At 66.7% G+C, this 112423-nt stretch carries 109 protein-coding genes (1 of these 109 cut by a window edge); 50 read left to right on the top strand and 59 right to left on the bottom strand.

Annotation, left to right across the window (positions count from 1 at the left end; genetic code table 11):
* From AC1DNF_RS12350 to AC1DNF_RS12365, 4 genes are all read left to right on the top strand, one after another.
* Positions 1–177 (top strand): NAD(P)(+) transhydrogenase (Re/Si-specific) subunit beta (locus tag AC1DNF_RS12350; RefSeq protein ID WP_478149011.1); only part of this gene is annotated, 177 nt, incomplete at its 5' end.
* Between the two features lie 21 nt (positions 178–198).
* Positions 199–915 (top strand): hypothetical protein, encoded by a 717-nt coding sequence (locus AC1DNF_RS12355; RefSeq protein ID WP_478148887.1) that lies wholly within the window; start codon positions 199–201, stop codon positions 913–915.
* A 447-nt stretch (positions 916–1362) separates the two neighbouring features.
* Complete coding sequence (locus AC1DNF_RS12360) at positions 1363–2736, top strand: FAD-containing oxidoreductase (protein WP_478148888.1); 1374 nt, start codon at positions 1363–1365, stop codon at positions 2734–2736.
* Between the two features lie 108 nt (positions 2737–2844).
* On the top strand, positions 2845–3489 hold the full coding sequence (locus AC1DNF_RS12365) for a hemerythrin domain-containing protein (RefSeq protein ID WP_478148889.1): 645 nt from the start codon (positions 2845–2847) through the stop codon (positions 3487–3489).
* Here the strand turns inward: AC1DNF_RS12365 and AC1DNF_RS12370 are convergent, their stop codons facing one another.
* The 11 genes from AC1DNF_RS12370 to AC1DNF_RS12420 all read right to left on the bottom strand — a co-directional run bounded on the left by AC1DNF_RS12370 (position 3490) and on the right by AC1DNF_RS12420 (position 17813).
* A complete protein-coding gene (locus tag AC1DNF_RS12370; protein ID WP_478148890.1) occupies positions 3490–3894 on the bottom strand; it encodes a ribonucleotide reductase subunit alpha in 405 nt (134 codons plus the stop codon).
* Positions 3895–3912: 18 nt separating this feature from the next.
* Positions 3913–4719 carry a peptidylprolyl isomerase gene (locus AC1DNF_RS12375; protein WP_478148891.1) on the bottom strand — a complete coding sequence of 269 codons (807 nt, stop codon included), beginning with the start codon at positions 4717–4719 and terminating at the stop codon, positions 3913–3915.
* Positions 4720–4730: 11 nt separating this feature from the next.
* Entirely contained in the window at positions 4731–5465 is a 735-nt protein-coding gene (narI, locus tag AC1DNF_RS12380) for a respiratory nitrate reductase subunit gamma (protein ID WP_478148892.1), read from the bottom strand.
* Positions 5462–6157 carry a nitrate reductase molybdenum cofactor assembly chaperone gene (gene narJ / locus AC1DNF_RS12385; protein ID WP_478148893.1) on the bottom strand — a complete coding sequence of 232 codons (696 nt, stop codon included), beginning with the start codon at positions 6155–6157 and terminating at the stop codon, positions 5462–5464. Before narJ ends, narI begins: the two co-directional genes overlap by 4 nt.
* Positions 6158–6160: 3 nt before the next feature.
* On the bottom strand, positions 6161–7684 hold the full coding sequence (gene narH / locus AC1DNF_RS12390) for a nitrate reductase subunit beta (RefSeq protein ID WP_478148894.1): 1524 nt from the start codon (positions 7682–7684) through the stop codon (positions 6161–6163).
* A complete protein-coding gene (locus tag AC1DNF_RS12395; protein WP_478148895.1) occupies positions 7681–11499 on the bottom strand; it encodes a nitrate reductase subunit alpha in 3819 nt (1272 codons plus the stop codon). Before AC1DNF_RS12395 ends, narH begins: the two co-directional genes overlap by 4 nt.
* Before the next feature lie 28 nt (positions 11500–11527).
* On the bottom strand, positions 11528–13180 hold the full coding sequence (locus tag AC1DNF_RS12400; RefSeq protein WP_478148896.1) for an MFS transporter: 1653 nt from the start codon (positions 13178–13180) through the stop codon (positions 11528–11530).
* Between the two features lie 28 nt (positions 13181–13208).
* Complete coding sequence (locus AC1DNF_RS12405; RefSeq protein WP_478148897.1) at positions 13209–14465, bottom strand: MFS transporter; 1257 nt, start codon at positions 14463–14465, stop codon at positions 13209–13211.
* A 164-nt stretch (positions 14466–14629) separates the two neighbouring features.
* Entirely contained in the window at positions 14630–15313 is a 684-nt protein-coding gene (locus AC1DNF_RS12410; protein ID WP_478148898.1) for a response regulator, read from the bottom strand.
* A gap of 6 nt (positions 15314–15319) precedes the next feature.
* Positions 15320–17203: a type IV pili methyl-accepting chemotaxis transducer N-terminal domain-containing protein gene (locus tag AC1DNF_RS12415; RefSeq protein WP_478148899.1), complete on the bottom strand. Its 1884-nt coding sequence runs from the start codon at positions 17201–17203 to the stop codon at positions 15320–15322.
* A 52-nt stretch (positions 17204–17255) separates the two neighbouring features.
* Positions 17256–17813, bottom strand: coding sequence for a nitroreductase (locus AC1DNF_RS12420; RefSeq protein WP_478148900.1), 558 nt, complete (start codon positions 17811–17813; stop codon positions 17256–17258).
* 163 nt (positions 17814–17976) lie between these two features.
* On the opposite strand from AC1DNF_RS12420, the gene AC1DNF_RS12425 reads away from it, so the two are divergent.
* Both AC1DNF_RS12425 and AC1DNF_RS12430 read left to right on the top strand, forming a co-directional pair.
* A complete protein-coding gene (locus AC1DNF_RS12425) occupies positions 17977–19371 on the top strand; it encodes an alginate export family protein (protein WP_478148901.1) in 1395 nt (464 codons plus the stop codon).
* Positions 19372–19586: 215 nt separating this feature from the next.
* Complete coding sequence (locus tag AC1DNF_RS12430; protein ID WP_478148902.1) at positions 19587–20273, top strand: hydrolase; 687 nt, start codon at positions 19587–19589, stop codon at positions 20271–20273.
* Positions 20274–20321: 48 nt separating this feature from the next.
* Here the strand turns inward: AC1DNF_RS12430 and AC1DNF_RS12435 are convergent, their stop codons facing one another.
* A complete protein-coding gene (locus tag AC1DNF_RS12435) occupies positions 20322–20594 on the bottom strand; it encodes a hypothetical protein (protein WP_478148903.1) in 273 nt (90 codons plus the stop codon).
* An 85-nt stretch (positions 20595–20679) separates the two neighbouring features.
* Entirely contained in the window at positions 20680–21630 is a 951-nt protein-coding gene (locus AC1DNF_RS12440; RefSeq protein WP_478148904.1) for an MBL fold metallo-hydrolase, read from the bottom strand.
* Positions 21631–21880: 250 nt separating this feature from the next.
* Between AC1DNF_RS12440 and AC1DNF_RS12445 the strand changes: the two genes are divergently transcribed.
* From AC1DNF_RS12445 to AC1DNF_RS12455, 3 genes are all read left to right on the top strand, one after another.
* Positions 21881–22426, top strand: a complete 546-nt coding sequence (locus tag AC1DNF_RS12445; RefSeq protein WP_478148905.1) for an AraC family ligand binding domain-containing protein — start codon at positions 21881–21883, stop codon at positions 22424–22426.
* Positions 22427–22726 carry a helix-turn-helix domain-containing protein gene (locus AC1DNF_RS12450; RefSeq protein WP_478149012.1) on the top strand — a complete coding sequence of 100 codons (300 nt, stop codon included), beginning with the start codon at positions 22427–22429 and terminating at the stop codon, positions 22724–22726. It abuts the gene before it with no gap.
* A 108-nt stretch (positions 22727–22834) separates the two neighbouring features.
* Positions 22835–23899, top strand: coding sequence for a Glu/Leu/Phe/Val dehydrogenase dimerization domain-containing protein (locus tag AC1DNF_RS12455; RefSeq protein ID WP_478148906.1), 1065 nt, complete (start codon positions 22835–22837; stop codon positions 23897–23899).
* A gap of 312 nt (positions 23900–24211) precedes the next feature.
* On the opposite strand, the gene nthB (AC1DNF_RS12460) is transcribed toward AC1DNF_RS12455, so the two are convergent.
* Positions 24212–24901 (bottom strand): nitrile hydratase subunit beta, encoded by a 690-nt coding sequence (gene nthB, locus AC1DNF_RS12460; RefSeq protein ID WP_478148907.1) that lies wholly within the window; start codon positions 24899–24901, stop codon positions 24212–24214.
* A gap of 38 nt (positions 24902–24939) precedes the next feature.
* Positions 24940–26214 carry an acetamidase/formamidase family protein gene (locus AC1DNF_RS12465; RefSeq protein WP_478148908.1) on the bottom strand — a complete coding sequence of 425 codons (1275 nt, stop codon included), beginning with the start codon at positions 26212–26214 and terminating at the stop codon, positions 24940–24942.
* A 193-nt stretch (positions 26215–26407) separates the two neighbouring features.
* On the opposite strand from AC1DNF_RS12465, the gene AC1DNF_RS12470 reads away from it, so the two are divergent.
* The 4 genes from AC1DNF_RS12470 (at position 26408) to AC1DNF_RS12485 (ending at position 27948) form a co-directional block, all read left to right on the top strand.
* Entirely contained in the window at positions 26408–26809 is a 402-nt protein-coding gene (locus AC1DNF_RS12470) for a DUF302 domain-containing protein (RefSeq protein ID WP_478148909.1), read from the top strand.
* Positions 26810–26903: 94 nt separating this feature from the next.
* Positions 26904–27512 carry an NAD(P)H:quinone oxidoreductase gene (gene wrbA / locus AC1DNF_RS12475; protein WP_478148910.1) on the top strand — a complete coding sequence of 203 codons (609 nt, stop codon included), beginning with the start codon at positions 26904–26906 and terminating at the stop codon, positions 27510–27512.
* A 17-nt stretch (positions 27513–27529) separates the two neighbouring features.
* The gene (locus tag AC1DNF_RS12480) at positions 27530–27697 is read left to right on the top strand and encodes a DUF1427 family protein (RefSeq protein ID WP_478149013.1); all 168 of its coding nucleotides are present in this window, start codon (positions 27530–27532) and stop codon (positions 27695–27697) included.
* On the top strand, positions 27694–27948 hold the full coding sequence (locus AC1DNF_RS12485) for a DUF1427 family protein (RefSeq protein WP_478148911.1): 255 nt from the start codon (positions 27694–27696) through the stop codon (positions 27946–27948). Before AC1DNF_RS12480 ends, AC1DNF_RS12485 begins: the two co-directional genes overlap by 4 nt.
* Here the strand turns inward: AC1DNF_RS12485 and AC1DNF_RS12490 are convergent.
* Positions 27945–28130, bottom strand: a complete 186-nt coding sequence (locus tag AC1DNF_RS12490; protein WP_478148912.1) for a hypothetical protein — start codon at positions 28128–28130, stop codon at positions 27945–27947. The two genes, AC1DNF_RS12485 and AC1DNF_RS12490, sit on opposite strands and share 4 nt — an antisense overlap.
* Before the next feature lie 363 nt (positions 28131–28493).
* On the opposite strand from AC1DNF_RS12490, the gene AC1DNF_RS12495 reads away from it, so the two are divergent.
* From AC1DNF_RS12495 to AC1DNF_RS12505, 3 genes are all read left to right on the top strand, one after another.
* Positions 28494–29339: an alpha/beta fold hydrolase gene (locus tag AC1DNF_RS12495; protein WP_478148913.1), complete on the top strand. Its 846-nt coding sequence runs from the start codon at positions 28494–28496 to the stop codon at positions 29337–29339.
* Positions 29340–29551: 212 nt separating this feature from the next.
* The gene (locus AC1DNF_RS12500; protein WP_478148914.1) at positions 29552–30373 is read left to right on the top strand and encodes an alpha/beta fold hydrolase; all 822 of its coding nucleotides are present in this window, start codon (positions 29552–29554) and stop codon (positions 30371–30373) included.
* Positions 30374–30387: 14 nt separating this feature from the next.
* Positions 30388–31143: an SDR family oxidoreductase gene (locus tag AC1DNF_RS12505; RefSeq protein ID WP_478148915.1), complete on the top strand. Its 756-nt coding sequence runs from the start codon at positions 30388–30390 to the stop codon at positions 31141–31143.
* Positions 31144–31191: 48 nt separating this feature from the next.
* Here the strand turns inward: AC1DNF_RS12505 and AC1DNF_RS12510 are convergent, their stop codons facing one another.
* From AC1DNF_RS12510 to AC1DNF_RS12545, 8 genes are all read right to left on the bottom strand, one after another.
* Positions 31192–31764, bottom strand: a complete 573-nt coding sequence (locus AC1DNF_RS12510) for a pyridoxamine 5'-phosphate oxidase family protein (RefSeq protein ID WP_478148916.1) — start codon at positions 31762–31764, stop codon at positions 31192–31194.
* A 40-nt stretch (positions 31765–31804) separates the two neighbouring features.
* Positions 31805–32797: an oxidoreductase gene (locus AC1DNF_RS12515; protein ID WP_478148917.1), complete on the bottom strand. Its 993-nt coding sequence runs from the start codon at positions 32795–32797 to the stop codon at positions 31805–31807.
* A 10-nt stretch (positions 32798–32807) separates the two neighbouring features.
* Positions 32808–33275, bottom strand: a complete 468-nt coding sequence (locus AC1DNF_RS12520; RefSeq protein WP_478148918.1) for a nuclear transport factor 2 family protein — start codon at positions 33273–33275, stop codon at positions 32808–32810.
* A gap of 171 nt (positions 33276–33446) precedes the next feature.
* Positions 33447–35918, bottom strand: coding sequence for an acetamidase/formamidase family protein (locus tag AC1DNF_RS12525; RefSeq protein WP_478148919.1), 2472 nt, complete (start codon positions 35916–35918; stop codon positions 33447–33449).
* Between the two features lie 61 nt (positions 35919–35979).
* The gene (locus AC1DNF_RS12530) at positions 35980–36339 is read right to left on the bottom strand and encodes a nitrile hydratase accessory protein (protein WP_478148920.1); all 360 of its coding nucleotides are present in this window, start codon (positions 36337–36339) and stop codon (positions 35980–35982) included.
* Positions 36340–36344: 5 nt separating this feature from the next.
* On the bottom strand, positions 36345–36977 hold the full coding sequence (nthA, locus tag AC1DNF_RS12535; protein ID WP_478148921.1) for a nitrile hydratase subunit alpha: 633 nt from the start codon (positions 36975–36977) through the stop codon (positions 36345–36347).
* Between the two features lie 201 nt (positions 36978–37178).
* Positions 37179–38420 carry an acetamidase/formamidase family protein gene (locus AC1DNF_RS12540; RefSeq protein ID WP_478148922.1) on the bottom strand — a complete coding sequence of 414 codons (1242 nt, stop codon included), beginning with the start codon at positions 38418–38420 and terminating at the stop codon, positions 37179–37181.
* 160 nt (positions 38421–38580) lie between these two features.
* Positions 38581–39336 (bottom strand): LuxR C-terminal-related transcriptional regulator, encoded by a 756-nt coding sequence (locus tag AC1DNF_RS12545; protein WP_478148923.1) that lies wholly within the window; start codon positions 39334–39336, stop codon positions 38581–38583.
* Positions 39337–39466: 130 nt separating this feature from the next.
* Here AC1DNF_RS12545 and AC1DNF_RS12550 point away from each other — a divergent pair, with 130 nt between their 5' ends.
* A complete protein-coding gene (locus tag AC1DNF_RS12550; RefSeq protein ID WP_478148924.1) occupies positions 39467–45085 on the top strand; it encodes a trifunctional serine/threonine-protein kinase/ATP-binding protein/sensor histidine kinase in 5619 nt (1872 codons plus the stop codon).
* Here AC1DNF_RS12550 and AC1DNF_RS12555 read toward each other — a convergent pair.
* Positions 45082–45723, bottom strand: coding sequence for a response regulator (locus tag AC1DNF_RS12555; RefSeq protein WP_478148925.1), 642 nt, complete (start codon positions 45721–45723; stop codon positions 45082–45084). The two genes, AC1DNF_RS12550 and AC1DNF_RS12555, sit on opposite strands and share 4 nt — an antisense overlap.
* Positions 45720–46502, bottom strand: coding sequence for a sensor histidine kinase (locus AC1DNF_RS12560; RefSeq protein WP_478148926.1), 783 nt, complete (start codon positions 46500–46502; stop codon positions 45720–45722). The genes AC1DNF_RS12555 and AC1DNF_RS12560 overlap by 4 nt, the downstream gene beginning before the upstream one ends.
* A gap of 232 nt (positions 46503–46734) precedes the next feature.
* On the opposite strand from AC1DNF_RS12560, the gene AC1DNF_RS12565 reads away from it, so the two are divergent.
* Both AC1DNF_RS12565 and AC1DNF_RS12570 read left to right on the top strand, forming a co-directional pair.
* Positions 46735–47346, top strand: a complete 612-nt coding sequence (locus tag AC1DNF_RS12565) for a response regulator transcription factor (RefSeq protein WP_478149014.1) — start codon at positions 46735–46737, stop codon at positions 47344–47346.
* A gap of 215 nt (positions 47347–47561) precedes the next feature.
* Entirely contained in the window at positions 47562–48458 is an 897-nt protein-coding gene (locus AC1DNF_RS12570; RefSeq protein ID WP_478148927.1) for an alpha/beta fold hydrolase, read from the top strand.
* Between the two features lie 83 nt (positions 48459–48541).
* Here the strand turns inward: AC1DNF_RS12570 and AC1DNF_RS12575 are convergent, their stop codons facing one another.
* On the bottom strand, positions 48542–48916 hold the full coding sequence (locus tag AC1DNF_RS12575; RefSeq protein ID WP_478148928.1) for a response regulator transcription factor: 375 nt from the start codon (positions 48914–48916) through the stop codon (positions 48542–48544).
* 471 nt (positions 48917–49387) lie between these two features.
* Here AC1DNF_RS12575 and AC1DNF_RS12580 point away from each other — a divergent pair, with 471 nt between their 5' ends.
* From AC1DNF_RS12580 to AC1DNF_RS12590, 3 genes are all read left to right on the top strand, one after another.
* Positions 49388–49834: a DUF305 domain-containing protein gene (locus tag AC1DNF_RS12580; RefSeq protein WP_478148929.1), complete on the top strand. Its 447-nt coding sequence runs from the start codon at positions 49388–49390 to the stop codon at positions 49832–49834.
* Positions 49835–49841: 7 nt separating this feature from the next.
* Positions 49842–51311 carry a YncE family protein gene (locus tag AC1DNF_RS12585; protein WP_478148930.1) on the top strand — a complete coding sequence of 490 codons (1470 nt, stop codon included), beginning with the start codon at positions 49842–49844 and terminating at the stop codon, positions 51309–51311.
* 93 nt (positions 51312–51404) lie between these two features.
* A complete protein-coding gene (locus AC1DNF_RS12590) occupies positions 51405–51914 on the top strand; it encodes a cytochrome P460 family protein (protein ID WP_478149015.1) in 510 nt (169 codons plus the stop codon).
* Between the two features lie 16 nt (positions 51915–51930).
* On the opposite strand, the gene AC1DNF_RS12595 is transcribed toward AC1DNF_RS12590, so the two are convergent.
* Entirely contained in the window at positions 51931–52404 is a 474-nt protein-coding gene (locus AC1DNF_RS12595; protein WP_478148931.1) for a MarR family winged helix-turn-helix transcriptional regulator, read from the bottom strand.
* 107 nt (positions 52405–52511) lie between these two features.
* Here AC1DNF_RS12595 and AC1DNF_RS12600 point away from each other — a divergent pair, with 107 nt between their 5' ends.
* From AC1DNF_RS12600 to AC1DNF_RS12620, 5 genes are read left to right on the top strand one after another with little or no spacing between them, the layout of a single operon-like run.
* Positions 52512–53711 (top strand): 3-hydroxybenzoate 6-monooxygenase, encoded by a 1200-nt coding sequence (locus AC1DNF_RS12600; RefSeq protein ID WP_478148932.1) that lies wholly within the window; start codon positions 52512–52514, stop codon positions 53709–53711.
* Between the two features lie 40 nt (positions 53712–53751).
* The gene (locus AC1DNF_RS12605; protein ID WP_478148933.1) at positions 53752–54789 is read left to right on the top strand and encodes a cupin domain-containing protein; all 1038 of its coding nucleotides are present in this window, start codon (positions 53752–53754) and stop codon (positions 54787–54789) included.
* Between the two features lie 24 nt (positions 54790–54813).
* Positions 54814–55521: a fumarylacetoacetate hydrolase family protein gene (locus tag AC1DNF_RS12610; protein ID WP_478148934.1), complete on the top strand. Its 708-nt coding sequence runs from the start codon at positions 54814–54816 to the stop codon at positions 55519–55521.
* 4 nt (positions 55522–55525) lie between these two features.
* The gene (gene maiA, locus AC1DNF_RS12615) at positions 55526–56164 is read left to right on the top strand and encodes a maleylacetoacetate isomerase (protein WP_478148935.1); all 639 of its coding nucleotides are present in this window, start codon (positions 55526–55528) and stop codon (positions 56162–56164) included.
* A gap of 39 nt (positions 56165–56203) precedes the next feature.
* A complete protein-coding gene (locus AC1DNF_RS12620; RefSeq protein ID WP_478148936.1) occupies positions 56204–57541 on the top strand; it encodes an MFS transporter in 1338 nt (445 codons plus the stop codon).
* Positions 57542–57562: 21 nt separating this feature from the next.
* Here the strand turns inward: AC1DNF_RS12620 and AC1DNF_RS12625 are convergent, their stop codons facing one another.
* Positions 57563–57751, bottom strand: a complete 189-nt coding sequence (locus tag AC1DNF_RS12625; protein ID WP_478148937.1) for a hypothetical protein — start codon at positions 57749–57751, stop codon at positions 57563–57565.
* 434 nt (positions 57752–58185) lie between these two features.
* Between AC1DNF_RS12625 and AC1DNF_RS12630 the strand changes: the two genes are divergently transcribed.
* The 3 genes from AC1DNF_RS12630 to AC1DNF_RS12640 all read left to right on the top strand — a co-directional run bounded on the left by AC1DNF_RS12630 (position 58186) and on the right by AC1DNF_RS12640 (position 60961).
* A complete protein-coding gene (locus AC1DNF_RS12630) occupies positions 58186–59409 on the top strand; it encodes a DUF4382 domain-containing protein (protein ID WP_478148938.1) in 1224 nt (407 codons plus the stop codon).
* A 39-nt stretch (positions 59410–59448) separates the two neighbouring features.
* A complete protein-coding gene (locus AC1DNF_RS12635; RefSeq protein ID WP_478148939.1) occupies positions 59449–59679 on the top strand; it encodes a hypothetical protein in 231 nt (76 codons plus the stop codon).
* A 157-nt stretch (positions 59680–59836) separates the two neighbouring features.
* A complete protein-coding gene (locus tag AC1DNF_RS12640) occupies positions 59837–60961 on the top strand; it encodes a 3-deoxy-7-phosphoheptulonate synthase (protein ID WP_478148940.1) in 1125 nt (374 codons plus the stop codon).
* Between the two features lie 28 nt (positions 60962–60989).
* On the opposite strand, the gene AC1DNF_RS12645 is transcribed toward AC1DNF_RS12640, so the two are convergent.
* The 3 genes from AC1DNF_RS12645 to AC1DNF_RS12655 are packed head-to-tail and all read right to left on the bottom strand — an operon-like array spanning position 60990 to position 64508.
* A complete protein-coding gene (locus tag AC1DNF_RS12645) occupies positions 60990–62252 on the bottom strand; it encodes a dihydrolipoamide acetyltransferase family protein (protein WP_478148941.1) in 1263 nt (420 codons plus the stop codon).
* 1 nt (position 62253) lies between these two features.
* Positions 62254–63258, bottom strand: a complete 1005-nt coding sequence (locus tag AC1DNF_RS12650; RefSeq protein ID WP_478149016.1) for an alpha-ketoacid dehydrogenase subunit beta — start codon at positions 63256–63258, stop codon at positions 62254–62256.
* 11 nt (positions 63259–63269) lie between these two features.
* Positions 63270–64508: a thiamine pyrophosphate-dependent enzyme gene (locus tag AC1DNF_RS12655; protein WP_478148942.1), complete on the bottom strand. Its 1239-nt coding sequence runs from the start codon at positions 64506–64508 to the stop codon at positions 63270–63272.
* A 273-nt stretch (positions 64509–64781) separates the two neighbouring features.
* On the opposite strand from AC1DNF_RS12655, the gene AC1DNF_RS12660 reads away from it, so the two are divergent.
* From AC1DNF_RS12660 to dmpG, 9 genes are all read left to right on the top strand, one after another.
* Positions 64782–65225 (top strand): PPC domain-containing DNA-binding protein, encoded by a 444-nt coding sequence (locus tag AC1DNF_RS12660; protein WP_478148943.1) that lies wholly within the window; start codon positions 64782–64784, stop codon positions 65223–65225.
* Positions 65226–65442: 217 nt separating this feature from the next.
* On the top strand, positions 65443–65724 hold the full coding sequence (locus AC1DNF_RS12665; protein ID WP_478148944.1) for a hypothetical protein: 282 nt from the start codon (positions 65443–65445) through the stop codon (positions 65722–65724).
* Positions 65725–65788: 64 nt separating this feature from the next.
* Positions 65789–66109: a hypothetical protein gene (locus AC1DNF_RS12670; protein WP_478148945.1), complete on the top strand. Its 321-nt coding sequence runs from the start codon at positions 65789–65791 to the stop codon at positions 66107–66109.
* Positions 66110–66137: 28 nt separating this feature from the next.
* The gene (locus AC1DNF_RS12675; RefSeq protein ID WP_478148946.1) at positions 66138–67193 is read left to right on the top strand and encodes a TRAP transporter substrate-binding protein; all 1056 of its coding nucleotides are present in this window, start codon (positions 66138–66140) and stop codon (positions 67191–67193) included.
* A 105-nt stretch (positions 67194–67298) separates the two neighbouring features.
* Positions 67299–67826: a PPC domain-containing DNA-binding protein gene (locus AC1DNF_RS12680; protein WP_478148947.1), complete on the top strand. Its 528-nt coding sequence runs from the start codon at positions 67299–67301 to the stop codon at positions 67824–67826.
* Positions 67827–67918: 92 nt separating this feature from the next.
* Positions 67919–69802: a TRAP transporter large permease gene (locus AC1DNF_RS12685; protein ID WP_478148948.1), complete on the top strand. Its 1884-nt coding sequence runs from the start codon at positions 67919–67921 to the stop codon at positions 69800–69802.
* A gap of 51 nt (positions 69803–69853) precedes the next feature.
* The gene (mhpD, locus tag AC1DNF_RS12690; RefSeq protein WP_478148949.1) at positions 69854–70669 is read left to right on the top strand and encodes a 2-keto-4-pentenoate hydratase; all 816 of its coding nucleotides are present in this window, start codon (positions 69854–69856) and stop codon (positions 70667–70669) included.
* Between the two features lie 38 nt (positions 70670–70707).
* Positions 70708–71664: an acetaldehyde dehydrogenase (acetylating) gene (locus AC1DNF_RS12695; RefSeq protein ID WP_478148950.1), complete on the top strand. Its 957-nt coding sequence runs from the start codon at positions 70708–70710 to the stop codon at positions 71662–71664.
* 16 nt (positions 71665–71680) lie between these two features.
* Positions 71681–72736: a 4-hydroxy-2-oxovalerate aldolase gene (dmpG, locus tag AC1DNF_RS12700; RefSeq protein WP_478148951.1), complete on the top strand. Its 1056-nt coding sequence runs from the start codon at positions 71681–71683 to the stop codon at positions 72734–72736.
* On the opposite strand, the gene AC1DNF_RS12705 is transcribed toward dmpG, so the two are convergent.
* The 7 genes from AC1DNF_RS12705 to mltG all read right to left on the bottom strand — a co-directional run bounded on the left by AC1DNF_RS12705 (position 72733) and on the right by mltG (position 78566).
* On the bottom strand, positions 72733–73704 hold the full coding sequence (locus AC1DNF_RS12705) for a LysR substrate-binding domain-containing protein (RefSeq protein ID WP_478148952.1): 972 nt from the start codon (positions 73702–73704) through the stop codon (positions 72733–72735). The genes dmpG and AC1DNF_RS12705 overlap by 4 nt on opposite strands.
* A gap of 245 nt (positions 73705–73949) precedes the next feature.
* On the bottom strand, positions 73950–74612 hold the full coding sequence (locus tag AC1DNF_RS12710) for an ankyrin repeat domain-containing protein (RefSeq protein WP_478148953.1): 663 nt from the start codon (positions 74610–74612) through the stop codon (positions 73950–73952).
* The gene (locus AC1DNF_RS12715) at positions 74606–75415 is read right to left on the bottom strand and encodes a TatD family hydrolase (RefSeq protein ID WP_478148954.1); all 810 of its coding nucleotides are present in this window, start codon (positions 75413–75415) and stop codon (positions 74606–74608) included. Before AC1DNF_RS12715 ends, AC1DNF_RS12710 begins: the two co-directional genes overlap by 7 nt.
* 85 nt (positions 75416–75500) lie before the next feature.
* A complete protein-coding gene (locus AC1DNF_RS12720) occupies positions 75501–75875 on the bottom strand; it encodes a PilZ domain-containing protein (RefSeq protein WP_478148955.1) in 375 nt (124 codons plus the stop codon).
* Complete coding sequence (locus tag AC1DNF_RS12725) at positions 75872–76894, bottom strand: DNA polymerase III subunit delta' (RefSeq protein ID WP_478148956.1); 1023 nt, start codon at positions 76892–76894, stop codon at positions 75872–75874. Before AC1DNF_RS12725 ends, AC1DNF_RS12720 begins: the two co-directional genes overlap by 4 nt.
* Positions 76891–77550, bottom strand: a complete 660-nt coding sequence (tmk, locus tag AC1DNF_RS12730) for a dTMP kinase (protein ID WP_478148957.1) — start codon at positions 77548–77550, stop codon at positions 76891–76893. Before tmk ends, AC1DNF_RS12725 begins: the two co-directional genes overlap by 4 nt.
* A complete protein-coding gene (gene mltG / locus AC1DNF_RS12735; protein ID WP_478148958.1) occupies positions 77547–78566 on the bottom strand; it encodes an endolytic transglycosylase MltG in 1020 nt (339 codons plus the stop codon). The genes tmk and mltG overlap by 4 nt, the downstream gene beginning before the upstream one ends.
* A gap of 93 nt (positions 78567–78659) precedes the next feature.
* On the opposite strand from mltG, the gene ygfZ reads away from it, so the two are divergent.
* A complete protein-coding gene (gene ygfZ, locus AC1DNF_RS12740) occupies positions 78660–79583 on the top strand; it encodes a CAF17-like 4Fe-4S cluster assembly/insertion protein YgfZ (protein WP_478148959.1) in 924 nt (307 codons plus the stop codon).
* Between the two features lie 15 nt (positions 79584–79598).
* Here the strand turns inward: ygfZ and AC1DNF_RS12745 are convergent, their stop codons facing one another.
* The 3 genes from AC1DNF_RS12745 to AC1DNF_RS12755 form a co-directional block, all read right to left on the bottom strand.
* The gene (locus AC1DNF_RS12745; protein ID WP_478148960.1) at positions 79599–80327 is read right to left on the bottom strand and encodes an alpha/beta fold hydrolase; all 729 of its coding nucleotides are present in this window, start codon (positions 80325–80327) and stop codon (positions 79599–79601) included.
* A 111-nt stretch (positions 80328–80438) separates the two neighbouring features.
* A complete protein-coding gene (locus AC1DNF_RS12750; RefSeq protein ID WP_478148961.1) occupies positions 80439–81308 on the bottom strand; it encodes a YbgC/FadM family acyl-CoA thioesterase in 870 nt (289 codons plus the stop codon).
* On the bottom strand, positions 81305–82240 hold the full coding sequence (locus AC1DNF_RS12755; protein WP_478148962.1) for an alpha/beta hydrolase: 936 nt from the start codon (positions 82238–82240) through the stop codon (positions 81305–81307). Before AC1DNF_RS12755 ends, AC1DNF_RS12750 begins: the two co-directional genes overlap by 4 nt.
* A 110-nt stretch (positions 82241–82350) precedes the next feature.
* Between AC1DNF_RS12755 and AC1DNF_RS12760 the strand changes: the two genes are divergently transcribed.
* The 4 genes from AC1DNF_RS12760 to AC1DNF_RS12775 are packed head-to-tail and all read left to right on the top strand — an operon-like array spanning position 82351 to position 85173.
* Complete coding sequence (locus tag AC1DNF_RS12760) at positions 82351–83487, top strand: iron-containing alcohol dehydrogenase (protein WP_478148963.1); 1137 nt, start codon at positions 82351–82353, stop codon at positions 83485–83487.
* A gap of 41 nt (positions 83488–83528) precedes the next feature.
* Complete coding sequence (nthA, locus tag AC1DNF_RS12765; protein WP_478148964.1) at positions 83529–84155, top strand: nitrile hydratase subunit alpha; 627 nt, start codon at positions 83529–83531, stop codon at positions 84153–84155.
* The gene (gene nthB / locus AC1DNF_RS12770) at positions 84152–84814 is read left to right on the top strand and encodes a nitrile hydratase subunit beta (RefSeq protein ID WP_478148965.1); all 663 of its coding nucleotides are present in this window, start codon (positions 84152–84154) and stop codon (positions 84812–84814) included. The genes nthA (AC1DNF_RS12765) and nthB (AC1DNF_RS12770) overlap by 4 nt, the downstream gene beginning before the upstream one ends.
* Positions 84811–85173 (top strand): nitrile hydratase accessory protein, encoded by a 363-nt coding sequence (locus AC1DNF_RS12775; RefSeq protein WP_478148966.1) that lies wholly within the window; start codon positions 84811–84813, stop codon positions 85171–85173. The genes nthB (AC1DNF_RS12770) and AC1DNF_RS12775 overlap by 4 nt, the downstream gene beginning before the upstream one ends.
* 22 nt (positions 85174–85195) lie before the next feature.
* On the opposite strand, the gene AC1DNF_RS12780 is transcribed toward AC1DNF_RS12775, so the two are convergent.
* The 3 genes from AC1DNF_RS12780 to AC1DNF_RS12790 form a co-directional block, all read right to left on the bottom strand.
* Positions 85196–85417 (bottom strand): hypothetical protein, encoded by a 222-nt coding sequence (locus AC1DNF_RS12780; protein WP_478148967.1) that lies wholly within the window; start codon positions 85415–85417, stop codon positions 85196–85198.
* A gap of 62 nt (positions 85418–85479) precedes the next feature.
* Positions 85480–86550 (bottom strand): patatin-like phospholipase domain-containing protein, encoded by a 1071-nt coding sequence (locus AC1DNF_RS12785; protein WP_478148968.1) that lies wholly within the window; start codon positions 86548–86550, stop codon positions 85480–85482.
* 23 nt (positions 86551–86573) lie between these two features.
* Positions 86574–88928, bottom strand: a complete 2355-nt coding sequence (locus AC1DNF_RS12790; protein ID WP_478148969.1) for a Tex family protein — start codon at positions 88926–88928, stop codon at positions 86574–86576.
* Between the two features lie 106 nt (positions 88929–89034).
* Between AC1DNF_RS12790 and AC1DNF_RS12795 the strand changes: the two genes are divergently transcribed.
* The 4 genes from AC1DNF_RS12795 (at position 89035) to AC1DNF_RS12810 (ending at position 92261) form a co-directional block, all read left to right on the top strand.
* A complete protein-coding gene (locus AC1DNF_RS12795) occupies positions 89035–89532 on the top strand; it encodes a hypothetical protein (RefSeq protein ID WP_478148970.1) in 498 nt (165 codons plus the stop codon).
* A gap of 61 nt (positions 89533–89593) precedes the next feature.
* Positions 89594–90175 (top strand): DUF2239 family protein, encoded by a 582-nt coding sequence (locus tag AC1DNF_RS12800; RefSeq protein WP_478148971.1) that lies wholly within the window; start codon positions 89594–89596, stop codon positions 90173–90175.
* A gap of 83 nt (positions 90176–90258) precedes the next feature.
* Positions 90259–91605: an MATE family efflux transporter gene (locus AC1DNF_RS12805; protein ID WP_478149017.1), complete on the top strand. Its 1347-nt coding sequence runs from the start codon at positions 90259–90261 to the stop codon at positions 91603–91605.
* Positions 91572–92261 (top strand): glutathione S-transferase, encoded by a 690-nt coding sequence (locus tag AC1DNF_RS12810; protein ID WP_478148972.1) that lies wholly within the window; start codon positions 91572–91574, stop codon positions 92259–92261. Before AC1DNF_RS12805 ends, AC1DNF_RS12810 begins: the two co-directional genes overlap by 34 nt.
* Here AC1DNF_RS12810 and AC1DNF_RS12815 read toward each other — a convergent pair.
* The 10 genes from AC1DNF_RS12815 to AC1DNF_RS12860 form a co-directional block, all read right to left on the bottom strand.
* Positions 92258–92632, bottom strand: a complete 375-nt coding sequence (locus AC1DNF_RS12815) for a winged helix-turn-helix transcriptional regulator (RefSeq protein WP_478148973.1) — start codon at positions 92630–92632, stop codon at positions 92258–92260. The two genes, AC1DNF_RS12810 and AC1DNF_RS12815, sit on opposite strands and share 4 nt — an antisense overlap.
* A complete protein-coding gene (locus AC1DNF_RS12820; RefSeq protein WP_478148974.1) occupies positions 92629–92931 on the bottom strand; it encodes an antibiotic biosynthesis monooxygenase family protein in 303 nt (100 codons plus the stop codon). The genes AC1DNF_RS12815 and AC1DNF_RS12820 overlap by 4 nt, the downstream gene beginning before the upstream one ends.
* 14 nt (positions 92932–92945) lie before the next feature.
* Entirely contained in the window at positions 92946–93827 is an 882-nt protein-coding gene (locus AC1DNF_RS12825; RefSeq protein ID WP_478148975.1) for an SDR family oxidoreductase, read from the bottom strand.
* Positions 93828–93946: 119 nt separating this feature from the next.
* Positions 93947–95173 carry a catalase family protein gene (locus AC1DNF_RS12830; protein WP_478148976.1) on the bottom strand — a complete coding sequence of 409 codons (1227 nt, stop codon included), beginning with the start codon at positions 95171–95173 and terminating at the stop codon, positions 93947–93949.
* A complete protein-coding gene (locus tag AC1DNF_RS12835) occupies positions 95173–96645 on the bottom strand; it encodes a Dyp-type peroxidase (RefSeq protein ID WP_478148977.1) in 1473 nt (490 codons plus the stop codon). Before AC1DNF_RS12835 ends, AC1DNF_RS12830 begins: the two co-directional genes overlap by 1 nt.
* A complete protein-coding gene (locus AC1DNF_RS12840) occupies positions 96642–97919 on the bottom strand; it encodes a hypothetical protein (protein WP_478148978.1) in 1278 nt (425 codons plus the stop codon). The genes AC1DNF_RS12835 and AC1DNF_RS12840 overlap by 4 nt, the downstream gene beginning before the upstream one ends.
* Positions 97920–97944: 25 nt before the next feature.
* On the bottom strand, positions 97945–98376 hold the full coding sequence (locus AC1DNF_RS12845) for a hypothetical protein (RefSeq protein ID WP_478148979.1): 432 nt from the start codon (positions 98374–98376) through the stop codon (positions 97945–97947).
* Positions 98377–98445: 69 nt separating this feature from the next.
* Positions 98446–100317, bottom strand: coding sequence for a GMC family oxidoreductase (locus tag AC1DNF_RS12850; protein ID WP_478148980.1), 1872 nt, complete (start codon positions 100315–100317; stop codon positions 98446–98448).
* Positions 100318–100337: 20 nt separating this feature from the next.
* Complete coding sequence (locus AC1DNF_RS12855; RefSeq protein ID WP_478148981.1) at positions 100338–102875, bottom strand: hypothetical protein; 2538 nt, start codon at positions 102873–102875, stop codon at positions 100338–100340.
* Between the two features lie 133 nt (positions 102876–103008).
* Positions 103009–104616, bottom strand: a complete 1608-nt coding sequence (locus AC1DNF_RS12860) for an MFS transporter (protein WP_478148982.1) — start codon at positions 104614–104616, stop codon at positions 103009–103011.
* A 177-nt stretch (positions 104617–104793) separates the two neighbouring features.
* Here AC1DNF_RS12860 and AC1DNF_RS12865 point away from each other — a divergent pair, with 177 nt between their 5' ends.
* On the top strand, positions 104794–106236 hold the full coding sequence (locus AC1DNF_RS12865; protein WP_478148983.1) for an ATP-grasp domain-containing protein: 1443 nt from the start codon (positions 104794–104796) through the stop codon (positions 106234–106236).
* A 311-nt stretch (positions 106237–106547) separates the two neighbouring features.
* Here the strand turns inward: AC1DNF_RS12865 and AC1DNF_RS12870 are convergent, their stop codons facing one another.
* Together AC1DNF_RS12870 and AC1DNF_RS12875 are read right to left on the bottom strand one after the other, a co-directional pair.
* Positions 106548–107975 (bottom strand): MFS transporter, encoded by a 1428-nt coding sequence (locus AC1DNF_RS12870; RefSeq protein WP_478148984.1) that lies wholly within the window; start codon positions 107973–107975, stop codon positions 106548–106550.
* A 4-nt stretch (positions 107976–107979) separates the two neighbouring features.
* Positions 107980–109185 carry a multidrug effflux MFS transporter gene (locus tag AC1DNF_RS12875; RefSeq protein WP_478148985.1) on the bottom strand — a complete coding sequence of 402 codons (1206 nt, stop codon included), beginning with the start codon at positions 109183–109185 and terminating at the stop codon, positions 107980–107982.
* A 168-nt stretch (positions 109186–109353) separates the two neighbouring features.
* On the opposite strand from AC1DNF_RS12875, the gene AC1DNF_RS12880 reads away from it, so the two are divergent.
* The gene (locus AC1DNF_RS12880) at positions 109354–111147 is read left to right on the top strand and encodes an NEL-type E3 ubiquitin ligase domain-containing protein (RefSeq protein ID WP_478148986.1); all 1794 of its coding nucleotides are present in this window, start codon (positions 109354–109356) and stop codon (positions 111145–111147) included.
* Here the strand turns inward: AC1DNF_RS12880 and AC1DNF_RS12885 are convergent.
* Both AC1DNF_RS12885 and AC1DNF_RS12890 read right to left on the bottom strand, forming a co-directional pair.
* The gene (locus tag AC1DNF_RS12885) at positions 111096–111866 is read right to left on the bottom strand and encodes a class I SAM-dependent methyltransferase (protein WP_478148987.1); all 771 of its coding nucleotides are present in this window, start codon (positions 111864–111866) and stop codon (positions 111096–111098) included. The genes AC1DNF_RS12880 and AC1DNF_RS12885 overlap by 52 nt on opposite strands.
* Before the next feature lie 36 nt (positions 111867–111902).
* Positions 111903–112423, bottom strand: partial view of a methylated-DNA--[protein]-cysteine S-methyltransferase gene (locus AC1DNF_RS12890; protein WP_478148988.1) — the 3' portion only. 22 nt of this gene lie beyond the right edge of the window; 521 of the gene's 543 nt are visible here — the last part of the coding sequence; the start codon falls outside the window, past its right edge; its stop codon occupies positions 111903–111905.

A 112423-nucleotide genomic window follows, 5' to 3' on the forward strand; every position in this document is an offset into this window, starting at 1 on the left:
ATCTACGGCATGCCGATCCTGGAGGCCTACAAGGCCAAGACGGTGATCGTGAACAAGCGCTCGATGGCCGCGGGCTACGCGGGGCTGGACAACGAGCTGTTCTACATGGACAAGACCATGATGGTCTTCGGCGATGCCAAGAAGGTGGTCGAGGACATGGCCAAGGCGATCGAGTAAGCAAAAGACAGGAGAAATGCAATGAACGAATTGTTGGCAAGGGTCTTGGATGCCCACGGCGGCCTCGACCGCTGGAACCGCTACAGCAAGGCCGAGGCGACGATCGTCACCGACGGCGCGCTGTGGGGCATGAAGGGCCTGAAGCAGGACCAGGATCCGCGCCTGATGACCGTTTCGCTGCACGAGGAGCGTGCCTCGGTCGCGCCTTTCGGCAACCCCGACTGGCACACCGAATTCACGCCCGGCCGCATCGCGATCCTGAAGAGCGACGGCACCCTCGTGTCCGAGCGCCTGGAGCCCCGCGCATCCTTCGCCGGCCACGAGAAGCTGACGCCCTGGGACCCGCTGCACCGGGCCTATTTCAACGGCTACGCGATGTGGACCTACCTGTGCACGCCTTTTCTGCTCGCGATGCAGGGCGTGGACGTGCAGGAGATCGAGCCCTGGATGGAAGGGGGCGAGACCTGGCGAGTGCTACGCGCCCGCTTCCCGGATGCGATCGCCACCCACAGCCCGGTCCAGGATTTCTTCTTCGGCGCCGACCTGCTCCTGCGGCGCCATGACTACAAGGTCGACGTGGCGGGCGGCTTCGACGCGGCGCAACTGATGCACGACTACATCGAGGCCGACGGCATTCGCCTGCCGGGCAAGCGCCGCGCCTATATGAGGGGGCCGGACCGTCGGCCCCAGGATCCGCTGATGGTTTCCATCGACATCGGCAACGCCCGGTTCTCCTGACGCGCGACGGGGAAGCGCGCGGGCCATTCTTGCGTGGCCTACCTCTTTTGGAGGAGATCGAGGGGCTAGTAACCATGTGTTTCGGTAGGCACAATGTATTACATGAAAAGCCTCACTCGAACCACTCTTCCGAGATCCGTCACCGGCCTGCTCGGCCTTGTGCGAGCTGGCTTGGCGGCCGCTGAAAAGTCGCCGACCCGCGTTCTGGCAGTCTCCTGGCCTCCGCCACCCGCGCCCTTGAATGCCACCCAGCTCCTGGAAGTGGCGCGGCAGTGGCGCGCGAGGGCCGGAGAGGGCGACCCAGGCGCCGACTCGGTCGCCCAGGCGCTGGAAACGGTGGCCAGCGCGCGCCGCGCCCGGTGAGGTCATGCGCTCGCCCGTTGGCGGGGTGCCCGCCTGCGGCCTGATGTCGTTGCTTTGCGCGGCGGCTTCCCTAATCATGGGAGCATGAACCTCTCCTTCGACGCCATCATCATCGGTGCCGGCCAGGCCGGCCCCTCCCTCGCAGGGCGACTCACCACGGCCGGCATGAAAGTGGCCATGGTCGAGCGCAAGCTCTTCGGCGGCACCTGCGTGAACACCGGCTGCATCCCGACCAAGGCCCTGGTGGCCAGCGCGCATGCGGCCCACCTCGCGCGCCGCGCCAGCGACTTCGGCGTGACCATCGGCGGCCCCGTGGGCGTCGATATGCCCGCCGTCAAGGCCCGCAAGGACAAGGTGTCGGGCGACTCGCGCCGAAGCGTCGAATCCTGGCTCCGGCGGATGCAGGGCTGCACCGTGTTCGAGGGCCATGCGCGCTTCGTCTCGGCGACCGAGGTGAGCGTGGGCGACGACCTCCTCCAGGCGCCGCGCATCTTCATCAACGTCGGCGGGCGCGCTCTCGTGCCGCCGCTCCCGGGCGTGGACGAGGTGCCGTGCCTGACCAACACCTCCATCCTGGAACTGGACCAGGTGCCGCGCCACCTCGCGGTGATCGGCGGCAGCTATATCGGCCTGGAGTTCGCCCAGATGTACCGCCGCTTCGGCGCGGAAGTGACGGTCATCGAGAAAGGGCCGCGCCTGGTCGCGCGCGAGGACGAGGAGGTCTCGGGCGCCATCCGGGACATTTTCGAGGGCGAAGGCGTCGTGGTGCGCCTGGATGCCGAGTGCATCCGCTTCCAGCCCGCCGCCGACGGTATCCAGGTCGGCGTGGACTGCCTGGCCGGGGCGCCCGAGGTGATGGCGTCCCACGTGCTGCTTGCCGTCGGCCGCCGGCCCAACACCGACGACCTCGGTCTGGACCAGGCGGGCATCGAGCTGGACCCGCACGGCTACATTCCAGTCGACGAGCAGCTCCAGACCCGCACGCCCGGCATCTGGGCGCTGGGCGATTGCAACGGGCGCGGCGCCTTCACGCACACGGCCTACAACGACTTCGAGATCGTCGCGGCCAACCTGCTGGACAACGACAAGCGCCGCGTGAGCGACCGGATCCCGGTCTACGCCTTGTTCATCGATCCGCCGCTCGGCCGGGTCGGGTTGACGGAGGCGCAGGCGCGCGCGACGGGCAAGGCGGTGCGAGTCGGCCAGCGGCCCATGACACGGGTCGGGCGGGCGGTCGAGAAGGGCGAGACCGCGGGCTTCATGAAGGTGGTGGTCGACGCCGAGAGCGAAGCCATCCTCGGCGCCGCGATCCTGGGCGTCGGCGGCGACGAAGCCGTCCACTGCCTCATCGACACCATGTCCTGCGGCGGGACCGGCGACGCGCTGCGGCGAACCATGCACATCCACCCGACGGTCTCGGAACTGATCCCGACCATCCTGGGCGAACTCAAGCCCTGAAGGCACGCGGCCGCGCCGCCGCGCGCCTTGCGTTGATCTGCCTCAAGACGAGGCGAAAGAAAAAAGAGGACGCTGCGTACTTGGACTTGAACTTGGACGAGACGCAAGATGACACCCGCGAGCCTGAAGATCATCCGCCATGAACATCGGGCGCTATCGGCGATGCTGCGCGCCATCATCCTGCTGCTCGACAAGCAGCAGCGGCGCGGCATGCTGCCCGACTTTCATGCGCTCCAGGCCATGCTGTTCTACGTCGACGAGTTTCCCGAAAAGCTCCACCATCCCAAGGAAAGCGGCTTGCTGTTCCCGAAACTTCGAGGGCGCGACGCCCATATCGATGCCGTGCTCGACCGGCTCGATCTGGAACACGCGCTCGGCGAGCAGTCGATTCGCGATGTGCAGCACGCGCTCCTCGGCTTCCAGGTGATGAGCGGCTCCAGCCAGCAGGAGGCGCGGCGGGACACCTTCACCCGGGCGATGACCCACTATGTCAGCTCCTACATCGAGCACATGATGCTGGAGGAAACCGAGGTGCTGCCGTTCGCCCAGGCCGTGCTGCACCCCGAAGACTGGGCTGAGCTCGATGCCGCATTCCTGATGAACCGCGATCCGCTCGCGGGCTATGAAGCGGACGAGATCTACCTGCCGCTGTTCACCCGGATCCTCGGCACCCTGGAGACATCCGGTGGAATCGACTCCGCGCTCGAGGCGTTGGCCGGCGCCACGCGTCCGAAGTTCGCGCCGCATCGCTGATCACGAAAAGGCCAGAGGCTCCCCGTTCAGGTCATAGGCCGCATAGCGGCCGATGCTGCCCTGGCGCACGGCCTCGACCATGACATTCATGGCCTGCTCGGTCTCCGATTCGGTGGGCGCCGTCTGGCCGCGGCCGGACAGGCCGACAACGAAGACCACATGCCATGCCGAGCCGTTCTCCCGGGATTCGGCCACCAGCGCCGCGAAATCCTTGAGTGCGTGCGGTTCCTTGTCCACGCACATGATGGGCTCGAGTTCGCCGCCTTCGCCCGCATCGAAGCGCGCCTGCTGTTCCGGGCTCGCATCGGCCGGCAGCGTGGCCGCCGCGAAGACGAAGAGAAGGCGCTGGGGCTCCGGCTGCGACCTCGCGGCCTGGAGCAGGAGCTGGAAGTGGGATTCGTTCATGGGAGTTTCCATCGGCGGCTACTGGACCAGCGGGGTTTCGGCCGCTTCGAGGTCCACGCCTTCGAGCTCGGCGGCGCCCGCGAGCAGTTGCAGGTACTGCCGCATCGCGGCGACGAAGGCCTGCTGGCGCAGGGCCAGTCCGACCGCCCCGCGCACCGCCTCGAAGGGCTGCTGCACGCCGGCCTCACGCTCCATGACCTCGACCACGTGCAGGCCGAAGCGGCTGTGCACGAGTCGCGGCAGCACGCCGACTTCGGCGCGGCCGAACAGTTCGCGCGCGAATTCCGGCGCGCAATCGGCGCTTTGCAGCCAGCCGAGCTCGCCGCCGGCGGCGCCGCTCGGGCAGTTCGAGAGGGCGGCGGCCTGCGCCGCGAAGGTCGGCGACGCGCTGCCGTCGAAGCATCGCACCTCCAGCATCGCCATCTCGACGCGCTTGCGCAGTGCCACCACGTCCACGCCGGGCGTCACCGCGAACAGGATGTGCCTCACGCGCACCCGCTCGCCGCTGCGATAGGCCGCTTCGTGCGCGGCGTAGTAGCGCCGGCACGCCTCTTCGGACGGATCGGGCAGCGGAAGCGAGCGCTCGAGCAGTGCCTCGATGGCGGCGGTGGCGGCTTCGCTGGTCGCGCTGTCGCCCAATGCCACGTCGGCCGCGTCGAGCAGGCCGGCGGCCTGCGCCGCCTGGCGCAGCAGCTCGGTGCAGGCGCGCTGGCGCAGTTCCTCCGGTGCCAGGGTCTCCAGAGGCGTGTGCAGCGCCACGCCGTTGATGCGCGCGACGGGCGGTAGCTGCGCGGCAGTGCCGGGATCGATGTTTTCGACATGCATGTTCATGCTCCTCAATCGGCGGTGCCGCGCCGGCGGGGTTGGTTCTGCCCGACCGGCACATTCAGGCGCCGGCCGCGCACGATCTGGTGGGGACGAAAGAGAAAGCCGATCGTTCCGAACCCGCTCCACACATGAACCAGCCGGCTGAAGGGAAACAGAAGGAAGATCGTCATGCCCAGCACGAGATGGAAGCGGTACGGCAAGGGCAACCCGGCCAGCACCTCGGCATCGACCGAGCGCAATGTCAGGATGCGCTGCGCCCAGTCCGCGAGGACCAGCATGACGCTGCCGTCCGAATGCGCCCACGAGAACGGCAGGGTGATCAGCCCCACCACCAGCTGCACCCACAGGATCGCGAGGATGGCGAGGTCGGTGCGATGACTGGTGTAGCGGATCCTCGGATCGAAGACACGCCGATAGATCAGCATCGTCAGGCCGATGAAGCACAGCACGCCGAAGATGCCGCCCGACCAGATGGCGATCATCTGCTTGACCGGCGCCTCCAGGAAGTGGCTGTAGAAGGCGTGCGGCGTCAGCAGTCCCAGGAGGTGCCCGAAGAAGAGAAACAGGACGCCGATGTGGAACAGGTTGCTGCCCCAGCGCAGCAGGCCGCTGCGAAGCAGTTGCGAGGAATCGCTCTTCCACGTGTACTGGTCGCGGTCGAAGCGGATCAGGCTGCCCAGCAGGAAGACCGTGAGGCAGATGTACGGATAGACACCGAAGAGAAAACCGTGCAGCGTGCTCATGGCCGTGCTCCTTCGACAGGGCGGTCCTTGCGGACGATGTGGATCGGTTGCGGCTGGTCGGGTCGGGCCTGGCCCTTCACCGAGCAGCCGTCGAAGACGACCGGCTCTTCCCAGACGGCGTCGATGGGCTCTTCGGCCGCGATCGTCACCGCCTGCGCCTTCTCGCCGGCCAGCTCCAGCAGCGCGCCGAGCACGCTGGCGTAGGCGCTGTGGCGCTGCTGCAGCGCGGCGAAGATGGCGTTGAAGATATGCGCGATCTCGGCGAGGAACTCGCGCGCCTCGCGCGGCGGTTGCGTGGAGGCGAACTCGAGCACGACCGGCAGGAAGTCCGGCAGATCGTCCTCGCCCACGAAGAGGCCCGCCTTCTCGTAGGTCTGCGCCAGGTCGATCATCGCCGGCCCGCGGTCGCGCGAATCACCATGCACATGCTCGAACAGGTGCAAGGATGTGGCGCGGCCGCGGTCGAAGATCTCGACATAGTCGGCCTCGCTGTCGAGCGGCGCCGCATGCGCGAGCGCATCGAGCAAGGCGTCGAGTTCGAGCAGCCTGGACGGCGACAACGCACGCTCGGCGTGCAACGCTTCACGCAGCGCCGCGAGGTTCAGGCGCAGTTCGGCATCGGGATAGCCGAGCAGCCGCGCCAGGGCGCGCAGGCTTCTCGATGCCATGGGAGGGTTGTTGAAGAATGCCATGGCTCAGACCTCCGCCTTGATGGGAATCGTGCGCTTGCGGTTGCCGCCGAACAGGCTGACATCGCTCGATCCGTCCGAGCAGCCGTTGCCGAAGCTGAAGCCGCAGCCGCCGCGCATGTCGAAGGTGTTCTCCGCGTACTCGCGGTGGCTGCTCGGAATCACGAAGCGGTCTTCGTAGTTCGCGATYGCCATCACGTGGTACATGTCCTCGACCTCGGCCTGAGTGATGCCGACCTGCTCCAGCGCGCCGACGTTGATGCGCCCGTCGACATGCTTTTCGCGCTGGTAGGCGCGCATCGCCAGCATGCGTTCGAGCGCGCGCACCACGGGCACCGTGTCGCCGGCGGTCAGCAGGTTGGCCAGGTACTTGACCGGGATGCGCAGCTGGTTGACGTCCGGGATCTGGCCGTTGGTACCCACATGCCCGGCGTTCGCCGCGGCGGTGATGGGCGACAGCGGCGGCACATACCAGACCATCGGCAGGGTGCGGTATTCCGGGTGCAACGGAAGCGCGACCTTCCACTCGACCGCCATCTTGTAGACCGGGCTCTTGCGCGCGGCCTCCATCCACGCATCCGGGATGTTGTCGATGCGCGCCTGCGCGATGACCGCCGGGTCGTTGGGGTCGAGGAAGATGTCCAGCTGCGCCTGGTACAGGTCGCGGTCGTGCTCGACGCTCGCCGCCTCCTGGATCCGGTCGGCGTCATACAGCAGCACGCCCAGGTAGCGGATGCGCCCGACACAGGTCTCGCTGCACACGGTAGGCTGGCCGGCCTCGATGCGCGGGTAGCAGAAGGTGCACTTCTCGGCCTTGCCGCTCTTCCAGTTGTAGTAGATCTTCTTGTAGGGGCAGCCGGAGACGCACATCCGCCAGCCGCGGCACTTGTCCTGGTCGATCAGGACGATGCCGTCTTCCTCGCGCTTGTAGATGGAGCCCGACGGGCAGCTCGCCACGCATGCCGGGTTCAGGCAGTGCTCGCACAGGCGCGGCAGGTACATCATGAAGGTGTTCTCGAACTCGCCGTAGATATCCTTCTGGATGTCGTCGAAGTTCTTGTCCTTGCTGCGCTTGCTGAACTCTCCGCCGAGGATCTCCTCCCAGTTCGGGCCCCATTCGATCTTCTCCATGCGCTGGCCCGTGATCAGGCTGCGCGGCCGCGCGGTCGGCGTCGCCTTCATCTCGGGTGCCGACTGCAGATGGTCGTAGTCGAAGGTGAAGGGCTCGTAGTAGTCGTCGATCTGCGGCATGTTCGGGTTCGCGAAGATGCGCATCAGCAGCCTCCACTTCGCGCCCTGGCGCGGCTCGATCCTGCCGCTGGCCTTGCGCACCCAGCCGCCGTTCCACTTGTCCTGGTTCTCCCACTCCTTCGGGTAGCCGATGCCCGGTTTGGTCTCCACGTTGTTGAACCAGGCGTACTCCGTGCCCGGGCGGCTGGTCCAGACGTTCTTGCAGGTGACCGAGCAGGTGTGGCAGCCGATGCACTTGTCGAGGTTGAGCACCATGCCGATTTGCGCGCGTATCTTCATGCAGCTTCTCCCAGTTGTTGCACCGCCTCGGCCCGCTCGTCGCCGCGCGGCGTATCGAGCCAGTCGACCTTGTCCATCTTGCGAACGACGACGAACTCGTCGCGATTGGTGCCGATCGTTCCGTAATAGTTGAAGCCGTAGGACAGCTGCGCGTAGCCGCCGATCATGTGCGTGGGCTTGAGCACGATGCGGGTGACCGAGTTGTGGATACCGCCGCGCTGGCCCGTGATTTCCGAGCCGGGCGTGTTCACGATCTTTTCCTGCGCGTGATACATCATCACCATGCCCGGCTTGACCCGCTGGCTGACGACCGCCCGCGCCGCGATCGCGCCGTTGACGTTGTAGAGCTCGATCCAGTCGTTGTCCTCGACGCCGATCAGTTTGGCGTCGTCCTCGCTGAGCCAGACGATCGGGCCGCCGCGGCTCAGGGTGAGCATCAGCAGGTTGTCGGTGTAGGTCGAGTGGATGCCCCACTTCTGGTGCGGCGTGATGAAGTTGAGAAGGATCTCCGCGTTGCCGTTGGTGCGAATGCCGTGCACGCCGGCCGTGGCCTTCAGGTTCACCGGCGGGCGGTAGCTCGCCAGCCCTTCGCCGAAGGCCAGCATCCACGGGTGATCCTGGTAGAACTGCTGGCGCCCGGTCAGGGTGCGCCATGGAATCAGCTCGTGGACGTTGGTGTAGCCGGCGTTGTACGAGACCGTCTCCGATTCGATGCCGCTCCAGGTCGGCGAGCTGATGATCTTCCTCGGCTGCGCCTGGATATCGCGAAAGCGGATCTTCTCGTCTTCGCGGTGCATGGCCAGGTGCGTATGCTCGCGCCCGGTCTGCTTCGACAACGCGGCCCAGGCCTTGACCGCGACATGGCCGTTGGTCTCCGGCGCGAGCTGCAGCACCATCTCGCAGGCATCGATGTCGCTGTCGATCCTGGGCATGCCGCAGGTCACGCCTTCTTCCTTCACCAGGCCGTTCAATTCCCCGAGCTGGCGCACTTCCGTCTGGGTGTTCCAGGCGATGCCCTTGCCGCCATTGCCGATCTTGTTCAGCAGCGGCCCCACGGCCGTGAAGCGCTTGTAGACATTCGGATAATCGCGCTCGACGACCACCAGGTTCGGTGCCGTCTTGCCGGGTACCAGCTCGCACTCGCCGCGCTTCCAGTCCTTCACCTCGAAGGGCTGAGCCAGCTCGCCGGGCGAGTCGTGCATCAGGGGCGTGAGCACCATCTCGCTTTCGACGCCGAGATGACCCACGCAGATCTCGCTGAACTTCCGGGCGAAGCCCTTGTAGATCTCCCAGTCGCTCTTCGATTGCCACACCGGGTCCACCGCGGTCGACAGCGGATGGATGAACGGGTGCATGTCGCTGGTGTTCAGGTCGTTCTTCTCGTACCAGGTCGCCGTCGGGAGAACGATGTCCGAGTAGAGGCAGGTCGTGCTCATGCGGAAGTCGAGCGTGACCAGCAGGTCGAGCTTGCCTTCGGGCGCCGTGTCGTGCCAGACGACCTCGGTGGGCTTGGCCTCTTCGCGGCCGAGATCCTTGCCTTGCACTCCGTTGCTCGTCCCCAGCAGGTGCTTGAGGAAGTACTCGTGGCCCTTGCCCGAGGAACCGATGATGTTGGAGCGCCAGACGAACATGTTGCGCGGCCAGTTGTCCGGATGATCGGGGTCTTCGCAGCTCAGGCGCAGCGAGCCTTCGCGCAGCGACTTGACGACGTAGTCCTTCGCGTCCATCCCGGCCGCCTGGGCGTCGCGCACCACCTGCATCGGATTCGTCTGCAGTTGCGGCGCCGAGGGCAACCAGCCCATGCGCTCGGCGCGTACGTTGTAGTCGATCATGCTGCCGCCGTAGAGCGACTTGTCCGCCAGCGGCGACAGCACCTCGTCGACGCCGAGCTTCTCGTAGCGCCACTGGTCCGTGTGGGCATAGAAGAAGCTGGTCGAGTTCATCTGCCTGGGCGGGCGAATCCAGTCGAGCGCGAAGGCGAGGGGGGTCCAGCCCGTCTGCGGACGCAGCTTCTCCTGGCCGACGTAGTGGGCCCAGCCGCCGCCGCTCTTGCCGATGCAGCCGCACATCATCAGCATGTTGATGACGCCGCGGTAGTTCATGTCGCTGTGGTACCAGTGGTTCATGCCGGCGCCGATGATCACCATCGAGCGGCCCTGCGTCTTTTCCGCGTTCTCGGCGAACTGGCGCGCGACGCTGATCACCTGCTCGCGCGGCACCCCCGTGATCTGCTCCTGCCAGGCGGGCGTGTAGGGCGTGTTGTCGTCGAAATCGGCGGCGGCGAATTCGCCGGGCAGGCCGCGCGGAATGCCGTACTGGGCCGCCTGCAGATCGAACACCGTCGCCACCAGCGCCGTGCGCTCTTCGCCGGCCTTGCCGAGGGAAATGCGTTGCACGGGCACCGTGCGCACCAGCACGTCGTCCTGCGGGTTGTTGGCGAAGTGTTCATGGTGGACGCCGCCGAAGTAGGGGAAGCCGACCTTCGCGCTCTCTTCGCCGGGTTGCTCGCCTTCGAGCACGGACAGCTTGAGCGTGACCTCGTTGCCGTTGCGCGCCTCGCGGGACTCGAGGTTCCACTGCCCGGCGTCGGCGCGGCCGTCCGGGCCCCAGCGAAAGCCGATCGCCCCGTGCGGCAGCACGACCTTGCCCTGCGCATCGAATGCGACCGTCTTCCACTCCGGGTTGTTGGCCTGGCCAAGCTTGCCGTTGAAGTCGGAGGCGCGCACGTAGCGGTCGGGCACCATCACGGTCTCGCCGTTGGCCAGCTGGTGCTCCTTCAGCATCACCAGCATCGGCAGGTCGGTGTAGCGGCGCGCATAGTCGTCGAAGTAGGCGCAGCGCGGCTGGCCATTGCCGCCGAAGTAGAAGTCCTTCAGGATCACATGGCCCATCGCCATCGCCACCGCGGCGTCCGTGCCTTGCTTCGGGTGCAGCCACAGGTCGGAGAGCTTCGCGACCTCGGAATAGTCCGGCGTGATGGCCACCGTCTTGGTGCCCTTGTAGCGGACTTCGGTGAAGAAGTGCGCGTCCGGCGTGCGCGTCTGCGGCACGTTGGAACCCCAGGCGATGATGAAGCTCGAGTTGTACCAGTCGGCGGACTCGGGCACGTCCGTCTGCTCGCCCCAGACCTGCGGGCTGGCCGGCGGCAGGTCGCAGTACCAGTCGTAGAAGCTCATGCACACGCCGCCGATGAGGCTCAGGTAGCGGCTGCCGGCCGCATAGCTGACCATCGACATGGCCGGGATCGGCGAGAAGCCGATGATGCGGTCCGCGCCGTGCTTCTTGATGGTGTGGACATTGGCCGCCGCGATGATCTCGTTGACCTCCTCCCAGGTCGAGCGCACGAAGCCGCCGAGGCCGCGCACGCCCTGGTAGTCGCGCCGCGTGGCGTCGTCCTGGACGATGGCGGCCCAGGCCTCGACCGGGTCATGCGTGATGCGCGCGGCGCGCCAGTGCTTGAGCAGCCGCCCGCGCACCATGGGGTACTTGACGCGGTTGGCGCTGTAGAGATACCAGCTGTAGCTCGCGCCGCGCGAGCAGCCGCGCGGCTCGTGGTTGGGCATGTCCCAGCGCGTGCGCGGATAGTCGGTCTGCTGGGTTTCCCAGGTGACGATGCCGCCCTTGACGTAGATCTTCCAGGAGCATGACCCGGTGCAGTTCACGCCATGGGTCGAGCGGACGATCTTGTCATGCGCCCAGCGGTTGCGGTAGGCGTCTTCCCAGGTGCGGTCTTCGCCCGTGGTGACGCCGTGGTCTCCAGAGAAGCCTTCGCGGGGGTTCGAGAAGTGCTTGAGGCGGTCGAGGAAATGGCTCATTGGATGGGTCTCCGGAAAATAGAGGCGCTCAGGGGTTCTTCACGTAGGCGTTCGGGCGCAGGTAGAACCACCAGTTGAGAACGAGGCACAGGGCGTAGAACACCGCGAAGCCGTACATGGCGATCTCGGGCGAGCCGGCCTTGATCTGCGCGCCGATCACCACCGGCGCGATGAAGGCGCCGTAGGCGGCCACGGCCGAAGTCCAGCCGAGGACGGGGCCGGCCTGCTGGCGGTCGAAGATCACCCCGATGGTGCGGAAGGTCGAGCCGTTGCCGATGCCGCTGGCGGTGAACAGCACCACGAACAGCGCCATGAACAACAGGAAGTACTGCTCCGGCGCGGGCGACCCGTAGGCCAGCAGCATCACGTAGCCGACGGCGGCGGACGCCAGCACCATGATGGCCGAGATGATCTGCGTGACGATCGAGCCGCCGACGCGGTCGGAGATCCAGCCGCCGAGCGGGCGCACGAGAGCGCCGACGAAGGGCCCGATCCATGCGTAGGTCAGCGCGGAGGGCGCATTGGGGTTCTTCAATGTGTGCTGCATCACGCCCGCCGCATCGGGCACGTGGCTGATGCCGAAGATCACCGTGATCGCCAGCGGCAGGGCCATCGAGAAGCCGATGAAGGAGCCGAAGGTCACGATGTAGAGCAGCGTCAGGGCCCAGGTGTGCCGGTTGCGGAAGATCGCGAACTGGGCGGCGATGTTGTCGGCCATCGTTCCGAAGGCGGTGACTTTCATCATCAGCAGCGTGCCGGCGATGATCAGCGGCATCGCGATCCACATGTTCAGCACGCCGAGGCCGCTGGGCGCGGGCAGGTACAGGTACAGGCCGAAGCCCGCCGGCACGAAGGACAGCGTGTAGAGCCAGATGATCTTGAGGAAGGCGACGATCGCGCCGCCGGTATTGGGCGACACGGTCTTCAGGTTGTTCATGCCGAACCAGCACAGGGCCGACAGCGGCACCAGCGACAGCAGCCAGGCGAAGCCGGCGTTCTGGATCCAGGTCGGCGTGCCGGCCGGGATCTTTCCGAAGATCCAGCCGCTGTCCTTGACGAGCGTCATGGGCTCGCCGCCGAAGGCGCCGAACAGCCCGACCGTCATCACCAGCGGGATCACGATCTGCATGCTGGTCACGCCGAAGTTGCCGAGGCCCGCGTTGAGGCCGAGCGCGGTGCCCTGCAGCCGCTTCGGGAAGAAGCTGCTGATGTTCGACATCGAGCTGGCGAAGTTGCCGCCGCCGACGCCGGACCACAGCGCCATCAGCTGGAAGGCCCACAGCGGCCAGTCCTTGTGCTGCAGCACGATGCCCGTGCCGATGGCCGGGGCGAGCAGCATCGCGGTCGTCAGGAAGATCGTGTTGCGCCCGCCCGCGAGGCGGATCAGGAACGCGGCCGGGATGCGCATCGTGGCGCCGGCCAGGCCGGAGATCGCGGTGAGCGAGAACAGGTCGGCCTGGCTGAACGGGAAACCCAGGTTCAGCATCTGCACCGTGATGATTCCCCACATGCCCCAGACCGCGAAGCCGCACAGCAGGCAGGGCACCGAGATCCAGAGGTTGCGGTAGGCGATGCGCTTGCCGGTGGATTCCCAGAAGGCATCGTCTTCGGGGCGCCAGTCCTGGATGTCGGCGCCGCCCGGGCGGCGCGTGCCGGCGGCGGTGGGGAGGGTCGTGTTCATTGCGATTCCTGCGGGGAGAGAAAGGGGCTCAGCCCTTGAGGCTGAAGGGCTGGGCATGCTGGCCCATGACTTCGGTGCGTCGCACCTCGGTCCAGTACATCCAGATCAGGGAGACCCAGACCACGCCGTACATCAGCATGAAGGCGCTGGAGCGGATGCCGGTGAAGTCCATCAGGGCCCCGAACATGATGGGCAGCACGAAGCCGCCCAGCCCGCCGGCGAGCCCGACGATGCCGCTGACAGTGCCGATGTTCGAGGGGTAGTCGTCGGCGATGTACTTGAACACCGACGCCTTGCCGAATGCGAAGGCGATGCCGAGCAGGAACATCAGTCCGGTGAAGGCGTAGACGTTCAGTCCGAGATGGAAGCTCCGGGGGCCGCCCACCGTGGTCACCGTGAAGTCGGTCTGCGGGTAGCTCAGCAGGAACAGGCAGATCCAGCTCACCCACATGACCCACCACGTGACCGAGTGCGCGCCGTAGCGGTCGCTGAGCCATCCGCCGACCGCGCGCAGGACCCCGCCCGGCAACGAGAAGCACGCCGCCAGCAGCGCCGCGGTCCGGATGTCGAGGCCGAATTCGCCGATGTAGTACTGCACCATCCACAGGCTCAGCGCCACATAGCCGCCGAAAACGATGCTGTAGTACTGGCAGTACTTGATGACCTTCGGGTCCTTCAGGGCCCGCAGCTGGTCCGAGAAGCGGACATTGCTCGGCACCCGATGCGCCGGATCACTGGCGCTGAAGGCCCAGAAGAGCACCACCGCGCCCAACATGACGGCGGCGTACACCTGCGGCACCATGGTCCAGCCGAAGGCCACCACAAGCGCCGGGGCGATGAACTTGTTGACGGCGGCGCCCGAGTTCCCGGCGCCGTAGACTCCCATCGCGAAGCCTTGCCGGTTCCGGGGGAACCAGCGCGCCACGTAGGGCGTGCCGACCGAGAACGAGCCGCCCGCGAGTCCTACGAACAGGCCGATGAGCAGGAAGTGCCAGTACGCCGTGGCATAGCTCATCAGCCAGATGGCCGGCACGGTGCAGGCCATCAGCAAGGTCATCACGACGCGGCCGCCGTACTTGTCGGTCCAGATGCCCAGGGGCACGCGTACCAGCGAACCGGTCAGGATCGGCATGGCGGTCAGCAGGCCGAACTCGGTGGCGCTCAGGCCCAGCGTCTTGCGGATCGGAATGCCGATCACGCCGAACATCATCCACACCATGAAGCACACGGTGAAGGCCAGCGTGCTGACCATCAGCACCGCCAGGGCCTGGCTGTTCCTGCTCATCGCGAAATCCGGTCGTTGCACATGGACCGACTTTAGGAAACGCGGGCGCGCCGCAACATCCTCCAGTGTGAGAGCGGCAAGGCGGCACAGGAACGATGCGGCCGCCGGCCGGCATCGTCATGACGAACTAGGGGAGGGGGAAAGTGCCGCGCATTTGCGCTGGATCAACCCAGGCAATGCTCGACCGCGATAACGGCGGCATGCACGCGCGAACTCACGTCGAGCTTGCGCAGGATGTGCTGCACATGGATCTTCACGGTGGTTTCGGCGATGCCCAGGCAGCGCGCGATTTCCTTGTTGCCCTGGCCGCGGGCGATGCCGCGCAGGATTTCCTGCTCGCGCGGCGACAGCAAATGTACGGCATGAGGCGCCGAAGCCGGCTCCGCGGCTGCGGCGGCCGGCGGCGCGGCCGCGTGCCGGTAGGCGGCGACCAGCTTGCCCGTCATTTCCTCGGCCACCACGCTCTCGCCGCGCATCGCGCGACGGATCGCCGCGGAAAGGGCGTCGCCCTCGATGGTCTTGAGCAGGTAGCCGCAGGCGCCGCCGCGCAGCGCGCCGGCGAGGTCGTCGGTGTCTTCGCTAACCGTCAGCATCAGCACGCGCGCCTGGGGGGCGGCCTCGCGCAGGGCAGGCAGCGCATCGACGCCGCTGACGCCCGGCAGGTTGTTGTCGAGCAGGATCACGTCGGGCTGCAGCTCGCGGGCCCGGCGCTGGGCCTCGCCGGCGTCGCCCGCATCCCCGACGACCTCGAACTGGGCGTCGCGCTGCAGCAGCGCTGTGAGGCCGCGCCGGAACAGCGTGTGGTCATCGACGACCAGGATGCGGATCTTGGAGTCAGGCAGGATCATGGCAACTCAGGCCGCCATGGCGCGCAAGGGCGGCAAGGTCAATACCACGGAGGTGCCGTGGCCCAGCCTGGACATCACGTCCAGCTTCGCTCCCAATCGTTCCGCGCGCTCGGTCATGATGCGCACGCCGACGTGCGTCTCGTCCGGCGCTCCTTGCCCGCTCGGAAAGCCGAGGCCGTCGTCGCGGACCTCCAGCCGCCACTGAGGCTGCTGCTGGACGTCCAGCCACACCTCGCTGGCCCGCGCATGCTTGCGGACATTCGACAAGGCCTCCTGGACGATATGCAGCACCTGGATCTGCATGTCCGGGGCGAGGGGCATGCCCTGGCCCAGCATCTGCAGATTGACCTTCAGGCCGGTCTGGTGCTCGAACTTGCGCAGCGTGGTCAAGAGCGCCGGCTCGATGTCTTCCGCATTGGCGCGGGTGCGGAAGTGAATCAGCAGCTCCCGCACGTCGCCATAGCATTCGCGCACGCCGACGTCGATCTCGCCGAGCACGTGGCGGACCTGGCGCTCGTCGCCGCCCGTCATCGCGTCCCGCATCAACTGGACCTGGATCTTCAGGAAGGCGAGCGACTGGGCGATGGAGTCGTGCAGCTCGCGCGCGATGAAGCCGCGTTCCTGCGAGATCGCGGCCTCCAGACCCAGTGCGTTCAGCCTGAGATTCTCCATGGCACCCGCGAGATGCACTGTCAGGGAATCGAAGAGGGAACGCTCGGCCTCGGAAATGGCGATCTGGGCGTGAAAGAACAGGTCGACCTCACCCATCAGCCGGTCGTGCAGGCGAATCGGCACCGACACTACGGTCTCGAAGCCGGCTTGCGCGCAATGGCGCTGCCGCGCGGGCAGCATGCCGCGGATCGGAATCACGCGGGCGCCCGGCGCCGCCGTGGGCGCGCCGCAATGACAGTCGCCCGCCACGAGGCAGTGCTCGGCCTCGGTCATCGCTTGCGGCAGGCCGTGCGAGGCAAGCATGAGGTAGCGGCGGTTGGTCTCGTCCGACCAGCGCAGCGCCACGCCGTCGGCGCGGGCGATGCGCGCGATGCTCTTCGTGAAGCCCTGCGCCACTTCGTCGAGCGTCGTGGCCTTGGAGACGAGCATCGCGACTTCGTTGAGGCTTTCGAGGCGGGCGCGCTCTTCCTCCAGCTGCGCCGTCTTCTCCTGCACGCGGCTTTCGAGGTTGCGGTACATCGACTGCAACTGTCCCGCCATGCTGTTGAAGCCGTTGGCCAAGGTGCCGAATTCGTCCGTCGTGGTGCATTCCACCCGCGCGCCGAGATCGCCGGCCTGGATGCGATCGATCGCCTGCTTGAGCAGCCGCACCGGCTCGAGCACGAACCGGTATCCGGTATGGACCAGCAAGGCCGCGCCGACGACGGCCATCCCCATCATGACCATCTGCAGCAGATGCATGATCGCCGTCCATTGCGCAAGATGGGCCTCGATCGCCGCGACGAGGGCGTCGATGCGGGAGGCGAAAGCCGCGACGTCGGCCGCAAGACCGGTGGTGGAGCCGGGCGCCGATGGCTCCGCCAGATGGACGCGGAAACCCGCCCAGTGTTGCTCGACCTCGGCGAAGCGCTGGCGGACCTTGTCGTCCCACGGCACGAACAAGGGGCGCTCGGCGTCACCCGAACGCAGCAGCTGGAGACTGCGCTCGAAGTCCGCCAGCTGCTGCGGCAGGGCCTGCGTCTCGCCACTGCCCACCGAAAGGACCATGCGATACGCCTGCATCCGCATGCGACCCGCCTCGTTGATGGCCGCGGCGCCGCCTTCGAGCTGCAATGACATCCAGACCAGGGCGCCGATGGAACACATCGCCACGAAGAGGAAGGGCGCGGCCACCAAGCCCAGCTTGGCTCCGAGTGTCCAATGCCGCGTTGTGTTCATGCGGCGAATGTACTGTGAAGCACGCCAGCCCGGACCGCGAATGCGTCGGGCATCAATCGATCCACTGGATACGCGGCGAATGGCGCGGCACGGCGGGCATGGCGCGGGAGGGATGCCCCACGATGATCGGCGCGACAGGCTCCAGGCCATCCGGGAGCTGAATGGCATGCCTGCCTTCGTCCGTCCCGAGCCAGCGTTGCGCGAAGCCGATCCAGCAGGATCCCAGGCCCTGGGCATGTGCTGCGAGCATGAGGTTTTCAGCCGCCAGGGAGGCATTCTCGACGGCCCAGTTACCGGCTTTGGCAGAAATCACGATCAGCGCCGGCGCATGGTAGAAGACGTGAAAGTCGGGGTCCTCCAGATTCTCCTGAAGACGCCTCGGAATCGATCCGCTCTCCATGAGCTTCAACATGTTGACCTTGGACGCCGCCGAAATCCGGTCGAGCAGGGGGGCGTTCTGAATGACAGAGAAGACCCATGACTGTTCATTCACGGCGCTCGGCGCCTGGATCGCGGCGTCGATCAGCCCTTCCAGGACCGGCCTGGCCAACGGCTCCCGCGTGAACGCGCGCGTGGCGCGGCGCCCGCGAATGGCCTCCATCAGTTCCATGGTGTTGCTCCTTGCAATGCGGTCGAAATTAGCATGCGCCCCGGCCTTCGCCTTGATCTGGCGCAAGCCAATCCCGGATCCCTCGCGGCATTCCCAATGACGCATCGCCGCATCGGTCCTCTGGGCGTTTGCGGACGGGCGGCGGCCGTCTACGCTCTTCGACGTGATCCAGCGCGCCGTCCTCGCCCTGATTGCCGCCGGCGCGTTCGGCGGGGCCGCGTCGGCGCAGGAGCCGCCGCCACGCAGCGCGGCGCCGGTGATCCGCCAGAGTCGCTTCGACGAAGACTGGCGGGCGATGTGCAACCCCTCGATGCGCGTCGACCCCCTGGACTCCGCCAAGTGCATCCAGCTCGGCGATGGAGGTCCGATGCTGAGCTTCGGGGGCGAACTGCGCGAACGCTTCGAATGGGTTCGAAACCCTGCCTTCGGTTTCGGCGGCGTGGGTGAGGACAGTGTGTCGCTGCACAGGTTGCTGCTCCACGTCGACATCCGATGGGATCAGGCCCGTGTCTTCGTGCAGGTCGGCAACCACCTCGCGACCCGGCGCGATTTCGGCCGCCAGCAGACGGATGTGGACAGGATGGATCTGCAGCAAGGCTTTCTCGACCTTTCGGCGGATCTCGGCGTGCATGAGCGTGGCACGCTTCGCCTGGGCCGGCAGGAGATCAGTTTCGGGTCCGGGAGACTGGTGTCCGCGCGCGAGGGGCCGAATGTCCGCCGCAGTTTCGACGGCGCACGCGGATTCATCGTGGCCGACGACTATCGTGTCGACGCCTTCGCCGTGCGGCCTGTGCGCCTGGAGACCGGCAACTTCGACGATTCGAGCGATCGCAGCACCGCATTCTGGGGCGTCTACGCATCGGGGCTGAAGGTGGCGGGTCCGGATCGGCGGCTCGACCTCTACTACCTCGGCTATCGCCGCGACAAGGGCGCCTTCGCGCAAGGCGTCGCCACCGAGCTTCGCCACTCGCTCGGCGCGCGGCTGTTCGGAAAGAAGTCCGGCTTCGACTGGGATCTCGAGGCGGTCTATCAGTTCGGCAAGTTCGGCGATGCGGACATTCGCGCATGGACGATCGCCACCGACACCGGATACGCGATCGAGCGCGCGGCATGGCGGCCGAGAATCGGCCTCAAGGCCGATGTTGCCAGCGGAGACCGGAACCCGAAGGATGGAAGGCTCAACACCTTCAATGCGCTGTTCCCCAGGCTGCCGTACTTCACCGAGGCCGACCTGGTGGCACCGGCCAACATCATCGACCTGCAGCCGAATGTCAGCTTCCGGCCGCACCCGGCGGTCGAAGTCGACGTGGGCTGGGACGTGCTGTGGCGGCAGAGCAGGGCGGATGCCTTCTACGCCGCTCCCATGACCCCGATGGCCGGCACGGCGGGAGGCGGCCGCTTCCTGGGTCACCAGGCGAGCTTCGGCGTCACCTGGCAGGCCACGCCGAGACTGAGCTTCAACACGACCTTCGTGCGCTTCCGGGCCAGTGACAGCCTGGCCCGGGCCGGCGGCCGCGACGGCGACTTCCTGATGGTCTCCGGCGCGTACAAGTTCTAGTCGCCGGCGGGGCCGGGTGCGCCTTCGGTGCGAGCCTGTTTCCTGCCATTCGCGGGATGTGACGACACCCGTCGGCGCCTAAGCTCGAAGAGCGAAAGCCGTGGGCGAAGAAGACTGCCCGATCTTGCGGGACCGCCTCTCGCATCGCGCGCGGCACGCCCCTCTCGCGGCTTGTCCGCCAGCCGCATCCGCAACACATGTGCAAGGAGAATCTCATGGCTCAAGTACCCGCTCGTTCGAAGCGCAGCGAAAAGGGATTGCTGACCCCGGACAACTGCGTCGTCACGCTGATCGACCTGCAGCCCCAGATGCTGTTCGGTGTCGGCAATTTCGATCGCCAGTCGGTCATCAGCAACAACGTGCTGCTCGCCAAGGCGGCGAAAGTGTTCGAGGTTCCGGTGATTCTCACGACCGTGGAGACGAAGACCTTCAGCGGCTTGATGTGGCCGCAAGTCCAGGCCGTCTACCCCGAGCAGAAGACGATCGAGCGCACGACGATGAACTCGTGGGATGACACGAACTTCGTCGCGGCTGTCGAGAAAGCCGGCCGCAGGAAGATCGTCCTGGCCGGCCTGTGGACCGAGACCTGCGTGGCGCTGGCCTCCGTGCAGGCCATGCATGACGGCTACGAGGTCTTCGTGGTCGAGGATTGCTGCGGCGACGTCAGCCAGTTGGCGCACGAGAACGCGATGCAGCGTGTCATCCAGGCCGGGGCGAAGCCGGTGACCGCGCTTTCCGTGATGCTCGAATGGCAGCGCGACTGGGCCCAGAAGGACACCTACGACGCGGTGATGGACATCGTGAAGACCCATTGCGGCGCGTACGGCATGGGCGTCGAGTACGCCTACACCATGGTCCACGGCGCCGCCCAGACCCGCTGGCCCGCCTACGTCATTCCATAGTCCGGCCGGCGCGCGGCACGCCCGGGCCGCGCATTCGTCCGGCCGCTGTCAGTGGTTCGCGCCGTAGTCGATGGGGAACCAGGCATAGCCGGCGCGCTCGGCGCGGATGTGCCCGATACCGGGGAAGGGCAGATGGGCGCCCGCCACCAGGTAGTGGCCCTGGGCGGCGTTGGCGTATTCCTTCGCGCGCTCGCGGATGGCCTCGGCTTCGTCGGCGTCGAACGCGATGGTCACCGCGGGCTCGGCGAACTGGACGGAGGCGATCTCCATGAGGTCCCCCCAGAGCATCAGCTTCTGGCCCCTCGACTCGATCGCATACATCGTGTGCCCCGGCGTGTGTCCCGGAGCCGGCACCGCCCGGATGCCGGGCCTCCATTCGCATATGCCGATCCGCCGGACGCCGGGATCAGACGTCCATGTAGACGAGCTGGATGAAGAAGGCGGGGCTGATCAGGAAGTCTCCGTACTTGGCATCGAAGGCGGCGGTCGGCTTGGCCGCCACCGTCTCGGCCAGTGTCTTGCCTTGCTTCTTCAGGCGAGCGACGTTGCCGCGCACGGCGACCAGCATGTCGCGGAACTCCATCAATCCCGCCCGGTCGCTCACCTCGCCATGGCCGGGGATGATGATCGTGCGCGGCGTCGCCACCTTGATGCATTCATTGACCCAGTGGATGACGCCGTCGATGCTGCCGCCCGCGCCATTGTCGAGGAACGGATAGTGACCGTTCCACCAGAGATCGCCCACATGCAGGATGTCGGCCTTCTTGAAGTACACCGAAAGATCCGTGTCCGTGTGCCCGTTGCCGTAGTTCTTCATGACGACCGTCTCGCCTTCGAACTCCATGGTCTTGTCGGTCTTGACGGTGACGGTCGGCAGGCCGGCGGGCGGCGTCGGCGGGAAGTAGAAGCCCCATTCGATAACGCGTGTTCCGCTGGTCAGGCGCTTGAGCGTGTTCTCCTGGGCGATGATCGTCGCTCCCTTCTCATGCAGCCAGACGTTGCCATCGGTGTGATCCCAGTGGTAGTGGGTGTTGATGAGGTATTTCAGCGGGGCGGGGCCCGTGCCGTCGAGCGCGGCCTCCACCTTCGGCCTCGACACCGCGATGCCCGCATCCACCATGAGCTTGCCGTTGGGGCCGGTGAGCACGGCGATGTTGCCGCCCGACCCCATCAGCACGCTCACATTGCCTCGCAGCTTCTGCACCTTGACGTCGGCGGTGGCGGCGTCATCGTTGATCAGGAGCACTGGCGACACGACTTCCGCGACGGCCCACGGGGGCGTTGCTGCCGCCATGACGAGCACGGCGGATGCGAGCGCGGTCCGGATGAGCGAGGCAGGTGCAGGTTTGAAAGTCATGAGAGTCCTCTCGATTCAGGGGTTGGGGGTGGGGGCAGGCCGCTGCATCCATGCATGGACGACGACCTTCGCCCGCGCGCTTCCAGTATTGAGTGCGCGCATTTGCGGCACATCTGCCTTAGGTCGGGCCTCGGCTTGAGTTCTTTGCGAGTGAGGAAGGCAATTCCTCGATGCCGCATTCGATTCTTTCGAATCGGTGCGCTGTCGATAATGGGCAGCTCCGACCTCCTCGATTCGCCGCAACCTCCCCATGAAAGCCCCTCACTCGGCGGATCGCGCCAACTACGCCATCGTGGCCGCCTTGCCCGGCGTGGAAGTGTTGAGCGCGCGATTCGCGTCGCACCGCTTCGGCCCGCACGCCCACGACACCTGGGCCATCGGCGCCGTCGTGCGGGGGGCGCAGGACAACAGCGCGCGCCAGGGCGTGCGCCGCATCGTCGGCGCGGGCGAACTCACCGCCATCGCGCCGGGCGAGGCGCATGCGGGGCGCGCCGCGGGCGATGCGGCATGCGAGTACGTCATGGCCTATGTGCCGGATGAGGAACTCCGGCGGCACGCCATGCACGTCGGCGTGAAGCTTCTCGCCCCCGGCATGGCGCCCCTGGCCGACGCGCGCCTGGCGGAGCGGCTCGCGGCCTTCGTGAGGCTCGCGTCGCAGGCCGATGCGCCGTCGCTGCGCGTGCAGGGCGAGTGGTGCCTGCTGATGGAGCACATCCTGCTGCGCTATGCGAATGTCCCGCCGCGCGAGACGCCGGCGGCGCCCGGCAGCGGGCCGATGCGAAGAGCACGCGCGTAGCTGCACGCGCACTGGAACGACGCCGTCTCGCTCGACCAACTGGCCCGCGAGGCGGACATGTCCCCGAGCCACTTCTGCCGCCAGTTCGCGCGCTCCTTCGGACTGGCGCCGCATCGCTACCAGGTGGTGCTGCGGGTGGCTCGCGCCAAGTCGATGCTGGCCGCCGGCGGCGCCATCGCGGACGTGGCGGCGGCCACCGGCTTCGCCGACCAGAGCCATCTCGGGCGCCACTGGAAGAGCTGCCTGGGCTTCACGCCGGGCGAATGGAGCCGGCAGGCTCACGGCGCAAGAACGTTCTAGCGGGCAGGCCGCGGAACATCGAGACTCGTGCCAGCGACCCCTGCGTGGGCGCATGGCGCCGATGGCCCGCAATGCCATCGGCGACTCACACATCCTGCACGCGAGATCATGAGCGAACTCTTCATTCCGACGGACCACGAACACTTCCAGATCCAGGCGGGGCGGCGATCCGGCCTGCCGGTGATGATCGCCGTCCATTCCACCTTGCTCGGCCCCGCGATCGGCGGCCTGCGAATCAAGCCCTACGAGCGGGCTTCCGACGGCATCGCCGACTGCCTGCGACTCTCCGAGGCGATGACCATGAAGGCCGCCGCGATCGACAACGGAAGCGGCGGCGGCAAGGCGGTCGTGCCGCTGCCCCTCGACCTGAAGATGACGAGCGCATTGAAGGATTCGATCCTGCTCGACGTGGCCGATCAGGTGCACGCGCTCGAGGGCGCATACCATGTGGCGCCGGACGTCGGCACCGGAGCCGACGACATCGATGTCATCCTTCGCAGGACGCCCTACGTCGGCGGCCGCTCCAAGGCCGCGGGCGGGGCCGGCGGAACGACCCACGGCACCTTCATCGGGGTCGAGAGCGCGATACGGGCCGCCGTGCGCCACACGTTCGGCGTCGACGCCTTGCGCGGGCTGACGGTGAACATCATCGGGCTCGGCGGCATCGGCACGCTGCTGGCAAGAAGCTTCGCGAGCGAGGGTGCCCGGCTGATCGTCTCGGACATCGACGAGCACCGCAGGGCGCTGGCCCGCGAACTCGGCGCGACCTGGCTGAGCGCCGACGAGGCGCTTCGCGCGGAATGCGACATCCTGGCGCCTTGCGCGCTCGGCGGACTGCTGACACACGACAGCGCCGAGGCGCTCGCCTGCAAGATCGTCTGCGGCGCGGCCAACAACCAGCTCGCGGCCGGCGAGGTCGCGTCGGCGCTGGCGGCGCGCGGCGTGACCTATGTGCCGGATTTCATCGCGAATGCCGGTGGCCTGATGTATGCGGCCGGCATCGAACTCCATCACCGGACCGAGGCGGCCGCCGCGGCCCACGTGCGCGACGGGATCGCTCGCAACGTCGGGCTGGTCCTCGAGCAGGCGGCGCGCACGCTCGCGAGCACCCAGGATGCGGCGTTGGGCATCGCGCGCGCAAGACTGTCGGCGGCCGGGCGCGCGGCGGCATGATCCCTCCAAGGGTTGAGTTCCAGCCGGCCCACCGGGTGTGGCGGGCATGAGGGCGCGCTCCTATGCTGGGGCTTCGGTCTTCGCCATCTGCGCGGACCGAACCGGGACTTCCGGCGGCCACGCGGCGGACGCCGGGAGTTGCATCCCGCTCGACAGTGCGCCGCGGCCTTTCAGGAGACCGTGATGCTGATCATGATCGATTCCGTCCCTCGCGTGCAGGATCGGCGCGTCGCCATCGCATGCATCAGGGCGTGTGTCTGGGCGGCCATCGAGGGCTGGCCCTTCTGCGTTCTGCATTGAGGCCGACGGTGCTCAGGCACGGGCGCTGAGGTAGCTCTCGAAGAGATCGACGAACACCACCGAGGCGCCGGCCTCGGCATCCGGGCCCCAGAGCGTTTCGGCCTCGAACCGGACCGCGTACAGGTGTTCCGGCACGTCGCCGCGTCCATCGACATGCGCCTCGGGATGACAGTGCGCGCCGTGGTAGAGCGCGATGACGCCATCCTTGTCGCGCACGAAGGCGGGAAGCCGGATGTGCGCTCGCGGATTCCGGTTGATGGTGTGCACCCTGTCGCCCGGCTTGAATCCGGGCGCGCGATCGATGGGCCGATCGTGCGGCGTGCCACCGTAGAGGACCTTCTTCATCGTCATGGCGTATTCGCTCGGCGCCGCGGGCTCGGCGGGATGAGCGGCCATCGCCTCGGACAACTGCTGCGCGACACGTTGGGCGATTTCAGCGGGGCTCACGATGCCCTTGCGATGCAGGATCGTCTCGTACGCATAGAGCCACTTCTCGTAATAGCTCGTGCCCAGGTAGAGACTATGCCCCATGTTCTCGATGGCCGAGCGCTGTTCGGCGGTGAAGTTGACTCCGGAGATCTGGCAGCTCACCGCGATGCCGTGCATCCGTCCTTCCCAGGGTGCATGGAAGGGCGGCTCGTCGGCCCCGGGGACGACGGGACCCCAGCCATGCCGTCCACCGAGGTCGTGGGGTCCGTTCATGATGAGCACCTCCTGGTTCGCAAGACCGCCTGGACGAATCAACCGGCCACGGGCATGGCCGGCTGGTGGCGTCGGCTGAACAAGGCCTTCTTCAAGGTGGCGTGGACGCCCCAGTTGCCGTCGACGACCTGCGTGATTCCGAAGTCCACCGCCACCGACAACAGGGAAATCGCCTCGTCTTCCGTCAACAGGCGTGTCTTCATCAGGAAGCGGCGCATCTTTCGGAATGCATCGCGCATCGCCCTGTCGATGGTGGCCATTTCAGCCAGCTTCTCGGCCGGATTCTCACCCAATTCGGCCAGGTAGTTGGGAAAGCTGAAGCCATGCACCACCCACTCGTCGTCCGTCTCCAGCAAGGGATAGTCCAGGCCTTCGAGCGGGGTGCCGGGCAGGCTGGCCGCCTTGTGGAGGATGAACTGGAAGACGCCGGTGAGCGAGGCTTCGATCGCCGTCCCGCACAGTTCCGAATCCCCCTGCGCCGCATGGGGGTCGCCGACCGAGAACATGGCGCCTTCGACGGCCACCGGGTAGTACATGCGGGCGCCCTTGCCGATGCGCCAGTCGTCGACGTTGCCGCCCGTATAGCTCGGCGGGATCGAACTGGCGAAGTCGACCTCCTTCGGCGCCACGCCCATCGTGCCGAAATGCAGGCGGGCCGGCACGCGCACGTCCCGCAGGATGCCGAAGTTCTTGTGCACGGAGGCATGGTCGACGACCACGCCGGGATAGTTGTAGGTTGCGTGATAGACGCCGCTCGGGTCGGTCTGCGGCGTCCAGACGTAGCTGTAGACGGCGGTCGCCCAGTTCTCGGCGCCGGCCGCGCCGAACTCGTAGACCGTGACCACCTCGCGCGGCTTCGGCTCCTCGATCAGGTCGTGGTAGTGGAAGCCCCAGCTGGCGGCAACGTTCACGCCGAAGGACTGGCCGGCATAGGCGGGATTGAGGCTGCAGCGGGGATAGACGTCCAGGATGCGGACTTCCAGGACGTCTCCCGGGGCGGCGCCCTCGATCAGGACGGGTCCGGTCAGGAGATGGACACCGTAGCCCTCGCCGATGCCGTTGACGAGCGCGCCTTCCACGGGGCCCGCGCCGCGACGGGGCATGCGCTTGCCGTGGATGTCCCAGTGGTAGATGCTCTCGGCTGCGGGATCGCCCTTGATCATGCGGTCGAAGTCGTCGCCCGCATGATGGGTGAAGGTTTCGATGGTGACGATGTCGCCCGATTTCACGCGGGTCACCGGCGGCACGGCCTTGCTGAAGTAGCCCCAGTGCACCGTCGAGTCCAGGGCTGGAATGTGGAGGTCGTTGGCCAAGAGGTCTCCCGTCCTGCCCGCGGTTCTCGCAAGGGGCGAGGTGCGGACATGTCGTCCCAGTATTGGCGGGGCGGGCATGATCCGCCTTGTTGTGCGACGAACAAATCCTTGTCGCGCGGGACGATGCCGCTCCGGATGCCGGGGAAAGCGGCAACGCACCCGATGGTTTGAACCTGTGCGGAGGTATCTGGCAATGACGAACAACCAGCAGGAAGACGCCCTGGTCGAACAGCCGAGCGCGTTCGCGTTCGGGCCCACGCTCGATCGCCTGGCCCATGCGATCGAAGCGGCGGGCATGAGGATATTCGGCCGCATCGACCATGCGGCGGGCGCCGCGGAGGTCGGGCTCAGCATGCCACCCACGGTCGTGCTGATCTATGGCCATCCCAAGGGGGGAACGCCGATGATGCTCGCCGCGCCGTCGGCGGCGCTGGACCTTCCCTTGCGTGTGCTGGTGCGTGAAGACGGCGACGGCCGCACCCTGGTGTCTCTCCACCCCGTCGCGGCGCAGCTCGCGAAGGCGGGCGTGCCCGAGGCGCTCGCAAGGCAGTTGGAACCCGCCCAGGCACTGGCGCTGAAAGCCATCCAGCCGTGAAGATGCCGCAGCGGTGATGCTTAAGGAGGATGTGCCGGGGTAGGGATGCTCACATGCTGTGGGTCTCACCCGACACCCCCGACGGAGGCATCCCATGGCGAAGATTCTGGTTCTCTATCACAGCATTCACGGTCACATCGAACGCATGGCCTACGCCGAGGCGGAAGGGGCGCGAGAGGTGGCGAACGCCGAGGTCCAGATCAGGCGGGTGCCCGAGTCGATGTCGGCCGAGGCGATCCGCGAGATCGGCGGCAAGCCGGACCAGGCGGCGCCCGTTGCCGCGCCGGGCGACCTGGCTCAGTACGACGCCATCATCTTCGGGACGCCTACCCGTTTCGGCAACATGACGGGACAGATGCGCAACTTCCTCGACCAGACAGGCGCGCTCTGGATGAGCGGCGCGCTCATCGGCAAGATCGGCAGCGTGTTCACCTCCAGCGCCACGCAGCACGGTGGCCAGGAGAGCACGATCCTGACCTTCCACCCGACCCTGCTGCACCTCGGCATGGTGGTCGTCGGGATGCCGTACAGCGAGCAAAGACAGATGGGGCTGGACGAGATCAAGGGGGGCAGCCCCTACGGAGCATCCACGATCGCGGGAGCGCAGGGCGAGCGGCAGCCGAGCGAGCAGGAGCTGGGAATGGCGCGCTCGCAAGGCCGGCACGTGGCGACGCTGGCCACCCGGCTGGCCGCCGGTGGCTGAAGCCGCCGGTGACAGCGATGCTGGACGCCTTGATCGCGCTGGTCCTGGGCCTGGGCATCGGCGTCGGTTGCCGATGGTTCGACCTGCCTCTGCCCGCGCCACCCAAGCTGGTCGGCGCGTTGCTGGTCGTCTCGATGACCTTGGGCTTCGTCCTTGCCGCGTATGTCGCCGGGAGGGCGGCATGAGTCCGGCCTCCATGCGGCGCCTCAAGGTCGCCATCGGGCTTCTTCTGGGCCTTGCCATAGGCGCGGGCTGCCGGCTGCTCGGCATTCCTTCGCCCGCACCCTCGGTGATGACAGGCGCTCTGCTGGTGGTCGCGATGACCTCGGGCTACGTCCTGGCCGACAGATGGCTCTGCCCGGCCGGCGCGGAACATGAAGACCTTTGCGGCGGCCCCGATGGATCCCTCGAGGGTGATCGACAGGGCGACCGCTAGTCACGCGCGACGAAGCGGTCGGCCCACGCGGCCTGATAGACCGATGAGGGATCGAGGGTGATCAGGTCCACCGGCGCGCATCCTTGAAGCCACGAATTGGGCTGCGCAAACCACAGCGCCGCATCCCAGTCGTCGAAGGCATCCGACAACTCCGCCAGCACGGCGGCCGCTTCCGCCCGCAAGGACATGTCCTTCTTCGGCCATCGCCAGGCCACCGGTTCCGCGATAGGCGCTGTCCATGTCGAGAAACCGGCGATAGCGCAAGGCGTCGACCACCGTCAGCCGCGGCGGGATACCGGGTCTCTTCGTCCTGGCGTGGCGTCGCGCATGCTGAACTCCTGGGTCAATGGCCCGATCCGTCGAGAGCCTGAATTTCGCGCATCCGCTCCAACCGCGCACCCCGCGGAGGCGGCACCGGCTGCGCGACCGGAAGGCGGATGGCGCGGCCCGACCTCTGGGCGTGGCGAACGCGCAGGCGCGTTCCTAAGCTCTGGCTGTCGCCGTGTGGCGCGCCGAATCCGGATCATTCCGACAGAAGGACTGCAATGAACACCACGAATCGATTCCCTCGCGTTCCCACGCTCGCCTGTGTGATGTCCGTCGCGGCGGCCGCCGCCATTTCCATCGCGGCGGCCACCGCTCCTCGCTTTGCGGCAGCGCGGGAAGCGCCGGCCGACAAGCCGACCGTCGTCCTCGTCCACGGCGCATTCGCCGAGTCGTCGAGCTGGAACGCCGTGACCGGCAAGCTGCTGGCCAAGGGCTATCGCGTCGTGGCGGTCGCGAATCCGTTGCGCGGGCTGAAGTTCGACGCCAACTACACGGCCGGTGTCATCGATTCGGTGCGGGGCGGCGTGATCCTGGTCGGCCACTCCTACGGCGGCAGCGTGATCACCAATGCGGCGACGGGAAAGGCCAATGTCAAGGCGCTGGTCTTCGTCTCCGGCCTGGCGCCCGACGCCGGCGAGAGCGCAGCCAGCATTTCGGACAAGTTCCCGGGCAGCACGCTCGGGCCGACGCTGGCGCCACCCGTCGCGCTGGCCGACGGCGGGAAGGATCTCTACATCGCCCAGGACAAGTTTCACGCCCAGTTCGCGGCCGACCTGCCGGCGCGCGAGGCGAGGTTGATGGCCGTCACCCAGCGCCCCGTCACGGAGGCGGCGCTCAACGATCCTTCCGACACACCGGCATGGAAGACGATTCCGTCCTGGTTCCTCTACGGCAGCGCGGACAGGAACATCACGCCCGCCGCGCATGCCTTCATGGCCCGGCGCGCGGGCGCGAAGAAGGCTGTCGAGATCAAGGGCGCGTCCCATGTCGTCATGGCATCGCATCCCGACGCGCTGGTGAAGCTGATCGACGAGGCCACGGCCGCGACGTCGACGAATGACTAGCGCCACGCGTCGAAGCCCTTTTTCGGCCAGCCCCTTCACCGAGGAGTTCCATGTCTGAACGCACCCAATCCGCGGAGTACCGGATGTCACGACGCGCCGTCCTGCAGGGCGCCTCTCTGGCCGCCGTCGCCGCCGCCGCTTTCCCCACGCCTGCCTTGTCCCAGCAGGGCGATCGGCCGAAACCTTCCCACCCTCCCAAAGGAGCTAGCACCATGAGTACCGTGACAACCAAGGATGGCACCGAGATCTACTACAAGGACTGGGGCAAGGGCCAGCCTGTGGTCTTCAGCCACGGTTGGCCGCTGAGCGCCGATGCCTTCGAAGACCAGATGTTCTTCCTGGCCTCGCGCGGCTACCGCTGCATCGCCCACGACCGTCGAGGGCACGGCCGGTCGAGCCAGCCGTGGGAGGGCAACGACCTGGACACGTATGCGGACGACCTGGCGGCGCTTGTGACGCATCTCGACCTGAAGAAGGCCATCCACGTGGGCCACTCGACCGGCGGCGGCGAGGTGACGCGCTACATCGGCCGCCACGGGACGGGCAGGGTGGACAAGGCCGTGCTGATCGGTGCCATCCCGCCCCTGATGCTGAAGACGGCGGCGAATCCGGCCGGGCTTCCCATCGAGGTGTTCGATCAGCTGCGCGGCAACGTCGTGGCCGACCGCTCGCAGTTCTGGAAGGACCTGAGCCTGCAGTTCTATGGCTACAACCGGCCGGGCGCGAAGGTGTCGGAGGGCGTGCGCGAGTCCTTCTGGCTGCAGAGCATGATGGCCGGGTTTCCCGCGTCCTACTTCTGCATCAAGGCCTTCTCGGAAACGGATCTCACGGAGGACCTCAAGCGCATCGACGTGCCGACCCTGGTTCTCCACGGTGACGATGACCAGATCGTGCCCTTCGCGGACTCCGCGCTGCTCTCCTCGAAGATCATCAAGAAGGCGACGCTCAAGATCTACGCCGGCGCGCCCCACGGCATGTGCACGACCTTGAAGGACCGGGTCAACGAAGAGCTGCTCGCCTTCTTCAAGGCCTGATCGGAGAACACACCATGTCCACCCGGAAACTCCACGACAAGATCGCCCTCGTCACCGGCGGCAGCAGCGGCATCGGCCTGGCGACGGCCAGGCGCTTCGTCAGCGAGGGCGCTCACGTCTTCATCACCGGCCGGCGGCAAGCCGAACTCGATGCGGCGGTCGGCGCCATCGGCGCCAACGTCACGGGCGTGCGCAGCGACGTCTCGAACCTGGCCGACCTCGACCGCCTCTACGAGACGATCCGCAAGGACAAGGGCCGCCTGGACGTGCTGTTCGCCAACGCCGGCGGCGGCGCGCTGGCGCCCCTCGGCCAGATCAGCGAGGAGCACTTCGACAAGACCTTCGACACCAACGTGCGCGGCCTGTTGTTCACCGTGCAGAAGGCACTGCCGCTGATGCCCAGGGGCTCGTCGATCATCCTCAATGCGTCGATCACCTCGATCAAGGGCACGCCCGCCTTCAGCGTCTACAGCGCCACCAAGGCCGCGGTGCGCAGTTTCGCGCGCACCTGGACGCTGGACCTCAAGGACAAGGGCATCCGCGTCAACGCGGTGAGTCCGGGCGTGGTGCCGACGCCGGGCTATGACCTGCTGGGCCTCACGCAGGAGCAGGTTCAGGCCTTCGTCGACGTCCAGGCGCAGGGCATCCCGCTGGGCCGCGTCGGCACGCCCGACGAGATCGGCAAGGCCGTGGTGTTCCTGGCGTCGGACGACAGCAGCTTCGTCAACGGCATCGAGCTGTTCGTCGACGGTGGCATGGCGCAGATCTAGCCATCCGGACAGGGCCGGCCCCTCGCGGGCCGGCGACGATGGAGCCTGCTATTCGCGCTTGGCCAGCACGCGCTGGACGTCTTCGGCATCGAAACGCAGGGGAATGTGCTGGGGGCAATTCCAGTCGAAGGCCGCGACGCGGATCGTGATCGCACGTTGCGGCCTGGCCTGGTAGCCCGGTGTCAGGAGACGGGCCGCCAGCGGGTCGCCGGAAGCCAGATCCTGGACGCGCGCGTGTCCCAGGACCTTCAGGCGCATCCGATGGGCATAGTCCACGAGGATCAGGGCCACGCGGTCGTTCACCGAGAAATTGCCGACGCTGATCATCTGCCGGTTGCCGGCGAAATCGGCAAAGGCCAGGGTGTCGGCGTCGAGGACCTTCAGGAAGCCGACGGGTCCGCCGCGATGCTGCACATAGGGCCACCCTGTTTCGGAGACGGAGGCCATGTAGAAACTGCGCATGGACGCAATGAAGCCCAGCTCGTCTTCGCCCAGGCGCCGATTGGCCGGCTCGCCGCCCTGTGCCTCGAATCGTCGCGCATAGCCGGCGCGGCTGCCGTCGTGCGCCTGGGCCGATTTGACAGAGGGTGTGAATGCGATGTCGGCGAATGCGTTGGACATGTGGGGCTCCGATGGCTTGCATTGGCGGCGGTGGCGACGATCAGTCCGTGAACGTGAGCGCGGTCAACGCCTCGCTCAACTGCCACAGGCGCTCCGCGCGCTCCGGATCGACGGCCCATGGGCGCACGCCGCTCGGCTCGGGATCGTCGATGGCGACGGTCGCGGCGATGTCGCAGTCCTCGCAATAGACACCGCCGAGGCCTTCCAGCTGGGTGCCCGCCGCGCACCAGACCGAGGTGGCCGCACCCTGTTCGAGGGTCTTGAAGTCTCCGCCTTCAGTCACGGATCGGCCTGGGGGTACGTGGCCGTTCGGCTGGTCGCGCGACACGCCCAGGCCGCTCAGGTCCGAGTCGCTGAGGTCGCGCACGAGTTCCGTCAGGATGACGCCAGGATGCAGCGAGAAGGCGCGTATGCCATCTTCCTCGCCCCGCGTGTCGAGCGCGACAGCGAAGAGCGCGTTGGCTGATTTGGACTGTCCGTAGGCCGCCCACTTGTCGTAAGGGCGCCGCTCGAAGTTCGGATCTTCGAAGTCGACGCCGCTGATCCTGTGCGCGCGCGAGGAGACGGAGACGACCCGCGCGCCGCCGGCGCGACGCAGGGCGGGCCACAGTTGCACCGCCAGGCGGAAATGGCCGAGGTGGTTGGCGGAGAACTGCGATTCGTTGCCCTGCCGGTCGCGCGCGAGCGGCGTCGCCATGATGCCCGCGCTGTTGACCAGCGCATGAAGGGGGCGGCCGGAGTCCAGGAAGGCGCGGGCGAAGGCATGGATCGATGCCGGGTCCAGCAGATCGATCGAGCCTTGCTGGGTGCGCTCGATCCCTTGCAGCGCGTGGCGCGCCTTGTCGGGCGTGCGGGCCGGAACGATGACGGTCGCGCCGGCCGCGGCCATGACGCGCGTGGTTTCCAGTCCCAACCCGGAGTAGCCCCCGGTCACGATCACGGTCCAGCCGGCAAGGTCCCGGCCCGCGAGGGCCTGGCGTGCAGTGGTCGTGGCTCCGAAGCCGCTGTGAATCGGCGCTTGCGGGGTCGGCATGGCGGCGTGCTCAGAGCCCGAGTTCGCTGAGCGACGGATGGTCGTCCGGACGGCGACCGAGCGGCCAGAAGAACTTGCGCTCCGATTCCCGGATGGGCAGGTCGTTGATGCACGCGTAGCGGTGCGCCATCAAGCCGTCCGCGTTGAACTCCCAGTTCTCGTTGCCGTAGCTGCGGAACCAGTGAGCGGAATCGTCGTGCCATTCGTAGGCATAGCGCACGGCGATCCGGGCGCCGCCGAAGGCCCACAGCTCCTTGATCAGCCGGTAATCGAGCTCGCGCACCCATTTGCGCTCCAGGAGGGCCTGCGCCGCGGCCCGGCCGACGACGAACTCGGCACGGTTTCGCCAACGGGTGTCGATGCTGTAGGCCAGCGCGACGCGCGCCGCCTCTCGTGTGTTCCAGCCATCTTCCGCGAGGCGGACTTTCTCGGTTGCGGTTTGGAAGTTGAACGGGGGCAGGGGCGGGCGGGTTTCCATGGCGCTCCCTCGGCTTTCGATGGAGGTTGAACATCCGGCGTCTCGTGAAGTGTTCGTCGAAGCGGCGGGGCCGAAGCGCAACTATCGATGCCGGCAGGCCAAGACGCATCGGTCTCATGGGGCATGCGGCCTCCCTTCCTTGGAAGGTGGCCGCGGTGGACCGGCGGATGCTCAGGGCAGAACACCCGGGTAGTTCGGGAAGATCGCCTTCCTGATCACCGCGTGCACGCCCCAGTTGCCGTCGACCACCTGCGTGACGCCGAAGTCGATCGCGACCGAAATCAGCGAGATGGCCTCGTCTTCGGTGAGCCGATGCGCTTCCATGAGGTAGCGGCGGGTCTTGTGAAAGGCATCGCGCATCGCATGGTCGAGCGACGACTTGTTGTAGATCTCGGTTTGGGCGTGCGGCCCGAGTTCCGCGAAGTGGTTGGGAAAGCTGAGCCCCTGCAGCACCCACTCGCTCGGCGTCTCGAGGAATGGAAAGTTGAGGCCGGCGAGGTAGCTGCCCGCGAGCTCGCCGTGCTTGTGGAGCACCAGCTGGAAGACGCCTGTCAGGGAGCACTCGATCGCGGTGCCGCACACTTCGGAGTCGCCTTGCGATGCATGCGGGTCGCCGACGGAGAAGAGGGCGCCATCCACCGACACCGGGAGGAAGTGCCTGGCGCCTTTTCCCACCCGCCAGTTGTCGAGGTTCCCGCCGAAGTAGCCGGGCGGCACGGAGTCGATGAGGCCCGGCTCCTTGGGCGCGACCGCGATCACGCCGAAATGAGGCCGTATCGGGATGCGCACGTCCTTGAGCACGCCGAACTTCTTCTCGATGCTGCGATGGTCCACCGGAACGCCGGGATAGTCGATGGTCTCGTGCCTGACGCCGTAAGGGTCGGTCTGGGGCGTCCAGCGGAAGTTGTAGACGGCCTTCGCGTAAGGCTCGCTCGCGGCGCCCTCGATTTCGTAGACCGTCACCACTTCGCGCTTGCGCGGCTCGGTGAGAAGGTCGTGGAAATGAAAACCCCACCAGGCGGCCGCATTGCTTCCGAAGCATTTGCCGCGGTGCGATGCGCCGCAGCTGGGCCGAAACTGGAGGTCCAGGATGCGGATCTCGAGAACGTCACCGGGCTCCGCATCCTCGATGTACACCGGGCCGGTGCAAATGTGGACGCCGAACCCCTCACCGGCGCCTCGTCCGAAGATCGATGCGTCCATGGGCCCGGCGCCTCTGCGATCGACGCCTTTCTTGTCCGCCGTCCAGAGATAGACGCTCTCCGCGCCCGGATCTCCCTCGATCATCCGGGCCGAATCGTCGGCGGCGTGCTGGGTGAGCGTCTCCATGGTGACGGTGTCACCGGAGCGAATGGAAATGACGGGCTTGAGGGAACGACTGAAGTAACCCCAATGCACCGTCTTGTCGGACACCGGAACGTAGTAGTGACTCGGCTGCGGCGATGCGGCCGGATCGCCTGCTCGCGCAAGGGGGGCTTCCGTGTCGACGGCGGCGGCGCGCTTGGGTGTCAGGGCGAGCGCCAGGCGATAGCGGGCGTAGTCCCCCATGACCTGCTCGAACTGTGCGCCATCCGCGGCGTCGGGATCCGGCGCGGCTTCGCCTGACTTTTCCTCTGGCCGGCGCAGCTTCTGCCGGCTCGGGCTGTCCGGCGGACGACCGCGCTGGATGTGCGCGTCGGCCTCTTCGGGCGCGAGTGAACGGTAGGCCTTCGGCGCCATGCCGAAGCGGGCGCTGAAGGCCCGGCTGAAGTTCGCGGCGTCGCCGAAGCCCCAGCGGAAGCACAGCTCCGCGATGGAGAAGTGGCCCAGCGCCGGGTTGGAAAGATCGATCCGGCAGCGCTCCAGGCGGCGATTCTTTAGATATTCCCCGAAGGTCGTGGCGCCGACCGTGAAGAGCTTCTGGACGTACCGGGTCGACAGCGACTCCACCCGGGCGATCTCATCGATCGAGAGGTCCGCATCGGCAAGCCGCGCCTCGATCGTGCGGCAGACGCGTCGCAGGTGGCCCAGCTGCACCGAGGTCGAGTCTTCCGCGGCATCGTCGTTCGCATGCGAGAGGCAGGTGACCAGAAGTTCGGTCAGCATGGCTTCGAGCGACAGCAATTCGTGGTCGCTCAGTTGGTCGAACTCGTTCGCGATCGAATTCACCAGGTTCAGGCACACCGCCCCGACGCCGGTCTTCGACGAGATCTTGTTCAGGTCATGCGTGCTGGTGCGGACCAGCCGCAACACGAAGCCGGCGCTTTCGAGCTTGGCAATGACAACCCGGCATTCGGTGCGCAGGTCGACCTCCCAGGGCCTTGCCGGGTCGAGAAGGATGATTTCGCCGGCGGCCAACGCAATGGATTCGTCGCCCTCGACAACCATGCCCGAGCCTTCGAGCAGGGCCAGGGCCAGCACTGCACCGCCGAATCGCCCCGCGCCGGAAGGCCGAGGCACGAGGACGTGGGGCGATGCATTGAGCCGCACCATGACGGAGCCGAGCGCGGATCGCCGCGAAGAGACGTAGCCGCTCAGAGGCGGTCTCTTGCCGCTCGGCGCCTTCTCGCCGAGCAGCACCTTCGACAGAACCTCGGCCCATGCGCCGGCTCGGAGTTCCTCGGGAAAGGCGTCGAGTGAGAAGCGTCTCAAGTCGTCAAGCATTCAAGCCTCCCTCGGCGATGAAAATGCCCCACGGGCGAGACGAATGAGAGGGCGCCAGCCATCAATAGACCTGCCGGCGCTGGCCGCTCTTGAACTCGGCGATTCGCGAGCTCATTTCCTGCGGCGTCACCAGTTGCTTGTCGACGAGGAGCTCGCAGAAGGCCGCCACCCACTGGTCGTAGTAGTTCGAGGGCACGGGGGACTCGGCGGCGGCCTGCATCGCGGCGTCGCCGGCGGCGATCTGGCCGATCAGCCGCGCCTTGAAATCGTCCCAGGGATAGAGGCCGCGGTTGCACAGGGTGACCGCCATGCCGAAGGCACGGCTCTGCCAGGGCGCCTCGAACACCGGCTCTCCATTCTTCCGGGGGAAAGCCGGGGCGCCGTCCATGGACGGAATGGGAGGGGCTTTCGGCCGGGCCATCCTGTTCACCTCTTCGGCGCGAGCGCCATGCCGGTGCCGATCATCGAGTCACGGGACACCAGTTCGGCGAGCTGCTCTTCGGTGAATCCCTCGGTGCCCGCGGGGCGCTCGGGCACGACGAGGTAGCGTTGCTCGGCACTCGTGTCCCACACATGGATCTTGACCGACGGGTCCAGCGCCACGCCGAAGTCCTTCAGGACCTCACGCGGATGGCTCACCACCTTGGCGCGGTATGCCGGTGACTTGAACCACACCGGTGGAATGCCCAGGAGGGTCCAGGGATAGCAGGAACACAGGGTGCACACCCACATGTGGTGTTCCGTGGGGCTGTTGAAGAGGGCCGTCACGTGCTCGGTCTGAAGCCCGCGGTAGCCGAGCTCCTCGATGGCCGAAGTGCCATCGGCCGCCAGCCGTTCACGGTAGGCGGGGTCGCTCCATGCCTTCGCGACGACACGCGCGCCGTGCATCGGGCCCAGGTCGTTCTCGAATGCGGCGACCAGGGTGTCGATCGCGTCGTGGGTGGTCAGGCCTTTCTCGACCAGCAGCGATTCGAGCGCCCGTACCCTGGCCTCGATGTCGCTCGGCGGCGCCCAGGGGTGGTCCGCGTGCTCATCATCGTGTGCGTGATCTGTAGACATCGCTTCGCTCTCGCTCCATCGCGCCCGATGCGCCGGCGCGCGGAATGAGGGCTCCGCGCAAGTCGATGCATGGGGACGGAGCGCCCGCTTCGGCATGCTCCGCCGCGAGAGTATCGGCCTCGATCAGATCCGCGTAAAGATGTCCGCCGCACCATCCGCGCGTCCAGGCCGGCGTCGGGGTGCTCGTCGCGGCCCAGGCGCTCACTGCACCAGGTCGTGTCCGTTGATCCCGACGAGCGGGAAGCGGTGGAAGTCGCTGAAGAAGGTCGCCGTACCGCCTTTGCGTCTGCGTTCGGAGAAGAGTTCTTTCCTCAGGCTGGCGTGGACGCTCCAATGGCCGTCGACCGCCTGCGCGAGCCCGAAATCCACTGCCACCGACAGCAGTGAGAGGGCCTCGTCCTCGGTCAGGAGTGCCATCTGCATCAAGAAGCGCCGCATCTTGCGCGATGCGTCTCGCGTGGCCCGCTCGACGCCCGACTGCGCCGTGGGATTTCCCTGCGCGAGCGCATCCTTGCCGGGGGCGGGCAGGGTGGCCGATGCGCTGAAGCCGTGCAGCACCCACTCGTCGTCTGTTTCCAGCAGGGGGCAGTCGAGTCCTTCCAATGGCGTGCCGGGCAGATCCTGCGCCTTGTGAAGGATGAACTGGAAGACGCCGGTCAGCGATGCCTCGATGGCGGTGCCGAAGAGCTCGGAATCGCCATGCGCGGCGTGAGGATCTCCGACCGAAAACAGCGCGCCTCGCACCGCAACGGGGTAGTACATGCGCGCACCCTTGCCGATTCGCCAGTCGTCGACGTTGCCGCCCGAGCACTTGGGTGGGGGCAGACTCGAATCCACCTGCGCCGGTGCAAGGCCCATCGCACCGAAATGGAGGCGCGTCGGTACGCGGATGTCCTCCAGGATGCCGTAGTTCTTGCCGACCTCGGAGGAGGCCGCGATGGCACCAGGCTTGGGCGGACCCAGGTCGCCTTCGGGTGGATCCTGCTCGGTCGCGATGTAGTTGCAGACCGCGGTCGCCCAGCCTTCGCTACCGGCGGCGCCGAATTGATAGATGGTCACGACCTGTCGTGGCACCGGCTCTTCGACCGGGCCGGGCCCGTGGAAATCCGACCATGCGCTGACGTGCATTCCCAGCGCATGCCCTCCCTGCGCATGACCCGGACCGGTGCGTGGAATGACGTCGAGGATTCGAACCTCCAGCACATCGCCGGGCTCGGCGTATTCGATCTTCACCGGGCCGGTCAGCAGGCAATCGGTATGGCCGTGAGCGGCGCCCAGGGCTGGAGGCGAGAGTGTTTCGATGTCGTCCCACGCGTGGTGGGCGAGCGTCTCGATACTCACGATCGCGCCCGGCTTCACCACCAGGACGGGTGCGACGCTCTTGCCGAAGTATCCCCAATGCACCGTGTTCTCATGCGCGTGGATGTGTAGCGAGTGGGTCATGGCGGCTCCAGTGTTTCGTCGTTGCAAGCGCGCCGGTGAGGGTGTCGCGCTTTGACGGCAGTATTGAGCCGTGAGCGCGAATCTCACTTGTCTTGTCACGCACAAAGTCTGGTGACGCCCGGATCACTTGTCCTGCCGCGCACAAAATCTGGTTTGGAGGCTAGGCGCGCGCCGAAGTCTCGAACACGGGGGTCGTGCGAGTCCCCGCCAGCGGGGCGTAGTGGGGCCGCCCGGCGAAACCGGCGGCCTGCTGAAAGGCGCCTTCGAAGCTTCGTTGCGGCGCCTCTTTCAGCAGACCCCGGCGTTGCGCCGCCGCGATCGCCTGGGTTCGGCTTTCGACGTTGAGCTTGCCGAAGATCACCCGCACATGCGACTTGACCGTGCCGACGGTGATGAGCAGACGCGTGGCGATCGCCTTGTTGCACTGGCCCGAGATCAGCAGGCGCAGCACTTCTTCCTCGCGCGCGGTCAGGGGCTCCCCGGCGAGGCTCTCGGCGAGCCGGCGCGCCACCTGCGCGCTGAAATGGCGCTCGCCCTGGTGGACCGCTCGAACGGCAGCCGCGAGTTCCTCGATGGCGCAGTCGGCCAGCAGATAGCCGTGCACACCGCTCGCCAGCGCGCTTCGGATCTCCCATTCGCGATCGCTTCGGCTGACAACCACGATCCTGGGCGATCGGCTCGCATGGGAGCGAGCGGCGGCCAGTTCCGCCAGCGCGACACCATGGTCATAGTCCGCGATCACGACATGGGCGCCGCGATCGCTGCCGGCGCGCCATGCCGGCGGCTGCGGATCCAGCGGACGCTCCGAGTCCAGGACTTCGAAATCCGCGTACTTGGCCAGTGCTGCCGACAGGCCGACGCCGAGGATCGGGTCGTCATGCAGCACGAGAATTCTGATGGGATGGACGAAAGACATGGAATCTCCTAGGAAGAAAGGTCAGCTGGAGCCTGAGATGGTCCGGGGGTTGCAGCTGGGGCCGGGGATCCAACAATAGGAGGGCGTCTGTCCCCTCGAAACACCTTTTCGCTCAGTCCGGTCTCCATCTTTGGATCGACCGGGCCTCCCGGGCATGCAAGGGATAAGATCGGCCCGGCACCGCAACGGCGCGGTGCCCGCGCCGCATGCCGGCCTGGCGAAGGAGAGACTGTCGTTGATCGATCTTTCCGATTACACCTTCGAAGCCTTGCGCGAAGGCCGCGATTTCGTCCTGTCGCGCGGACGGCGGCGCGACAACAGCGTCAGCATCCTCGCCCTGGCGCCGGCGGCCTCTCACGCGGCGCCCCTCGATGTCGGCCGCCTGGAGCACGAATACGCGCTCATGGACGACCTGGATACATCCTGGGCCGTGCGACCGCTGGAACTCGTGCATCGCGGCGGCACGGCAACGCTCGTGTTCGAGGATCCCGGGGGCGACTTCCTGAACGCCGTCCTGCGTCGGCCGGTGGACCTCAGGAGCTTCCTGCAGCTCGCCATCGCGCTCGCGGCTGCGCTGCGGGAGATTCACCGGCGCGGTCTCGTCCACAAGGACATCAAGCCGCAGAACGTCCTGATCGATGCCGCCGGCAACGTCCGGCTGACCGGCTTCGGCATTGCATCCCGTCTGGCGCGGGAGCGCCAGGCGCCGGCGACACCGGCGGTCATCGCGGGCACGCTGGCCTACATGTCACCGGAACAGACGGGCCGGATGAATCGCTCGATCGACGCCCGAAGCGATCTCTACTCCCTGGGGGTCACCCTCTACGAGGTGCTGACCGGAGGCCTGCCGTTCACGGCATCCGAACCGATCGAGTGGGTCCATTGCCACATCGCACGCAAGCCCACGCCGCCCGGCGAACGCGTGGCGGGCCTTCCCGCCCAGGTCGAGGCCGTGATATTGAAGCTTCTCGCCAAGTCCGCCGAAGACCGCTATCAGACCGCGGTGGGACTCGAAGCGGACCTTCGGACCTGCCTGATGAGCTGGCAGGCGCATCGGCGCATCAGCGCGTTTCCCCTTGGCAGGAACGACATCCCGAGCCGCTTGCTGATTCCGGAGAAGCTGTACGGCCGCGAGACCTGCACTCGCGCCCTCGTGGCCGCCTTCGACCGCGTGCTGGCCCAAGGTGCGGCCGAGATCATTCTGGTGTCAGGCCATGCCGGCACGGGCAAGTCCGCGCTCGTCAATGAACTTCACAAGACGCTGGTTCGGCCGCGTGGCCTTTTCGCCGCCGGGAAGTTCGATCAGTACGAGCGCAATCTCCCCTATGCGACCCTGGCTCAGGCGTTCCAGCAGCTGGTGCAGCAGATCCTCGGCGAAAGCAATGCAGAGCTGGACCGCTGGAGAAGCGCGCTGCTCGGAGCCTTCGGCTCGCAGGGACAGCTCATGGTCGACCTCATTCCGGAACTTGCCCTCATCATCGGCAAGCAGCCGCCGGTGCCGGACGTTGCACCGAGAGACGCGCAGAACCGCTTCCATCGGGTCTTTGCGCAGATGCTGCGCGTCTTCGCCCGGCCGGAACATCCGCTGGCCCTGTTCCTCGACGACCTGCAGTGGGTCGACAAGGCGACCCTCGACCTGCTCGAACGCCTGATCGCCGAGCCGGCGCCGTCCCATCTTCTGCTGGTCTGCGCCTATCGCGACAACGAGGTGTCTCCGGGCCACCCGCTGCTACGGACCTTCGACCTGATTCGCGACAGCGGCATCTCCTGGCATGACATCGCGCTGGGACCGCTGGGACTCGACGATGTCGCGCTTCTCCTCGCGGATGCGCTGCGAGTGAAAGCCGATGGCGCGCTGCCCCTGGCCGAACTGGTGGTCGAAAAGACGGAGGGGAACCCATTCTTCGTTGTCCAGTTCATCACCGCGCTGACCGAGGAGTCACTGCTGACCTTCGATCCCGATGTGCCGACGTGGCGATGGGACATCGGGCAGACCCGTGCCAAGGGAATGACGGACAACGTGGCCGACCTCATGGCGGTCAAGCTCGGCCGCTTCCCGCAGCAGGCGCTGGAGGCGGTGAAGCGGCTCGCCTGTCTCGGGAACGGCGGCAAGGTCGCCGTCTTGGCCATGGTCATGGGCATGAGCGATGAAGCGCTCCACGCGACCCTGCGCGATGTGGTGCGCGCCGGACTGGTTCTTCGTCGCGGGACGGAATACTCCTTCCTGCACGACAGGGTGCAGGAGGCGGCGTATGCGCTCATACCGGAGGCCGACCGACCGGCGATGCACCTGGCGATCGGGCGGGCGCTGCTTTCGCGCGCGTCGGCGGATACGCTGGAGGAGCAGATCTTCGAGATCGTCAATCAGCTCGATCGCGGCGCGCCCCTGATCGAATCCCGGCAGGAGCGCGAGCAGCTCGCCAGGTTGAACCTGATCGCGGGCAAGCGCGCCAGATCGTCGATCGCGTATGCGGCGGCGCGGACGTACTTCGTGACGGGGGGCGAACTCATTGCGCCGTACGACTGGGAACACCAGTACCGGCTGGTGTTCGATTTCGAGCTGCACACCGCCGAATGCGAACTCCTGACCGGCGAACTCGCCGCCGCGAGCGAACGGCTCGGTGCCCTGGCCTTGCGGGCTTCGGGCCTCGTCGACAGCGCGGCGATCACCCGCTTGGGCATGACGCTCCACACGACGCGCGATCGGACCGACCTCGCCATCGAGATCGGGCTTGAATTTCTCCGGCAGGTCGGTGTCGACTGGTCGCCGCATCCGACGGACGCGCAGGTCAACCTCGAACTCGACAGGATGTGGCAATTGCTGGCCGGGCGGCCGATCGAGGAATTGATCGATCTGCCGCTGATGGACGACCCGGAGTGCCTCTCCACCGCGGACGTGCTGGCGGAACTCCAGGCGCCCGCCAGTTTCACGGATCAGAATCTCTTCCAGCTCACGCTTCTTCGCATGACGAACCTCAGCCTGGCGCATGGCAACTGCGATGCCTCGGCCTGCGCCTATGCCTTGCTGACGATCGTCCTGGGCCACGGCCGGGGCGACTACCAGACCGCGCTTCGCTTCGGCCAGCTGGGCTGCGATCTGGTCGACAGGCGCGGCCTGGATCGCTTCAAGGCGAGGGTGTACACCTTCTTTTCCACCTTCGTCCTTCCATGGACGAAGCACCTGGCCCTGATCCGCCCCCTGGTCCAGCGCGCCATCGATGCGGCGATCACGGCCGGCGACCTGACCTACGTGGCCTACAGCCGCAGGAGCCTGGTGTCGAACATCATGGCTTCGGGAGCGCCGCTCGCGGAGGTGCAGCGCGAGGCGGAGCAAGCATTGATCTTCGCCCGAAAGGCGAAATTCGGGCTCGCTGCCGATTCATTCGTCACGCTGCTGTGGCTGATCCACGAGCTCAGCGGGCAGGGGAGCCCCATCAGCCTGTTCGAAGACGCATGGCAGGACTTGAATGCGTTCGAGCGCCAGCTGAGCGAAGGCGGGGCGCGTCTGGGACTTGCGGCTTCGAGACATTGGATCAACAAGATGCAGGTCTGCCACTTCGCCGGCGATCACGCCGGGGCGATGAAGGCCATGGAGAAGGCCGAAAGCCTGCTCGCCTACACGGCATCGTTCATCGAACGCATCGACTTCCATTATTTCGGTGCGCTGATTCACGCGACGGCCTGGGAGCATGCGCCGTCCGACCGGCGTGAAAGGCACATCGACGCCATGCACGCCCATCGAGTCCGGATGGCGGTCTGGGCGGGCGCCTGTCCGGAGAATTTCTCCGGTCGGGCGGCACTCGTGGGCGCCGAACTCGCGCGCGTCCAAGGCGAAGGGCATGAATTGGAGGCCTTGCGCCTGTACGACACAGCCATCCGCGCCGCCAGCGAATACGGCTTCGTGCAGAACGAGGCTCTCGCCAACGAACTTGCCGCCACGTTCTATTCAGACCGCGGCCTGAGCACGATCGCCGCCTCTCATCTTTCCAGTGCGCGCGACTGCTATCTGCGGTGGGGGGCCCACAGGAAGGTCCTTCAGATCGAGAAGCGCAACCCCCAACTGCGGCGAGAACGAAGTTCGCCGGATGGCCCGCGCACGCCGCTGGAGCAACTGGACGTCGGGACGATGCTGAGGGCGTCGCAGGCGCTGTCCAGCGAGATCGTGCTCGACGTTCTGATCGATCGACTGATGCGCATCGCCATCGAGCACGCGGGCGCGGAGAGGGGTGTCCTCGTGTTGCTGCGGGGCGAAGTGCCTAGCATCGCCGCCATCGCGCAGGCCCGTGACGGGAAGATCGAGGTCGCGCACCTGGAAAAGGCCGCCTCCGCCCGCGACCTCCCCGAACCGGCGCTTCGTCTGGTGCTGAGAACTCGCACGCGCCTGATCATCGACGACGCGTTGGCCAGCGATCTGCTCGCCGGCGACGAATACACGCAGCGCAGGGGCGCGCGATCCGTTCTCTGCATCCCGATCATCACCCACGCGCAATTGATCGGCGCGCTTCACCTCGAAAACAACCTGACGCCGCGTGCCTTCACCGCCGAGCACATCACCGTGCTGGAGTTCCTGGCCGCGCAGGCCGCGATCTCGCTCCAGAACGCGTACCTCTATTCCGACCTGCAGCGCAGCGAAGCCTTTCTCGCCGAGGGACAGCGCCTGAGCAACACGGGCAGCTGGAGTCGAAAGGTGCAGACAGGAGAGCTTGTCTGGTCCGAGCAGAACTTCCGGATCTTCGGCCGCGATCCGAAGCAGGACCCGACACCGAGCTTCGAGGAGTTCGCGGCGATCATCCATCCCGAGGACCGGCCGCGCTGGCGGCAGGCGGTCGAGGCGGCGATCGCGGAGGGGCGCGGGTATGCCATCGACTTTCGCATCGTCCTGCCGACGGGGGAGGTGAGGCACCTACATGCCGTCGGCAGACCGATTGTCGACAGTGCCGGCCAGATCGGCGACTACATGGGAACGACCATCGATGTGACCGAGCAGAAGCGCCGTGAGGACGCACTGCAGCACGCGCAGTCGGAGCTCGCCCACATCACGCGCCTGACGACCATGGGCGAGCTGGCGGCATCCATCGCGCACGAAGTGAACCAGCCCCTGACATCCATCGTGACGCATGCCGAGGCCTGCCTGCTCCTGCTGGCGAAGGAATTGCCCGATCTCGCGGCCGTCCGGAAATATGCCGAGCGGATCGTTCGCGATGGCCGCCAGGCCGGCGATGTCCTTCAGAGCATCCGCAAGATGGTCCGCAAATCGGCGCCGGAGGTCGTTCGATTGAACATCAACGAGATCATCCAGGATGTCCTGGAGCTGGTCCGCGGCGAATTGCGCCAGGAGGAGGTGGTGCTCCAGCCCCATCTCTGCGCGGACCTGCCATCCATCATGGGCGACCGCATCCAGATGCAGCAGGTGATCGTCAATCTGGTCAAGAACGGGGTCGAGGCAATGGCGACCGTCACGCGCAGGCCTCGAACGCTGCAGGTGAATACCGCGCGGGACGCCGGCGGGGATGTCGTGGTCGCCGTCATCGACAACGGAACGGGCCTGGATGAACTCGCGTCAAAGCGGCTCTTCGAGCCGCTCTTCACCACCAAGCCGCAAGGCATGGGCATGGGTCTGCCCATCTGCCGCTCCATTGTCGAGGCCAACGGCGGCCGCATTCTGGCGCTGCCTCACGCACCCCATGGCGCAGAGTTCCGGTTCACGCTGCCGGCGGCGGCAAGCCTGGGGGCTGGCGATCCGCTCTAGCCCAGCGTCACGATGCCGCGTCGGATCGCCAGGGTCACCGCCTCGGTCCTGCTGGCAACGCCCAGCTTCGAAAGGATGTTGTTGACGTGGGATTTCACGGTCTGCTCCGTGACCCCGGCGTTGCGGCCGATGTCTTTGTTGCTCTTTCCGGTCGTCAGCAGCTTGAGGATGTCCAGCTCGCGCGGCGAGAGAGCGTTGTTGCAGCTTCGTTCGGCGAGCCTCATCGCCGGACCGCTCGCGAGATATCGGCCGCCCGCGCGGACGCGCAGGATGCATGTCACCAGTTCTTCGGCCGATGCATCCTTCAGGAGATATCCCACGGCGCCGGCGCGCAGGCTGCGGGAGATGTCGTCTTCGGAGTCGGAGCCGGTCAGCACCACGATGCGCGCGTCCATGTCGATGGAGCGAATGCGCTGGATGCCTTCCAGGCCATCGGCGTTCGGCATGCAGAGATCCATCATGACGACGTCGGGCCTCAGCTCGCGAAAGGCCGTGGCGGCCTTGGCACCGTCATCGACTTCCGCGCAGAGACTCAGGCGGGGCTCTCGCTCGATGATGTTGGCGATGCCCCTTCGCACCAGCGGATGGTCGTCGGCAACGAGCACCGACACCCGGGGGGCTGTCCAGAGAGCGTTCATTGCACGTAAATGGTTGCCGCATCCCGGGGCTCGCGTTCGCGGCTGCATGGCAGGCGAAGCGTCACACGTGTACCCCGACTCGGGGAGGACACAATCCCCAGGTGCCCGCCCACCAGGGCCGCACGCTCGGCCATCCCCAGCAGCCCGAATCCGACGTGCGGATGGCCAGGGTCGAAGCCCGCGCCGTTGTCTCGCAATTCCAGATGAATCCAGTTCGATGCGGCGGTCGTGGTGCAATCCAGGCGCGATGCACCGGCGTGCTTCGCCACGTTGACGAGCGTCTCGCGCAAGATGGCCTCGACTTCGCAAGCCGTGGCGCAGTCGAGATCGGTGTCGGCGGAGAAGCACTTGCGCGTCGCGAGGCCACTCCCGGCGGGGAGCTCCCGCAAGATTCGGGACACCAGTGTCGTGAGTGGTGTCTTCGACGGCGGCGGTGGCGCGGCCTCCAGCGGCGCCCTGAGTTCACGGATCGTCGCGCGGGCGATCTGCAAGGCTCGCCGCGCCGAGGCGGCGGCGGCGTCGAAAGCGGGTGAACAGGGAGCACCGGCCTCGATGGCGGCTTCGCGCAGCATCAGCAGGGTGGCGCTGATCTCCTGCACCAGGCCGTCGTGCAGTTCGCGCGCCAGCCGCAGGCGCTCCCTTTGAACGGGTGGCGCCGATTCGGCGTCCTGGCGCCTCGATGCCTGGTCTTTCCTGAACAGGATCTCGGGGGCGGGCCCATCGCGCGGGTCGACGCGATCGAGGGATGGATCGGGAATCACTGCTTCGGAATACATCATGGGATCAACTCTCCGACTCGGCGCCAGGTCGCCATCCGTGGCGCGTCTGGATTCAACGATAGTCAAAAGGGGTGGACCTCGCTATAGCGGCTTTCTGTTAGACAGCGCATGTTCCAAGGACTCACAATGACGCGATGGCATGCACTTGTCGCCGCGGTCTGCGGATTCGATCTGTCGCGCGGCGTCCCATGGTCCTCTTCATGGCGGGTTTCGAATGACTGCGCCCCAGCCGATGGTGTACGTGGTGGACGACGACCCACGGGTTCGAGAGGCTCTTCTCGTCCTGCTCTGCGCGGCCGGATTGCACGGCGAAGCGTTCGGATCCGCTGCCGAGTATCTTGAGTTCCGAAGGCCCGACGTACCAAGCTGCCTGGTGCTCGACATCGGGCTTGCGGACGTCAGCGGCCTGGATCTGCAGGATCGCATGGCCGAGCACGATCACCCGCCGATCGTCTTCATCACCGGACGCGGCGACGTGCCGAGTTCGGTGCGGGCCATGAAGGCCGGCGCGGTCGATTTCCTGACAAAGCCGTTCTTGCAGAAGGATCTTCTGCGGGCCATCGAAACGGCCCTGTCCCAGGACAGGCAGGCCCGCAGCGCGCGCGCCGAACTCGCAGAGCTTCAGGCGTGCATCGAATCCCTCACGCCACGCGAGCGGGAGGTGCTGCCATTGGTCGTCAGCGGCCTGCTCAACAAGCAGGCCGCCGCGCGCCTGGGCATCAGCGAGGTGACGCTCCAGATCCACAGGGGCAACATCATGCGGAAGATGAAGGTCGCATCGCTGGCTGAACTGGTCCGCGCCGCGGTGGCTCTCAAGATACCCGTGGAGCGCGTCGGACGTTGATGCCGTGAGGGTTGCGTGCGGGAAGCGCTGTCGCTGCTGCTTCGGTTGCAGCGAATTCCCTGCCGCCGGCGGGATGTGGCGAAGAAGGACCGACCGTACGCTGCTGCAGCGCGGTTCGGGCGATCCGAAGCCGTACCTCCGACGGTACGCCGCGACGGCTCGCCGGCTCATGGCCGCCCGGGCAGCACATCCACTCACCAGGCAAAGGAATCACCATGAACGCAGTCACCTCAGCAGCGCAATCCGCCGTCCAAGTCAGATACCGGAGAGCGAAGGTCGACGGTGTCGAGATCTTCTATCGGGAAGCCGGCCCCCAGGAGGCGCCCGTGCTGCTGCTGCTGCTGCACGGCTTTCCCACTTCGTCGCACATGTTCCGGGACCTGATTCCACGGCTCGCCGACAAGTATCGCGTCATCGCTCCCGACTACCCGGGCTTCGGATACAGCGAAATGCCGCAGCGCTCGAAGTTCGCCTACACCTTCGAGAACTACGCGAACATCGTCGACAAGCTCACACGTCAGATCGGCGCGCAGCGATATGCGCTCTACGTGATGGACTACGGCGCGCCCGTGGGCTTTCGCCTGGCGATCAAGAATCCGGATCGCGTGACCGCATTCATCGTGCAGAACGGCAACGCCTACGTGGAAGGCATCGAGGCCTTCTGGGACGGCATCCGGGCGTACTGGAAGACAGGCGAGCAGAAGGAGCGCGAAGCCATCCGGTGGCTCACCACCATGAAGGCGACCAGCTGGCAGTACGCCAATGGCATGAAGGACATGTCGCTCGTCAGCCCGGACGCTTGGACACTTGACCAGAGCCTGATGGATCGTCCCGACGACGCCGAGATCCAGCTCGACCTGTTCTACGACTACCGGACCAATCTGCCGCTCTACCCCCAGTGGCAGGCCTACTTTCGCGAGTTCAAGCCGCCGATGCTGATCGTGTGGGGCGCCAATGACGCGATCTTCGTGGCGGCGGGGGCGGCGCCCTACAAACGGGACCTTCCGGACGCCGAGATGCATATGCTGGATACGGGTCATTTCGCACTCGAGGACCATGGCCCTCAGATCGCCGATCTGATGCGCGATTTCCTTGGGCGGAAGGTCGGGTAGAACGCTGCCGATCGGCCCGGACCGCCGTGGCTGCACGGGGCACGGCGGTGCGCCGTTTCCGCGCACATGGCCTGAAGAAACCGTCAGGCGTCGGCAGGCAGGGCAGCCGCGATGGCCGCCAGGAACTCATCTCCCTTGAGGGGCTTCAGGAAGAAGTGCTGTGCGTCCTGCTCAAGCTCGCTCAGCTTGTCCATGCTCCGTCGACCTGTCATGAGGATGACCGGCAACTGCGGGCGCTTCAGGCGGGCGAGCCTTCGCACTTCGAATCCGTCCATGCCCGACATGCAGATATCCGAGACGAGGCAGTCGATCGCTGCCAAGGCGTCGCTTTCCATCAATTCCCTGCCGGACGCGAACAGCCGCGCCGTGTATCCGGCCGCCTCCAGCAAGCCCTCGAGCGACTCAAGTATGCGAGGGTCGTCATCGACGACCGCAACGACGAATCGGGCCGGCGTCATCACTTGGAACTCCGCCGACCGGGCAAGGGAGGATCGGCGCGGGGGCGCCTTGTCTCGATCATCGCTTCGCCCTCCGCGTCTCGATGGAAAGAATGTCGACTTCTGCGCGGGGGCCGCGTCTGGGTCAGCGTCTCATCTCGCACAGGCATGCGTGCTCAACGAGATGGCCAGTCGTCGAGGCAGGCAGAGCCACACGATACGGGCGAGCGCGCCGGCACGCCATCATAGATTTCTGTTAGATGCAAGCCGCGGTCATCGGACAGTCGCCAGAGGCGAAGCGCAGCAGGCTGCGGAGTTGGTCGCAAGGGTGGCCCCTCCCCACGACGCACCGATCCTCAGGAGGACTCGGGACTGCGCCCACGGCGGGGCGCGAAGGCTCGGCGAGCCTCCTACGATGAAAGTGACCGCGGGCGATTTCCTTGCCTGGTTCGTCTGGCTTGTCTCGCCGGCCACGATCTTCGAGGGGTGAACATGAGTACTCCAAGCAGGCGCCCTTTGCGGGCCCTTCCCGCCCTGGCTGCAGCGACGGTTGCCGCCTCCGCCGCGCTCGCGATGACTGCCACGATTGCAGGCGATGAAGCCGCGTTCATGGCCGAGAACAACGCCGCCATGGCACGAATGATGAAGGGGATGGACGTCCATCCTTCCAGCAACATCGACCGGGATTTCGCGACCATGATGATTCCGCATCACCAGGGCGCGATCGACATGGCACAGGCGGAATTGCGCCATGGAGACAACGAACGATTGCGGCGCCTCGCGCAAGGAATGATCGTCGAGCAGCAGCAGGAGATCGTGGCGATGCGAGCGGTGCTCGATCGGGAACTCGCCGACGCCAGAGGCCCCGCGAGGCAGACACGGCCGCCGAGCCGTCCCTCGGGGCATGCGCACCACGCCGCCCACACTCCCAACCCGTGAGACCCGCATGTACCCAAGCCCATTGCTACCCGCCTTCGCCTTCGCCGCGTGCGTGGCGCTGTGCTCTCTCTGCAAAGCCGGGCAGGCGCCTGGCCAGGCCTCCGAGCCGGACGTTCCAATCAGCCACCGCGACCGGGTCTATGCCGCGGAGCAGTTCTCCAACACCGTCTCCGTCTCCGATCCCGCGGACAACAGGCTGCTGGGCGTGATCCGGCTTGGCGATCCGTCGCCCGGAAGCTTCAGCCCGCTGTACCGTGGGCAGGTGCTGGTGCACGGGATGGGGTTCACTCCAGACCATCGCACCTTGGCCGTGGTCTCCATCGGGTCGAACTCGGTCAGCTTCATCGACACGGCCACCAACGCGGTCAAGCACACGACATACCTCGGGCGCTCTCCGCATGAGGCCTTCTACACGCCCGATGGCGCGGAGCTCTGGGTCACCGTGCGCGGCGAGAACTACGTCTCGGTGCTCGATGCCGCTACATACGAGGAGAAGCTGCGCATCACCACGCCCAACGGCCCCGGCATGCAGATCTTCTCGCCGGACGGCAAGTACGGATACATCTGTTCGTCGTTTGTCCCCGAGACGGTGGTCGTCCTGGTCGCGACTCACGAGATCGTCGGCCGCGTCAGGCAGGAGAGCCCCTTCTGCCCGAACATCGCCGCCACGCCGGACGGCAAGCAGGTATGGCTCACGCTCAAGGACGTGGGGCGCACGATGGTGTTCGATGCGGCGCCGCCGTTCGCGGTCGTCAAGTCGCTGGACACAGGCGCCATCACGAATCACGTCAACTTCGCCAGGACGCGCCAGGGAACGTTCGCATACATCACCATCGGCGGGCTGAACCTCGTCAAGGTCTTTCGCACCGACGATTTCAGCCAGGTGGCGACGATCCCCGTCGGCAACCTGCCGCACGGGATCTGGCCTTCGGGCGACGGGTCGCGCATGTACGTCGGCCTCGAGAGCGGGGACGCCCTGCAGGTCATCGATACCGCCTCCAACGCGCTGGCAGGCGAGATCCCGATCGGCCAGGCACCGCAGGCGCTCACCTATGTGTCGGCCGCGGTGCCCGAGGGTGATGGCCTGCGCGGCCTTGTCCCGCTCGGCCTCGCCGGCCAGGCTGCGCACTTGAGCCTGGTCGCGTTGAAGGAGGGTCGGCGCAGTGCAGGCGAGAAGACGCCGACCAGCGTCACCCTCTTCGACCAGGGCTTGATCCAGGTACTGGAGGCGTCGGCGACGGCGTTGGTGCCCATGCAATCGTACGTGCTGGCGCTCGCCGCGCACCCCGACGGCAGCGGCACGTTGCAGCCTCTTGCGAGCTTCACGGCCAACCCGGCGGGCGCGGCCATTGTCAATGCGATCGGCCCGCTGCGCCAGATCGTGCAGGACGAACGCGGGCCGAGCAGGCGCTATCTGGTCATTGCATCCCAGTCAGCGGGCGTTCCCGGCGCACCCGTTCAGGTCCAGGCGCCTTGAAGCCTGCGCCGCATCGCCAATGCCGGCAGACGGGGAGGGCGCCTCCTCAATCAACTGGAGTCGAAGATGAAAAGCATGCTCGTGGTGATCGGCATGGCGGTGACGCTTTGCACCGGAGGTGTCTGCGCACAAGTTGCCGGGCAGGCTGGCGGTGCGTCGGCGTCGGCGCCTGTTGCCGACGAGAAGGCCTCTCCGATCTTCGGGGTGACCGTTCCCGATGGGTACCGGCATTGGGAACTGGTCGCGCCGTCACAGGAAGACAACGGCGCGCTCGACGAACTCCGGGCCATCCTCGGAAATGCCTTGGCGATGAACGCTTACCGCCAGGGGACGCTGCCTTTTCCGGACGGCACGATCCTGGCCAAGCTTGCCTGGAAGCACGTGCCATCGAGCGAGGCCAAGGGCGCCTTCGTCCCCGGGGCCGCGACGACCGTGCAGATCATGGTCAAGGACTCGAGGAAGTACGCCTCGACGGGGGGCTGGGGCTTCGGTCGCTTCATCGACGGCAGGCCGGTGGATGAGGCGCAGCACCAGACGTGCTTCGCTTGCCATCAAGCCAACGTGAAAGGCCACGACCTGGTGTTCACGCGGTTGGCGCGCTAGCGCTCGGCCCATTCGCTCATGGGTTTTCGCTGGGAGCGCGGCTCATGTCGTTGTTGGCGCTGACCAGCGTTTGCAGCATGCGCATGAATTCCGCACGCTCCTGCTTGGGCAGCGGCTCGAGGATGCGCTCCTGGGCGCGTTGCATCGCCGGCTCGATTTCTTCGAGCAGCGCGCTGCCTTCGTCGGTGATGCCGAGCAGGCGCACGCGTCGATCGTCGGGCGAGGGGCTGCGCACCATCAAACCCCGGGCTTCGAGCCTGTCGATCACGCCGGCGATGGTGGAGGTGTCCAGGCCGATCGACCGCGCCAGGGTGCGCTGGTCGATGCCGGGCGCCTTGCGGACGGCCTGCAGGCCGGCGTACTGCACCGGTGTGACGCCGTAGGCCTCCGTTTCCTGCAGGAATATGGCCACGGCGATCTGCTGCAGACGCCGGATGTAGTGGCCGGGAAGTGTCTCGAGATCGGGGGCTGAAGAGCGGCTCGGTTTCATGTTCTTTCAGATTCCTAGGGTTAACCCCTTGATGGCTCAAGCAGTCTATCATTACACTTATGATCAGTGTACTGATGATCAGCACACAAAGACATTAGGAGACTTCCATGAGTGCAATGCAGTCCGAGCTTCCTGTGCTGGTGGCCGGTGGGGGCATCGGCGGATTGGCCGCCGCGCTGGCCCTGACGCGCCGGGGCTTGACGGTGAAGGTCCTCGAACAGTCGGCCCAACTGGGTGAAATCGGCGCCGGCATTCAGCTCGGCCCCAACGCCTTTGCCGCTTTCGACGCCCTCGGCATCGGTGAGAACGCGCGCGCCCGCGCCGTCTATACGGATGAAATGGTGATGCACGACGCATTGGACGAGACGCTCGTCGGACGCATCCCGACAGGCGAGGCCTTCCGTCAACGCTTCGGCAATCCCTACGCCGTGATCCACCGCGCCGACGTGCACATGGCCTTGCTCGAAGGCGCGCAGGCGTCCGATCGCATCGAAGTGCTGACCTCGACCGCGGTGCAGCGCATCGACCAGGATGAGCAGGGCGTGACCGTGCACGACGCGAATGGAGGCGTCCACCGGGGCATCGCACTCATCGGCGCCGACGGCGTGAAATCGGCGGTGCGACGCCAGTTCGTGGGCGACGATGCTCGCGTCTCGGGCCATGTGGTCTACCGCGCGGTGGTCGACAAGAAGGACTTCCCGGCCGACTTGCAATGGAACGCCGCCAGCATCTGGGTCGGCCCCAACTGCCACCTGGTTCACTATCCGCTGCGCGGCGGCGAACAGTACAACGTGGTCGTGACTTTTCACAGTCGGGACCAGGAGGAATGGAGCGTGCGCGAAGGCAGTCGCGCGGAAGTGCAAAGCTATTTCGAAGGCATCTGCGCAAGGGCGCGCCAACTGATCGATCTTCCCAAGGACTGGAAGCGCTGGGCCACGGCCGACCGTGAGCCCATCGGCCAGTGGACATTCGGACGCACCACACTGCTGGGGGACGCGGCGCATGCGACCTTGCAGTATCTGGCCCAAGGCGCCTGCATGGCGCTCGAGGACGCGGTAACGCTCGGCGAAGCGCTGCGCGTACACGACAACGACTTCCGGCTCGCCTTCGACCTGTACCAGCGCTCGCGCGTGGCGCGCACCGCGCGCATTGTTCTGTCGGCGCGCGAGATGGGGCGCATCTTCCACGCCAAGGGAGTCGAACGGCTGGTCCGCAACGAACTCTGGAAGGACCGCACGCCCGAGCGTTTCTACGACGCCATGGAGTGGTTGTACGGCTGGAAGGTCGAGAACTGTCTCGCTGCCTGATGCCCGCCTCTTCCTCCCATCTTCCGCTCAGGACACAGCCATGACCGAACTCGGACGCCTCGAAGATCTGCCGGCGGACTATCGCGAAGCGCTCACCCGGCAGAACCTGGTGCCGCTGTGGCCCAGCCTGCGCGCGGTGTTGCCCCCACACAAGCCGCAGCCCCGGACGCGCGCCACCCACTGGTCATATGAAGCCCTCCGCCCGCTGCTGTTGAAGGCGGGCGAGTTGACCCCCATTGAGAAGGCCGAGCGCCGGGTGCTGGTGTTGGCCAACCCGGGCCACGGCCTGGAGAAGATGCAGGCCAGTGCGGCAATGTACCTGGGCATGCAGCTGCTGCTGCCCGGCGAATGGGCCCCCGCGCATCGCCACACGCCGAACGCCGTGCGCATGGTCGTCGAAGGCGAGGGCGCCTTCACCACCGTCGACGGGGAGCTCTGCCCCATGCGCCGCGGCGATCTGATCCTCACGCCCACGGGGCTGTGGCACGAGCATGGCCACGAAGGTGATCGGCCGGTGGTCTGGCTCGATGTCCTCGACCTGCCGCTCGTCTATTACATGGAAGCTTCGTATCACGTCGACGGCCCGCGCCAGGATGTCAAGTCCACCGCCGGCGACCGCACATATGCGCGAGGCGGCGTCGTGCCGACGCCCGTGTTCGAGCGCTCGCGAAAGGCGTATCCGATGTTGCGCTATCCCTGGGTGGAAGCCCGCGCGGCGCTCGAAGCGCTGGCGGCCGACCAACCCGGACTCGACACCGTGCAGGTGAGCTACATCAACCCCGAGACCGGTGGCGATGCGCAGAACATCCTTGGCTACTACGCATTGATGCTGCGCCCGGGCCAATCCCTGAGGCTGCCGGCGCGTTCGCCAGCCTCGGTGTTCCATCTGATCGAGGGCGGCATCGATGTGACCATCGAGGACCAGGCCTTCGCCATGGCCGAGGCCGACACCTGCTGCGCACCCGGCTACGCCGCGGTGAGCCTCGCCAACCGCTCGAAGGAAACGGCGGCCTTCATCTTCATCGCCGACGAGACACCGCTGCACCGCAAGCTCGGCGTCTTCGAGAACCGCGGCTGAGCCGCGCCACCACAGGAAACAACCATGACCCCAACCAGCTACCTCTGGAATCCTCCGCCCGTGTATTCGCTGCCGGTGCGCGGAAAGACCGAGCGCCTGCCCATCCATCGCCTGTTCTTCGTCGGCCGCAACTATCACGCGCACGCTGTCGAAATGGGCAAGCCCGTCGACAAGGCCAGCGAGCGGCCGTTCTACTTCACCAAGGCGCCATCGACACTGGTCGAGTCCGGCGCGACGATGGCCTATCCGCCAGAGACGGCGAACTACCACCACGAGATGGAACTGGTGGTCGTGATCGGCGCCCCGGGATTCCGCGTGCCGCAAGCGGACGCGCACAAGCGGGTCTATGGCTACGCCTGCGGCCTCGACATGACCCGCCGAGACCTGCAACTGGCCGCGCGCGACAAGGGCCGACCCTGGGACCTGGGCAAGGACTTCGAGCAGTCGTCGGTGGTCGCGGAGATCGTGCCGATGCCGGGCGTGGTCCTGGACGGCGGCGCTCTGGAACTGAGCGTGAACGGCGTGACGCGCCAGAAGTCTGACCTCGCCAAGCTGATCTGGAGCATCCCCGAACTCATCGCCGACCTCTCGCTCTTTTATCACCTGCAGCCCGGCGACCTCATCTTCACGGGAACGCCCGAAGGCGTCGGTCCCGTCGTGGCCGGCGACCGCCTCGACGGACGCATCGAGGGCGTGGGCGAGATCGCGCTCGATATCGGCCCCGCCGAGTGACGCGATGAAGCTCCACAACTTCTTTCGCAGCGGGACTTCGCACCGGCTGCGCATCGCGCTGCGGCTCAAGGGGCTCGACGTCGACTACGTGCCGGTCGATCTGCGCACGGAACAACACCTCGGGGCCGAGTTCAAGGGAGTCAATCCGCAGGGCCTGGTGCCGGTGCTGGAGTCCGAGGGCAGGGTGCTCATTCAGACGCCGGCCATCATCGAGTGGCTGGAGGAGCGCCATCCAACGCCCGCGCTGCTGCCGGCGGACCCGGAGGACCGCGCGCGCGTGCGCGCGCTGGCCGCCATCGTCGGCTGCGACATCCATCCCCTCAACAACCGGCGCGTGCTCGAAGCCTTGCGCAAGAGCTTCGGCGCCAGTGACGCCGCGGTCAACGATTGGTGCGCCACCTGGATCGGCGCCGGCTTCGACGCGATCGAAGCACTGCTGGCTGCCGACCTGAAGCGCGGCGACTTCTGTTTCGGACGCACGCCGACGCTGGCAGACGTCTACCTCATTCCGCAGGTCGAGAGTGCGCGCCGCTTCCAGGTGGAGATGGCGCGATGGCCCCTCATCCAGGCCGTCGACGCGGCTTGCGCCCGGCTCGAGGCCTTCCGCCTGTCCGTGCCGGCACTCCAGCCCGACGCGGGCTGAGCAAACGCAACTGCAAACGCACACCTCGGAGACATACCCATGACAACGCCCAGGACCATCGATGTCCAGAAATTCATCAACTCGCACAAGCTCGCGGCAACACAGGTTGTCACGCTGCTGCTGTGCTTCTTCATCGTCGCCGTCGACGGCTTCGATACCGCGGCCATCGGCTTCATCGCGCCGGCGATTCGCGCGGAATGGAACCTGACGCCAGCCCTTCTCGCGCCCGTGTTCGGCGCCGGCCTCGCGGGGTTAATGGCGGGGGCTTTCGTCTTCGGTCCGATGGCGGACCGTTTCGGCCGCAAGACGATCCTGATGTTCTGCGTGGCGTTCTTCGGGCTGGCCTGCCTGGCTTCGGCGTTCTCGACGTCGGTGACGATGCTGATCGCCTTGAGGTTCCTCACCGGGCTCGGCCTGGGCGGGGCCATGCCGAACGCGGTGACGCTGAGTTCCGAGTACGCGCCCGAGAAGCATCGCTCGGTGCTGGTGACCACGATGTTCTGCGGCTTCACGCTGGGATCCGCGCTCGGCGGCGTGCTGGCGGCGCATCTCGTGGCCGGCTTCGGCTGGCGTGCCGTGCTGGTCATCGGAGGCGTCCTGCCGCTCGTGTTGCTGCCCGTCCTGATCTTTGCCCTGCCCGAATCCGTGCGCTTTCTTGTCCTGAAGGGGTTGCGGCTCGATGAAGTCAGGCGCGTGCTGCAGCGCATCGCGCCGGCAGAAGACCTGTCAGATGTCGCTTTCGCGATACCTGAGAAGGCAAAGGCGGGCTTCCCGGTCAAGCACCTTTTCGATGACAAGCTGCGCCGCGGCACGCTGCGCCTCTGGCTGGCGTTCTTCATGAGCCTGCTGGTGATCTACCTGTTGTCGAGCTGGTTGCCGACGCTGATCAGTTCGACCGGCATGAGTCTCAAGGACGCCTCGCTGGTGACTGCGATGTTCCAGGTTGGGGGTACGGTGGGTGCAATCGTGCTCGGGCAACTGATGGATCGTTTCAATCCGCAATGGGTGCTGGGCGTCACCTACGGCCTGGCGGCGGGATTCACGGCATTGATCGGCACCAGCACCGGCAACACCGCATTCCTGGTGCTGGCCGTGTTCGGGGCGGGCTTCTGTGTCTCTGGCGGGCAGGTCGGTGCGAATGCACTCGCGGCCGGCTTCTATCCAACGATGAACCGGGCCACGGGCGTCAGCTGGGCTTCCGGCATCGGCCGAATTGGATCGGTGGTGGGCTCCATGGCGGGCGGCTGGATGCTCGCGCTGGGCTGGGGACTTCCGACGGTGTTCGCTATCGTCGGCGTTCCGGCACTCGTTGCCGGATGCAGCATCCTCACGATGGGGCGGGTCGATCGCGTCTCCGCAGTGCCTGCCCATTCCTGAAGCGGGTCGCGCCCGGAAGGCTTACTGCACGCTGGATGTCGCCGGGCTCGGGGCCTCATTCAGCCAGGCGAACGCATCCGACGTGGAGCCCGCGGCCGTTGCGGCCTCGGCCAGCCCCAGTTCCCCTCTTGCCACCTCGCCTCCGGCGATGACCGCGGCGGACGCAAGCGTCATTGCCGCAATCAAGATGTAGTTCCATGCGATTTTCATTTCGGTCTTCTTTCAGAACGAAGTTTGAGCCGAATAGCCTCCCGAAAACCGCGGCAAATCGAACCGCGGTGTTTGCTGGATGGAAACAGTCGCCTCGACTGAGGCCCCTCCAAGAGGTGTCCTGAAAAAGGCCCTTCGCCGCGAGAGGCTGCGAAGGGCCAGGGCGGTCAGAGCAAGGAGGAGACAAGGGAGGCTCGACCGCGCACCCAGTTTGGTGCCCGCCTCATGGTTGCTCAAGCCCCATCGGCAAGAGGCGCTCTTCTCCCAAAGGGGGGACTGTCGCTGCTCGGCGCGGTGTGAAAAGGCGAGCTGCGCAAGGGACGCGACATTGCCTTGTGTGAGGGGTATTCACGCTGTAGGATGGAGAAATGGGATGTTTTCACATTTGTCCCGACCATGACCGCGTCTTCGCGAGAAACTGAAAAGGAACGACCTTGAGCACCATTGCCTCTCTGGGATCGCGACTGCGTCGCGTTGCACTCGGCGGCGCGCTTCTTCTCGCGGCGTGCGGCGGAGGGGGAGGCGTCGGTGGTGGGGGCACCGGTGCGGTTGCTGGCGCCAGCGGTTCCGGCACCCTGCGCGTGTCGATGACCGACGCACCTGCTTGCGGCTTCAACAATGTCTTCGTGACTGTGGAGAAGGTGCGAGTCCACAGCGATGCCAACGCCGACACGAACGCGCCGGGATGGGGAGACATCACCCTCAATCCCGCGCAGCGGATCGATCTCCTGTCGCTGACCAACGGTGTGCTGGCAACGCTCGGGCAAGCCGCGTTGCCGGCTGGCACTTACCAGCAGATCCGTCTGGTTCTGGCCGCCAATGGGGCAGGGAAGCCTGCCAATTCGGTGATACCTACTGGCGGCGGGGAAGAGCCGCTCGATACGCCGAGCGCCGTGCAAAGCGGCATCAAGATCATTCGCCCGTTCACTGTGGCGCCAGGCACCCTGACCGATCTGGTGCTGGATTTCGATGCCTGCAAGTCGATTGTGACCCGCGGCAACGGAAGCTTCGGCCTCAAGCCGGTGGTGAGTGCGTTACCGGTGGTGGTGAGTGGCTCGGTGACCGGCGTGCTGGCCGGCCTGCCAGGCGCCCATGTCTACGCCGAGCGCGGCGGCATGGTGGTCAAGGCCACCATTGCAGACGCCAACGGAAACTTCACGCTTTCGCCCATCGAGCAGAGCAGTACCGCCGGAACGATCGATGTGGTGATCGTCCCGACCTCGACGAGTGGTCGAGGAACGGGCATTGTCCGCGACGTGCCGGTGGTGGCGAGCGCCAGTACCGCCGTCTCGACCGCGGGCGCGCCGATCACCCTTCCGCCCTCGGCATTCCGCAGGGTTTCCGGCACAGTGAGCCCGGCAAGTGCGCAGGCGACGGTCCACGCCCTGCAGCTGAGTGGCGGCCGTGCTTTTGAAATCGCTGCCGCCGCGGCGGTCTCTGACACCGGCGTCTACAGCCTCTTCGAGGCACAGCCGGCGCTGCCGGCCGCCGCGCCCGTGGTAGGCACATATCAGACGGCGTTGCCCATTCCGCTGGTGGCGGATGCCAGCGCGGCGGGCAGGTACAACCTCCAGGCCATCAGCATCACGGGCGCCGTCAGTACACGACCAGTCGACGTCACCGTGTCTGATCTGATCGGCCAGGATTTTTCGTTCTGAGTGCCAAATCGATGAATGCATGGGATTAGAGAACTTCCCATGCCGATGCAGCTTCTCAAGGTGCTCGCTCAACAAAGCCTGCCGTACGCGGTGTACGCACCGGTCAACATCGAAAAGGTGCGCGTGCTGCGCGCCGCCGGGCTCATCACGGCTTTCATTCCCCCGCCGCGTCAACACACGCGCGGTGAGGCTGAAGTCCTGCGGCCTGCCCAGGTGCTGGCAATTACCGAAAAGGGCAGGGAAGCCTTGCAGCGCATCCCCGGTCCGTAAGGCCGCGCACCAGCCTGGCCGCCACCGTCTGCCGCCCTGCGGCAGCCTTGAACATTCGCCGATAGTGAATACCGGGCGCGCGAGCGCCGCAACAGTCCGGCCCACGAGTGGACAATACGGGGTCCCATTCCGCTCGATCCGAGCCGCCATCGAAGATATGACAAGACTTGACGATCCTCTCCATGACGCCGAGATCGGCTCCCGCGACAGCACCATCGACACGACCCGCATCGACGACGTTCGCATCGGCGCCGTCCGCCCGCTGATCACACCTGCGCTGCTGCAAGAGCGCGTGCCGGTGCGCGACGACACGCTGGCGTTGGTGGAAGCGAGCCGAGCCGCGATTGCCGACGTGCTGCACGGCCGCGACGACCGGCTCGTGGTGGTCGTCGGACCATGCTCGATCCACGATCACGACCAGGCCATCGAATACGGGCAGCGGCTGAAGGCCGTGGCCGACGACTTGCAGGGCGACCTCCTGATCGTCATGCGCGCCTACTTCGAGAAGCCTCGCACCACGGTGGGCTGGAAGGGCTACATCAACGACCCGCACCTCGACGGCAGCTTCGCCATCAACGAAGGACTCGAGCGGGCGCGACGCCTGCTGCTGGAGTTGACGACGATGGGCCTTCCCACCGGCACGGAGTTTCTCGACCTGCTCAGCCCGCAGTTCATCGCCGACCTGATCGCCTGGGGTGCCATCGGCGCGCGCACGACGGAGAGTCAGAGCCACCGCCAGCTGGCCTCGGGCCTGAGTTGCCCGGTCGGCTTCAAGAACGGCACCGACGGCAGCATCAAGGTCGCGGCCGACGCCATCCTCGCGGCCCGGGCTCCGCATGCCTTCATGGGCATGACGAAGATGGGCATGGCCGCGATCTTCGAAACCCGCGGCAACGATGACTGCCACATCATCCTGCGCGGCGGGAAGGCTCCCAACTATTCCGCCGGGGACGTCGCTGCAAGTTGCGAAGCGCTCAGCGCTGCCGGCCTGTCGGCCCAGGTCATGATCGATGTCTCCCACGGCAACAGCAGCAAGCAGTACGCGCGCCAGATCGCGGTCGCACAGGACGTCGCCGAGCAGATCGCGGGCGGGGAACATCGCATCACCGGAGTGATGATCGAGAGCCATCTCGAGGAAGGGCGGCAGGACCTCGTTCCCGGTGTCCCCCTCAAGCGCGGTGTGTCGATCACCGATGCCTGCATCGGTTTCTCGCAGACGGTGCCGGTGCTGCAATCGCTGGCCGCGGCTGTCCGGGCACGGCGGCAGCGCCCATCGCGTTGAGATTCAGACGCCGCCCGGGGTCTGCGCTCTAGTCGACGAACAGCAGCGCGGGAGCCTCGATCACGGCGCGTATCGCCTGCACGAACCGGGCCGCGTCGATGCCGTCGACCACCCGGTGATCGAACGAGGACGAGAGATTCATCGTCAGGCGCGGCACGACGGCGGCGCCGCGCCAGACCGGGCGTTCGACGATCCGGTTGACCGCGACGATGGCGACCTCGGGACGGTTGATCACCGGTGTCGACACGATGCCGCCAAGCGCGCCCAGACTGCTGATGGTGATCGTCGATCCACTCAGTTCCGCGCGCGTCGCCCGGCCTTCGCGCGCGGCGTCGGCCAGACGGGCCATTTCGGCGGCCATCGACCACAGGTCGCGCGCCTCGACATGCCGCACGACTGGTACGACCAGACCGTGCCGGGTCTGCGTGGCGATGCCGATGTGTACGGCCCCGTGACGCGTGATGATGCCCGCTTCATCGTCGAAGAGGGCATTGACTTGGGGAAACTCACGCACCGCCAGCACCGTCGCGCGCATGAGCAGGGGCAGCAAGGTCAGGTGCCCGCGCTCGGCGGCCCACTTCTTGTTGAGGGCCGAGCGCAGGCCTTCGACCTCGGTCACGTCGATCTCCTCGACATAGCTGAAGTGCGGGATGCGGCGTTTCGATTCCTGCATCTGCAGCGCGATGCGGCGGCGCAGGCCGATGACGGCCACTTCCTGCTGATCGTTGCGTTCGGCGCCGCCTGTTGCAGGGGCACCCACTGGCGGCTGAGCGCCATGTTCAGCGATGTAAGTGTCGAGGTCGGCGTGCATGATGCGGCCGGCTGTGCCGCTTGCCGAAACGCGCTGGAGGTCGACGCCGAGTTCCCAGGCGCGTCTGCGCACCGCCGGCGAAGCGATCGGGCGGTCCGGCACGGACCCGGTCGGCTGCGACGCGGGCCGTGCCCGCTCCGTCGCCGGCGCTGGCCTCACCGTCGCGAGCTTCGCGGCGGGAGAAGGGGGCGGCGCGGCCTGCGCCGGCCCAGGCACAGGCAACTCGGCGTCGCCAGGCCGCTCGATACGGATCAGTTCGGCGCCGACCGCCAGGGTCTGTCCGACGTCGCCGCCCAGGGCCAGCACACGGCCGGCGACCGGCGAGGGGATCTCGACATTGGCCTTGTCGGTCATCACGTCAGCCAGCGCCTGGTCCTCGACGACGGCGTCGCCAGGCTGTACGTGCCAGGCCACGACTTCGACCTCCGTGATGCCTTCGCCGACATCGGGGACCTTCACGACGTGGATCCTGTCCGTCACTTCATGCCTCCATCACGCGCCTGAACGCAGCGGCCACGCGTGCCGGGCCAGGGAAGTAGGCCCATTCCAGCGCATGCGGATAGGGCGTGTCCCACCCGGTCACGCGCTCGACGGGCGCCTCCAGGTCATAGAAGCAATGCTCCTGCACCAGCGCCACGAGTTCGGCGCCGAAGCCGCTGGTGCGCGTTGCTTCGTGGGCGATGACACAGCGGCCGGTCTTCTTGACGGAAGCGATGATCGCCGCCAGGTCCAGCGGCCAGATGCTGCGCAGGTCGATGATTTCGGCGTCGACGCCGCTTTCCTGCGCTGCGGCCTGTGAGACGAACACCATCGTGCCGTAGGTCAGCACCGTCAGATCGGTGCCGGCGCGGAATACCGCAGCGGATTCGAGCGGTACCGTGAAATGCCCTTCGGGCACCTCGCCCAGGGCATGCTGCGACCAGGGCACCATCGGGCGGTCATGGTGGCCGTCGAAGGGGCCGTTGTACAGCCGTTTGGGTTCGAGAAAGATCACCGGATCGTCATTCTCGATGGCCGCGATCAGCAGGCCCTTGGCATCGTAGGGATTGCAGGGCATCACGGTGCGCAGCCCGCACACATGCGTGAACAGTGCCTCCGGGCTCTGGCTATGGGTCTGCCCGCCATAGATGCCGCCGCCGCATGGCATGCGGATCGTGAGTGGCGCACTGAAGTCGCCGGCCGAGCGGTAGCGCAGCCGCGCCGCCTCGGAGACGATCTGGTCCGAGGCCGGATAGAAGTAGTCGGCAAACTGCACCTCGACGACGGGGCGCAATCCGTAGGCCGCCATGCCGATCGCCGCGCCGACGATGCCGCCTTCGGAGATGGGTGCATCGAAGACGCGGGAGCGGCCGTATTTCGCCTGCAGCCCTTCGGTGCAGCGGAAGACGCCGCCGAAGTAGCCGACATCCTGGCCGTAGACGACGACGTCCGGGTCGCGCTCGAGCATGACGTCCATCGCCGATCGCAGGGCCTGGACCATCGTCATGCGAGCCATGATCAGCCACGCGCCTGCCGCAACTGCTCCTGCAGATGCGCCGGCATGTCCTTATAGACATCCTCGAACATCGACTCGAGCGGCGGCACGTGGCCGTCGATCAGCGTGCCGCCGTACCGCTCGGCCTCCTTCAGCGCGGCGGCTACCTCGGCCTCGAGTTGCTCCCGCATGCGCTCATGCTCCTCGTCGGACCAGGCGCCCAATACGATCAGATGCTGCTTGAGCCGCGCGATCGGGTCGCCGAGCGGGAAGTGCTGCCAGTCGTCGACGGGCCGGTAGCGCGAGGGGTCGTCCGAGGTCGAATGCGCGCCGGCGCGGTAGGTCAGCCATTCGATCAGCGTGGGCCCGAGGTTGCTTCGCGCGCGCTCGGCCGCCCAGCGCGATGCGGCGAGCACCGCGAGGAAGTCATTGCCGTCGACGCGCAGCGATGCGATGCCGCAGCCGACACCGCGCCCCGCGAAGGTGGTCCCTTCGCCGCCTGCGATGGCCTGGAACGTCGAGATCGCCCACTGGTTGTTGACGACGTTGAGAATCACCGGTGCGCGGTAGACATGCGCGAAGGTCAGCGCGGTGTGGAAGTCGGCCTCGGCCGTGGCACCGTCACCGATCCATGCCGACGCGATCTTGGTGTCGCCCTTGATGGCCGAGGCCATGGCCCAACCGACCGCCTGGATGAACTGCGTGGCCAGATTGCCGCTGATCGAGAAGAAGCCAGCGCGCTTGTACGAATACATCACCGGCAACTGGCGCCCCTTCATCGGATCGCGCTCGTTGCTCATCAATTGGCAGATCAGTTCTGCCATCGGAACATCGTCGCGCGCCAGCAGCAGGCCCTGCTGGCGATAGGTCGGAAAGCACATGTCGCCCGGCTGAATGGCGAGCGCATGGGCGGTCGCTATGGCCTCCTCGCCCAGGCACTGGATGTAGAACGAGATCTTCTTCTGTCGCTGCGCAATGAGCATCTTCGCGTCGAAGGCTCGCGTCTTCATCATCGCGCGCAAGCCGCGCTTGAAGAGAGCCACATCAGGCTCGGGCGCCCACGGGCCGACGGCACGGCCATCTTCGTCAAGCACGCGAACCAGCGTGAACGCCAGGTCGGCGGTTTCGACGGGCGAGGCGTCGAGCGCAGGCTTGCGAACGGCGCCCGCGGGCGACAAATGCAGGTAGGAAAAGTCGGTCTCATGCCCCGGGCGGCCAGTCGGCTCAGGCACATGCAAGCGAAGAGGCTGGTGCGCATTCATCCTCGTTCTCCGGCTCACGGGAGCTGGTCATTATGCGCTGCGGGGGCGTGGTCATGACGCCCGCGCGCAGGCCGGATCAATTGCCTCGGCGCCAGGCGCACGCGGCAATTCTTGATCGCGGGTCAACACTCATTTGCCGAGCCTGCCCTTATGCGGAAGGAGTGCGGGCCGCACACTGCAGCCTGTTTCAAACGGACTCGGTGATCCGGCGTCGTCGTCCCTCCGGTTCGAGCGCCGTTCACTCCGAGTCATCCAGATGGCTGAAGGAGCCCCATGACAACGACAAGCGCCGATCCCCGCACCCGATACGTCCCCACGCCGACGGGCTTTCTCGTCGTGCTGCGCCAGGGCGACAACGTCTTCGCCCACCTCGAGCGGCTGGCGGACGCCGAAGCGCTGCCCAGCGCCAGCTTCACCGGCCTCGGCTTCGTGCACGCGACCTTCGGCTTCTGGGATGCGCAACGGCAGATGTTCGACCCCAAGACCTTCCGGGACGTCGAACTCGGCAGCATGGTCGGCAGCATCGCATGGAAGGAGGGCAAGCCCTCCATTCACGCGCACGGTGTCGCCGCGGGGCGGGACTTCCGGGCCTACGGCGGTCACCTGCTGGACCTGGAGGTCGGCACCGGCTCCGTGGAGATCACGGTCCTGCGGCACGACCGGCGCCTGGCGCGTGCGCTCGACAGCTGCATCGGCGCCAATGTGCTGGGGCTCTAGCCGTCGAAGACGTTGTGCGGCGAAGAATGTCTGATATCGCTTTTCCAGGCTACCTCGCGTCCCCGCACTTTCCTATCCTTTGTCTGCCTGCTTCGATATCGCGAACAGGTTCTCGCGGCGGCGGGGGCTGCACATCGATTCGCCCCAGCCGCATTTCTGACACGTCTTGATGGGGACTGCGATGCCGCTTTTCTTGAACGAAGTCTGGCTGGGTGACTTGAACCCTGCACTCATGGAGGAAGCGGTGGCTTTCTTTGGCAATCTCAGCGTCGGATCGAAGCCGGACAACCTGCCCGACGACCTCCGGATGCTCGCCGGCCCCTGGCTCTCGGCCGAGGAGGCCAAGGTCATGTTCATCTTCGAGATCAACGACCCCTCCACCATGTTCGACGCCTATGCGGAACGCATGGTCAGCGGGCTCTTCGCCCGCCGCAAGTTGACCCTCCTGTCCGACTGGGATGGGATGAAGGCCTATTCGGATCGCATCAACGCGGCCTGAGTCGGCGCCGAAGCCGCCAGCAACCAGGTTCGATGTCGAACCGTCGTCAACAAAGGAACTGAAGATGCCGATATTTTTCAACGAGGTCTGGCTCAAGGACATGAGCGCGCCGGTCATGAAGGGCGTGGTCGATTTTCTGGGCAACCTGCGCCAGGGGATCAAGCCACACAACCTGCCGGAGGACCTCAAGCTCCTGGGCGGACCCTGGCTGTCGAACGAGGAGGCGAAGGTCTACTTCGTCTTCGAGATCGATGATCCGACGAAGACCTTCGAGGCCTTTGCCGAGCGAATCGCAACCGGTCTCTTCCTGCGACGCAAGCTCACGCTGGTCCAGAACTGGGATGGAGCGCGGTCATTCTCCGCGTTCCTGAACAGCCGGCCATAGACCCGGCAAGCAACTACACGGAGACAAAATGACCATCGATTCCAATGCGCCGCCCCGCCTCGGACGCCGCGCCTCCATCAAGCAGATCGCGACGATAGCAGCGGCTGGAGCCTTTCCCGCCATGCTGCTGAAGCCGGGCAGGGCGCAGGCCGCGGGGCCGAAATTCTCATACAAGCTGGGCATTGCGCTCGCCCCATCGCACCCCACGACGGCGGGCCTTCAGGAGGCATGCGCCGCCATCCTGAAAGAGTCGAACGGCCAGCTCTCGATCGAAGTCTTTCCGAACAGCCAGCTCGGTAGCGACACGGACATGATCTCGCAGGTCCGCTCCGGCGCCATCGACTTCGTCAGCACGGCCGGACTGATCTGGGGGACGCTCGTTCCGGTCGCATCCATCAGCGGCGTGGGCTTCGCCTTCCCGAACTATGACGCCGTGTGGAAGGCGATGGACGGCGATCTCGGCGCGCACATTCGCGGCGCCTTCGCCAAGGCCAATCTCTATCCGCAAGCAAGGATCTGGGACCATGGCTTCCGCCAGATCACCAGCAGCACGCGCCAGATCAATTCGCCGCAGGATCTGTCGGGGTTCAAGATCCGGGTGCCGCTCAGCCCGGCGCTGACCTCGCTGTTCAAGGCCTTCGGCGCGTCGCCGGCGGGCATCAACATGGCCGAGGTCTACACCTCGCTGCAGACCCGGATCGTCGACGGGCAGGAGAACCCGCTCACGATCCTCGAGACCCAGAAGCTCTATGAAGTGCAGAAGTACTGCTCGCTGACCTCGCATGTCTGGGACGGCTTCTGGCTTGTCGCCAACCTGCGGTCGTGGAATGCATTGCACGATGACCTGCGCCAGCTCGCCTCGCGCATCTTCGACGCGCAGGCGATGCGCCAGCGCCAGGCGGTCGATGCACTCAACACACGGCTGCGCGAAGACCTCAAGGCCAGGGGCATGAGCTTCAACACGCCCGAAGTCGGTGCCTTCAGGGAGGCGCTCCACAAGACCGGCTTCTACGCCGACTGGCAGAAGAAGTTCGGTCCAGAGGCCTGGGCACGGCTCGAGAAATACGCGGGCACCCTGGCCTAGTCCGGCCCGCTTCACCTTTCATCGATCTGCCGCGAATGCGACGCCGCGAGGCGGGGCGAGCCGCGCGCGGCTATCCGCAAAGACAACTCAAGAGAGACAACGACCATGCAGAACCTTCACTTCAGATCCATCGGCCTCAGCCTGCTGACAGCGGCCGCGGCCCTCTTGTTCACGGCCTCGGCGAGCGCCCAGGACCTCACGGGCAAATACGTCAAGACGCCCACCGGCTACCTGATGGTCCTGCGCAACGGCGACAACGTCATCGCCCACCTGGAGAAGCTGGCGGTGGCAGAGAACATCCCGAGCGCCAGCTTCGTCGGCATCGGGTTCATGCACGAAGCGACTTTCGGCTTCTACGACTTCAAGCGCAAGGTGTTCGATCCGAAGACCTTCAGGGACGTCGAGATGGCGAACATGACCGGCACCATCGCCTGGAAAGAGGGCAAGCCTTCCATCCACGCGCACGGCATCGTGACGGATGGAAGCTTCATCGGCAGCGGTGGGCACCTGCTGGGCCTGACGGTGGGGACCGGCTCGTCGGAGATCACGGTGGTGCTGCATCCTGATCGCCTCGACAGGTTCGTGGATCCTGCGATCGGCGCCAACGTGCTCGGCCTCCCGGGTCACCAGTAAGAGACGGAGCCGGTCATGTCCATGCCTACCCCTACTTGCCGATGCCCGCGGGCACGTCCCGCGCCCCGTCCCATGGCTCGCGAGGGCGCGGAGTGACGCCCCCCGGCGGCGAGGACGGTGGCGCCCCCGGCGATGCAGGGCCGATCCCTTCCGGCTGGGCGCGGCAGGCAGACCGGCTCCTGGGCTGGATCACCGAAGTGCCCGCAGCCCTGCTGGTGCTGGCGGAGATCTGCGTTCTCTTTGCCGGGGTGGCGAGCCGCTACGTGTTTCACCAGCCCCTCATCTGGTCCGACGAGCTGGCTTCCATCCTCTTTCTGTGGCTGGCCATGCTGGGCGCAGCCGTGGCATTCCGCCGTGGAGGCCACATGCGGATGACTGCGCTCGTGGACAAGGCGTCGCCACGGTTGCGCGTCTTCCTCGATCTTGTCGCGGTGGTTGCCGCGGCCACCTACCTCGTCCTCATCGCGCACCCCGCCTGTGAGTTCGCGAGCGACGAGATGATGGTCACGCTGCCGGCCCTCGATATCTCCAACATCTGGCGCGCCGCGGCCTTGCCGATCGGGGTCGTGTTGATTCTTGCCATCGCCATCGTGCGGCTGCTCGGTCATCCGCAACGCAGGCACGTCGCGGCTGCCGTCATCGGCGTGGCCGCGCTGGTCGGCGGTCTTGTCCTCCTGCAGCCGCTGCTGGCGCAGCTCGGCAACCTCAACCTTCTCATCTTCTTCGTGGGCATCGTGGCGCTTCTGGTCTTCGCCGGCGTGCCGATCGCGTTCGCCTTCGGCCTGGCGACTTTCGGCTACCTCGCCCTGACGACATCGACGCCCACCGTCGTGGTCATCGGCCGCATGGACGAGGGCATGTCGCACCTGATCCTGCTGGCGGTGCCGCTGTTCGTGTTCCTCGGCGTGCTGCTCGAGATGACCTCGATGGCCAAGGCCATGGTCGAGTTCCTGGCCAGCCTGCTGGGGCATGTGCGGGGAGGGCTGTCGTACGTGCTGATCGGCGCGATGTACCTCGTGTCGGGCATTTCCGGCTCCAAGGCGGCGGACATGGCCGCTGTCGCCCCAGTCCTGTTTCCCGAGATGAAACGGCGGGGCGCGGAGGAGGGCGAAATGGTGGCGCTGCTGTCCGCTTCAGGTGCGCAGACCGAGACCATTCCGCCGAGCCTCGTGCTCATCACCATCGGCTCCGTCACCGGCATCTCGATCGCGGATCTGTTCACCGGCGGCATGCTGCCCGGCGTCGTGCTGGCCCTCATGCTCTGCCTGGTGGTCTGGTGGCGCAACCGGTTCACGCGATGCGTCGTGGCCGCACGCGTGGGCTGGGCGCGGGTCGGCCGCTTGTTCCTGTTTGCCGCGCCCGCCCTGGCCTTGCCCTTCGTGATCCGCGCCGCGGTGATCGAAGGCGTGGCCACGGCCACCGAAGTCTCCACCATCGGCATCGTCTACTCGATGGCCGTCGGCATCCTTGTCTACCGCAGGTTCGACTGGCGGCGGCTCTGGCCGGCGCTGGTGGAGACGGCTGCGCTCTCGGGCGCCATCCTCCTGATCATCGGCGCGGCCACGGGCATGGCCTGGTCCCTGACGCAGTCCGGATTCTCACGCCAGCTCGCCGATGCCATGACCCACCTGCCGGGCGGCACGGCCGGATTTCTTGCGGTATCCATCGCCGCGTTCGTCGTCCTCGGCAGTGTGCTCGAAGGCATTCCGGCGATCGTCCTCTTCGGACCGCTGCTGTTCCCCATCGCCAAGCAGCTCGGCGTGCATGACGTGCAGTACGCGATGGTGGTGGTGCTGGCCATGGGCATCGGGCTGTTCGCGCCGCCCTTCGGTGTCGGCTACTACGCGGCCTGCGCCATCAGCCGCATCAGTCCGAGCCAAGGCATCCGCCCCATCGCCGGCTACATGCTGGCCCTGCTCGTGGGGACCGTCCTGGTGGCGCTGTTCCCGTGGATTTCCATCGGATTCCTGGGCTGACTTTCGCCGTCCGCGCCAGGGGCCGATCCATACGCATCGACAAGGAGATTTATGAAGCCAGAAGACCATGCCGACCACACGCCCGACACGGGGCTCATCGAGCGCATTGCCGCCCGGATCCGTGAGGCCGAGAGGACCGGCGTCGCGATCGCACCGGTGCGCGACGAGCTGCTGCACGGCGGGGCGGAAGCCGCATACGCCGTCCAGGAACTCAACACGCGCCATCGTGTCGAGCATGGCCGACGCATCGTCGGGCGCAAGATCGGCCTGACATCCAGGTCGGTGCAGCAGCAGCTGGGCGTCGACGCCCCGGACTTCGGCATGCTGTACGCCGACATGGAGATCGGCCCGGGCGAGGAGATCGCATTGAGGCGCGTGCTCCAACCCAAGGTCGAGGCGGAGATTGCCATCGTGCTGCGCCGCGACCTGGACGCGGAGCAGTTGACCTTCGCGCAGCTCGTGTCGGCGGTCGCGTACGTGCTGCCCGCGGTGGAGATCGTCGGCAGCCGCATCGCCCGATGGGACATCAAGCTCATCGACACCATCGCCGACAACGCCTCGTCCGGCCTCTACGCGCTCGGCACGGAGCCCCGGACTCTCGATCAACTGGACTTGCGCCTGTGCGGCATGGTCATGGAGCGCCGCGGCGAGCTGGTGTCGGCGGGCGTGGGCGCGGCCTGCCTCGGGCACCCGCTCAACGCCGCGCTCTGGCTGGCACGCAAGATGGTCGAGGTGGGCCGGCCCCTGAAGGAGGGCAACGTGATCATGAGCGGCGCCCTGGGCCCCATGGTCGCGGTCGAAGCCGGCGACGTCGTCGACACGACCATCGGCGGACTCGGCAGCGTGCGCACGATCTTCGCCGCCTGAGCGCGCCGGCAACCCTTGAACTATCTGGAGAACGACAAATGTCCTCGGGCAAACTGAAAGCCGCCGTCATCGGCAGCGGCAACATCGGCACGGATCTGATGATCAAGATCATGCGCAACGCGGCCAGCATCGAGATCGCCGCGATGGTCGGCATCGATCCCGCATCAGACGGCCTGGCGCGCGCATCGCGCATGGGGGTCGCCACGACTCACGCGGGGGTGCAGGGGCTGGTGGAGCTGCCGGTGTTCCCGGACATCGACATCGTCTTCGACGCGACCAGCGCTTCGGCGCACGCGAAGAACGAAACCCTGCTGCGCGGGCTGAAGCCCGCCATCCGCATGATCGACCTGACGCCGGCGGCGATCGGGCCTTATTGCATCCCGTCCGTCAACGGAGACCGGTACCTCGACGCGCCCAACGTCAACATGGTGACCTGCGGCGGCCAGGCCACCATTCCGATGGTGGCCGCCGTGTCGCGCATCGCCAAGGTGCACTACGCCGAGATCGTCGCCAGCATCGCCAGCAAATCGGCCGGCCCCGGCACGCGCGCCAACATCGACGAATTCACCGAGACCACATCCAAAGCCATCGAGGTCGTGGGCGGCGCCACCAGGGGGAAGGCCATCATCGTGCTCAATCCCGCCGATCCGCCCTTGATGATGCGCGACACCGTCTACACGCTCAGCGATGTGGCCAGCCAGGACGAGATCGCGGAATCGGTCGATCGCATGGCCGCGCAGGTACGGCAGTACGTACCCGGTTACCGGCTCAAGCAGAAGGTGCAGTTCGACCGCGTGGAGGGCTTGAACATCGCAGGTGTCGGCCGTTTCGACGGGCTGAAGACCAGCATCTTCATCGAGGTGGAGGGCGCGGCGCACTACCTGCCTGCCTATGCCGGCAACCTCGACATCATGACCAGCGCCGCATTGAAGACCGCCGAGCGCATGGCCGAACGCATGGCAACGCAACGGCGGCCCGACGGCGTCGCCGTCTGAACTCCGGAGAAGCACGATGAACAAGAAACTCTTCATTTCCGACGTCACGCTGCGCGACGGCAGCCATGCGGTCCGGCACCAGTACAGCATCGCTCAGGCCATGCAGATCGCCCGCGCGCTCGACGAGGCGAAGGTCGATTCGATCGAGGTCGCCCATGGCGATGGACTGCAGGGGTCGAGCTTCAACTACGGCTTCGGCGCGCACACGGACATCGAGTGGATCGAGGCGGTCGCCTCCGTCGTCAAGCACGCGAAGATCGCGACCCTCCTGCTGCCCGGCATCGGCACCGTCCATGACCTCAAGGCGGCGTACGACGCGGGCGCGCGAATGGTGCGAATCGCGACCCATTGCACCGAAGCCGACATCTCGAGGCAGCACATCGAGTACGCGCGCAGCCTCGGAATGGACACCGCCGGCTTCCTGATGATGAGCCACATGACCTCGCCTCAGGAACTCGCAAGACAGGCCAAGCTGATGGAAAGCTACGGCGCCACCTGCTGCTACGTCGTCGACTCCGGCGGCGCGCTCACCATGAACGGCGTGCGGGACCGCTTCCGCGCCTTCAAGGACGTACTGGATTCCGCGACGCGGACCGGCATGCATGCCCATCACAACATGAGCCTGGGTGTCGCCAATTCGATCGTGGCGGTCGAGGAGGGCTGCGATCGCGTGGATGCCAGTCTCGCCGGCATGGGCGCGGGGGCGGGCAATGCGCCGCTCGAGGTTTTCATCGCGGCGGCGGATCGACTGGGTTGGAACCACGGATGCGAGCTCTTCCGGCTGATGGACGCGGCAGACGACATCGTCCGTCCCCTGCAGGACCGGCCGGTGCGCGTCGACCGCGAGACGCTGGCGCTGGGCTACGCCGGGGTGTACTCCAGCTTCCTGCGCCACTCGGAGCTCGCGGCGGCGAAGTACGGGCTGAAGGCGGTCGACATCCTGGTCGAACTCGGCCGGCGCGGCATGGTGGGCGGGCAGGAGGACATGATCGTCGACGTCGCCCTGGACTTGCTCAAGCGCGCCGAGCAGCAATCGATGCACCCCGAACCCGTCATGAGCGAGGCGGGCTAGCGGCGCAAGGAAGCGATCTGCACGGTGTCGGGCGCGCCGCGTGCGGCGCCAGGGCAGGGCTCGTGGTCGCCTTCACCGTTGTCGCGGGAAAGCTGCTCTCGGATCAAGGCGAGGACGACGCGCCCGGCGGAAGTCAGCGGACGTTGCGCGCTCGCGGCCAGCACCAGCGTTCGGCTCAGCGTGGGGTCGACGATCAGGGTGGCCTGCAGCTCCCGCAGTTCGATCTCGGGGAGCACCGCCTGCCGCGTCAGGATCGTGTAGCCGGAGCCGCCAGCCACGATGGCCTTCATGGCCGTCAGCGAATCCACCTCGATGGCAACATTCAGTCCGATGCCGTGCTTCTTCGCGGTCTCTGCCAGCATCGGCCGAAGCCCATCCGGCGCTCCGGGAAGAATGAGGGGGATATTCGCCAATTCGGCAAAGCGGCATGAGCGCCTGGCGGTCAATGCGTCTCCGGCCGGGCCCACCAGGTAGAGCTCGTCCGTCCTCAGGACCTCGTCGGTGCGATAGCTGTGCGAACCATAGCGCGCCAGCACACCGATGTCGGCACGCCCGCTGGCGAGCGAGTCCTCGATGTGCCCCGAGAAGCCTTCCATCAGACGGAGCTCGACGCGCGGATAGTCGCTCCGCAGCCTTCGAAACAGTTCGCCCACCAGGGATTGCGTGATCGAGGCCTGCAGCTCAAGTCTGACGGGCCCGCTCGGCACGCCTGCCTGCGAGCGGATCTCATCCCTGAGTCCACCATATTCAGCGAGCACCGCCTTGACGCGCGGCATGACGCTCTGCCCGAACTCCGTCAGCACAACGCCGCGGCCAGTGCGATAGAACAGCTTCGCTTCGAAGTCTCGTTCCAGCATGGCGATCTGCTTGCTGAGTGCGGACTGGGCGACCCCTCGAGCGGCGCAGACCTTGGTGAGGCTGCCGGCCTCGACGATGTCCGCCAGTAGTTGCAGTTGCTTCAGATCCATCTTTGAACCCGGGCGTTGCCCGGTGCACTTCCTGCTGCATGCTAAGCGAGGGCGCGCGAGGTCCGCACAGGGGGTTGTACCGGGTCGAAGGGTCCAGCCAGGCGCCCGAGAAGGAGGGGAAGGCTATGGAGCCGCGGACGTTCGGCTGACACGGCCGCCCGCATGCGTGTGCCACAGTGGCATCGCATTTCTCATTTTACATAATATACATTGTGGTCAGAAAATCGAAGGATCCGAACCACGGCTCACCACTTGCCGTCGCTGGGTCTCTTCGCGCGGATCGCTGCAGCGATCAGTGCCACCGCATCAGGCCTGTTGGCTCGCCGCGCGAAGTCCGCAGCCGTCATGTTCTTGTCGTTCTTCATCAGCGGATCGGCGCCTTCGTCCAGCAGCAATTTGACGGCATCTGTCGAGCCGTACATCGCGGCCATCATCAGCGGCGTCGTCCCGTTGGGCGACTGCGCATCGATGAACGCATAGTTGTCGATGAGCTGCTTCATGATGGCCACATGCCCACCGGTGGCGGCGTAATGCAACGGCGCCCAGCCTGGCTTGTTGATGTCGGCGTCCCGTGCGATCAACCGGGTCACGACGTCTTGCTGGCCCTTGATCGCCGCCAGCATCAGCGGACTCTCGTCCTTCGCGTTGCGTGTCTCGACCTCGGTCTTCGGTGAGTCAAGAAGGACCTGGACCACTCTGGGCGACGGTTCGCGCACGGCTATGAGCAGTGCCGTCTGCCCCTGTGCATCGCGAGTGTTGGGGTCAAATCCGCGATCCAGCAGGCCTTTGACGCCGCTCGCATTGTCGCTTCGGACATCCCGGAAGAAGTCATCAAACGAACCGGCATGCACCGGAAAAACAATAGAACAAACAATAAGATAGAGAAGCTTTTTAAGGTGAATTAGCATGTTCTTGCCCCTGTAAACAGGGCTTCGAAGTTGGCGCTGGTTGCTTGTGCAATCGCCTCGACGGGCAGCTTTCGCAATTGAGCAATCTGCTGGGCGACAAAAGGCACATAAGACGGATTGTTCGTCTTGCCTCGATAAGGAACCGGGGCCAGGTACGGGCTGTCGGTTTCGATGAGCATGCGATCAAGCGGCACGAAAGCCGCCACATCGCGCAGCTCCTGAGCCTTCTTGAAAGTCAGGATGCCTGAGAAGGAGATGTAGAAACCCAGGTCCAACGCTGCGCGGGCGACTTCGGCGGTCTCGGTGAAACAGTGGAACACGCCGCCAGCCGCCGTTCCGGAGCCGTCTTCGCCCGCTTCTTTCAGTATGGCCAGAGTGTCGGCCGAAGCCTCGCGAGTGTGGATGACCAGAGGCTTGCGTGTTGCCTGTGCAGCTCTGATGTGCACGCGGAAGCGCTCGCGCTGCCACTCCATGTCCGAAATACTCCTGCCGCCCTTGCGTTCCTCCATCTGGTAATAGTCGAGCCCCGTCTCCCCGATGGCGATCACCTTGGGCAATGCCGAGCGCAGAACAAGATCCTCGACCGTGGGCTCGGCGATGTCCTCGTTGTCTGGATGCACGCCCACGCTGGCCCAGAAGTTGTCATAACGCGCCGCGAGTGCCTGAACCTCGGCGAACTCCTCCAGCTTGGTGCAGATACATAGCGCGCGGTCGACCTGCGCAGCAGCCATGGCAGCGCGAATCTGCGGTATTTGGTCCGCGAATTCGGGAAAAGTCAGGTGGCAGTGAGAGTCTGTGAACATCGCTGAACTTCGCCGGGTTTGACGGCATCTTGAAACGGCAGTGCACCCGCACCGCGTGCGGTCCGCGCCACGACGGACGCGAAACTCAAATGGTCTGGGTCGGGCGGTCGGAGGCCATCGTGCCGCCCAGCGCCTCTTCGATGCGGGCCTTCAACTGGCGCGACTTGTCGTCGGCAGGGAACCGGATGCCTACGCCCGGCGCCCTGTTGCCGGCCGCACGCGCCGGCGTGATCCAGGCCACCTTTCCGGCCACAGGATAGCGCTGCGGGTCTTCCGGCAGCGTCAGCAGCACATAGACGTCATCGCCAAGCCGGTACTCGCGCGACGTCGGGATGAAGATCCCGCCTTCGGCGAACAATGGGATGTACGCCGCATAGAGCGCCCCTTTTTCCTTGATGGCCAGCTGGATGACGCTGGGCCGCGCCGGTGCGGGGGGTGTGGGTGCAACTGGTGTGTTCATGGGCGAGGTGCCGACGAGTTTAGGGTGGTTCGCGCCTCGCTCACAAGCGCTTCGAGCATGAGACCCGCGTTGAAGGGGTGTTCTGCGGTTTTTGCCGCGTTCGCGAGCGATTTCGACCAGCGCGCAAGTGCCAGTTTCGACGGAACGGCCGCTGGCAGATCCTCGGGTTCGAAAAAGCGCGGTGCCGCGCCGCTGCTGCGGGCCATCAAGTCATGGCACAGCTTCTGCAGCACGCCGATGGCTTGGGCGGGTGCGTGTTCGGCCAGGGCGCCGACGTCGCCTCGGGACATGGCCTTGGGCAACAGGGCCCAGGCCTTGGGCGATTGTCCCTGGCCGGCCAGCTTCAACGCATCGCTCGGGCGGCCCCCGGCCGCACGCAACAGCGCAGGAGCGTCGGCGGCAGGGACACCCTGCGCCACCAGCCAGGCGCGCGCCTCGGCATCGCCCGGCCAAGGGAGCGTGAACCCGAGACAGCGGCTTCGAATGGTGGGCAGCAATTGCCAGGCCGCCTCGCTTGCGAGCACGAAACGCACATCGCCAACCGGCTCCTCCAGCGTTTTCAGCAATGCATTGGCGGTGATCGTGTTCATCCGCTCCGCCGGATAGACGAGGATGGCCTTGCCACGCCCGCGCGCACTGGTGCGCTGGGCAAAACCCACCGCATCGCGCATGGCCTCGACACGGATCTCCCGGCTGGGCTTGCGCTTCTTGTCGTCGATATCGGCCTGCGATTTTTCATCCAGCGGCCAGCCGAGTTCCTGCATGGCGACTTCAGGCATGAGCACACACAGATCCGCATGGGTGCGCACCCGGATGGCATGGCAACTGGGGCATTGGCCACAGGCGCCCTCTTTGCTTGCGCCCTCGGGCTGCTCGCACAGCCATGCGGCGGCGAGTGCGAGGCCGAGCTCATACTGCCCGAGACCAGACGGGCCTTGCAGCAGCCAGGCGTGGCCACGCTGGCGCAGCAGGTCCACCAGCGGCTTGCGAAGCCAGGGGGACAATTCCGCCGCTGTCATGATGTGTTCCCCCTTTGCTGCGCGACCATGCCGCGATCCCTCAGAGCCACCTCGATCTGCTGCCAGACCTGGTCGCGCGAGCGGCTCGCGTCGATGCGAATGAAGCGCTTCGATCCGGCCGCTCGCGTCGCGTAGCCGGCCGCGACACGTCGGAAGAATTCAACCGGCTGGGACTCGAACCTGTCCGGCACGCGAGCCCCCGCCAGCCGCTCGGCCGCCGCCTCCGGCGACAAGTCGAACCACAGGGTGATGTCAGGTTGCAGCAGCTTGCCGGCCGGAGCGCCCTCCTCCGCCTGGACCCATCGCTCCAGCGTGGAAAGCACCTCGAGGTCGAATGCCCTTCCGGCGCCCTGGTAGGCGAAGGTCGCATCCGTGAAGCGATCGCACAACACGATATCGCCGCGCGCCAGTGCGGGCTCGATCACGCGCACGATGTGATCCCGCCTTGCCGCGAACACCATCAGGGATTCGGTCAGCGGGTCCATCGCCTGTTCGAGAATCAGCGTGCGCAGCGTTTCGGCCAACGGCGTGCCCCCGGGCTCGCGCGTACGCGTGACCCGACGGCCCTGCGCCGTGAAGAGGGCTTCGAGCGCATCGATATGGCTGGACTTGCCGGCGCCATCGATCCCCTCGAGCGTCAGGAACAAACCCTTCATTGCCCGCTCCGCTGATTCGGCTCGACGCCGCGTTGATACCGGTTCACCGCACGGTTGTGCTCATCCAGCGAACTGCTGAACTGGCTGGATCCGTCGCCGCGCGAAACAAAATAGAGTGACTTGCTCTGCGCAGGCTGCACAGCCGCCATCAGCGCGGCCTTGCCCGGCATCGCGATGGGCGTGGGCGGCAGGCCGCCGCGCGTATAGGTGTTCCATGGCGTGTCGGTCTGGAGATCCTTCTTGCGCAGATTCCCGTCGAAGCGCGGGCCGAGGCCGTAGATGACGGTCGGATCGGTCTGCAGTGGCATTCCGGCGCGCAGCCGATTCACGAAGACCGCGGCCACTTCCGGGCGGTCATTGGCCTTGCCCGTCTCCTTTTCGACAATGCTTGCCAGAATAAGCGCCTCATCGGCCGTCTTGAGGGGCAGATTCGAGGCGCGAGCGGCCCACGCGGCCTCGAGCTTCTTGTCCATGGCGCGCATGGCGCGTTGCAGGAGCGCAACGTCCGTCGAGCCCTTGGAGTAGGTATAGGTGTCCGGGAAGAAGCGCCCCTCCGGGTGGAGGCCGGGCTTTCCGAGCCTGTCCATCACCTCTTCGTCGGTCTGCCCGATCGTCTCGGGTTTCAATTGATCTGCCTTCGCCAAGGCGGCACGCACCTGGCGGAAGTTCCATCCCTCGACCAGTACCACGCTGCGCGTCGCTTCTTCGCCTCGCACCAGCATGTTCAGCAACAGACGCGGTGTGACGCCCTGCTCCAGCTCATAGCTGCCGGCGCGTATCTGCCGGTCCTGACCCGACAACCGGAACCACAGGTACAGCAATTGCGGCGGGACAGCGGTGCCCGTGTCGGCGACAGCCTGCGCGACCCCGCGAGGCGTCGTGCCGGGCTCGACCGAGAGGTCGACCGAAGGCGCAGGCAGCTTGAGCGGCTGATGCACCCACCAGAGCCCAGCCGCGCCAAGGCCCAGCGCGACCAGCGCGGCAAGAAGAAAGAGCGTGAGAAAGAAGCGGCGCACGGATCCGGTGGAAGGAGGCGAGAGGGAGAAGCGATGAAGAAAAGGGAAGCCCTGCGGGACGAGCGGAACTCAGCGGGCCATGATAATTCAGCGATGACCCCAGCCGCTCTGAATGGCGTAACTGCCCTCTCCCACCTCGGCGTGATCCGCGCCGAGGGTCCCGATGCCGCGAACTTTCTCAACGGCCAACTGACCCAGGACTTCGCCCTGCTCGGTCCTTCCGAGGCTCGCCTGGCCGCGCTCTGCTCGGCCAAGGGGCGGGTGATCGCCAGTTTCATCGGCATTCGCCCTGAATCCGACCGTGTGCTGCTGGTCTGCAGCCGCGACATCCTCGCGGCCACGGTGAAGCGGCTCTCGATGTACGTGCTGCGCGCCAAGGTCAAGCTGAGCGACGCCAGCGACGAGTTCGTGCTTCACGGGTTGGCCGGCTCCGCACTGACCGCCAATGGGGTCGATGCGGGGGCGCCCCCGGGGCTGCGCATCGCGGTCGGAGACGCCAGCATGGTCACGCTGTACCCGTCGGACGGCGTTCCCCGCGCGTTGTGGATCGCGCCGGCCGGCAGTCCCCCACCCCAAGGTGCCGCGCTCGATCCGGCGCTCTGGCCCTGGAGCGAGGTGCGCAGCGGAATCGTGACGCTGACCACCCCGGTGGTGGAAGCCTTCGTTCCTCAGATGATCAATTACGAATCCGTCGGCGGCGTGAACTTCAAGAAGGGCTGCTATCCGGGGCAGGAAGTGGTGGCGCGCAGCCAGTTCCGCGGCACGCTGAAGCGGCGTACCTACCTTGTGCAGGCGGATGCGCCGCTCGAGGCCGGTCAGGAAGTCTTTGCCGGCAATGACGCTGAACAGCCCGTCGGCACCGTGGCGCAGGCTGCGGCGGCGCCCAACGGTGGATGGTCGGCGCTGATCTCCATCCAGATTGCCGCGATCGATGCGGGCGGCCTGCATGCGGGCGCCGCGGACGGCCCCCCGCTCACTGTCGAGCCCCTGCCTTACGCGCTGCTCGAGGACATCTGAACGTCGAACCTGCGCTCAGGCCAGCTTCAGCAGTTCCGCCGCCAGCTCCTTCGGCATGTCGACCATCACGTCGTGGCTGCTCGGCAGCTTGACCAGGTGCCAGCCGGGGGCGCTTTCAAGCTTGGCGGCGAAGTAGCGGAACGGGCTGGGGTCCCAGCCGTCCGCGAGAATGTAGAGCCGCTCGGCAACCTTGTCCGCGGCACCGGTCAGAAGCAGGGGCATCTCGAAGGTCGCAAGCGCCTGCGGTCGGCACAACCGATCGACGCGCGCCCGATTGGCCTGCGCGATGTTGAACATCTCCGCGGAGATCGGTTGCATCAATCCCGAATGGCCCTCCAGGGCGGTGCCGCGAAAAGCGCCGAGAAACTGCGCCGCCACTTCAGGCACGAGCGCCTTGGACAGCAGACCCGTCAACGAATCGCCATGCTCCGGCACGAAGGCGTCGAGATAGACGAGCGTGCGCACCTTGTCGCTCATCCGGTCCGCGACACCGGTGATGACCATGCCGCCGTAAGAATGGCCCACCAGGATCACGTCCTGCAGTTCTTCCCATTCGATGCAGCCGCAGACATCGCGGATATGGGTCTCCAGGGTGATGTCCTGCGCCGCCTGGTGGGAACGCTCGCCGAGGCCGGTGTGGGTGGGCGTGAACACCGTGTGCCCGGCCGCGCGCAGTGCCTGGGCGGTCTCGCGGTAGCACCAGCCGCCATGCCAGGCGCCATGAACCAGAACAAAGTTCGCCATCGCTGAATCCTCCAGAAGCTTCGGGGACAGCCATGGTGGTTGCGGACCGCACGCGCTGCCATCGGGTATTCCCGGCTGCAGGGGGCCGCGCTCTCGCGTGCCGAGGGCGACCTAGATCAACCGTCGCATCTCGACGTGCACGATGCCCGCTTCCTCGAAAGGCTCGCCATGCGGCGCGTAGCCCAGCCGGGCATAGAACGCCTCGGCACTGCGCTGCGCATGCAAGGTCACCGCGCTGTCGCCGCGCGCCTTCGCCACAGCCTCCAGGGCATGCAGCAGGGCGGCGCCATGGCCGCCGCTGCGCATGCCCCGGTGTACCGCCACGCGGCCGATTCGTCCCAGCCCCGGCGCTTCGACAACCAGGCGCCCGGTCGCGATCACCTGCCCGAGCCGGTTGCGCGTGACAGCATGCACCGCGGTGGCGTCGTCCTCGTCCCATTCCATCTCTTCAGGAATGCGTTGCTCCTCGATGAAGACCTTCCGGCGCACGGCGCCGGCACCATCGCCGAGTCGAGCCCAGCTGCCCGTGATGATTTCACACATCGATTCGCCAGCTTCGTAGGCCGTGAAGATCTCGCGCAGCAGCGGCGGGACGGGCCTGGACGTTTGCGTCGCGGGGTCGGCGAACACATAAACCAGCTCGCAGCTCACCAGGAGTTCATCGCCGCGAAACAGCCCGCCGAGGAACTGGATCGACGAGTTGCCCACCCGAACGCATTTCATGCCGACGTCGAGCATGTCGTCTACCCGCGCCGAGGCGTTGAACTCGATCGTGGCCTTGCGCACGTACAAGTCGCCCTCGAGCTGCCGCATCGCATCCTCATAGGGGAGCGCCAGGGCGCGCCAGTAGTCGGAGATGGCGGTGTCGAAATACATCAGATAGTGCGCGTTGAACACGATCTTCTGCATGTCGACTTCGGCCCAGCGCACGCGCAGGCGATGGAAGAAGCGGAACTCGGCTCGCTGGTGGGTCTCGGTCATGGCTGCAAGGCCTCCTTCAGTGCGCGCGCTGCGTCGGCCTGTGCCTGCAACGCCTCGGGCACGGCGCGGCCCATCTTGATGAATTCGTGGATCACGCCGCGGTAGATCTCGAGGTCCACGGCCACGCCCGCGGCGCGAAGCTTGTCAGCGTAGGCGATGCCTTCGTCGACCAGCGGATCGCATTCGGCCAGCCCGATCCATGCCGGCGCGACGCCTTCGACGTCGTCCGCATTGAGCGGCGCGAAGCGCCAGTCGTTGCGCTCGTCGCGCGAGCGCACGTAGAGGCCGAAGAACCAGCTGATGAGTGGCTCTGTCAGCAAGGGGCCGTTGGCAAGGCGCCGATGCGAGGGCGTGTCCTGATGGGCCGCCATGCCCGGATAGATGAGAAGCTGCAGCGCCAGGGCAAGCCCGGCGTCGCGCGCGAGGATGGCGCACACCGCCGCCAGCGTGCCGCCCGCGCTGTCGCCGCCGACCGCGAGGCGCGTGCCGTCCAGGCCCCATCGGCCCGCGTTCGTCGCCAGGTGCGACAAGGCATCCCATGCGTCGTTCGACGCCGTCGGAAACTTGTGTTCGGGGGCCAGCCGATAGTCCACCGAGATCACCGCGCAGCCGCTCTTCAGGCTCAGGACACGGCACAGCGTGTCATGCGTGGCAATGCTGCCGACAGTGAAGCCTCCGCCATGAAAGTACATCAGCACCGGCAACACTTCATGCGAAGGCGCATAGAGCCGCACGGGAAGCGCATGTCCGTCGCGCGCGGGCAGCGTGAAATCGTCGATGCGCTCCAGCGCCGGCTTGGGCACCTCGAGCACGCCGGCGCCCTTTTCATAGGCTGCCTTGGCCTTCGCGGGAGAGAGCGTATGGAGGGGTGGATGCCCGGCGCGCGCCATGCGGTCGACCACGCCGGCCATCTTGGGCGTGAGGTGTGTCATCGCGGCCTGCCTATGCCGGAGGTGACAGTGACAAGGGTTTTCTGAGTGTCCAAGGTGGTCCGCGCTTGCTAGATTCGAAGGCCCGCATCGTACCGTCCGCACATCACCCCATGGCTCTCATCCAGTACCTCACCCAGATCCAGTTCGACTTTGGCGCCATCCAGCTGCTTCGCGGCGAATGCGACCGCATCGGCATCACCAGGCCGCTGGTCGTGACCGATGCGGGCGTGCGGGCCGCCGGCATCCTGCAAAAAGCGCTCGACGCGCTGGGCGACTTGCCGGCGGCCGTGTTCGACCAGACGCCTTCCAACCCCACCGAAGCCGCCGTGCGCGCGGCGGCCGCGATCTACCGCGAGCGGCGCTGCGACGGCCTGATCGCCGTCGGCGGCGGCTCGGCCATCGACTGCGCCAAGGGCGTCGCCATCGCGGCGACGCACGAGGGACCGCTCAAGACCTACGCGACCATCGAAGGCGGTTCGCCGAAGATCACCGACCGCGTGGCCCCGCTCATCGCCGTGCCGACCACCAGCGGCACCGGCAGCGAGGTGGCGCGCGGCGCCATCGTGATCGTCGACGATCACCGCAAGCTCGGCTTCCACAGCTGGTTCCTGATGCCCAAGGCCGCCATCTGCGACCCGGAACTCACGCTCGGCCTGCCGCCCAGGCTGACGGCCGCCACCGGCATGGACGCGATCGCGCATTGCATGGAAACCTTCATGTCGGCCGCCTTCAACCCGCCGGCCGACGGCATCGGCCTGGACGGCCTCGAACGGGCCTGGGGCCACATCGAGCGCGCGACCAGGGATGGCAGCGACCGCGAGGCGCGGCTCAACCTCATGAGCGCATCGATGGAGGGCGCGATGGCCTTCCAGAAGGGGCTGGGCTGCGTGCATTCGCTCAGCCACAGCCTGGGCGGCGTCGACCCGCGCCTGCACCACGGCACGCTCAACGCCCTTTTCCTGCCTGCCGTCATCGGCTTCAATGCAAGGGCCGAATCGGTACAGCGGGAGCAGCGCCTGCAGCGGATGGCGCAGGCGATGCACCTCGACTCGGCCGGCGACCTGGGCGACGCGATCCGCGACATGAACGCGCGGCTCGGCCTGCCCAAGGGGCTGGGCGAAGTCGGCGTCACCCGGGACATCTTCGAGAAGGTGATCGACGGTGCGATGGCCGACCATTGCCACAAGACCAATCCGCGACTGGCAACACGGGACGACTATCGGCGGATGCTCGAACAGTCGATGTAAGTCCCGGTCGGGCTTCCGGCCCGCCGAGATAGCATGTGCGAATGGCACACGACCACCACGACCACGAAGACGATCACAGCGAACTCGGCGAAATGGACCTGCGGGTCCGCGCGCTCGAAACCATACTGACGCAGAAGGGCTACATCGACCCCGCCGCGCTCGACCTGCTCATCGATACCTACCAGACGAAGATCGGTCCGCGCAACGGCGCCCGCGTTGTCGCCCGGGCCTGGGTCGATCCGGTCTTCCGCGACTGGCTCCTGAAAGACGCCACGGCGGCAATTGCCTCGCTCGGCTACACCGGCCGCCAGGGTGAACACATGATCGCCGTCGCCAACACCGAGACCCAGCATCACATGGTCGTCTGCACGCTGTGCAGCTGCTATCCCTGGCCGGTGCTCGGCCTGCCGCCCACCTGGTACAAGAGCGCGCCCTACCGCTCGCGGGCCGTGAAGGATCCGCGCGGCGTGCTGGCCGAGTTCGGCATCCGGCTGCCCGCATCCACGGCCATCCGCGTCTGGGATTCCACGGCCGAAGTGCGCTACCTCGTGATCCCACGGCGGCCGGCCGGCACCGAGACTTTGAGCGAGGAACAACTGGCCGAACTGGTGACACGCGATTCGATGATCGGCACCGGCCTCGCCTGCACGCCGGAGACCGCGCCATGAGCTACGTGACCCATGCCGACCTCGGCGGACGCGACATGCCCGGCGCCATCGTGCCGGAGCCCGAGGGCGAGCCCTTTCATGCGAACTGGGAAGCGCGCGTGCTGGCCCTGACGCTCGCCATGGGCGCCACGGGTTCGTGGAACATCGACGCCAGCCGCAGCGCCCGCGAAACCCTGCCGGCCTATGAACGGCTGAGCTACTTCCAGATCTGGCTGGCGGGGCTCGAGAAGCTGATGACCGAGCGCGGCCAACTCCTGTCCGACGAAATGAATGCCGGCCGCATGCTGCATGCGCCGCAAGCGGTGCGTCGCGTGCTGCATGCGGCGGATGTGCCGGGCGTGCTGGCCAGGGGCTCTTCCACCGAGAGGCCGGCCACCGCCCCTGCGCTTTTCACGCTCGGCCAGAAAGTGCGGGCCCGCGCGGGACGGGTGGACCATCACACGCGCCTGCCAGGCTACGTCCAGGGGCGAGTCGGCACGATCGAGCGTCTGCACGGCATGCACGTGTTCGCGGACGCGCATGCGCAGGGGCTCGGAGAGCAGCCGCAATGGCTCTACACGGTCGTCTTCGACGGCGCGGCGCTGTGGGGTCCGGAGGCCGCCGAGCCAGGCCTTCGCGTTTCGGTCGATGCCTGGGAAACGTACCTCGAGCCCGCATGACCGCCCATACGCCCCTTCTCCCCGGCATGCCCAACGATGGCGCCGAGCYTGTGTTTCGCGAGCCCTGGGAGGCCCATGCCTTTGCGCTGGCGGTGTCGCTGCACCAGCGCGGACTCTTCACCTGGCCCGAGTGGGCGCAGGTGCTGGCACGTGAGATCGGCGCCGCGCAGGCCGCTGGCGACGCCGACCTGGGAGACACCTACTACCGTCACTGGCTCGCCGCACTCGAGAGCCTGGTGGCCGGCAAGGGTGCGAGTTCCGCGGAAGAACTCAGGCGCTACCAGCAGGCCTGGGACCGCGCCGCGGACCGCACACCGCACGGGCGCGCGATCGAACTGCGCGAGCAGGATTTCGGTTGACCCGTCCTCTTTCGGCCCTGCTTCAGCCTTTCCTGCCGCCGAACGCCACCAGGGCCCCACCCACCACGATCGCTGCCACGCCGGCCCAGGTGGGGAAATTGACATCCTGCTTCTCCTTCACCGACAACTCGATCGGTCCGATCTTGGCTTCGTGGGTCTCCTTGGTGAAGCTGAAGCCGCCCATGCCGAGCGCGGCGATGCCGGCAACGATCAGGACAAGACCGACGATTCGGACTGCGTTCATGAAAACTCTCCTCGGGTGACTGGGATGACGAAACTCACCCCGACTGTAGCTGTGTCGGATTGCTACAGCGGCAGGACATCCCGCGCATCGCCGCTGCGCAGCCATTGCGCGAGCTCATCGGCCAGGCGCTGCGACTCCCTGGCCGCCGTGGTCCAGGCCTTGATGCGTGTCGACACGTCATTGCCGTAGCGCTCGAAATCCTTGCGGTCCGGCAGCTTCCCGTTGGGCAGACGCTGGACCCACGCGGGATCCGGCGCCAGCAGCACCATGCGGTCGAGAAAACCGGTGGCCCCGTGCCGCCACTTGAGGCCCTTGTCGAGCCAGCCCGGCACCACGGCCTTCTGGAAATGCGGGTACAGCACGATGCCATCGGCATTGGCGTAGTCCAAATGCAGGTGGTAGTCGGTGATGCCACCGTCCCAGTAGGCACCCGCGGGCGCGCCCGGAATGTCGTGCACGGCCTCGAGCATGAAAGGGATCGAACACGAGGCCTGCAGCGCGAGTTCGAAATTGGCCTCGGCGAGCGCCACCTGCCGCGTGCGGAAATCCTGCGTGGAGAAAGGCAGGGCCGCGCCCGGGGTCGAGAAGACCACGCGCTCCAGCCATGCGCCGAGGCTCCTGCGGCGAACGGTGTTGGTGACGAAGGCGCCCAGGTAGCCGACGGGTGTTCGCGCACGGCCTTCGCGCCCGAGGATATGGCGTCCGCGCGAGGTGATCACATGCAGCCGAAAGCGCGGATGGTCGAGCACCTCGCGCGCGCGGCCGCCGTAGAAGCTGCGCAATCCTTCGCCGAACTGCGCGCTGACGTCCCTTGCGCTCAGCCGCTTCCGGCCCGGTGGCGCTTCGTAATGCTGATGGATGTAGCCATGCTCGAAATCTTCGAAGGCCTTCCTCGTGTCGCCGAGACATGCATTGGCCAGGCGCCACGCACCGATGGACGCGCCGACCAGGTCCACGGCCTGCGACGAGCGCGGCAGCCATTCGCTGAAGAGATAGCGGTCGATCGGCCCGAGGATCAGGCCCTTGGGCCCGCCGGCCGCACCGGGGATCGTGCGAACGTCCTGCGCCAGCAGGCCGTGCTTCGAAATGTGCTCGCGGGCGACCGGGCCGGCATAGATGCGCAGGGCTTTCATCGAGCGCCGGCCGCCGCGTCGGCCTACTTGCGCAAGCCTTGCAGCTTGGCGAAGGCCGAGGCCATCTGTCCGGCCGGCTGCGGCGCATTGTCGCGGCGCTGCGCCTGCTGGCCGCGCCCCGCCCCTTCGAAGCGGTTGTCGCGCGGGCCGTCGCGCCGCGCCGGCGCCGCGTCGAGCTTCATCGACAGGCCGATGCGCTTGCGGGCAACGTCGACTTCCATCACCTTGACCTTCACGATGTCGCCGGTCTTCACGATCTCGCGCGCATCCGTGACGAACTTGTGCGAGAGCTGGCTCACATGCACGAGACCGTCCTGGTGGACGCCGAGGTCGATGAAGGCGCCGAACTGGGCCACGTTGCTCACCGTGCCCTCCAGCACCATGCCTTCGACCAGATCCTTGATGTCCTCCACGCCGTCGTTGAAGCGCGCGACCTTGAAGTCGGGCCGCGGGTCGCGGCCGGGCTTCTCCAGTTCGCCGAGGATGTCCTTCACCGTGATGACGCCGAACTTCTCGTTCGCGAAGAGCTCGGGCTTGAGCGTCTTCAGCATCTCGGCGCGGCCCATCAGCTCGGAGATCGGCTTGCCGGTCTTCTCGATCATCTGCTCGACCACCGGATAGGTCTCGGGGTGGACCCCGGTGACATCCAGCGGATTGGTGCCGCCGCGGATGCGCAGGAAGCCCGCGCTCTGCTCGAAGGTCTTGCCGCCGAAGCCCGTCACCTCCAGCAGCTGCTTGCGCGTGGCGAAGGCGCCGTTGGCCTCGCGCCAGCGCACCACCGCCTTGGCGACGCTGGCCGACAGGCCCGAGACGCGCGACAGCAAGGGCACGCTGGCCGTGTTGAGGTCCACGCCGACCGAGTTCACGCAATCCTCGACCACCGCATGCAGGGTGCGCGCGAGTTCGCTCTGGTTCACGTCGTGCTGGTACTGGCCGACGCCGATCGACTTGGGGTCGATCTTCACCAGTTCGGCCAGCGGATCCTGCAGGCGGCGCGCGATGCTCGCCGCGCCGCGCAGGCTCACGTCGACGTCGGGCATTTCCTGCGAGGCGAACTCGCTCGCGGAGTAGACCGAGGCGCCCGCCTCGCTCACCACCACCTTGTCGACGCTCAACGGCGGGGCGCCGGCCTGCGCCGCCATCTTCGCAAGAAGCTTGATCAGATCCGCCGCCAGCTTGTCCGTCTCCCGGCTCGCGGTGCCGTTGCCGATCGCGATCAGGTTCACGCCGTGCTTGGCGCACAGCTTGCCGAGCGTATGCAGCGAGCCGTCCCAGTCCTTGCGCGGCTCATGCGGAAACACGGTCGCGGTTTCGACCAGCTTGCCCGTCGCGTCGACCACCGCCACTTTCACGCCCGTGCGGATGCCGGGGTCCAGCCCCATCACCACGCGCGGCCCGGCCGGCGCGGCCAGCAGCAGATCGCGCAGGTTGTCGGCGAAAACCTTGATCGCGACCTTCTCGGCTTCTTCGCGCAGCCGCGTGAAGAGGTCGCGCTCGGTCGACAGGGCCAGCTTGACGCGCCAGGTCCACGCCACGCACTTGCGGATCAGATCGTCGGCCGCGCGGCCGGCGTGGCTCCAGCCCAGGTGCAGCGCGATCTTGCCCTCCGCGATCGAGGGCTTGCCCGGCTCGGGTTCGACCGGCAGCACCAGCTTGGCATCGAGGATGTCCTGTGCGCGGCCGCGGAACACAGCCAGCGCGCGGTGCGAGGGCACGCGGCCGATCGGCTCGTCATAGTCGAAGTAGTCGCGGAACTTGGCGATGTCTGCGTTGTTTTCGTCCTTGCCGCTCATCAGGCTGGATTTGAGCAGGCCCTCGGCCCACAGCCATTCGCGCAGGCGCTGCACGAGTGCCGCGTCCTCCGCCCAGCGCTCGGAAAGAATGTCGCGCACGCCGTCGAGGACCAGCGCGACGGTGGAGAAGTCCAGGCCGTCCGCGGCCGGCTTGACGAATGCGGCTGCCTCTTCGGCGGGGTTGAGCGTGGGATCGGCGAAGAGCTTGTCGGCCAGGGGCTCGATGCCCGCCTCGCGCGCCATCTGGCCCTTGGTGCGGCGCTTGGGCTTGTAGGGCAGGTAGAGGTCTTCCACCTCCTGCTTGGTCGGCGCGGCGTCGATCGCGGCGCGCAGCTCGGGCGTCAGCTTGCCCTGCTCCTCGATGCTCTTGAGCACGGCCGCACGGCGGTCTTCGAGTTCGCGAAGGTACGACAGCCGCGCTTCAAGTTCGCGCAGCTGGATGTCATCGAGACCATCCGTGGCTTCCTTGCGGTAGCGCGCGATGAAGGGAACGGTGGCGCCGCCGTCGAGCAGATCGACGGCGGCCTTGATCTGGTGCTCGCCGACCTTGATCTCGGCCGCGAGCTGGCGAAGAATTTTTTGCATGTCTGAAGGGCGTCCCTGAAGCCGGCGCCGCGAGCGGGCGCCTTGCGGATAAAGCGCGGAAGTTTGCCATACGGCCTGCTGGCCCTGCCCTCAAAATGCCCAGGACATGTCCGTATTGAAGAAACTCCTGCGCGCCCTCGCCGCGATCCTCCTCGTCCCGCTCCTGCTGTTCGAGGAATGGGGCTGGGAGCCGCTCGCCGCGCTGATGGCCCGGCTCGCCCGGCTGCCGCTGTGGCGCGGTCTCGAACGGGCCATCCGGTCGCTGCCGCCCTGGGCCGCGTTGCTGGTGTTCTTCGTGCCCGTGCTCATGCTGCTGCCGCTCAAGCTGCTCGCGCTGTTCCTGCTCGGCGGCGGCCATGCCAAGAGCGCCCTGCTGCTCCTGCTCGGCGCCAAGCTGGTCGGCACCGCCGTCGTCGCCCGGCTTTTCCAGCTGGTCGAGCCGGCCCTGATGCGCATCCCGCTGTTCGCGCGCTGGTATCCGCGCTGGAAGGTCTGGAAGGACAGCATCCTCGCGCTCGTGCGTGCGTCGGCGCCATGGCGCATGGCCCGGCGCGCCAAGGTCGGCACGCGCCGCTGGTGGCGCAGCACATGGCGCGCTTCCTAATATGAAACTTTCACCCGGGTAGATTGCGGATTTTGTTTTGCCCGGGTATTATTCCGCCCCCATGCCATCCTCTTCGCCCACCGAATCCAACCTCACTGCCTTCGCGGGCTTCCGGCGCATCGCCGCCGGGCCCCGCGACGAAGTGATCGCCAAGCTGCGCGAGCGCGCCGCCGACGACACGCCCGCCTTTGTCTTCGACGACAGCACGGGCGACCGGCTCGACCTCGATCTGCGTGCCTTGCGCGGCAGCGCTGTCGCCACATCGGAGCTTGCGCCGACCGACGAGCACGCCTCACGCGGCGTCGGCCGGCCCAAGCTCGGCGTGGTCGCGCGTGAAGTCACGCTGCTGCCGCGCCACTGGGAATGGCTCAGCCGCCAGCCCGGCGGCGCCTCGGTGGCGCTGCGCCGGCTCATCGACGAGGCCCGCCACGTGCATGCCGACCGCGACGCGCAACGCGCCTCGCGCGAAGCCGCCTACCGCTTCATGACCGTGATCGCGGGCGACCTCCCCGGCTTCGAGGAAGCAGCCCGCGCGCTGTTCGCCGGCGAACAGGCGCGCTTCACCGAACGCGTGGCGCCCTGGCCCGAGGATGTGCGAACCCATCTGAACAAACTTGCCGCCATGGCCTGGAGCGCCGCATGAACGCCCCCCTCGAAGCGACGGCAAGCGCCGTCGAACCCGCTACGCCACCCGTCGCGCCACCCGTGAACCCGCGCCTTGCAGCAATGGCATCCCGCCCGCTGTGGAAGACATTCCTGATCTTCCTCGCGCCCATGCTGCTGAGCAACATCCTGCAGTCGCTGTCCGGCACGCTCAACAACGTCTACCTCGGCCAGATGATCGGCGTGAGCGCGCTGGCGGCGGTGTCGAGCTTCTTCCCGATGATGTTCTTCTTCATCGCCTTCACCATCGGCCTGGGCGCGGGCGCGTCGGTGCTGATCGGCCAGGCCTGGGGTGCGCGCGAGGTCGACAAGGCGCGCGCGGTCGCCGGCACCACCCTCACCGTGGGCGTGCTGTTCGCGCTGTGCGTGGCGGTGTTCGGTGGCGCCTTCACCCAGCCGATGCTGGCCGCATTGGGTACGCCGCCCGACATCCTGGCCGACGCCACCACCTATGCGCGGATCATCCTCATCGCGATGCCCGGCCTCTTCGTGTTCCTGCTGTCGACCGCGATGCTGCGCGGCGTGGGCGACACCATGGCGCCGCTCTACACGCTGATGATCTCGACCGGGCTCGGGCTGGTCATCACGCCCGCGCTGATCCGCGGCTGGTTCGGCCTGCCGAAGATGGGCGTCGCCAGCGGCGCCTGCGCCACGGTGGTCTCCTTCGTGGTGGCGACCACCTGGCTGGCCTTCCACCTGCGGCGCAAGAAGAGTCCCCTCGCGCCCGACGCCGACTTCCTGCGCCACCTGCGCGTGCGCCCGGCGCTGCTCAAGGCCGTGCTCAGGGTCGGCGTGCCCACGGGGGTGCAGATGATCGTGGTGTCGCTGGCCGAGCTGGCCCTGCTTTCCTTCGTCAACGGCTACGGCTCGAACGCCACGGCCGCCTACGGCGCGGTGAACCAGGTGGTGGCCTACGTCCAGTTTCCGGCCATCTCGATCGCGATCGCGGCCTCCGTCCTCGGTGCGCAGGCGATCGGCGGGGGGCAGGCACAGCGGCTGGGGGCCATCACGCGCACCGCCTTGCTGATGAACCTCGTGCTCACCGGCTCGCTGGTGCTGCTGGGCTATCTCTTCTCGCGCCCGCTGATGGGCTTCTTCATCACCAGCGAGCCCGTGATCGAGGTCGCGCAGACCCTGCTGCACATCATGCTGTGGAGCACGGTGATCTTCGGCATGGGCGCCGCGCTTTCGGGGATCATGCGGGCCAGCGGCTCGGTCCTGGTGCCCACGGGGATCTCGATCTTCTGCATCGCGCTGATCGAAGTGCCGGTCGCTTGGTGGATGAGCCACCGCATGGGCCTCAACGGCATCTGGGTCGCCTACCCCGTGACCTTCATCTCGATGCTGACGCTGCAGGCCAGCTACTACCGGTTCGTATGGCGCAAGAAGGCGATCCGCAAGCTGATCTGAAAGCGTCGGGCGCGGCACGGCCGGTGCTGTACTCGTTCCGCCGCTGCCCTTATGCGATGCGGGCGCGCATGGCCGTCGCCGCCAGCGGCCAGCGCTGCGAGCTGCGCGAGGTCGTGCTGCGCGACAAGCCCGCCGAGCTGCTCGCCGCATCGCCCAAGGGCACGGTGCCGGTCCTGGTGGACGTGGATGGAAGCGTCATCGAGCAAAGCCTCGACATCATGCTGTGGGCGCTGCGACGCAACGACGCCGACGGCTGGCTGCGGCCCGAGCGGGGGACGCTGGAGGACATGCTCGCTTTGGTCGCCGAATGCGATGGCGATTTCAAGCGCCATCTGGACGGCTACAAGTACCCCGAGCGCCAGCCCATGGCCGATGCCACCGCGCATCGCGCGCAAGGCGCCCTCTTCCTGGCGCGGCTGGAAGACCGCCTCCAAGACTCGCGCTGCCTGCATGGTGCGCGCCCGGCGCTTGCCGACATCGCGATCGTGCCCTTCGTGCGCCAGTTCGCGCAGGTCGATGCGGCCTGGTTCGAAGCCCAGCCCTGGCCGCGGCTTCGAGCCTGGCTGGCCTCCGGGCTCGAAGCTCCCGTCTTTGCGCGCGTGATGGCGAAGTACCCGCCCTGGCGCACGGGGCAGCCGGGCGTCGATTTCCCCTAGTTCAGCAGCGGGGCCCCCAGGTGCACGGCGCCCCATTCGCGGATGGCGGCAATGACCGGAACAAAGCTCCGACCCTTGTCGGTCAGCCGATACTCGACTCTCGGGGGCACCACGCCGTGGTCCTTGCGATCGATGAGTCCGGACTCGGTGAGCGCCTTCAGCTCCCGGCTCAACACGCGCGGCGCGATCTCCTTGCTGCTGCCGGAACCGCGCAGCAGGCCGCTTCTGATTTCGGAGTAGCGCAACGGACCGTCCTTCAGATCCCAGACGATCCGAAGCTTGTACTTGCCGCTGACCAACTTCTGAAACGCCGCGACCGGACACCCGCAGGCGGGCGTCTCGATGTCCTTGGGGTCGGATCGCGCGTTCACGACGTCTCGGCGATGAGTTCGAGCGGCACGACCTCCAACTGTCCGCCGGCCACACGCTTGCTCTCATCCGTGTAGCGCTTGAAGGCATCGCTGCTCTGCAATGCCTTGACCGCCTGCTCGTCCGCGGCGGCGGCGAGATGGTAGTACCCGCTGCCGTCCCGTTCCTTCATGCAGCGGTAGGAGATCTTTCCCTTCAGCTCGGGATCGTTGTCGAGCCAGGCGATGAACTCTCGAATGTGCTGGTGCCACGCCTCGCGCGTGCCGTTCTTGAACTGGTACTTGATGAGAAAGTGCTTCATGAGTGTCCGTCCAGTCAAACCCTGGGCGCGGCCTGTTCGCCGCGGAAGATCGCCGCATGACGCGCAAGGAAATCGTCGAAGCTCGTCGCGGGCCGCCCCAGCAAGGCCTGGACGACCGGCCAGACCTTGCTTTCCTTGCCCTTGCGCCGCTCCGCAAAAAGTTCAGCCAGCGCATCGACCATGTAGTCGGGCAAGCCGGCTGCGCGCTGAGCCGTCTTCGCGTCCTCCGGGGCGACGTTGACATAGCGGATCGCCTTGCCGGTCACCCGCGAAAGCTTCTGCGCGACCTCCGCCATCGTCAGCGCCTCGGGGCCGGTGAGCGGGTAGATCTTGCCTTCGTGCCCGGGGCTGGTGAGCGTCAGGACGGCAACCTCGGCGATGTCGCCGACATCGATCGATGCGATCCTGGCGTCCTCCATCGGCAGGAAGATCATGCCCTTGCCGACGATCGCCGGCACCTGCCGAAAGTACGCCGTCATGAATTCGCCGGCGCGCAGATGCGTGTACGCCATCCCCGACGCTTCAAGCTTGCGTTCGATCTCGCCATGCATGCGCGCGAAGCGAAAGGGGGAGTCGAGCTCGGGCATGATCCCGGAGAGTTTCACCACATGCTTCACGCCCGCCTTGCGGGCGGCATCGATGAAGCCGGCCTGCACCTCGAACATGTCCGGCGCCGAGGACGAGATCAGCATCGCGCGATCGATGCCCTCCAGCGCCCTGGCCAGAGTCTCGGGCCGCGCCATGTCGCCCTCGACAATTTCCACGCCCGCCAGCGTTGCCAGTCCGCCGGACTTGGCCATGTTGCGCACCAGCGCGCGCGCGCGGACGCCCCTGGCAGACAGCCTGCGCAGCACTTCGCCGCCATTCAATCCGGTTGCACCGGTCACGAGAATCATGTTTCGTCTCCCTGCCGGCCCGAGCTCGGCCAGCGCAGGCGATATTGGGCCGCGGAACGTGCGTTCCGGCAAGTACGGACAAAAGTGATACCGAGCCGGAGATGCCCACCGGCGCCCGGCTACTCGAACACCTCGTCCCCCGTCGGCTCGTAGTGCGGCACCGCGTTCATCGTCTGCCGGAGCCTGGACAGCTCCCAGTACATCCGCTTGCGCGCCCGGCTCTGGTTGCCCAGCGGCCGGTGCTCGGGAATGGTGTGCCAGGGGTTGTACGAGAGCCGCTTGGCAAACTCCATCTGCATCGGATAGTCGAACTTCTGCCGTGGCAGTCGCAGCGTCGCCACCGCGACGCGCGGCGACAGCTTTTCCGGCCACAGCACGCCGGCGTTCTCCAGCGGCATCAGGTGCGGGTCGGTCTGCATCTGCAGGCAGACGTCGAACTCGACCTCGCCCCGCGCCAGCGAAGCCACCATCGCGTTGCGAAGATAGTCGTCCGGCGGACGCAGCGGCAGGCGCGGGATGGGTGTGCGCCGGGTCGACTTCGGCCACACCGAATACTGCATCGCCTGGCCCTCCCCCATCAGGTAAGGCACGCAGCTGAAGTACGGCGCCTCGAAGGGGCTCGACTGCGTCTTGATGAACAGCGACTGCATGATCAGGTCCAGCACGTGCGAGTCGTGGAAGTTGAGGAAGTAGAAGATCTGCGCGTTCTTCACGCTCTGGATCTGCAGCGCCGCGTTGGCCTTGGCATCGGGCGTCACGAAGGTGGGCGTGGACACGCCGAACATGTCGAGCGTGTACTTCTCGTCGTCCATCAGCTTCGGGCCGGGCACGCCCATCAGCTTGATGCTGATGCTCATGAAGCCCACGTCGTCGATGTCCGGCGTGATGTAAGGCCCGGGGCCCGAGAAGCGCACCCAGGCCCCAAAGCGCTGCGCCTTGGCGTAGATGCCTCGCTTCATGTGCTCGGGGATGTCGTCGTGCACGATGAACTCGCCGCGCACGATGCCCTGCGTCTTGGTGTTGCCGCCGCGCTCGAAGCCGCCGGGCTTCCACAGGTCGTTCATCTGCCGGGTGAAGCTCTGGATGATCGAGTCGGTGAAGCTCTCCTCGTCGGGCAAGAGCCTTTCCTCGGCGATCTTCAGGCCTTCGTTCCTGCGCCGGCGGTTGATCAGCGCGATGGTCAGGCGCGCGAGCGGGTCGCGCAGCACGGCGTCGAAGGCCGGCCGCACGAAGGGGTCGAACCGGCGCTCCAGCCGCAGCAGGGCCATGCCCGAATCGCTGATGAAGTCGAGCAGGCCCGAGCCGGTGTTGGCCTTGGGCGCGGGACGGCTGACGTTCGAGTTCATCATGACTGCACCTTCGACAGATACCGCAAGGCACGGATGCCCGGCAGGAAGAAGTAGGCGCCGCCCATCACGGTCACGAACTGCGGCATGCCGGTGAGGCGCTCGTTGGGCCCCGAGGCGACCGGCATCGAAAAGCCATCCGTGGGCGCGCCGTCCGGTCCGGGCCGCCGATGGCCCAGCAGCGGATCGCTCTCGTTGTGCAGGCCATTGAAGCGCGTGCCGGCCAGCCAGGCACCCTGCACGAACTCGAACTGGCGCGCGATGTTGGCGCCCAGGCAGATGAAGTGCAGGCCGGTCGAATCGGCCTGCGGCGGCCCGTATTCGCGCCCCCGGCGCAGCAGCCGGTGAAAGCGCGTCGACGCCGCCAGGTCATTGCCCAGTGCCTGGGCGTCGAATCCGAGCCTGCGCAGCATGAGCGAGATGAAGCCCTCGTGGCCCGGCGGCAAGTCCGCGTTGCGTGGATTGCTGCGCCGGACGTGCGCGCCGATCGGGCAGCGCAGGCCCGGGGGGTCGCCGCGGTAGGTGAAGGCATTGCGCGGGTCGTCCTCGCCTGCGATCGATTCGCCCGTCCGCCCCATCAACGTCTCGCCCTCCATCGTGCGCCCGACCATGGCTTCGGCCAGCTTCTTGCGCAGGGCCGCGTCGCCCCCGGCCTGGCTGTCGGCATAGTGCCAGAAGCCCGCGACGTCCTGCCGCAGCTGGCGCATGACCAGGTAGCTGCCGTTGCGTCCGAGGTCGGCCTTGCCGGGCTCGTCCTCCGCGCGCGCCAGCAAGCCGGCGGGGTCGCTGTCCGGGTCCAGCAAGGGCCTGTCGGTGTAGGCGCCGTATTCGTTGGGATAGCCCAGCAGGTACTCGCCGATGCACGAGAGGTTGGTGTAGGCCAACTGCTCCTCGTCGCGCGCCGCGCGCCGTCGCTCCCAGTCGACCTGGGGTTGGGAAATGCCGTCGACAAAGCCGAAGGGCTCGACGCCATCCATGTCGGAGGTCGTGAGACACGCGATCTGATCGTAGCCCGCCTCCCACTGCGCGCCGATGGTGCGCAACCACAGGTCCAGGCCACCGGGCATCGCATAGAGCATCACCAGCACGTGGGGCATGCTCTGCCGCGCCCCGCCCCATTGCCACGCGGCGGGCTTGTTGGCGCCGAGATCGCCCAGCCGGCGCGACCGGTTCGGATTGCCGCTCATGCCATCGATGAATTCCGCCGAGAAGCCTTCGACGATGTCATCGCTCACCCCCAGCGCCCGCAGGCCGTCACTGGTGAAAGCGATCTGCATGGCAGTGCGCGGCGGCGGCTGCCGGGTCACGGCGCTGGTCACCGGTGCGTTGGCCAGCCACGCGCGGGCCGCCCTGGCGTTCTTCACGCGCAGGAGCAGAAAGCTCGCCTGCGTCATCTGCCGATAGCCGAAGCGCAGCAGGCCCTGGATGTCGTCGAATTCGACCGGCCGCGCGCGGGGTGGACTTGCGCTCATAGCAGCCTCAACCAGGCGATGGCCTGTTCGTCGCTCATCTGCGCCTGCTCGATCCCCTCGCGGATGCGCCGGTTGCGATCGAGGTCGGTCAGCGTGAGACCGGGATAGGCCTTGTACCAGACCTGCGTGGGCAGCTGGTGGCCGCGCTGGTAGTACTTGAAGCGCAGCTCGCGGCGCGCCCCGCCCTTGATCAGCCAGGCCGTGCGCGGCCAGCCGAAGCCGTTGCTGAAGAGCAGATTGAGGCCCCAGCCGACCTTGTTGATGAAGTCGTCCATATAGCTTTCATGACTGCCGTCGTAGTTGCTCGCGAACAGCACGCGGGCCTTGCCGTCGAGAAAGGCCCAGCGCGCGAAATGAATCGTCTGCACCCGCGCGAGATGACCGCGTCCGGAGACATGGCGGCACACGTAGTCCGTCAACAGCAGCAGCACCTGCAGCAGCCAGCGCCGGAAGAGCCCGGGCTTGACCGGACCCAGGGCCGTGAAGCTGTTGCTCAGGTCGTGGTCTTCGAGCCGCTGCATCTCGCGCACGGCGGCCGGCCTGGGCCGCGGGCAGAACTCGGGATCGCGGGTCTCGTGGATGCGCAGGAGGACGATGAAGATCGGCAACAGCACGACGATCAAGGGCAGCAGGACGAGGCCGACCAGCGGCAGCCCGAGCGCGTGAATGCCGTTGCGGATCTTCCATCCGATGGGCGTCGGCTCGGGCTGCGCGAGCACGAGGCGGCCTGCGCCCAGCTCGCTTCTGACGAAGGCCTGCAATTCACGCCACAGCGCCTGCGGATCGGCGGCCCCTGCCGGCGACCCGCGCGGCACGCGCGCTGACAACGCGCGTTGCAGCGCGCTTTCCTGCCGGATCTGCAGCACTGTCCGTCCGATCCAGTTCACATAGCTCACGGCCACCGGCTGGTCATGCGCGAGCAGCCAGTCGCGCAGATCGGCACCCTCCTCGAAGCCCTCGCAGTGCGAGAAGATGCGGCGCAGGCCATCGCCCGCCTGCTGCGCGAACGCGTTCAGCAGCGCTTTGCCCGGGCCGTCGCATTCGCCGAGGAAGGCAAGATAGATCGGCAGCCTCGGCCGCGGAAGGCCGAAAGCCTCGAGGTCGCCCATCGTCGTGTCGTCGAGGATCGCGAAGCGCGCGAAGTGCAGTCGCTCGAAGTCACCGAAAGGCAGCAGGGCATTCGACGGGTCGACGACGCCGGGCGACACGTTCATCGTCTCCAGCAACTCCCGCAGGCCGGCCTCGCGGTCCGCGTCGACCGGGGCAACCACCATGAAGTGGGATTGGGGTGTCACCGAATCAGAACTTGAGACAGAAGTCGATCAGCCTTTCCTTGCCCCAGTACACCTTGCCCAGATAGAAGCCCGGCGAAATCAACCGGATCTCGTCGCGGATCCAGTGCGCCACCACCGAGGTCTTGGAGTAGTCGAGGACGATGCATTCCTTGTTGTCCAGCCAGCTGTCGCCCTTGTAGACCTGGGCGACGATGGCCTGCAGCCCGAAGGGGCTGACCTTGTTCTTGAGCACCCCCTTCTCGGGGTCGAACACCTTGCCCTGCCAGCCGAAGATGTTGACCATCCTTGCGATCGACTCCGTGTAGCGAGTGCCCGGCGCGATGATCGCCGTGCCCTCCGCCTCGCCGGTGGGAATATCGCCCGGCGGGCTCGCACGGAACAGTTCGTCGAGCTGTTCCTGCGTCATGTCGAGCAGTTGCTGAACGTCGTATGCCATTTGCCTTCTCCTCGTAAAACCCGCTTCGAATCTGTTGTGGACAAAGTTTCGGCCGATGTTCCGGGGGCGTCAATTTGCCGAAAGTGGGGTCCCTCGCGCCGCGCGCAGAAGCACGTCGGCCGCCTTCTCCGCCACCATGTAGATCGCCGCCGCCACGAAGAAGCCCGGGATGCGCGGGAACGCCGAGGCATCGACCACCCGCAGCCGCCGCACGCCATGCACGGCGAATGCGCTGTCGAGCACACCGCCATCGTCGCGCGGGCCGATCGGGCACGAGCACGACGCATGGTGGCCCCAGGCCGACTCGCGCACGTAGTCGGCCAGCGCCTCGTCGCTTTCGACCGCGGGGCCCGGCTGCAGCTCCTCGGCGATCCAGCCGCTCTCGATCAGCGGCCTCGTCATGCGGCGCACCAGGCGGATCGCCTCGACCACCGCCTTCAGGTCCGCGCCCGCCTCGTCGTTGCCTTCCTCGAAATAGTGGAAGTTCACCAGCGGCGGGTCGCGCGGGTCGGCCGAGCGCAGGCGCACCGTGCCGGCGCGGTTGCGCGTGTGCGCCTTCAGGACGGCCCAGGTCAGCTGGTCGGGCTGGTCGCGGATCCATGCCGAGAAGCCGGGGAAGTAGCCTTCGAAGCGCGCCAGCAGCGCCATGCAGAACAGGTCTGGCTCGCGGCCGGGCAGATGCGCGCTCGTCGAGCGCTGGACCACGCCCAGCGCCGCGCCGTTGGAAGCGTACATGCCCGATCGCCCCTCGTGCCAATGCCGCCACAGCGTGTCGTCGCGGTCGAATCGCGCGCCCTCCAGCACCTCCCACGGCGCCTTCATGCGGTGCGTCACCGCGACCTCGTAGCGATCCTGCAGGTTGCGCCCGACACCCGGCAGATCCACCCGCACGGGAATGCCGAAGCCGCGAAGCGCTGCCGCCGGCCCGATCCCCGAGAGCATCAGCAGCTGCGGCGTATTGAATGCGCCGCCGCACAGGATGACCTCGCGCCTTGCGCGCACATGGCGCGGCTCGCCCGCCGCATCGCTGGGCTGCGCGTGGGCCCGGTAAAGATGCTCGCCCTTGAGGTAGTCGACCCCGCGGGCCGTTCCGCTCTCGTCGATCTGGATGCGCGTGGCCAGCGCGTGCAGTTCGAAGTGCAGCCGGTCCGGATGCCGCTGCACCACCTCCAGCAGCCGCTCGCGCACACCGGCGCGGCGATGCCCGGAGGTTGCGAGCGGCGTATAGCAGAGGCCCTCGAAACTTCGGGCCCGATAGCGCCGCGCGTTGGGGTCCCCCAGCCCGGCGCGCAGCCAGCGAAAGGTGCTCAGCAGGGGCGTCGGCAGACTGCGGGTGAAGGCCCTGGCGGACTCGTGCAGCACCCTCACCAGGCTGTCGTCGCCGAGCACCGACAACGGCATGGCCTTCTCGGTGCGCAGCCACCCGCCCCAGCCATGCCCGGTCAGGTCGAGCCCGAAGTAGCGCAGCGCACGCCACACCGGCCGGTGACCGCAGCTTTCCACGCGCCGCGCATAGCGGTGCATGCGCGAGGCGCGCCAGCTCCGGTCGCCCGTCAGCCGCGCGATGTGGTTCCAGTCCGAATCGTGCGGCAGCATGAAGATCATCGCGTTGTGGGATGTGCAGCCCCCCAGCGTCGCGGCACGCGGGTAGAGCACGCCCTCGCCTTCCCGGTACTTCCAGTCCTTCGCCTGACGGGTCTCGTCGGCGTAGTGGCGCACCCGGAAATCCCAGCGCAATGCCGCGTTCTCGCAGGCAAAGGGATGGAAGGCGGGCACGTCGTAGTCATCGGGCAGGCGCTCGGCTCCGGCGCGCGGGTCGCCGCCCGCCTCGAGCACGAAGACCCGCATCCCCGCCTCGGCCAGGCGCGCCGCCAGCGTGCCGCCGCCCGCGCCCGATCCGACGATGACGTAGTCCCATTCGTTCTCGTCGGCTCCTGGCATGGGTGCGCAGCCGGCGGCGATCAGAAGGTCTTCAGGAAGGCGATCAGCGCGCGCTTGTCTTCGTCGCTCAGTTCCGGCTCGCGGCCGAAGGCCTTCTCGTCGGCGCTCAGCCCGTCCTGCTGGTTGAACTGCGCGGTGCCGAAATAGTGGCCGCGGTTGACCACGAAGTCCGGGCACTTGCTCAGCTCCAGCATCGGGGCCCGCAGCTTGGCGAAGTGCTCGCGCAACTCGTCGTCGCCGGCGTTGGCCGGCACGCTGGAGAGTCCCGTCTTGAGCTGATAGAGCAGCTCGCCCACGTCCTTCACCTGCTCGACCTTCTCGCCGATCCCGTTGCCCTCCGCGCGCAGCTTGAGATTGGACAGCAGCGCCACCGGCACGCCCTTGGGAATCGGGCCGAGCACCACATCGCCGCCCTCCTTGACCAGCCACGGGAACCAGCGATGCAGCCTGCCCTGCATCGGCTGCAGCGCGTCGGGGATGAAGCCGACCGGCACCGTCACCATGCTGCGCTCGGTGGTGCGGTCGATCAGGCCGCCGACCTTCTCGCCCAGCACGCTGTCATGCTCGCGCTTCTCCGGCCACAGCATCTGCTCGATCGATGCGTCGAAGACCTTCATTCGCCCATCCACCGAGGGATCGCCATTGAACGGGCCCACGGAGTTGTTCAGCAGGAAAGGCGCGGTCGACCACACGCTGATCAGCGAGGGAACGCGCGTATAGCCGCGCCCGCCGGCGGGCATGGCGTACGGCCGCGGCTCGCCGGTGAAGGGATCGCTCAGCGTGACGGCGCCGATCGAAGGCAGGCTCTTGTAGGTCTGCGACGAGAAGTTGTCCCAGATGTTGCCGGCCAGGGCATTCGTCGCCAGCGGGCTGCAGACATTGGTGCGCAGAAGCGTCGCCGGGACGCGCGCGTCGCTGGAGAGATAGTTGCCTTCGAGGAAGTCCGGCGCCTGCACGATCTTGCGCATCTGCGCCTTGTAGTCGTCGGTCTGGGTCCAGGTCCAGTAGCGCTTGAAGCAGTCGATGTATCCGGGGCCGGCGCAGCGCGCGGGCGACAGCTCGAGCGTGGCCGGCGGCGGCGGTCCCTTGCTCGAATGGCAGCGCGCGCAGGTGTCGGCGAAGGCGGTCTTGCCGCGCTCCAGCGTGGCCGCGTCCGCCGCCAGGTACTTGTCCCCGCCGGGTGCGTCCTTGAGGTGGTCGGGCTGCGCCGCCTTCAGGAAGAAGAGCGCCGTGTTCGGCGTGCCTGCCTCGGTGGCCTGCCAGTAGGTCGAGTTCTTCTGCGCGTCCGCGATCCGGATGGGCGTGATCGTCTTGCCTCCGACCACGGGGTTGAAATGCAGCAGCCATTCCTCGCTGAACAAGCCGATGTTCAGGTAAACGCGGTTGAGCGCGCCGAGCAGCCCCACCGAATCGGCGCCGTCCTTCAGCACGTGCGGCGTGCGGACGGTGGAATCGGCCTTGCTGAAGAAGTCCAGCAGCGGCCCGCTGCTCACGAAGTCGTTGAACTGCCTGTTGTCGCGTTCGCCGCCCGCCAGCTTCTCCTGCCCGATGCGCCTGGCCATGCCCAGGCGGTCGGCGAAGTCGTAGACCGCGTTCATCGTGCGCGGATTGTTGATGCTGTCGGTCGAGACCAGCGAAGTGTCCATGCTGCCCGGCCGGTAGGTGTGGGCGAGCTGGTACATGTAGTTCGTGCGGCCTTCGGGCTTGTTCGCGTTGTGGATGAAGAGCCGGTCCACCCACATGAACTGCGCGCCGACCGAGGAACTCAGGTTCTCGAACTTCGGGTTGTTCGGGTCCGCCGGCGGCTTCACCGGGCTCGGCCCCACGTGGCAGAAGCCGCAGGACATCCCGACCCGATAGGGCCGCACGAGGTCCTTGCGGTTGTAGTAGCTCGGGTCGGTGTAGTACTTCTCGGCGTCCCATTCCTTGGCGGCCTTCTCGTCGAAGTCCGGGTTGGGAAAGAGGCGCAGGCCGACGATGCCGGTCTGCCAGCCGTAGAAGGAGCCCACCGGCTGCGTGCTTCCGTCGCCCAGCGGCTTGCCGCGGGAACCGATGGCAACGCCGGGATACTTGCTCTCGTTCTCGAACGGGTCGGGCGCGCAATCCTTTCCGCGCGCGTCGAGCCACAGGCCGCGGCGGTTCTTGTCGGGGCCTGTGGCGGGCTCGAAGCAGGGCTCGTTGACCATGCCGAAATAGCTCCAGCGATTGGCCCGCGAGTAGCCCTGGCTGGGGTGCGAACTGATGACCTTCAGCAGATCGAAGGCGCCGAAGGTGTACTCGGTCATCCGGGTCCAGAAACGGTCGTTGCCCCCGCTCCAGACCAGCCACATGTTGCGGCCCTTGATCTCCTCCGGCGACAGCGCCACGCCGTTGTCCATGTCGTGGAAGTAATCCTCGGAGGCGTGGGGAAAGGAAGCGACGTCGCGGCCGGCGAGCTTCGCCTCGTCGAGCACCTCGCCGGGCTGCGGCCCCTTCGAACAGCCCGCGAGCGCCACGGCCACGGCCATGCCCGCGAGAAGCGGCGGCAACCTGGCCGCGCTCCAGCAACTTCGGTTCATTGCCACTCCTCTTGCGTCGCCGTTCGGTGATCGGGCGATCGTGCGGGCAGTTTGGAGGGGGCACTGCCCCTTGGCTATCGGCCATGCGCGCTAACGCAAAGGGCGTAGGGCGGCGCAGGAATGCGGCCCTTCGTCAGCCGGACGCGGGCGCGGTCTCGGTGGCCCGGTCGGGGCCGCCGCTGATGAGGAGCCACGCGCTCAGCGCGCTCAGCAGGGCCAGGACCGCGCAGCACAGCGTGACCCAGCGGAAGCCCGAGACGAAAGACGCGTTCACGACCTGCCGCAAGGCCGCGGCTGTGGCGGGGTCGGCCGCTGACGGCAGCGACGCGCCCGCGAGCTGGCTGCGCTGCGCATCCAGGAAGGCCGTCACCTGCGGCGACGCGCCGATGTCGCTCAGCCCGCTGTCGAGCCTCGCGTCGAAGGCCCACGCCATCACCACGCCGAAGGCCGCGATCGCCAGCACGGCCGCCGTGCGCGACACCGCGTTGTTGACGCCCGAGGCAATGCCCGCCGCGCCCGGACCGACGGCATTCATCACTGTCGTCGTGAGCGGTGCCACCGTGATCGTCATGCCGAAGCCCAGCACCACCACCGCGGGGAAGAAGGCCGTCCAGTAGTTGACACCGACGCCCGGCAGCGCAAGGAGCGCGAAGCCCCCCGCGGCGATGGCCGGCCCCACGACGAGCGGCAGGCGCGGACCGAAGCGGTCGACCAGGTGGCCCGCCCAGCCCGAGAGCGCGAACATGATCAGGATGAAAGGCAGCAAGGCCGCGCCCGCGACCGTCGCGGAGTAGCCCTGGACCTGGATCAGGTTGAGTGGAAGGAAGTAGAGCGCGGCCCCCAGCGCCGCGTAGAGCAGCAGCGTGAGCAGGTTCGCTCCGCCGAAATTGCCGATGCGCAACAGCGGCAAGGGCAGCATCGGGGACCGGGCATGGCGTTCGACCCCGACGAAGGCGGCGCTCGCCGCCGCGCCCGCAGCCAGCGCCGCCAGCACTGGGGCGGACTTCCAACCCTGCGTGGGCGCCTCGATGAATGCGTAGACGATGCCGCCGAGCGCGACGGTCGCGAGCGCCGCGCCCCACGCGTCCAGTCCGCCCGCAGCGGCCGCAACGCCCCTGCTCTCCGGCACGTGGCGCCAGACGATCAGCAGCACCAGCAGCGCCATCGGCACATTCACCAGAAAGGCCCACACCCACGAATAGTGGTCGACCAGGAAGCCGCCCAGCACCGGCCCGATCGCCGCCGTGATGCCACTGAACCCCGACCACGTGCCGATCGCCCTGCCCCGCTCCTTTTCGGGGAAGGACGCGCTGATCAACGCCAGGCTGCCCGGCACCAGCAAGGCGCCACCGACGCCCTGCACTGCGCGCGCAAGAATGAGCTCGTGCACGTCGCGGGAGAGCGCGCACCCCGCCGAAGCCAGCGCGAAGAGCGCGACACCGAGCGCGAAGATCCGCCGCCGCCCGAAGAGATCGCCGAGCGAGCCGCCGACCAGCAGCAGCGCCGCCAGGAAGAGCGCATAGGACTCCACCACCCACTGCGCCTGGAAGGCCGTCGCGCCCAGGCTGCGCTGGATGGCCGGCAGCGCGACGTTGACCACCGTTCCGTCGATGAATGCCATGCTCGATCCGATGATCGCGGCCGCCAGCACCCAGGGCCTGGTGGACGGCGGGCAGCCCGCGGCGTCGCAGCCATGGAGGATCGCGGCGGCGTCACCGGGGGGCTTGCCGATCTGGCTCATGTTGCCAGTATGAGGGCCGCGGGGAATACGCGCAGCGGGACAGCGAAGAAATCCGGCAATGGGTGGCATCGGCCTGGGCTTATGGGATCGGCAATTGAACTCAGGACGCCTTCGTCATCAATTAAATCTGAACAATTATTGCAACCCACCAATTCTGGTAGGTTAAGGTTGAAATCAATGATGCTCCTCTTGCTTTGGATGCAATCAATCCATAAGATTCGCCGGCCTTCTCTGGGCTTCGATTGCCCGAAGAGTCGCAACAAGAATTCGGAGGATGCCTCCGGCAAGCCACAAACAAGGGAGCAGGTTTTGAAGAATCGAGTTGAGCCGAAGACCAGGAATGAAGGCGGAGGCGAGAAATTCACCGTCATTGTCGACGCCTATTCGACTGGAGCGAAGCTGGCCAAGGAATTCGAAAAATACGGCATCCAAAGCATTCACGTCAAGAGTTCGCCAAACATTCCGGATGAACTCATCGCATCATTTCGGCCCGGTGATTTTCAAATTGAATTCGACATTGACGAGGGCCGTGAGCTAAATGAAGTTTTCGAAGAACTTCGAAGGATCGAAACAATCATCTGCGTGGTCGCCGGCACAGAAACCGGCGTGGAAGCCGCAGAGAGGCTCGCCCTGCTGCTGGGTTTGCCCGGAAACGATCCGGCTACAACGAGCCTGCGTCGAGACAAGTTCGAAATGCACGAGCGCCTTCGGAGCTTTGGCTTGTCTTCGCTCGGGCAGAGCCGCTGCGAGAGCCGCGAGGCCGCGCTTGCATGGGCCATTCAGCAAACAAACTGGCCGATTGTCGTCAAGCCCACTTCCAGTGCTGGCGCGGATGGCGTCACGTTCTGCAACAACCTGTCGGAAGTCGTCTCGGCCACAGATGCAGCCCTTGGCAAGAGAAACAAACTCGGCACGCTGAACGCCGCCGTCGTGCTACAGGAAAGAATTTCCGGACAACAGTTCATCGTCAATGCCGTCAGCGTCAAGGGAGTTCACTACATTTCGGAAATATGGCGTGACGACAAGATTCCAGTCAAGGGCGCATCGTTGATTTGCGACAGGGAAATCCTGATGCGCCCGGACACTCCGCTGGCCAAGTCGCTTCGGGACTATGTCATCCGCTGCCTGGATGCTCTGGGGATCAAGGACGGCCCCTCTCATTCGGAATTGTTTCAAACAGAGCAGGACGAGTTCGTATTGATCGAGACGGCGGCGCGTATGCAAGGGACGATCGACCATGAGGCCGTGATCGAGGCGACAGGCCACTCGCACGTCACGCTGACCGCGCTCCGCTACGCGGATCCGATAACGTTCGCCCAATTGCTCGATGAACCATATGGGCACAAGAGAAATTTGCACTGCATCACGCTTTGCTCGAAGCATTCTGGGGTTGTTAAGGAAAACAGATGCCCCGAATACCTCGGCCGTCTTGAGTCCTTTCGTTCATTAATAGGTGCGCCAAGGCAAGGTGATTTCATTTCCCGGACGGTGGATCTATTCACCAATACCGGTATCGTCTATCTCTCGAATCACAACGAGGAAATTCTTGAGCGCGAGTACAGACTCATTCGTCATTGGGAGAGCGCAGGCGATCTGCTCGTGCTTCACCAGCAACTTTGAAAGAATTGGCCGTACCCAGGATCAGGAAGAGTAGATGAATTTTGATCAACAATCAATTGAGAGACTGGAGACAATCGTTCGGCCTGCATCAGTGTGTCAAGATCGGTCCGAACGACCAGGCTATACGAAAAAGAGCAACTAAAGAAGCACGTGCTTGCGTCCGGTCTTAATGAAGTATGTCTTTTTGGCGATCTGGCCCTGCTTTGTGTTCTATCTGCTGTTCGATGCAATCCAGATCGTGACGGCCAGCGCGCTGAGAGGCTTCGAGCAGACGCTCCTGCCCTCGCTCATCTACCTCTTTTCTCAATGCTTCACGCGTGGCTGTGACTCGCCCGCCTGGTCCGCAGCGTGCTGAACACCGCCGCCACGGCGGCGAAGCTGGCCGCCAGCGTCAGCGCGATGATCTGGCCCTTCCCGTCATGCGCCCCCCAGAAGCTGAAGATCCCCGCGAGCAGCACGGCGCCCAGTGTCTGCCCGGTGAGGCGCGCGGTGCCCAGCATGCCGCTCGCCGCGCCGCTGCGGTGCGGCGGCGACGAGGTCACGATCGTGTGGTTGTTGGGCGACTGGAAGAGCCCGAAGCCCATGCCGCACAAGGCCATGCGCCAGACGATGTCGAGGTTGCTCGGGTGTGCCGGCAGCGCCGCCAGCAGCGCAAGGCCGGTGGCGAGCAGGGCCAGGCCGACGCCCCCCAGCAACCCGTCCGGATAGCGGCCGATCAGCCGGCCCGCGACCGGCGCCATGACCACGATCGCCAGGGGCCAGGCGGTGATCAGCAGGCCGGCCTCGAAGGGGGTGCGCCCGTAGGTCTCCAGCAGCAGGAAGGGCAGCGAAATGAAGGACAGGATCTGCGCGCAGAAGGCCCCCACGGAAGTGCCCATGGACAGCGCGAAGACCGGAATGCGCAGCAGGTCGACCGGAAACAGCGGCACCGCGAGCGTGAACTGCCGCCGCAGGTAGACAAAGCCCACCGCCACGCCGGCCAGCAGCAGCACCCATGCCGAAGGGTCGGCGCCCCGCCCCGCTTCGCCGCGCACGCCCAGGCGGTCGGCGCCGATGAAGATCAGCGAGAACATCAGGATGTTGAACAGCACGTCGATCCACGAGAAGCGCAAGCCGGCCGCGGATCGCGCCGCGACGTTGGCCGGCAGCGCCTGCGAGCCCAGCGCCAGGACCAGCACGCCCAGCGGCACGTTGAGCGCGAACAGCCAGGGCCACGAAGCCACCGACAGGATCGCCGCCGCCACGGACGGCCCGGCCACCGACGCGGTCGCCACCACCATCGAATTGATCGCCATGCCGCGCCCGAGCAGCTTCGACGGATAGATCAGACGCACCAGCGCCGCATTGACGCTCATGAGCCCCGCCGCGCCCAGGCCCTGGAACGCGCGAGCGGCGATGAGCGTGCCCAGCGAGTCGGCGAAGGTCGCGGCCAGCGACGCGACGGCGAACAGCACCATTCCCACCAGGTACACCCTCCGGTAGCCGACCCGGTCACCCAGCGAGGCCAGCGGCAGCAGCATCACCAGGATGGCGATCTGGTAGGCATTGACCACCCAGATGGAGTGCGCCGCATTGGCGTGAAGCTGGTTCGCGATGCCCGGCAGCGCGAGGTTGACGATGGTGCCGTCGAGCACCGCCACGGTGATGCCGAGGATGATGACCAGCATCGCGCGGGCGCGCTGCGGCTGCTCCAGGCCGTCCCGCGGGGCGGCCGATGTCTGTGGCGCGCTTGCCGTCATCGCCTCAGCCCGCCACGCAGACGGGTTGACGCTGGCCGCCCAGCGTCAACCAGGTCAGCACGAAGGCGATCAGCGCGCCGGCGGCCATGCCCGTCACCATCGGCAGCGGACGGCCGTCGGTGAAGAGGCCGACCATCGCCATCACCAGCGCGCCCGTCAGCATCTGCAGGGTGCCCAGCAGGGCCGAGGCCGTGCCCGCGATGGCGCCGTGCTTCTCGAGCGCGAGCACCGAGGTGGTGGGAATCACGAATCCCATGAAGCCGCTGGCGATGAAGTACAGCACGACCAGCACTTCCAGCCGGTCGCCGCCCGAGAGGAAGTAGGCGAACATGGCCAGCATCACCAGCCCGCAGGCGCTGACGCTGACCTTCACCAGCCGCACCAGGCCGAAGCGCTCGCCCAGCGCGCCGGTGAACTGCGAGGCGCCGATGAAGGCCGCGGCGTTGACGCCGAAGGCGATGCTGTAGAGCGTCGGCGAGAGGCCATAGTGGTCGATCATCACGAAGGACGAGTTGGCCAGATAGGTGAAGAAGCCGGCCATCGCGAAGGCGCCGATGAAGACCAGGCCGAGGTAGTGCGTGTCGCGCAGCAACAGCGCGTAGGCCCGCAGCGCGCTGCCCAGGCTGCTCTCGACCCGCTCCTCGGCGGGTCGGGTCTCCTTGAGCACCATGCCGGTCATCAGCAGGCCGGCGACGGCGGCCAGCGTGACCACCCAGAACACGCCGCGCCACCCGGCAACGGCGATCACCCCGCTGCCGGCCAGAGGCGCCAGGATGGGCGAGACGCTGAAGACCAGCATCAGGAGCGACATCAGCCGGGCCGCGTCGTTGCCGGTGTGCAGGTCGCGCACGACGGCGCGCGGAATCGCCATGCCCGCCGCGGCGCCGAGGCCCTGGACGAAGCGCAGGCCGATGAGCATCTCGATGTCGGTCGACAGCGCGCAGCCGATGCTGGCAAGCGCGAACAGCGCGAGCCCGAAGTACAGCGGCGGCTTGCGCCCCACCATGTCCGACACCGGCCCATACAGGAGCTGGCCCACGCCAAGCGAGAGGAAGAAGGCCGTGAGGCTCATCTGCACGGGGCCGATCTGCGCATTCAGGCTGCTGCCGATCTCGGGCAGCGCGGGCAGGTACATGTCGATCGCGAACGGTCCGATGGCCGAAAGCAGCCCCAGCACGAGCGCGATCTTGAAGAAGCGCGAGGAAGTCATGGCCTGGATTGTCGTCAAGGTCGGGAATGGACGTTACGAAGCGCAAGCGCGCCGGCTGTGCTAGGCCCCGTGCTGCGTGCGCCGATGCGCATGGGTCTTCGCGTCCGGGAACGCATGCGGGAGGCTCGGGCCTCTACGCTCGGGCGATTCCCCAACGACGCAGACCCCATGCCCAGCATTCGGCCAGATGCCTCTGTCCCCATCGACGCGGCGCGATCGTCCGCCGCCGCCTCTCTTCCGTCCCCGGCGGCGGCCCCTCCGCCTGGACCCTCCGCTCCCGATGCGCCGCCGCCCGCCCTCCTCCTTGGCGGGCTGCCCCGCGCACCGCGGCGACGCCACGACCATGCCGGGCGTGCCGTCGCGCAGTCGATCGCCAGGGCGGCGCTGCGGGCATGGGCCCAGGGAGGTGACCTGCTCCAACAGGTGCGACAGGGCCTGGCGAGCTCCGGCGTCTTGCGCTGCCTCCAGCCCACGAACCCGTCGCGCGACCTGGATCTTTCCGCGCTGATGCTGCGGGAACTGCCGCCCTATGTCGACACGCTGTCACGGCTCAAGAGCCTGCTGTTGACGGGGAATGCCTTGCGGCAACCGCCGGACCTCAGCCCGTTCAGGGAGCTGCGGATCCTCTCCATCGGCCATAACCAGCTTCGCGCCGCGCCCGAGCTGAATGCGCAATCCCGGTTGACCCACCTGAGCCTGATGGGCAATCGCATCGGTATTCCTCCTCGCCTGAGCGGCCTGAAGCTGCTGGAAGAGGCGAATCTCGCGGACAACCGATTGACCGCGATGCCCGATGTGCGAGGCCTCGAACGCCTGCGGGAACTGGACCTGAGCGACAACCGGATGCGAACAGTGCCTGTCTGGATTCAGCATCTGCCGCCGTCTCTGGCGATCGACTTGCGCGGCAACCCCCTGGGCGCGGCCGCCATCGCCCACCTGCATGATCTGCGGGTGGCGGGCGTCGGTCCGCGGGTGCTGTGTCCCCTGGCTTGTCCCGAGTCGGGCGCCGAGGCTTCGTTGTCCGGGCAGCTCGATTTCTGGCTCGACGCGCGGCCCGAGGCGAGCACGCAGGGCCAGACGCTGAAGGCGCAATGGGCCGGTGTCCAGCAGGAGTTCAATGCAGACAACTTCGCGCTGCTGCTGAGCGAACTCAGCGTCACGGCCGACTTCCAGAACAGTGACGGGGGCCGCGCCGGTCTCGTGTGGCGCGTGTCCGCCGTGCTCGAAAGCCTGTTGCAAGACGAGGCGCTTCGCGCGGAATGCTTCGACATTGCCGAGCAAGGCGTCGGGGCCTGCGGCGATCGGGTGGCGCTGGCCTTCAGCGACATCGAGGTCGCGGTTCTTGCTCACCGGCTCGCGGGCGACCCCCTTGCGCTCTGGGACCTCGCGCGCAGCCAGTTCAGGCTCGCCCAGGTGGAACTGCTCGCACTGAAGGACCGCGACGCCCTCCAAGGGACGACGGAGGACGTGGAGGTGGTGCTGGCCTATCGCCAGAAGGACCGCGACGCCCTCCAAGGGACGACGGAGGACGTGGAGGTGGTGCTGGCCTATCGCCGCCGCCTCGCCGATGTCCTGCGGCTGCCCTTGCTGCCGGGAGAGATGCTGTACGAACACCTGGTGGCCGTGCGCCCCGAAAAGCTGGAGCAGGCCCGGCAGGAGGTGCTCGCCGCCGAGCGGGCGCCCGGTGCGCTGGTCGACTACATCGCCGCGCTGCCCTTCTGGCGCACGAGCCTGATGCGGCACGAACCGGATTGCACGGCAGCCGTCGCGGCGGCACGCGAGGACCTGCTGGACCGGCTGCAGGCGCTGGAGCGGGAGGCCGCGGCCCCCGGCGGCACGCTCACCTCAGCCGATTACGCGGCACGCGACAGGCAGCTCAACAGGGAGCACGCGGCGAGGCTCGATGCGATCTATGCCGGCTTCACGGCCGTGTACTCGGAGAAGGTCCCGAGCTCGACGTGACGCTTCACCTCCTCGAAGCCGGCCGCGCGCAAGGCGCCCAGCACGGTCTCGGGGGGAATGCAGGCCTCGATCGTGTCCCAGTAGTAGCGCCAGAGCTCGGCGGTGTCGTGCTGGCGCGCGACCATGCGCGCAATCGCCGGCACCACCACGCGCATGTAGCCCTTCAGCACGGCCGTGCCGAGGCGCCCCGCGGGCTTGGTGATCTCCATCACCAGCAGCCGGCCGCCTGGACGCAGGACCCGGAAGAACTCCGCGAACGCCGCGCTCACGTCGGAAATGTGACGCAGCGCGTAGCCCATGCTGACGAAGTCGCTGCTGGCATCGGCCCGCGGCAGGGCTTCGGCCCGGCCGTTGACCAGCTCGACCCCCGGCAGCGACACCTCGCCCATCATCCCGGGACTGGGGTCCACGCCGACCAGCCGCCCGCGCGGGCCGATCAGCGCGAGCGCCTCGCGCGCGACCAGGCCGGTGCCGATGCCCACGTCCAGCACTTCCGCGCCCTCGGCGAGCCCCGCCCGCTGCAGCGCGGAGCGCCGGTACCACGGGCCGGACCCGAAGGCGAGCACCTTCTCGATGCGGTCGTAGTCGGGCGCTGTGTCGTCGAAGATGCGGCGCAGGAAGCGTTCGTGCTCGCCCTCGTCGCCGTAGTAGGCCGGCAAGGGCGTGTGCGGTCGCAGGATCTCAGGGGGAGCGAGCGTGATGTCGGGTTGGTTCTTCAAGCGGTCTGCTCCTTGGGGTTGTGGGGTGTGGGGTCTTCAGAACAGGGGCTCGGTATCGCTGTCCCGCCGCGCGCCTTCGATCGCCAGCATGCGCAGCTTCGACGCGGCGCCGCCATGCGCCGAGAAGCCGCCAGGCTTGCCGCCAGCCCCCAGCACGCGGTGACACGGTACCACCGGCGCGAAGGGATTGTGGCCGAGCGCCTGGCCGACCGCCCGCGCCAGGCCCTTGTCGCCGAGCTCGGCGGCGATGTCGCCGTAGGTGCGCACGTGGCCCGGGCCGATGCGGCGCGTGATCTCATACACGCGCCGGTGGAAGTCGGAAACCCCTTCGAGGTCGAGCACGACCTCGGCCAGATCGCGCCGCTCGCCATCCATCAGGGCGCGGATGGCCGCCGTGGCGGCTTGCACTTCGGGTGGTGCTTCCTGTTCCGGCAGATCCGGAAAGCGGCGCCTCATGCGCTCGCGCATCGCACGGGCATCGGCCTCGGGCAGTTGCACGCCGACAATGCCGCGCGGACCCCATGCGATGCCGCACACGCCGATGGCGGTGTCGAACA

The organism is Variovorax sp. 01T432, from assembly GCF_056398605.1.

Bases quoted from the DNA above. Each gene is read 5' to 3' on its own strand.
- AC1DNF_RS12355 (WP_478148887.1), top strand. From the start codon at position 199: ATGAACGAATTGTTGGCAAGGGTCTTGGATGCCCACGGCGGCCTCGAC.
- AC1DNF_RS12360 (WP_478148888.1), top strand. From the start codon at position 1,363: ATGAACCTCTCCTTCGACGCCATCATCATCGGTGCCGGCCAGGCCGGC.
- AC1DNF_RS12365 (WP_478148889.1), top strand. From the start codon at position 2,845: ATGACACCCGCGAGCCTGAAGATCATCCGCCATGAACATCGGGCGCTA.
- AC1DNF_RS12370 (WP_478148890.1), bottom strand. From the start codon at position 3,894: ATGAACGAATCCCACTTCCAGCTCCTGCTCCAGGCCGCGAGGTCGCAG.
- AC1DNF_RS12375 (WP_478148891.1), bottom strand. From the start codon at position 4,719: ATGCATGTCGAAAACATCGATCCCGGCACTGCCGCGCAGCTACCGCCC.
- narI (WP_478148892.1), bottom strand. From the start codon at position 5,465: ATGAGCACGCTGCACGGTTTTCTCTTCGGTGTCTATCCGTACATCTGC.
- narJ (WP_478148893.1), bottom strand. From the start codon at position 6,157: ATGGCATTCTTCAACAACCCTCCCATGGCATCGAGAAGCCTGCGCGCC.
- AC1DNF_RS12395 (WP_478148895.1), bottom strand. From the start codon at position 11,499: ATGAGCCATTTCCTCGACCGCCTCAAGCACTTCTCGAACCCCCGCGAA.
- AC1DNF_RS12400 (WP_478148896.1), bottom strand. From the start codon at position 13,180: ATGAACACGACCCTCCCCACCGCCGCCGGCACGCGCCGCCCGGGCGGC.
- AC1DNF_RS12405 (WP_478148897.1), bottom strand. From the start codon at position 14,465: ATGAGCAGGAACAGCCAGGCCCTGGCGGTGCTGATGGTCAGCACGCTG.
- AC1DNF_RS12410 (WP_478148898.1), bottom strand. From the start codon at position 15,313: ATGATCCTGCCTGACTCCAAGATCCGCATCCTGGTCGTCGATGACCAC.
- AC1DNF_RS12415 (WP_478148899.1), bottom strand. From the start codon at position 17,203: ATGAACACAACGCGGCATTGGACACTCGGAGCCAAGCTGGGCTTGGTG.
- AC1DNF_RS12420 (WP_478148900.1), bottom strand. From the start codon at position 17,813: ATGGAACTGATGGAGGCCATTCGCGGGCGCCGCGCCACGCGCGCGTTC.
- AC1DNF_RS12430 (WP_478148902.1), top strand. From the start codon at position 19,587: ATGGCTCAAGTACCCGCTCGTTCGAAGCGCAGCGAAAAGGGATTGCTG.
- AC1DNF_RS12435 (WP_478148903.1), bottom strand. From the start codon at position 20,594: ATGTATGCGATCGAGTCGAGGGGCCAGAAGCTGATGCTCTGGGGGGAC.
- AC1DNF_RS12440 (WP_478148904.1), bottom strand. From the start codon at position 21,630: ATGACTTTCAAACCTGCACCTGCCTCGCTCATCCGGACCGCGCTCGCA.
- AC1DNF_RS12445 (WP_478148905.1), top strand. From the start codon at position 21,881: ATGAAAGCCCCTCACTCGGCGGATCGCGCCAACTACGCCATCGTGGCC.
- AC1DNF_RS12455 (WP_478148906.1), top strand. From the start codon at position 22,835: ATGAGCGAACTCTTCATTCCGACGGACCACGAACACTTCCAGATCCAG.
- nthB (WP_478148907.1), bottom strand. From the start codon at position 24,901: ATGAACGGACCCCACGACCTCGGTGGACGGCATGGCTGGGGTCCCGTC.
- AC1DNF_RS12470 (WP_478148909.1), top strand. From the start codon at position 26,408: ATGACGAACAACCAGCAGGAAGACGCCCTGGTCGAACAGCCGAGCGCG.
- wrbA (WP_478148910.1), top strand. From the start codon at position 26,904: ATGGCGAAGATTCTGGTTCTCTATCACAGCATTCACGGTCACATCGAA.
- AC1DNF_RS12480 (WP_478149013.1), top strand. From the start codon at position 27,530: ATGCTGGACGCCTTGATCGCGCTGGTCCTGGGCCTGGGCATCGGCGTC.
- AC1DNF_RS12485 (WP_478148911.1), top strand. From the start codon at position 27,694: ATGAGTCCGGCCTCCATGCGGCGCCTCAAGGTCGCCATCGGGCTTCTT.
- AC1DNF_RS12495 (WP_478148913.1), top strand. From the start codon at position 28,494: ATGAACACCACGAATCGATTCCCTCGCGTTCCCACGCTCGCCTGTGTG.
- AC1DNF_RS12500 (WP_478148914.1), top strand. From the start codon at position 29,552: ATGAGTACCGTGACAACCAAGGATGGCACCGAGATCTACTACAAGGAC.
- AC1DNF_RS12505 (WP_478148915.1), top strand. From the start codon at position 30,388: ATGTCCACCCGGAAACTCCACGACAAGATCGCCCTCGTCACCGGCGGC.
- AC1DNF_RS12510 (WP_478148916.1), bottom strand. From the start codon at position 31,764: ATGTCCAACGCATTCGCCGACATCGCATTCACACCCTCTGTCAAATCG.
- AC1DNF_RS12515 (WP_478148917.1), bottom strand. From the start codon at position 32,797: ATGCCGACCCCGCAAGCGCCGATTCACAGCGGCTTCGGAGCCACGACC.
- AC1DNF_RS12520 (WP_478148918.1), bottom strand. From the start codon at position 33,275: ATGGAAACCCGCCCGCCCCTGCCCCCGTTCAACTTCCAAACCGCAACC.
- AC1DNF_RS12525 (WP_478148919.1), bottom strand. From the start codon at position 35,918: ATGCTTGACGACTTGAGACGCTTCTCACTCGACGCCTTTCCCGAGGAA.
- AC1DNF_RS12530 (WP_478148920.1), bottom strand. From the start codon at position 36,339: ATGGCCCGGCCGAAAGCCCCTCCCATTCCGTCCATGGACGGCGCCCCG.
- nthA (WP_478148921.1), bottom strand. From the start codon at position 36,977: ATGTCTACAGATCACGCACACGATGATGAGCACGCGGACCACCCCTGG.
- AC1DNF_RS12540 (WP_478148922.1), bottom strand. From the start codon at position 38,420: ATGACCCACTCGCTACACATCCACGCGCATGAGAACACGGTGCATTGG.
- AC1DNF_RS12545 (WP_478148923.1), bottom strand. From the start codon at position 39,336: ATGTCTTTCGTCCATCCCATCAGAATTCTCGTGCTGCATGACGACCCG.
- AC1DNF_RS12555 (WP_478148925.1), bottom strand. From the start codon at position 45,723: ATGAACGCTCTCTGGACAGCCCCCCGGGTGTCGGTGCTCGTTGCCGAC.
- AC1DNF_RS12560 (WP_478148926.1), bottom strand. From the start codon at position 46,502: ATGATGTATTCCGAAGCAGTGATTCCCGATCCATCCCTCGATCGCGTC.
- AC1DNF_RS12565 (WP_478149014.1), top strand. From the start codon at position 46,735: ATGGTGTACGTGGTGGACGACGACCCACGGGTTCGAGAGGCTCTTCTC.
- AC1DNF_RS12570 (WP_478148927.1), top strand. From the start codon at position 47,562: ATGAACGCAGTCACCTCAGCAGCGCAATCCGCCGTCCAAGTCAGATAC.
- AC1DNF_RS12575 (WP_478148928.1), bottom strand. From the start codon at position 48,916: ATGACGCCGGCCCGATTCGTCGTTGCGGTCGTCGATGACGACCCTCGC.
- AC1DNF_RS12580 (WP_478148929.1), top strand. From the start codon at position 49,388: ATGAGTACTCCAAGCAGGCGCCCTTTGCGGGCCCTTCCCGCCCTGGCT.
- AC1DNF_RS12585 (WP_478148930.1), top strand. From the start codon at position 49,842: ATGTACCCAAGCCCATTGCTACCCGCCTTCGCCTTCGCCGCGTGCGTG.
- AC1DNF_RS12590 (WP_478149015.1), top strand. From the start codon at position 51,405: ATGGCGGTGACGCTTTGCACCGGAGGTGTCTGCGCACAAGTTGCCGGG.
- AC1DNF_RS12595 (WP_478148931.1), bottom strand. From the start codon at position 52,404: ATGAAACCGAGCCGCTCTTCAGCCCCCGATCTCGAGACACTTCCCGGC.
- AC1DNF_RS12600 (WP_478148932.1), top strand. From the start codon at position 52,512: ATGAGTGCAATGCAGTCCGAGCTTCCTGTGCTGGTGGCCGGTGGGGGC.
- AC1DNF_RS12605 (WP_478148933.1), top strand. From the start codon at position 53,752: ATGACCGAACTCGGACGCCTCGAAGATCTGCCGGCGGACTATCGCGAA.
- AC1DNF_RS12610 (WP_478148934.1), top strand. From the start codon at position 54,814: ATGACCCCAACCAGCTACCTCTGGAATCCTCCGCCCGTGTATTCGCTG.
- maiA (WP_478148935.1), top strand. From the start codon at position 55,526: ATGAAGCTCCACAACTTCTTTCGCAGCGGGACTTCGCACCGGCTGCGC.
- AC1DNF_RS12620 (WP_478148936.1), top strand. From the start codon at position 56,204: ATGACAACGCCCAGGACCATCGATGTCCAGAAATTCATCAACTCGCAC.
- AC1DNF_RS12625 (WP_478148937.1), bottom strand. From the start codon at position 57,751: ATGAAAATCGCATGGAACTACATCTTGATTGCGGCAATGACGCTTGCG.
- AC1DNF_RS12635 (WP_478148939.1), top strand. From the start codon at position 59,449: ATGCCGATGCAGCTTCTCAAGGTGCTCGCTCAACAAAGCCTGCCGTAC.
- AC1DNF_RS12640 (WP_478148940.1), top strand. From the start codon at position 59,837: ATGACAAGACTTGACGATCCTCTCCATGACGCCGAGATCGGCTCCCGC.
- AC1DNF_RS12650 (WP_478149016.1), bottom strand. From the start codon at position 63,258: ATGACGATGGTCCAGGCCCTGCGATCGGCGATGGACGTCATGCTCGAG.
- AC1DNF_RS12655 (WP_478148942.1), bottom strand. From the start codon at position 64,508: ATGAATGCGCACCAGCCTCTTCGCTTGCATGTGCCTGAGCCGACTGGC.
- AC1DNF_RS12660 (WP_478148943.1), top strand. From the start codon at position 64,782: ATGACAACGACAAGCGCCGATCCCCGCACCCGATACGTCCCCACGCCG.
- AC1DNF_RS12670 (WP_478148945.1), top strand. From the start codon at position 65,789: ATGCCGATATTTTTCAACGAGGTCTGGCTCAAGGACATGAGCGCGCCG.
- AC1DNF_RS12675 (WP_478148946.1), top strand. From the start codon at position 66,138: ATGACCATCGATTCCAATGCGCCGCCCCGCCTCGGACGCCGCGCCTCC.
- AC1DNF_RS12680 (WP_478148947.1), top strand. From the start codon at position 67,299: ATGCAGAACCTTCACTTCAGATCCATCGGCCTCAGCCTGCTGACAGCG.
- mhpD (WP_478148949.1), top strand. From the start codon at position 69,854: ATGAAGCCAGAAGACCATGCCGACCACACGCCCGACACGGGGCTCATC.
- AC1DNF_RS12695 (WP_478148950.1), top strand. From the start codon at position 70,708: ATGTCCTCGGGCAAACTGAAAGCCGCCGTCATCGGCAGCGGCAACATC.
- dmpG (WP_478148951.1), top strand. From the start codon at position 71,681: ATGAACAAGAAACTCTTCATTTCCGACGTCACGCTGCGCGACGGCAGC.
- AC1DNF_RS12705 (WP_478148952.1), bottom strand. From the start codon at position 73,704: ATGGATCTGAAGCAACTGCAACTACTGGCGGACATCGTCGAGGCCGGC.
- AC1DNF_RS12710 (WP_478148953.1), bottom strand. From the start codon at position 74,612: ATGCTAATTCACCTTAAAAAGCTTCTCTATCTTATTGTTTGTTCTATT.
- AC1DNF_RS12715 (WP_478148954.1), bottom strand. From the start codon at position 75,415: ATGTTCACAGACTCTCACTGCCACCTGACTTTTCCCGAATTCGCGGAC.
- AC1DNF_RS12720 (WP_478148955.1), bottom strand. From the start codon at position 75,875: ATGAACACACCAGTTGCACCCACACCCCCCGCACCGGCGCGGCCCAGC.
- AC1DNF_RS12725 (WP_478148956.1), bottom strand. From the start codon at position 76,894: ATGACAGCGGCGGAATTGTCCCCCTGGCTTCGCAAGCCGCTGGTGGAC.
- tmk (WP_478148957.1), bottom strand. From the start codon at position 77,550: ATGAAGGGTTTGTTCCTGACGCTCGAGGGGATCGATGGCGCCGGCAAG.
- ygfZ (WP_478148959.1), top strand. From the start codon at position 78,660: ATGACCCCAGCCGCTCTGAATGGCGTAACTGCCCTCTCCCACCTCGGC.
- AC1DNF_RS12745 (WP_478148960.1), bottom strand. From the start codon at position 80,327: ATGGCGAACTTTGTTCTGGTTCATGGCGCCTGGCATGGCGGCTGGTGC.
- AC1DNF_RS12750 (WP_478148961.1), bottom strand. From the start codon at position 81,308: ATGACCGAGACCCACCAGCGAGCCGAGTTCCGCTTCTTCCATCGCCTG.
- AC1DNF_RS12755 (WP_478148962.1), bottom strand. From the start codon at position 82,240: ATGACACACCTCACGCCCAAGATGGCCGGCGTGGTCGACCGCATGGCG.
- AC1DNF_RS12760 (WP_478148963.1), top strand. From the start codon at position 82,351: ATGGCTCTCATCCAGTACCTCACCCAGATCCAGTTCGACTTTGGCGCC.
- nthA (WP_478148964.1), top strand. From the start codon at position 83,529: ATGGCACACGACCACCACGACCACGAAGACGATCACAGCGAACTCGGC.
- nthB (WP_478148965.1), top strand. From the start codon at position 84,152: ATGAGCTACGTGACCCATGCCGACCTCGGCGGACGCGACATGCCCGGC.
- AC1DNF_RS12780 (WP_478148967.1), bottom strand. From the start codon at position 85,417: ATGAACGCAGTCCGAATCGTCGGTCTTGTCCTGATCGTTGCCGGCATC.
- AC1DNF_RS12785 (WP_478148968.1), bottom strand. From the start codon at position 86,550: ATGAAAGCCCTGCGCATCTATGCCGGCCCGGTCGCCCGCGAGCACATT.
- AC1DNF_RS12790 (WP_478148969.1), bottom strand. From the start codon at position 88,928: ATGCAAAAAATTCTTCGCCAGCTCGCGGCCGAGATCAAGGTCGGCGAG.
- AC1DNF_RS12795 (WP_478148970.1), top strand. From the start codon at position 89,035: ATGTCCGTATTGAAGAAACTCCTGCGCGCCCTCGCCGCGATCCTCCTC.
- AC1DNF_RS12800 (WP_478148971.1), top strand. From the start codon at position 89,594: ATGCCATCCTCTTCGCCCACCGAATCCAACCTCACTGCCTTCGCGGGC.
- AC1DNF_RS12805 (WP_478149017.1), top strand. From the start codon at position 90,259: ATGGCATCCCGCCCGCTGTGGAAGACATTCCTGATCTTCCTCGCGCCC.
- AC1DNF_RS12810 (WP_478148972.1), top strand. From the start codon at position 91,572: ATGGCGCAAGAAGGCGATCCGCAAGCTGATCTGAAAGCGTCGGGCGCG.
- AC1DNF_RS12820 (WP_478148974.1), bottom strand. From the start codon at position 92,931: ATGAAGCACTTTCTCATCAAGTACCAGTTCAAGAACGGCACGCGCGAG.
- AC1DNF_RS12825 (WP_478148975.1), bottom strand. From the start codon at position 93,827: ATGATTCTCGTGACCGGTGCAACCGGATTGAATGGCGGCGAAGTGCTG.
- AC1DNF_RS12830 (WP_478148976.1), bottom strand. From the start codon at position 95,173: ATGAACTCGAACGTCAGCCGTCCCGCGCCCAAGGCCAACACCGGCTCG.
- AC1DNF_RS12835 (WP_478148977.1), bottom strand. From the start codon at position 96,645: ATGAGCGCAAGTCCACCCCGCGCGCGGCCGGTCGAATTCGACGACATC.
- AC1DNF_RS12840 (WP_478148978.1), bottom strand. From the start codon at position 97,919: ATGGTGGTTGCCCCGGTCGACGCGGACCGCGAGGCCGGCCTGCGGGAG.
- AC1DNF_RS12845 (WP_478148979.1), bottom strand. From the start codon at position 98,376: ATGGCATACGACGTTCAGCAACTGCTCGACATGACGCAGGAACAGCTC.
- AC1DNF_RS12850 (WP_478148980.1), bottom strand. From the start codon at position 100,317: ATGCCAGGAGCCGACGAGAACGAATGGGACTACGTCATCGTCGGATCG.
- AC1DNF_RS12855 (WP_478148981.1), bottom strand. From the start codon at position 102,875: ATGAACCGAAGTTGCTGGAGCGCGGCCAGGTTGCCGCCGCTTCTCGCG.
- AC1DNF_RS12860 (WP_478148982.1), bottom strand. From the start codon at position 104,616: ATGAGCCAGATCGGCAAGCCCCCCGGTGACGCCGCCGCGATCCTCCAT.
- AC1DNF_RS12865 (WP_478148983.1), top strand. From the start codon at position 104,794: ATGATGCTCCTCTTGCTTTGGATGCAATCAATCCATAAGATTCGCCGG.
- AC1DNF_RS12870 (WP_478148984.1), bottom strand. From the start codon at position 107,975: ATGACGGCAAGCGCGCCACAGACATCGGCCGCCCCGCGGGACGGCCTG.
- AC1DNF_RS12875 (WP_478148985.1), bottom strand. From the start codon at position 109,185: ATGACTTCCTCGCGCTTCTTCAAGATCGCGCTCGTGCTGGGGCTGCTT.
- AC1DNF_RS12880 (WP_478148986.1), top strand. From the start codon at position 109,354: ATGCCCAGCATTCGGCCAGATGCCTCTGTCCCCATCGACGCGGCGCGA.